Source organism: Ureibacillus aquaedulcis (genome assembly GCF_030418165.1).
Classification (GTDB): domain Bacteria; phylum Bacillota; class Bacilli; order Bacillales_A; family Planococcaceae; genus Ureibacillus; species Ureibacillus aquaedulcis.
On record NZ_JAUHTQ010000001.1, the window covers coordinates 173,015 to 288,357 of the forward strand.

Below are 115,343 nucleotides of genomic sequence, written 5' to 3' on the forward strand. Positions count from 1 at the left end.
ATTCGAATGCCGCGTGTGGTTTTGGCAGGGCTTGTCGGAGCTTCATTGGCCATTGCTGGGGCGGCCTTTCAAGGATTGCTCAAAAATCCTTTGGCCGATCCCTATACACTTGGTATTTCTTCCGGTGCTTCTGTTGGAGCGGTTGCAACCATTTTCTTTAGTCTTTCACTACCGATAATCGGTGTATACACTTTGCCGCTTATCGGAATGATAGGGGCATTCATAACAATGATGCTCGTATTATCCTTCGCGAGATTAATCGACCGTACCTTGAAAATGGAAACCCTTATTTTAACGGGTGTTATTTTCAGTTCCTTTCTGGGGGCTTGCATCTCGTTGATGATTGCACTTACCGGCCAACAGCTGCGAGAGATTACAAGCTGGCTTCTTGGTAGTGTGTCCATGCGGGGATGGCCGTATGTCCAAATGATTTTGCCGTTTGTTGTCATTGGGGTTGTACTTCTGTGGCTCAATCGCCGGGAACTCAACGCCATGATGTATGGTGATGAACGGGCACAGGCCTTGGGGGTAAATGTAAAGAATAGAAAGTATGCGATTTTGGCTGGAGGTTCAATGCTTACTGGAGCGGCAGTGGCCGTTTCAGGTACTATTGGCTTCGTTGGGTTAGTTGTGCCACATATGACGCGTATGCTTTGGGGCACAGATCATCGGCATTTACTAACGCTATCATTTTTAAATGGTGCCAGTCTTTTAATCCTTTGTGATCTCGTTTCAAGGACAATCATTACGCCATCAGAATTACCAATCGGTGTGATTACAGCTTTTATTGGCGCGCCTGTCTTTTCGTATATCTTCTTTAAGCAGCGAAGAAGTAGGGGGTGAATACATGCTAAACGTACAACATATTTCGGGTGGATATGGAAATACACCCCTTCTATCGGATATTTCATTTCACGTAGAAAAAGGGAAGATGGTAGGCATTCTTGGACCGAATGGATGCGGAAAATCGACACTATTGAAAGTTATCAGCGGCATCATGAGTCCCACTTTTGGAAGCGTCATCATCGATGGAAAGGATATAAATCATTATTCAACCCGCGAGTTGGCCAGAAAAATGACCATATTGCCGCAGCTCCATGCAACAGCCTTTTCCAGTACAGTACGAGAGACTGTGTCAATTGGTCGTTACCCCCATCAATCAGGCTTCTTCTCCAGCTGGGGAGCCGAGGATGAAAGAGCTGTAAAAAAGGCAATGCAGCAGACAGGGGTCGAAAAATATGAAGACCACTATTTGGAGTTTCTATCTGGTGGGGAACAGCAAAGAGTTTTCATCGCGCAAGCTTTGGCCCAGGCGTCAAGTCTGCTATTGCTTGATGAACCGACCAATCATCTGGATATTGCACATCAAAAGCAAATCCTGGATATGATTCGTCGAGAAGTAACAAAAAATAAACTGACGGTAGTTTCTGTTTTCCATGATATTAACTTAGCGTCACTCTATTGCGATGAAATTTTGTTAATGGAAAATGGGAAAGTAAAAGCTTTCGGTGCGCCGCATGAGGTTCTGCTTGAGGAGCAAATCGAGGATGTTTATCGTACACGGATTTCCATAAAAGCGCATCCTGAGCAGCCAAAGCCGCAGATGACGATTCTGCCGGACGTAGACGAGCACTCAGAAGAAAAAATAATTACAATAAATCATTTGAACATAAGGGAAGAATATATTGAATTTAAATCAAGCTTTCCGTTGAGAGTGCTATCGTCATCCGTTCATAATGCCGGATTGGGCTGGTATGCAAACTTTATCAACCGGACAGTACAACCTGATTATGATATTGACCATGTACACGAAGAATATTATCAGTACTTAGTGCATGAAGGCTTTTCACCTACAAATACGGTGGGCATGATGACTGCCGTTGACACAAAAAAGGCGGTAATCAAGAAATATGAAATGCCTTATGGTGAAGTTTTCGTAGTAGTAACCGCTGGAGTTGGAAATGCAATCGATGTCTCGCAAAGCTATAAACGCAAATATGGTGATAGGGTCGGAACAATCAATACATGGGTGATCATCAATGGAAAATTATCTGATGAAGCCTTTGTGCAAGCGATGATGACAGCAACAGAAAGCAAATCAAAGGCATTGCAGCATGAAGAGGTGTATGATTGCATATCGGATACACTTGCAACTGGTACACCGACGGATAGCTTATTGATTGCGGCAACACAGCAAGGGAAATTCATGCAATACGGGGGACCCATTACAGAGGTTGGCCAAGTAATTGGGAGAGGTGTTTTTGAGGCGACGGTAGAAGCCATTCAAACTTATCGAAAAGGGGATAGTTAAAAATGAAACTTTATACAAAAACAGGGGATAAAGGCAAAACAAGTTTAATGGGGGGACGTGTAAGCAAGGACGATTTGCGAGTGGAAGCCTATGGTACAATCGATGAGCTGAATTCCTATATTGGCAAGGCTGTAACCGAATTGGATGCGCAAGTATTCAAAGACTTGCTGGAAGACCTTGAAACGATACAGCATGAGTTGTTTGATTGCGGCGGCGATTTAGCTAATGTGATGAAAGAGCGCAAGTATACATTGCAGGAGTCTTCTATTGAAGCATTGGAGAAAAGAATTGATGCCCTGTCAGATGAAGCTCCGCCATTAAAAAGGTTTATCCTGCCTGGTGGGACTCCTGCAGCAGCAACACTTCACATTGCTCGGACAGTTACACGAAGAGCGGAACGTCGGGTTGTCACATTAATGAATGAAGCCTCTGATGTGCCAACAATCGTTCAAAAATACTTAAACCGTTTGTCTGATTACTTTTTCGCAGCTGCACGTGTTGCAAACTTCCGATCCAACATTAAGGATATCGAATATATCCGAAGTGGAGATGTATTTAAATAATTAAATGAAATTGCCCCGTAAGTTAGAAGTTGTCTAATTTTACGGGGCTTTTATCTATTTATCGGAATCTCGGTTTTATTTGTATGAAAGAAAGGGTACTAGGTGGAGAGTGTTTGGTAGAAAAATAGTGCATTATTAACGAACTATCAACAAATTAATAGAAATATTTGAATAATGCGTTGACTGAATGCTCATTCATAATTTACAATAGACATAAAAATGAGGGTTCTTGAATTTATTAATATTATAGAATCATTTAAGACTACTCTAAAAGAAGTTATTTGAACAAAGGGGAAAAAAGGGAAAAGGGGGAGAAGAAATGAATGGATTGCTTATTGCAAATTGGGTATTATTTGCAGCGGTTGTCTTATACGCATTAGGATTATTCTTCTATTTAGTGAAAACACGCTATGAATTTATTCAACTTGGCAGAAAAGAAGAGTTCGAGCTAAAGCTAAGAGAACGCATTGGGGATTTGGCAGAAAAAGTTTTTGGACAATCCAAGCTATTGAAAGATAAAAAAATGGGCTTGGTCCATGTTGCCTTTTTCTATGGCTTCTTGTTGGTTCAATTAGGGGCAATCGATTTGATCTGGAAGGGACTAGCTCCGGGTTCTCATTTACCGCTTGGTGGATTATATCCGGTATTTACTTTCTTCCAGGAAATTGTTGTATTGGTTATTTTAATTGCGGTGGCTGTCGCGTTTTACCGCCGCTATATGGAAAAGCTTGTACGACTTAAACGAGGCTTCAAAAACGGATTGGTTTATTTGTTCCTAGCTGTGTTAATGTTTGCCACTTTAATTGGCAATGGTATGGCACTGATCTGGCATGGACATGCATTGACACTGGCCGAACCCGTTGCTTCCGGGATTGCGTGGCTGTTCCAATGGATGTCGCCAACAGCAGCAGCGGTTGTATTTTTTGTTATGTGGTGGGCACATCTAGTGGCATTGCTTGCCTTCCTTGTTTATATTCCACAGGGCAAACACTTCCACTTAATAACAGGTACTGTAAATGCTGTAGTAAATCGGCAAGACCGTATTGGAACACTTCGTCCGATTGACTTTGCTGCATTGGAAGAAGCCGAGAATGAAGCGGATATGCCGGCGTTGGGTGTCGGTAAGATAACTGATTTCACTCAAAAGCAAATGCTCGACTTATATGCTTGCGTGGAATGTGGCCGCTGTACGAATATGTGTCCGGCAACAGGTACAGGGAAAATGCTTTCGCCAATGGACCTGATAGTTAAATTGCGTGACCACCTAACTTTCACAGGGGCGGTAACAACAAAACAAAAACCTTGGGTACCAGCATTTGCATTTAATAATACACAAGGCAATCAACTGGCGATGGCAGCTGGGGCGGAAGGTGCTATTATTGAAAATATCTATAGCCCTTCATTGATTGGGGATGTCATCACGGAAGAAGAGATTTGGGCATGTACAACTTGCCGTAACTGTGAAGACCAATGTCCGGTAATGAACGAGCATGTTGATAAGATTATTGACCTGCGCCGTTATTTAACGATGACGGAAGGAAAAGTAAATTCCGATGCACAACGCGCCATGAATAATATAGAACGTCAAGGAAATCCATGGGGACTTAATCGAAAAGAAAAAGAAAACTGGCGTGAAATGGACCCATCGATTCCGATTCCGACGGTGAAAGAAGCGAAGAAATCCGGTGAAGGCTTTGAGTATTTATTCTGGGTTGGTTCCATGGGATCGTTTGATAGCCGCTCACAGAAAATCGCTCTATCCTTTGCCCGTCTAATGAATGAGGCAGGAGTGAAATTTGCGATTTTAGGCAATAAAGAGAAGAACTCTGGAGATACACCTCGCCGTTTAGGGAATGAGTTTTTATTCCAGGAGCTTGCCACAGCAAACATCGACGAATTCGTGAAAAATAACGTGACGAAAATTGTAACGATTGACCCGCATGCTTATAACATCTTTAAAAACGAGTACAGAGATTTTGGATGGGAAGGGGAAGTATACCATCATACAGAGCTACTATATGATTTAGTGAATGAAGGTAAACTGACATTAAATCATCGGGTAGATGAAACCATTGTATTCCATGATTCATGCTATTTAGGTCGCTACAATGATGTATATGATGCACCGCGTGAAATTCTAAAAGCCATTCCAGGCGTAAATCTTGTCGAGATGGAACGTAACCGTGAAACTGCAATGTGCTGTGGAGCCGGTGGTGGTCTGATGTGGATGGAAGAACACGTTGGAAACCGAATAAATGTAGCAAGAACAGAACAAGCTCTTGCGACAAACGCATCCGTAATTTCTTCCGGCTGTCCATACTGCTTAACGATGCTATCGGATGGAACGAAAGCAAAAGAGGTCGAGGAATCAGTTGGCACTTTCGATATCGCCGAGCTCTTGGAACGTTCTGTATTCGGCGAAAAAGTGGTTGAAGTGCTCGATGAAAAAGTCGTAGAGGTTTAATTGGATGGCTTTCGAAGGTTACGAAAATGATGTTTTTCCTAGGAAATTAAAACTTAATAGAGATAGAACTTGAAATATCAGAAAAATTAAAATTGATTAACAGATTAATATTCTATAAAATATAGATAAATGTAAAAAGGGAGTTCTAAATGGCTCCCCTTTTTATTAAACATAAACTGAGCGAGCGTTCAGTCGATGGAAGCAGTGCAAAAATCTATTGGGGTTAGGAAATGCAAGAATGCAGTACCCGTAAAACTACTGTAAGCACCTCAGAAACAACTTTAAAAGACTGTGGGTAAAACTCGAAAATACAAAGGGGATGAAGATTTGGGTAGAACAGTTATTTTAGAAGGAGCAAGAACACCGTTTGGAAAGTTTGGGGGAACACTTTCGGCATTAACAGCAAGTGATTTGGGAGGAAACGCCATTAAAGCAGCATTGGAAAGAGCGAATGTCACAGCAGAAGAAGTCAATGAGGTCATTATGGGAACAGTGCTTCAAGCTGGGCAAGGACAAATTCCTTCACGACAAGCTGCACAAAAAGCAGGAATTCCTTATTCCGTAAAAACAGAGACCATTAATAAAGTATGTGCTTCAGGATTGCGCAGTGTTACTCTAGCCGATCAGCTTATTCGATTGGGAGACGAAGAAGTGATTGTTGCTGGTGGCATGGAATCTATGTCAAATGCACCTTACTATTTACCAAATGGACGATGGGGTTTGCGTATGGGTGATGCGAAAATGGTAGATGGCATGGTGTATGATGGGCTATCCTGTGCTTTCCATCCAAAAAATGTGCATATGGGTACTTATGGGAATGAAACGGCCAATGCATTTGAACTTGCCAGAGAAACGCAGGATGAGTGGGCGGTTAGAAGTCACCAATTAGCAGTAAAAGCGATGCAAGAGGGGAAATTTGCCGAAGAAATTGCACCAATTGAGATTCAAGGCAGAAAAGGTGACGTAACGACAGTGGTGGAGGATGAAGCACCTCGTAAAAATTCATCTTTGGAAGCGTTGTCAAAACTGAAACCCGCATTCGATAAAGATGGAACAATAACTGCAGGGAATGCACCAGGAATTAATGATGGGGCTTGTGCTCTTGTGTTAATGAGTGAAGAAAAAGCAACCCTGGAAGGCAAAAAGCCACTAGCTTATGTATTGGGGCATGCAGAGGTCGGGGTTGAGCCCAAGGATTTTCCACAGACACCGGGACTTGTGATTAACGAGCTGTTAAAGAAAACGAATAAAACAATTGAAGACATCGACCTTATCGAAATTAATGAAGCATTTGCCGCTGTGGCTCTTGTTAGCAATCAAATTGCAGGAATAGATGCTGAAAAAGTAAATGTTAATGGTGGCGCAGTTGCACTTGGACATCCAATTGGTGCATCTGGTGCAAGAATCATTTTAACTTTAGCTTACGAGTTAAGACGCCGAGGCGGCGGCGTTGGAATTGCTGCCATTTGTTCAGGCGGCGGGCAAGGGGATGCCATACTGATTGAAGTGCCGAAACGATAATTTCATAGAAACACTACGAACTTCCAAATAGATTCAAACACGTTCAAACAAAAGTAAGGGGATGAGAGAGCAGTGGCGATTCAAAAAGTGATGGTTGTTGGTGCTGGGCAAATGGGGTCAGGGATAGCTCAAGTTTGTGCACAAGCAGGCTTCGACGTAAAACTGAATGACATGAAGCAGGAGTTTTTCGATCGTGGGCTGGGGGTTATTACAAAAAACCTGGCAAGAGATGTGGAAAAGGGAAGAAAGACAGAAGAAGAAAAAGAAGCGATACTGGGCCGAATTACAATGTCACTTAGTCTGGAGGACGCACAAGATGCGGATCTGGTTATAGAAGCGGCAACAGAAAATATGGAGATTAAACAATCCATCTTTAGAGACCTGGATGGCATTGCACCAAAACATGCAATCCTGGCAACGAACACTTCATCCTTGCCAATAACGGAGATTGCTGCTGTAACAAAACGTCCGGAACATGTGATAGGCATGCACTTTATGAATCCCGTCCCAGTGATGAAGCTTGTTGAAATCATACGCGGCCTTGCAACGGCAGACGAGGTTTACCATGCAGTAGAAGAAATGACGCGGAAATTATCAAAAACACCAGTTGAAGTAAATGATTTCCCAGGTTTTATTTCCAACCGTATTTTACTGCCGATGATTAATGAAGCAATCTACGCATTGTATGAAGGGGTGGCGTCCAAGGACGCGATTGATGATGTCATGAAACTAGGGATGAATCATCCGATGGGGCCGTTGACGCTAGCTGATTTTATTGGCTTGGATACATGTCTCTCAATAATGGAGATCCTGCACGAGGGCTTGGGAGATAGCAAATACCGTCCATGTCCGCTGCTTCGTAAGTATGTGGCTGCAGGTTGGCTTGGAAAGAAATCCGGCCGTGGGTTCTATGTGTACGAAGACTAGTAGGGAGGGGTTTCTATGCATCTAGTATTTACAGAAGAGCAAATGATGATGCGGGATATGGTGCGTCAATTTGCAGAAAGTGAAATAACTCCATTCATCGACAACATGGAGCAGGGGGAATTCCCGCATGTAATCCTGAGGAAAATGGGAGAGCTTGGTCTAATGGGCATTACTGTTCCGGAAGAGTATGGCGGAGCAGGAATGGACTTTACCTCCTATATCCTGGCGATCAATGAACTATCAAAAGTTAGCGCAGTTGTGGGAGTTATCCTTTCCGTGCATACTTCTGTCGGAACGAACCCAATTCTATATTTTGGAACAGAGCAACAAAAGAAAAAATATATTCCGAAATTGGCGAGCGGCGGGTATTTAGGTGCGTTTTGCTTGACGGAGCCTGAAGCGGGGTCAGATGCAGGGGCGTTAAAAACGAAGGCTGTCAAACAGGATGACCATTATGTCCTAAACGGGTCGAAGGTATTTATTACAAACGGTGGAGAAGCGGATGTATATATTGTCTTTGCTTCAACGAATCCTGCCAGAGGATCCCGAGGAATCTCTGCGTTTATCGTAGAGAAGGATACGCCAGGGTTTATTGTTGGGAAAGATGAGGAGAAAATGGGGCTTCATGGCTCCAAAACGGTACAGCTTACCTTTGAAAATATGAAAGTGCCGGCAGAGAATTTATTGGGCAATGAAGATGAAGGCTTTAAAATTGCCATGGCCAACTTAAATATCGGAAGAATCGGCATTTCTGCACAAAGCCTAGGAATCGCACAAGCCGCATTGGAGGCGGCAACAAACTATGCCAAAGAACGAATTCAATTCGGAAAGCCGATTGCTGTCAACCAAGGGGTAGGTTTTAAACTGGCGGACATGGCTACGGCAGTAGAAGCCGCAAGATTACTGGTATATCGAGCAGCAAATCTCCAATCTCTAGGATTACCTTGTGGCAAAGAAGCATCGATGGCGAAATTGTTCGCCTCCAAAACTGCCGTTAATGTTTCTACGGAAGCAATCCAAGTATTCGGTGGATACGGCTATACAAAGGATTATCCAGTCGAACGATATTTCCGGGACGCCAAAGTAACAGAAATCTATGAAGGTACAAGCGAAATCCAAAAAATTGTAATAAGTACCAGGCTCACAAACAATTCCAAATAGTTGGAGTTGTCCTGAAGCTGTGTGAGTGCCTGGCACACACACAATACACACATTCAAATAACGGGGGATGGGAAAATGAATTTTCAGTTGTCTGAGGAGCATCAACAATTACGCGCGATGATTCGTGATTTTGCCTTGAATGAAGTAGCGCCAACAGCAGGAGAACGTGACGAGGAAGAGCGCTTTGATCGTGAAATTTGGGATAAGATGGCCGAACTTGGGTTAACGGGTATTCCGTGGCCGGAAGAATACGGAGGGGCAGGGTTTGATTATCTAGCTTATGCAATTGCAGTCGAGGAGCTGTCTCGTGTCTGTGCATCAACAGGCGTAACACTATCGGCACATACATCTTTGGCAGGCTGGCCAATTTACAGTTTTGGGACTGAGGAACAAAAGCAAAAATACCTTCGCCCAATGGCTGAAGGGAAAAAAATCGGTGCCTATTGTTTAACAGAAGCTGGCTCTGGTAGTGATGCAGGGGGCATGAAAACAACAGCAAAGCTTGAAGGCGATGAGTACGTATTAAATGGCTCCAAAATTTTCATTACCAATGGCGGTATTGCTGATACGTATGTGGTGTTTGCGGTAACAGATCCTGATTCAAAACATAAAGGTACAAGTGCATTTATTGTTGAATCGAGCTTCCCGGGCTTTGGTGTCGGCAAGAAAGAGAAGAAATTGGGTATTCGTTCATCTCCAACAACGAAAATCATCTTTGATAACTGCCGTGTGCCAAAAGAAAACCTTCTTGGCAGTGAAGGGGAAGGCTTTATCATTGCCATGAAAACACTGGACGGAGGAAGAAACGGGATTGCTGCGCAGGCAGTCGGAATTGCGCAAGGTGCGTTAGATGCAGCGACAGAATATGCAAAAGAGCGTGTTCAATTTGGAAAACCGATCCTTGCAAACCAAGGTATCTCTTTTAAGTTGGCAGATATGGCAACAGCTATAGAAGCGTCCAGACTCTTGACTTACAATGCGGCTTGGCTAGAATCGAATAACCTTCCTTACGGGAAAGAATCGGCAATGGCAAAGCTAATGGCAGGCGACACGGCAATGACTGTTACAACCGAGGCAGTGCAAGTGTTTGGCGGCTATGGCTATACAAAAGATTACCCTGTAGAGCGCTATATGCGCGATGCAAAGATTACGCAAATTTACGAAGGAACACAAGAGATTCAGCGATTAGTAATCTCTCGTATGATCACGAAGTAATCAATGGCAGAGAGAAATGGAAAGATCCTAGTCAAATCATCTATCAAAGATGAAGGTCTCATTGAGATTCGAAGAAGGCAAATTGTTGAAGGAGCGATGAAACTTTTCAAAGAAAAAGGCTTTCATCGTGCCACAACAAGGGAAATAGCCAAAGCTGCGGGATTTAGCATCGGGACTTTGTATGAATATATCCGTACAAAAGAAGATGTACTTTATCTGGTTTGCGACAATATTTATCATCAGGTGATCCAGCGACTATCCCATATTTCTGCAAGCTCCGGAACAATCGAAGAGCTAAAGGAAGCGATCGGACAATACTTTATTTTAATCGATAGTATGGTAGATGAATTTACGATCATGTACCAGGAAACGAAAACTTTGCCAAAAGAGGCGCAAAGCTACGTTTTAAAAAAAGAGCTAGAGATGGTGTCTATTTTTGAAAAAATATTGAAGGCATGTGTACAATCGGGGAGTTTAAAGGTTACAGATAAAGAGGTCTTTCTGGCGGCAAATCATATCGTTGTTCAGGGGCAAGCATGGGCGTTCCGAAAATGGGCGCTACATAAGCATTTCACTATTAAGGAGTACACCATTGCCCAAACAAAGATGTGCCTGTCCGGGATTTTACATTTTAAAGAGTAATGCAGTCCACACCGCCAAAAGCATACGTTTGTACGTTGCATGAAGCGGTGTTTTATTTAGAGTGAGAGTCAGGAGTTAAGAAATATCAAAATGGGGATGGAAAATTATTATCCTGACGTTTCTTACACATTCACGTTCTTGAAAGGGGTACTAGTATGGTAAATGTTAAGCAAGCTGCCGATACAGTAAAAAAGGGTGTCTATCGTCCAAGACACAATGTGCGTTTTGTAACCGCATCAAGTTTATTTGATGGGCATGACGTTTCAGTGAATATTATGCGACGTATTCTGCAGGCAAGTGGGGTAGAGGTGATTCACCTTGGCCATAACCGCTCAGTAGAAGAAGTCGTTAACGCGGCAATACAAGAGGATGCACAAGCAGTAGCCATTTCCTCCTACCAAGGTGGACATATGGAATACTTTAAATACATGTATGACCTTTTAGCCGAGAAGGGTGCCCCGCATATTAGAATCTACGGCGGCGGTGGCGGAGTGATTCTGCCTAGAGAAATTAAAGAGCTTCATGAATACGGCATTGCCGGTATTTTCTCTCCTGAAGATGGTATGAAGCTAGGTTTGCAGGGGATGATTAATAAGCAAATTGAGGAATCGGACTTCTCTACCTTGAAAGGCAACTATATCGAGCTGCTCGAAAAGCTCTCTCCTGATCGCCCTGAAATACTGGCAAACTTAATTACGGCTGCAGAGCTCGGTGGGGACGGGCAAACGTTCCACCTAATCGAAGAAGCAAGGAAAAGGTCCAAAAACACACCTGTTTTAGGGATTACAGGTACGGGCGGAGCAGGAAAATCTTCTTTAACGGATGAATTAATTCGTCGATTTTTGCGTGAATTTCCGGACAAAAAGATGGCCATTGTTTCGGTGGATCCTACAAAGCAAAAAACCGGGGGGGCTTTGCTGGGAGACCGAATTCGCATGAATGCCATTTTTGACCAGCGCGTTTATATGCGAAGTTTAGCAACACGGGGTTCTAGAACAGAGCTATCCGCTTCTATTGGCGATGTACTGGATATTGTGAAGGCAGCTGGTTTTGATTTCATCGTCGTAGAAACAAGTGGGATTGGGCAAGGTGATGCGGAAATCACCAAATATACCGACCTTTCGATGTACGTGATGACGAGTGAATTTGGTGCGCCAACCCAGCTGGAGAAAATCGACATGATTGACTATGCAGATTTAATCGTCATCAATAAGTTTGAACGCAAGGGTTCCGAGGATGCGCTTCGTCAGGTACAGAAGCAATATCAACGATCACATGAGCTATGGTCTGAGGATTTGGATAAAATGCCGGTCTACGGTACGATTGCCAGCCAGTTCAATGATAAAGGAACGAACTCCTTGTTTGCGGCACTGGTTACCAAAATTAACGAAAAGTTCAGCTTTGACTGGAAAACCTCCTATGAGCTATTTGTGAAAACGCAAAAACAAGATGTGATTATCCCGAATAATCGCCGTTATTATTTGCGAGAAATTGCCGATACAGTCCGGAATTATCATAAAAAGGCTGCCCAACAGGTCGAGTTGGCACGCAAATTATATCAACTAGAAGGAACAATGGAGCAAATCCGTGAAAAAACACCGGATGATGCTTTAGTAAAATCGCTCGAATCTCTGGCAGATAGTGTTAAAGGTGAATTATCAGCTGAGTCAAAACGAATCCTTCAGAACTGGGAGAGTATCAAACAATCCTATGCGAGTGAAGAATTTGTAACGAAAGTAAGAGATAAAGAAATCCGGACTTTATTAAAAACGACATCCTTATCAGGAACGAAAATTCCAAAAGTAGCACTACCAAAATATAAGGACTACGGCGAAATCCTGCGATGGGTGTATGCGGAAAATGTTCCGGGAGAATTTCCTTATACAGCAGGTGTATTTCCATTCAAGAGAGAAGGGGAGGACCCAAAACGTCAATTTGCCGGAGAAGGTACACCGGAAAGAACCAACAAACGGTTCCATTATTTATCGAAAGATGATGATGCAAAACGACTTTCCACAGCCTTTGACTCAGTTACTTTATATGGCGAAGACCCGGATTACCGCCCGGATATTTACGGGAAGGTCGGCGAATCGGGAGTAAGTATTTGTACATTGGACGATATGAAAAAGTTATATGCAGGCTTTGATTTATGTGCACCTTCCACATCGGTTTCAATGACCATCAACGGCCCCGCACCAATTATTTTGGCAATGTTTATGAATACGGCGATCGACCAGCAGGTACAGCTGAAAGAAGAAGAACTTGGCCGACAACTGACAGTAGAAGAGTTTACTGAAGTGCGCAGCAAGACATTGCAGGTTGTGCGCGGAACGGTGCAGGCAGATATTTTGAAAGAAGATCAAGGCCAGAACACATGTATCTTCTCAACTGAATTTGCCCTGCGAATGATGGGGGACATCCAGGCATACTTCATTGACCAAAAAGTACGCAATTATTACTCGGTGTCCATATCCGGCTATCATATTGCCGAAGCAGGAGCAAACCCGATATCCCAGCTGGCATTTACACTAGCGAATGGCTTTACGTATGTTGAATACTATTTAAGCCGAGGAATGAAAATAGATGATTTTGCACCGAATCTTTCATTCTTCTTCTCTAACGGACTAGACCCCGAATATACAGTAATTGGCCGGGTTGCGCGCAGAATTTGGTCCACTGTCATGCGTGATAAGTATAATGCAAATGAACGTTCACAAAAATTAAAATATCATGTTCAAACATCAGGTCGTTCACTGCACGCGCAAGAAATTGACTTTAATGATATTCGCACTACTTTACAAGCCTTAATGGCCCTGCAGGATAACTGTAATTCCCTTCATACAAATGCCTATGATGAAGCCATTACTACACCTACGGAAGAGTCGGTGAGACGCGCAATGGCGATTCAGATGATCATTACAAAAGAACATGGGTTATCCAAAAACGAAAACCCACTGCAAGGTTCATTTATTGTAGAAGAATTAACAGATTTAGTGGAAAACGCGGTACTGGAAGAGTTTGAACGAATGAATGATCGTGGAGGAGTTCTTGGGGCGATGGAGACTCAATATCAACGCGGGAAAATCCAAGAGGAATCCATGTATTATGAGCATCTTAAGCATTCGGGCGAGCTGCCGATCATCGGGGTCAATATGTATTTAAACCCGAATCCTCCTTCGGCAGAAAGCATCAATAGTATGGAAATAGCGCGTGCCTCAAAAGAGGAAAAAGAATTACAAATTCATAATTTGCAAGCTTTCCAAGCACGTCACCAAACGGAGTGCGAAGCTTCCCTAAATAAGCTTAAAGAAGTTGCCCTGACTGGCGGCAATATTTTCGAACAGCTTATGGAAACAGTCCAAGTAGCAAGTCTTGGCCAAATTACCAGAGCCTTGTATGAGGTTGGTGGGCAATACAGAAGAAATATGTAATGAAAACGCGCTTGCTTTTGAAACGGCAATCAAAAGCGGGCGTGTTTTTTATAGGTATTGAAGCTTCTGCTGATTTTACTTTCGTAAGGCGAATGCTGCCTTATTAAAGGGATTAGTGGTCCTGAATAAAATTGCGAAGTAAATGGTATCATTTAGGAGGTAACCAGCACCTAAATATGAGATAATTTTGGTAACTTAATTCATTCATGAAAAAATAGTTCCAATTATGGATGAGAAGGCTAGTACTATTTTTTCAAATTTAGCTATAATAGATGGGACAGAAGGGAAGGATTTCAATTGCTGAAACAATACTTACATTACATAATCATTCTGGCGTGCCTGATTGGCATTTTCTTCTTGTATGATAAGCAATTAGGGTCTGTTCCACTATTGGTTTTATCGGGTTTTTTATTTTATTTAGGAATAAAAGAAATATATAAATTAAAAAAGAGTAAATGAAACTAGCATAGTGTATAGCACTTTGTATATAATGGATATTATGTTTAAGATATGTATTATCTTTGTTTACAGATAAGCTAAGTACTATACTTATCTGTGTAAAGGCTTGCTGTAGCTTTTAAGACGGGGCTTTACTGTAAGCAAATTTTTTCTAATGTAAATCACTATAACAATAGAAATAGTGATAGATACAGGTATATCACTTAGAGCAAATGTGTTTTGAACAAAATAATGATACTTATTGTACTGATAGAAAGGACGTGCACGAGTTGGATATTCGTGAAATGACAAAAGAACAATTAGCAGAAGAATCGTTAATTGACTTAGCCTACGCAATTTTGGAAGAGAAAAAATCACCGATTGGATTCCAGGACTTATTAAAAGCAATTCAAAGTTTAAACGGTCTATCTGACGCTGAAATCCAAGATCGACTTGTACAATTTTATACAGATATGAATATCGATGGACGCTTCCTTTTAAACCATGAAAATGGATGGGGACTTCGTGAGTGGTATAAAGTTGAAACGATTGAAGAAGAAACAGCGCCAACGGTTAAAGCGCGCAAACGCAAATCAAAAGCATCTGCCGATGATGAAGAAGATTTAATCGTCGATGAAGACGATCTTGTATTTGAAGAAGACTTCGATGAATTTGTTGATGAAGAGGTTGAGGACGAAGATGAAGATCTAGACTTTGTTGAAGAAGAAATCGACAGCATCGACGAAGTGGACGCTGACATCGACGACGACCTAATCGAAGAAGAAGACGGATTCATCATTGATGACGATGAAGCAGAAGAAGAAGATGAAGAAGACGAAGATTTAGACGACGAGCTAGAAAAATAATTTAATGTTTTCTGACGTGTAGGTAGGGGCCAGAGTGCCCGTATCTACACTTTTTTTGTTTTGTTTTATGTTTGTGTGTTGCAGGAGTGGTGGGTTTATATTTGTAGGGGGCATGAAGTAGTTTTTGCGGGGAGTTTCTTTGTGAAAAGTGCTTCATGAAGAGGATGAAGTATTTTGTAGTGTTGGTTTCAGTATAAAAAGTACTTCATGAAGAGGATGAAGTATTTTGTGTATGGGGGATAAATTGAAATGCGCTTCATCAAGGGGATGAAACGCGTTATAAGAGTAATTCGAGATTGAGATGCGTTTGATGAAGGGGATGAAACGCGTTTTAGGAGTAATTCGGGGTTGAGATGCGTTTGATGAAGGGGATGAAACGCGTTTTAGGAGTAATTCGAGGTTGAGATGCGTTTGATGAAGGGGATGAAACGCGTTTTAGGAGTAATTCGAGGTTGAGATGCGTTTGATGAAGGGGATCAAACGCGTTATAAGAGTAATTCGAGGTTGAGATGCGTTTGATGAAGGGGATGAAACGCGTTATAGGAGCAACTTTAGCTTAAAGTACGTTTCATCAGAGGGATGATACTTATTACCTCGAACTCTCAGAAATCAGGCTTTGCCTTATTTATTTGCGAAGTAACCAAACCTCCATAGAACGAATATTCATTTCGCTAAAATAAGTGAAATTATGCTAAACTCCATTAAAGCACTTGACTTCTATGGGCGTTCCATATAATCTTTTACTTGGGCTCCATTCGAGATGGAGAATGACCGTGAATCAATCACGCTCCCCCTGCTACCAATGCAGGAGGAGCGTTTTTTTGTTTTTTCTAGGGTCAATAGTAGATAGGAAAAACTCTCCATATTTAGCTTGAAAACGCTTTGCAGTCAAGGCATAAACACATTATTCTCAACGAAAGTTTCAATTTTGAGACTTGAAACTAAAGAATTGGGAATGAATGATTATGTAAAGACTGATTACAAGTTCTCAAGCTTTCTAAATATAAATCGCAATATAGATATGAGGAGGAATTTGCAAATGACGAAGTATATTTTTGTAACAGGTGGGGTAGTATCTTCACTTGGTAAAGGAATCGTCGCATCATCATTAGGAAGACTATTAAAAAATCGTGGGTTACAAGTTACGATCCAAAAATTTGACCCATATTTAAATATTGATCCAGGTACAATGAGTCCGTATCAGCATGGTGAAGTGTTTGTAACGGATGATGGTGCTGAGGCTGATCTAGACTTAGGACACTATGAACGTTTCATCGATATTAATTTAGGTAAACATTCCACAGTAACTTCAGGTCGTGTATATAAGTCTGTACTTGCGAAAGAACGTCGTGGCGACTATAACGGGAAAACTGTACAAGTAATTCCTCATGTTACGAATGAAATAAAGGATCGTATTCAACGTGCCGGTCGCGAAACAAATGCGGATATTGTTATTACTGAAGTAGGTGGAACAGTAGGAGATATTGAATCTCTTCCATTCCTTGAAGCTATTCGCCAAATGAAAACGGACCTTGGTCACCATAATGTTATGTATGTGCACTGTACGTTAATTCCTTACATCGCGGCAGCTGGCGAGTTAAAAACAAAGCCTACTCAGCACTCAGTAAAAGAATTGCGTTCACTAGGTATTCAACCAAATATTATTGTCGTTCGTACAGAACAGCCTGTGTCGGAGGAAATGAAAGAGAAATTAGCTTTATTCTGTGACGTCAAACCACGTGATATTATTGAATCCCGTGATGCAGAAACTCTATATGATATTCCACTAAATTTACATGCTCAAGATTTTGATGATATTGTTCTTGAACATTTCGGCATCGAAGCACCAGAAGCAGATATGGCGGACTGGAGAGAGCTTGTAACGAAAGTGAAAAATCTTTCTCAAAAAACGCGTATTGCTTTAGTTGGTAAGTATGTTGAGTTGCAAGATGCATACATTTCAGTTGTAGAAGCATTAAAACATGCCGGGTATGTATATGATTCGGATATCGAAGTGGATTGGATTAATGCAGAGGATGTAAATCCTGAAAATGTTGATGAGTTATTAAAAAATGCTGATGGTATATTGGTGCCAGGTGGTTTCGGTGATCGTGGGATTGAAGGGAAAATCTCTGCGATTAACTACGCACGTGAAAATGATATTCCATTCCTGGGAATTTGTTTAGGTATGCAGCTGGCAACAATTGAATTTGCTCGTAACGTTCTTGGTTTGGAAGGAGCGCATTCAACAGAATTAAACAAAGAAACACCGTATCCAATCATTGATTTCTTACCGGACCAAAGCGATGAAGTCGACTTAGGTGGTACATTACGTTTAGGTTTATATCCATGTAAGCTAGTGGAGGGTTCACGTGCTGCGCAAGCTTATAACGATGAGTTAGTGTATGAGCGTCACCGTCATCGTTATGAATTCAACAATGAGTTCCGTGAAGCAATGGAAGCGGAAGGTCTGGTGTTCTCAGGTACAAGCCCTGATAACAAATTAGTGGAAATTATTGAGTTGCCAGAGAAAAAATTCTTTGTGGCATGTCAATTCCACCCAGAATTAATTTCTCGCCCACAACGTCCACAGCCATTATTCCGTGAATTCGTTGGTGCTGCATTCAATAATAAATAATAATTCAAGACTTTTTCCTATGTTAGGGTAGGGAAAAGTCTTTTTTTATTGGAGAGATGGTATTGGAGAATTGAAATCAACTAAAAAGGAAAATATTACAAATTATTAATTTTCCTTTAATCTTACTGTGATAATATTAAGAGGTAATAAAACCTCTTTTCATAGTAGAAAAGAGGTTATGAATGAACTATAGTTCGTCGTCATCAGAAATCATTTCGTCGTAATTTAGTTTAATTGCTTCATATATAAATAGGGCTGCCATTAGATTCGGTATTACGACACGCTCGCCTAATTTAGTTGGATGAGGCAGGATTCCACCGCGAATTTTCATGGAGACATACGTGTACGCCAGGTCACTCAATTCATTTGTTTCACTTTTTGCTTCACTTGACACAACAGAAAAGGGGATAAAGTTTTCGTATAGTTTTTTTGCCAGACTTAAAGCCTCTGAGTTGTCGCTCTTTGATGTGAAGATACAAACTCGGTCCGCTTCAGTAAGAGAGGCCGTTGGTGACCAGCTTTTAAGGTTGGTAAATGGTTCCGCTCCGTGCAAAGCACTAATTTCGATTGCTTGTAATTCACCAAAACAAGCAAAATAGACATTTCCCTGGCCAATGCTTGCCTGGGCCAATAGGCGTGAAGTTTCTTCAATGGCCTCTTCTTCACTTTGAATAATTCTTTGGAATAATCCACTCATTTGAGTAGAAAGTATTTTTGACATAATTTCACCTCTTCATGTATTATAATTTTTTATTTAGTGAAAAGTAAAATATGAAGTTTTTGTAACGAATCGAAAGGATTTTTTACAAATCTAATCGAAAAGTATGTTTTAAAGAGAGTATTACCAGGAATAGTTAAATGGTATAAAATACCATAAAAAATTCCATCACGATAAGGGGAAGTTGCTGTGAAAAAAATATTAATCGTAGATGATCAAAAAGGAATACGCCTTTTACTAAATGAAGTCTTCTCCAGGGAAGGATATAAAGTGTACCAAGCATCAAATGGTTTGGAAGCGCTTAATCTGATTGATCGTGAGGCAATAGATGGTGTAATGCTGGATATGAAGATACCTGGAATGGACGGAATCGAAATTTTGAAGAGGATACGTGAAAGGAATCTCCAAATTCCCGTGTTTATGATGACGGCATTTGAAGGAGAAGAGATTCTGAAGGAAGCAAATCAATTAGGAATCGCAAAGTATTTTAGAAAACCTTTCAATATTTTAGATGTTAGAGATGAAGTAAACGCAGTATTAAATGGTTCAATCGGTTAAAGGTGGTCGATTGGATTGAGAGTTGTTTAAATTTAAATAGATATATTTGAATACTATTTTGTGCCTGCATCGGTCGCTAAAGTTTTCGATGCAGTTTATTTTTTGTAAAATGTTACTTACTAATTAAGTACTATATTAAGTTTATCATTTACGGCTGGTAAGCTTTCGGTGCAGAAAACGATGTAGTCTCACATGAGAGACTCAAAGGATTTTGCACCTATCGTAGGCCTTTCGGCGCAGAAAACAATCCGGTCTCCTAGAACTTGAGAGAGTATGGAAAACCTTAAATGACTAGTTCATTTTAAGGATTTTGCACCTGTCGCAGGCTTTCGGCGCAGAAAACAATCCCGTCTCCTAGAACTTGAGAGAGTATGGAAAACCTTAATGACTAGTTCATTATAAGGATTTTGCACCTGTCGCAAGCTTTCGGTGCAGAAAAGCATGCCGGCTCACACTTGAGAGCCGGCATGCTTTTTGCTATGATTAGTCTGGAATATTTATCTTATTAATTTTATTTGCTGTCCGAGGAGGATTTCGTATATGCCATTAGTATCGATGAAAGAAATGTTAATCAAAGCGAAAAATGAGGGGTATGCTGTAGGGCAATTTAATATTAATAACCTTGAATTTACTCAAGCGATTTTACTTGCTGCCGAAGAAGAGAAGTCTCCGGTAATCCTTGGTGTTTCTGAGGGTGCAGGGAAATATATGGGCGGTTTTATTGCAGTTGTACAAATGGTAAAAGGATTGATGGAAAGCTACAAAATTACAGTGCCGGTCGCGATTCATCTAGACCATGGTTCAAGTTTTGATAAATGTAAAGAAGCGGTAGATGCCGGCTTTACTTCTGTTATGATCGATGCTTCTCATCATCCATTTGATGAAAATGTGAAAATCACGAATGAGGTTGTAGAGTATGCTCATGCCCAAGGTGTTTCTGTTGAGGCGGAATTAGGTACAGTTGGTGGAGAAGAAGACGGTGTCATTGGTGGGATTATGTATGCTGACCCTGCTGAATGTAAGGCACTTGTTGACGCAACCAATATCGATTGCTTAGCACCAGCATTAGGTTCGGTACATGGTCCATATAAAGGGGAACCAAAACTAGGTTTCGATGAAATGAAGCAAATTGGTGAAGAAACAGGTATGCCGTTAGTGCTTCATGGTGGTACTGGAATCCCGGACGAGCAAATCAAGCGTGCCGTTTCCTTAGGAACTGCTAAAATTAATGTAAATACGGAAAATCAAATCGCTGCAACAAATGTGATTCGCGAGATTTTAGAGTCAAATACAAAAGTTTACGACCCTCGTAAATATTTAGGACCTGCTCGTGATGCGATTAAAGAAACAGTAATCGGAAAAATGCGCGTTTTCGGCAGCTCGCAAAAAGCCTAAAACAACAATTTGATTTGTTTTCAACAAATTATAAATATGGAAGCAGAATTGTTTATTTTACTTAGAAAGGTATTAACTATACTGTAAATAATAAGATGAACTGCTTTTCAATTTTATCTTCGTTTTGCAGTGGGAGTTGCTGAAATGTTCCACCATCGGAGCCTCTACCACATGGAGATAAAGTCTTGGCAATGAGTAAGATATTAAGCAATGAAGCCATCCAAAAGCTGCTTCGAACGGCAACGTCCTAAGTTGCAGCTGCTTCTTCATTGACTAGATACGCTCTTGCGGAGGCGTAAATGATAATAATGATTTGCAGGAGAAGTGTTTGATTGCTTTCAATCGGCCTTCTCTTCGTTTTTTAATAAAACCAATTTTAAATACTCTGGAGGAAATTATAATGAAATTTTTTATTGATACAGCCAACTTTGAGGAAATTAAAGAAGCACATTCTTGGGGGATTTTATCCGGTGTGACTACAAACCCTTCATTAGTAGCGAAAGAGGAGAATGTTTCGTTTCATGATCGTTTACGCGAAATCTCTGAATTAGTAAACGGCTCTGTAAGTGGAGAAGTAATTTCACTGGACGCGGAAGGCATGATTAAAGAAGGTTTAGAATTAGCTGCAATTGCTCCAAATATTACGGTTAAATTGCCAATGACTCCGGAAGGGCTAAAAGCTTGTAAATTCTTCTCTGAAAAAGGAATCAAAACAAATGTAACGCTTATCTTCAGTGCAAACCAAGCATTAATGGCGGCTCGTGCAGGTGCTACATATGTATCACCATTTGTAGGGCGTTTAGATGATATCGGGCAAAGCGGTGTCGAATTAATTGCAACAATTTCGGATCTTTTTGCAATCCACGGTATTGAAAGTGAAATTATTGCTGCTTCTATCCGTCATCCTCAACATATTACTGAAGTAGCTTTAGCAGGCGCTGATATTGCAACTACACCATTTAAAGTGCTGAAACAATTATTCCACCATCCGTTAACAGATAAAGGGATTGAAGGCTTCTTAGCTGACTGGGAAAACCGCAAAAGTAAATAATATATCGCTATCAAGATTCTTTAGTAAATAACTGCGGGTTCCACCATTCAACATAATCAAATAATGAAATACTATAGTAAAAAGAAAAAATTTTGAATTGTTTATAAATTTAAGCTTTAAATTGTGAAAATGGTAAATAATAAGCATTAATACAAAAAATAATTCATGCAGCAAATTACTCTTGAGTGCAAAATGCTGCATGATCTTACCTCGAGATTTCATTGATCTCCTTCAAAGTGTGGACCTCTCGAGTTTACAACCACGTTAGCAACTAAAGTCTCTAGCCAAAAATACAGTGTTCAACAAATTTATCTTGATACCATGATAAATTCCTTGTGTATCTATGGATGCGCATAAGTTGATGTATTTGATAGAAAGTGAACGATCAGCAAACAAGTTAGACCATCATAAGTGAAACTTTCCAATCAAAAGGGAGAACGGATATGGATGTTTATAAAATTAATGGCGGAAATCGTCTAAGAGGAACAGTTAAAGTCAGCGGAGCAAAAAATAGCGCGGTTGCATTAATCCCTGCATCTATCTTAGCTAATTCTTCGGTCACTATCGGAGGGATACCCGAGATTTCTGATGCTTGGACGCTAAAAGCATTATTGGAAGAAATCGGTGGCGAAGTTACTTTCAAAGATGGACAGATGATTATCGACCCAACGCAAATGCAGGCAATCCCGCTGCCGAACGGGAATGTAAAGAAACTTCGTGCATCTTATTATTTAATGGGTGCCATGCTGGGGCGTTTCAAAAAAGCAGTAATTGGACTGCCAGGTGGCTGCTTCTTGGGGCCTCGGCCGATTGATCAACACATAAAAGGCTTTGAGGCACTCGGAGCAAAAGTAACAAATGAACATGGTGCCATTTATCTTCGTGCTGAAGAATTAATCGGCGCTAAAATCTATCTTGATGTGGCGAGTGTCGGGGCAACGATTAATATTATGCTAGCTGCAGTACGTGCAAAAGGCCGTACAGTTATCGAAAATGCTGCCAAAGAACCTGAAATTATTGATGTGGCAACCCTTTTAACAAATATGGGAGCCAATATCAAAGGAGCGGGTACAAGTGTGATTCGTATTGATGGAGTAGAAGAATTGCATGGTACAAAACATACGATTATTCCGGACCGTATTGAAGCAGCAACTTTTATGATCATGGCAGCAGCAATTGGGGATGGAGTAACAGTAGATAATGTTATACCGTTCCATCTTGAAGCGGTAACAGCGAAATTGCGTGAAATGGGTGTAAAGATAGAGGAAGGCGAAGAAAGTATGTTCATTCATCGTTCAGATATTCTTCAATCCGTGGATGTGAAAACACTTGTCTATCCCGGATTTCCTACTGACGTCCAACAACCTCTTTCTGTGTTAATGACCCAGGCAGTGGGTGCTTCAAAGGTAACCGATACAATCTATTCCGCTCGTTTCAAGCATATCGATGAGCTTCGCCGAATGAATGCAAGTGCAAGAGTAGAAGGGAATTCTGCAATCATACAAGGTCCTTCAAAATTACACGGTTCAACAGTGATAGCTACAGATTTGCGTGCAGGTGCTGCTCTGGTTCTAGCAGGGTTGATAGCTGAAGGGCAGACGGAAATACAGGATATTCATCATATTGAACGCGGATATAGTTCGCTAATAGAAAAACTTTGTGCGATTGGTGCGGATATTCGCCGCGAAGCTATTACAACTAGTGCAATTAAGAGAGCAAAATAATATAAATAGAATTCATCCGTAACGAACTAACAAAATATGTTACAATAGATGAACATATAGCTCGGCAGAAATTTGACTTATGCCGATACCGGGAGGCAAATGTAGAATGGAACGTAGTTTAACGATGGAAGTTGTGCGCGTTACTGAAGCAGCAGCAATCGCTTCTGCAAAATGGATGGGACGCGGTTTAAAAGAGGAAGCAGATGACGCAGCAACAACTGCAATGCGTGCATTATTCGATACAATTCCAATGCATGGTACCGTTGTCATTGGTGAAGGAGAAATGGATGAAGCACCAATGCTCTACATTGGTGAAGAACTTGGCCTTCGCAACGGCGGTCCACAAGTAGACATTGCAGTTGACCCTCTTGAAGGAACAAACATCGTTGCAAAAGGTACAAATGGAGCAATGACGGTATTGGCAATTGCAGACCGCGGAAATTTATTGAATGCTCCGGATATGTATATGGAAAAGCTGGCAGTTGGTCCTGAAGCAGCAGGGAAAGTGGATATTTCAGCTTCAGTAACAGAAAACCTTCATACAGTCGCAAAAGCTAAAAATAAAGAAATTGAAGACGTGGTAGCAGTATTACTAGATCGACCTCGTCATCAACATATCGTGGAAGAAATCCGAGCAGCGGGTGCACGTATAAAATTCATCCAAGATGGGGATGTTAGTGCAGCGATCAATACAGCATTTGATGAAACAGGTATCGACATCATGTTTGGTACTGGTGGAGCTCCTGAGGGAGTTATCTCTGCTGTTGCATTAAAATGCTTAGGCGGCGATTTCCAGGCTAAACTAATTCCTGAAGACGAAGAGCAAAGTTTACGTTGCGAAAAAATGGGAATTGATGTAAATAAAGTATTATACTTAGATGATCTGGTAAAAGGTGATGATGCGATTTTTGCAGCAACAGCCGTTACTGACAGCGAACTGATGAAAGGCGTTCAATATAAAGGGGCATATTGTTTAACAAATTCCTTGGTAATGCGTGCCAAAACAGGAACTGTACGCTTTGTTGAAGGTCGCCACAATATCGATAAAAAACCTGACTATGTAAAATAAAATAACTTACTTCAAACTATGATGCCTGATAAACATCGGATGTTCTTATGGATAACCACACACTATCCACAATAAATCTCCACTTCCAAACATCAGGCATCTTCCTACTATTCTTTCTTACTTAATTAAACCCAATAATCAACTTCAAACTAAAGAAAAATGCGATGATGGATGCTGATGTCCTAAATCGATGTTTTTTGATGCTAATATTTAATAACTATAATTTAATAAAGTATAAAAATAGATGAAAAATTAAAAGAGACTGGAGATATGCTATGTCGGCATTAACTATATCGCAATTAGAAAATATGACGTTGAAAGAGTTATATTCTCTTGCACGTGATTACAAGATTTCTTACTATAGTAAATTAACAAAAAAAGAATTAATCTTCGCCATTTTGAAATCACGATCTGAACAAGAAGGATTCTTCTTCATGGAAGGTGTTCTTGAAATCGTCAACCAAGAAGGTTTTGGGTTCTTGCGTCCAATCAACTATTCGCCTTCAAAAGAAGATATTTATATTTCAGCTTCCCAAATTCGCCGTTTCGACCTACGAAATGGGGACAAGGTATCAGGGAAGGTTCGTCCTCCAAAAGAAAATGAACGCTATTTTGGCTTACTGCAGGTGGATGCAGTGAATGGGGAAGACCCGGAAGTTGCAAAAGAACGAGTTCATTTCCCGGCATTAACACCACTGTATCCTGATCGACATATTAAATTGGAAACAGAGCCTAATAAAATGTCCACTCGTATTATGGACTTGGTGGCACCTGTAGGTTTTGGACAGCGTGGATTGATTGTGGCTCCACCAAAAGCGGGGAAAACATCACTACTAAAAGAAGTTGCCAATGCGATTACAACGAATTATCCAGAGGCTGAGTTAATTGTCCTTTTAATTGATGAGCGTCCTGAGGAAGTAACCGATATTGAACGTTCTGTTAAAGCAGATGTAGTCAGCTCGACTTTTGATGAAGTACCAGAAAATCACGTAAAAGTAGCAGAGCTAGTTTTAGAACGTGCCCGCCGTTTAGTAGAGCATAAACGTGATGTTATCATCTTGATGGATTCGATCACGCGTTTAGCTCGTGCTTACAACCTGGTGATTCCTCCAAGTGGACGAACTCTATCGGGTGGTATCGACCCAGCGGCCTTCCACAGACCAAAACGTTTCTTCGGTTCTGCACGAAATATTGAAGAGGGCGGCAGTTTAACGATTTTGGCAACCGCTTTAGTTGATACAGGCTCACGTATGGATGAAGTAATCTATGAAGAATTCAAAGGAACTGGAAACCTGGAACTTCACTTAGACCGCCACTTAGCAGAACGTCGTATCTTCCCGGCACTCGATATCCGCCGCTCAGGAACACGTAAAGAAGAATTGCTTATCCCATCGGAACAATTGGAAAAATTATGGGCCATCCGTAAAACGTTTTCAGATGCACCTGATTTTGCAGAGCGTTTCTTAAGAAAACTGCGTACCTCTAAGACAAATGAAGAATTCTTTGAAAAGCTAAATAGTGAAATGAAAAAGGCAACAAAAGGCAAAGGATTAATCTAATTTCTTGTTGGAATCAATTATAGGACTAATTTTATCTATTAAAAATTACCCTAAAACTTTTTTGTTGCGTTCGAATTTATTTCTTGCTATAATCTTTTAAGTATGAAACGTGTGCATATGTGACTGGCATATTCGGGTTATGTAAGGCACAGTTCGAATAACAACTCTGTTCCGGATGGTTCAGGGCGAGAGGAGTAACGAATATGAAACAAGGAATTCATCCAGATTACAAAACTGCAACAGTAACATGCTCTTGCGGTAACACATTCGAAACAGGATCAGTAAGAGAAAAAATTACTGTCGAGTTCTGCAACGAATGTCACCCATTCTATACTGGACGTCAAAAGTTCGCTTCAGCTGACGGCCGTGTGGATCGTTTCAACAAAAAATACGGAATCAAGTAAGACCGATAAAATGCCTGCCCAGTACACCACTGGCAGGCATTTTTTGTATTGAGAAAAATGTTATATGACTTTGAATACTTTAGAGTTATTGTCAGTCCTAAATTCTATCGAAAGTAACGGGTGCGATAAAAAGCTGTGTATTTTTGGAAAACGCAGCCTACTACGTAAGCTGCACAAATATCGGGAAATCTTAGTAAAGGTTTTCAATGTGGGCTTGCCTTTACATAAGCCGCTGCCAAGCACACCACACTGTGTGGCAATGGCAGTATGCTCAGCATTGTGTTGAAAATTTAATCTTTATACAATTTTTATCAGGAACAGACCTAATTCCTTAAAATTCCGAGTAGGTATGAGAAGTTGTTTCTTCACAGGAAACCGCAGCCTACCACGTAAGCTGCGTAAAATCTCCGAAAACCTTAGTAGGTGTTTCTTTATGTGGGCGTGCCTTTACATAAGCACACAAGTCGTAGAGACAACAAGTTGGCTCCGCGGCTTGTGTGCTTAGACTGGTCACAAGAATTTTATTTAATTAGTATCTTTATTAGGAAAAACCCGTATTTCTCTATATAGAAATACAACCCAAATTGTCTGACTTTCAAGGATTAATTGTAGAAACAGTGTATTATGCGATATACTATGTACATAGAGGATATTTCAAATAAGTATGCCTTGAGTACAGAAATCTCAAGGCACTTTTTCATGTGTGAAAATAGGTATACTAAGTAAATAGAGAACAACTTAGAAAGAGGTCAGTTGGAATGGCGCAATTATTTTTTAAACATGGGGCAATGAACAGCGGAAAATCTATTGAAATTCTGAAAGTTGCACATAACTATGAAGAACAAGATAAGCCAGTATTAATATTTACTTCAGGCATCGATACAAGAGATGAAGTGGGTTTTGTATCCAGCCGTATCGGACTTAAGCGCCAGGCAATCCCAGTTTTCGATGAAACAGATTTATTCGATTATGTGAAAAAATATCCACAAAAGCTTTACTGTGTATTAGTGGATGAAGTGCAATTCTTATCGAAAGAACACGTCTTGCAATTAGCTAAAATCGTCGATCATCTTAATATTCCGGTGATGGGTTTTGGTTTAAAAAATGACTTTCAAAATGAACTTTTTGAAGGCAGCCGGTACATGCTGATCTATGCAGATAAAATTGAAGAAATGAAAACCATCTGTTGGTTCTGTCATAAAAAAGCAACGATGAATTTGCGAGTGGATGAAAACCAGAAGCCTGTTTATACAGGAGAGCAAATTCACATCGGTGGAAACGATGCATACTATCCTGTGTGCCGTCAATGTCATGAAAATCCACCACTATAAAGAACAACAATAAGGTAAAAACTTGGTTTTTAATCATTTGACATATATAATTTATGAAAGAAATCATGCTTTCATAAGTGCGAAAGATTTAAAAGATTAAAAGTAGATTGCACGTTCCCGGAAGTGGAATATGCTATAAATATTGAGACTAATAAATTAGAGGTGACCCCATGTTCGATCGATTACAAGCGGTGGAAGACCGTTACGAAAGATTAAATGAACTCCTTAGCGATCCAGATATCGTGAGTGATAGCAAAAAGCTTCGCGAATATTCAAAAGAGCAATCGGATATTCAAGAGATGGTAGAAGTCTATCGCGAATACAAGGATGTCAAGCAACAACTGGTAGATACAAAAGAAATGCTGGATAACGAAAAAGATCCAGAAATGCATGAAATGGTTAAAGAAGAATTTAATGAGTTAAATAGCCGCATACCTGGCTTGGAAGACCGTCTTAGAATTCTCCTGATTCCGAAAGACCCGAACGATGATAAAAACGTTATCATGGAGATTCGTGGTGCAGCGGGTGGAGACGAAGCAAATATTTTTGCCGGAGACTTATTCCGTATGTATACACGCTATGCAGAAACACAAGGCTGGAAAATCGATATTATGGAAGCAACGCCAAATGCCATGGGTGGCTATAAAGAAGTCATCTTCATGATTAACGGTCAAGGCGCTTATTCGAAATTCAAGTATGAGAACGGTGCTCACCGCGTACAACGTGTACCGGCAACAGAGTCGCAGGGCCGTATCCATACTTCGACGGCAACAGTTGCATGTTTACCGGAAGTAGAAGAAGTGGATGTTGAGATTCATGAAAAAGATATTCGCGTAGATACATTTGCATCATCTGGTGCCGGTGGACAATCGGTAAATACAACGATGTCTGCTGTTCGTATGACCCACCTTCCAACGGGTGTAGTCGTGTCGATGCAAGATGAACGTTCACAAATTAAAAACCGCGAAAAAGCGATGAAAATCTTGCGTGCCCGTGTTGCAGATATGTACATGCAAGAAGCGCAAAAAGAAATTGATGCAACTCGTAAATCGGCAGTTGGATCAGGAGATCGTTCGGAACGTATCCGCACATACAACTACCCACAAAATCGTGTTACGGACCACCGCATCGGCTTAACCCTACAAAAGCTTGATATTATCATGGAAGGTAAGCTCGATGAAGTCATCGATGCATTAATGCTGGAAGAGCAAGCTTCAAAACTTGCGAATTTAAACGATGAAGCATAAAACAATCTTTGAGGCCCTGAATTGGGCTTCTTCTTTTTTAGTGGAAAAGGGCCGTGATGAAAATGCTGCCAGACTTTTGATGCAGCATGTCTATCAAACGAATTATTCGGGTTTAATGATGCGCATGCACGATGAAATAATTCCAGAACAATGGGAGAAATTCCAAAGCTATGTAGGGGAGCATGCCACTGGCCGACCTGTGCAATATATAACAGGAGTCGAAGAGTTTTATGGCAGAACTTTTCAGGTGGATGAATCGGTTTTAATCCCCCGTCCCGAGACAGAGGAGCTAATCTTAGGGGGAATAAAACGAATGAAAAATCTTTTCGGTAATCAGACGGAGCTTAGATTGGCTGACATTGGTACAGGAAGTGGCGCCATTGCGATTACAATGAAAAAAGAATGGCCAACAGCTGAAGTAGTGGCTACGGATATTTCGGTTGCTGCGCTTGAAACGGCAAAAACCAATGCAAAAAGTCTTGAAGCAAAAATCGAATTCCGACTGGGAGATTTAACGGAACCTCTGAAAAATGAAAAATGGGATGTGATTTTATCCAATCCTCCATATATTGCATTTGATGAGGCAAAGGAAATGTCGGAAGTCGTATTGGAACATGAACCGCATTCTGCACTTTTTGCAGAAGAAGATGGCTTAATCCTCTACCGGAAGCTTGCAGAGCAACTACCAAATCTGGTGAAAGAGCGAGCTTTAATAGGTGTTGAAATAGGTTATACACAGGGGGAAGCTGTTGCAAATTTCTTTAAATCTAGTTTTCCACAGGCTAAAGTTGAAATCGTAAAAGATATTAATCAAAAAAATCGTATAGTTTTTTGTGAAATCGATGTATAAAAATCTCTCTTCCTGCCAATTATGATGTCAGGGAGGGATTATACTATGTTAAACGATTACGAGATTACAAGAGTTGAAAAACAAAACGAGATTGGGCCAATTATTAGTCTATTAAGATTAGTTGCCTTTGCAGTAGCCATTGTGTGCTCTATTATTTTAGTGCCGAGTGTGATAAATGAAGTCTCTGAAACTAGAAGTAATTTTGTTGATGATAGTTTGAAAATTCGTGTTGTGGCAAATAGTAATACCGATGCCGATCAACAGCTAAAAACGGAAATGGTGGAAAATTTAACACCATTTTTTACAAAAATCCAACAGAATGAAAGAGCAAATATTGAGAATGATGAAGTATATGCACAGCTTGCAACGTTTGTAGAAAAAAATTATGCAAATGAAGAAGTAAAAATCAACATTGGGGAAAACTTAATTCCACCAAAAATCGATTCACATATGTTTTATCCACAATATCATTATAATTCACTTGTCCTTACAATTGGCGAAGGGCGTGGGGATAACTGGTGGTGCAGTATCTTCCCGAATGTTTGCGAACGTTCAGCTGATAAGGAAAAGGATGAGCAAGAAGCAAAGAAAGCTGATATGGAAGAAGAGGAAAAACCAAAAGTTACATTTATCGTTTGGGAATGGGTGAAAAAACTTTTTGCATAAGTTATCAACAATATTCAGAAAGTTATGCACTTTAAACAGGTTTATCCACATAATCTTCTAAATCTCCTAAGAAATTTTATTGAAAGGTGGGGAGTCTATGGAAACATTACGTATGCTTGTGGATAATAATTTGAATAGTGAGAAAAGTTATTCACAGGCTGTGGATTTATTGAATAATGGGGAAGTTGTCGCATTCCCGACTGAAACGGTTTATGGTCTGGGCGCGGTGGCAACCAATGAGAGAGGCGTAAAAAAGATTTTCGAAGCAAAGGGCCGTCCTTCAGATAACCCATTAATCGTACATATTGGAACAATCGAAGAAGTCTCTGATTTTATAGAAGAAATTCCAGACAATGCAATAAAGCTGATGGAAACATTTTGGCCAGGCCCACTGACGGTGATAATGAAAGCAAAAAAAGGGTTGATGGCACCAAGTGTGACGGCAGGACTTGAAACGGTAGGAATGCGGATGCCAAATCACGAAGTTGCTTTGGAATTATTAAGAAAGCTTAAAAAACCCGTTGCAGCACCGAGTGCAAATCGAAGCGGCAAACCAAGCCCGACGAAAGCAATTCACGTAGAAGAAGATTTGCAAGGGAGAATTCCATTAATCTTGGATGGGGGAGCAACAGGTATTGGAATTGAATCAACTGTACTTGATGTGACCGTAAACCCACCAGTAATCCTGCGTCCAGGTGGCGTGACAAAAGAAATGCTGGAGGAAGTAATTGGAGAAGTCATCCAACCAACGATAATGCAGGAAAAGCTGGAGTCAACTCCAAAAGCACCTGGCATGAAATATACCCATTATGCACCGGATGCGCCTGTCCAGCTAATTGAAAGTGATCGAGCAATTGTAAGCAATGCGATTCTGAAGCTTAGAAAGGAAGGTGCAAAGATTGCACTTCTTGCACCACTTTCCTTTGAAAGCTTAGGTGCCGATTATTTCTTCCCTTACGGCGATGAGGGAGATAAAGAAATGATGAGTACAAAACTGTACGACGATCTAAGAGCATGCGATAAAACAGATGCAACAATTATATTAGCTACGACGACAACAACAGAAGGCGTTGGAGCAGCCATAATGAACCGATTGGAAAAAGCCGCTGGCGGCAAATGGTTTAACCGATAACATAAGTAAAGCTTTGCTTTTGTCTTGGGACAAAGGTGAAGCTTTTTTCTTTTGCATTGATAATAAAAGGGGACGAGGCATAGGATAGTATAAAACTTATACAGGAATGAGGACACTTTTTGCAAGAAATACTTACGGGACTTATTGTAGCACTAGATGTAGTGGCTCTTTACTTACTGCTGCCGGATGTTAAGCAGCGGTTCTTGCTTTCGATGTGGACAGCTCTTCTACATATGATTTTTCCAATTATTGGATTTACCGTAGGAAGTTGGATGGTACATATCCTACTGCAATGGTCTAATTTGGTTTCGAGTATTTTGCTATTTTCGATTGGCCTACAACTGATACTTTCGACAAGAAATCGTCAAACAATCGTGATTCCTATCACAATTTTAGCAATAACAGCAAGTTTAGATACCTTTTCAGTAAGCATTTCTTTTGGTATGCTAAATTTAGAAAAGTATTTATTTATCCTCAGTGCAGGTGTATGGACTTTTGCACTATCTTACATTTCTTTATATCTAGCAAAAAGCCATCTAAAAATAAAAGGCGATGCTTTAAAATGGATTGCAGGTTTGGCGCTTATTATCATCAGTATTTATACTTTAATTTATAATATGGAATAATTTAGAAGAGAGAGTGGACGCACGTGAATATTTTTTTCATTTGTACAGGTAATACATGTAGAAGTCCTATGGCAGAAGCTATTTTACTTAATAAACAAATCGATGGGATACAGGTGAAGTCGGCAGGCATCTATGCATTGGAAGGAGGGGAGATTTCAGAGAATGCAAAAGCTGTCATTGACCAAGAACAAATACCCTATTTTCATATCACATCCCAAGTAAAGCAGGAGGATATTGAATGGGCAGACTTAATTTTGACGATGACCTTAGCTCATAAAAATATGATTCTGCTTTCCTACCCAAATGCACAAGGCAAAACGTATACACTAAAAGAATATGTAGTTCCCTTCAGCTCCAAAGATGTCTCGGATCCGTTCGGCGGTGATCTGGCTACGTACAAACATACTTATCTAGAATTGAATCGATTAATAGACGAATTAGTTTTGAAACTATCCGGAGGTAGCACGAAATAATGAAGAATAAAACATTTAGCTTGCGCAAAAAACTAGTTTTATTTGTAGGTATTTTAGCTTTTGTTACATACTCAACGAGTTTTGTATTTATACACTATCTTCATCCCATGTTGTTCTCTCAGTTTATCGAAAATCAAAGAGTCTTTGAAATTCTTACATATGTTCTAGGAATCACTTGGTCTTGTATCTTGGCAGCCATTTTCAGTGTTATTTTGGTAAAACCTTTACAACAACTTGAAAAGTCAGCAACTTTGGTAGCGGAAGGGAAAATCGGCCGAGATGTGAATGTACCAAACTCGCGTGATGAAATCGCATCCGTTGCAGAAGCATTCCAATTGATGGTGACAAACCTTCGACAAATGGTGGAAAGCATCGAAGGCAATTTCAATAAAACAAACGAAGTCATTATCGAACTATCCGAACAAACGTCATCAGCTTCACGCAAAGCGGAAGGAATTGCGCAGACTGTCGGCCAAATTTCCCTGGGTGCAGAAGGCTCGGCGGTTGCTGTTCAGGATACAGCCGAAGCAATCGAGGATGTACGTCAATTAGCATCGGAAGTAAATACACGTGCACTTAATTCGGCAAATCAATCCAAACAAATTATTAGTAACTTACAAACGACAACCGATTCGATTCAAGGATTGGTATCGAGTATTCAACAGATTGCCCAAGGGAATGAAAAAGCCCTTGGCAATATTCATCAGCTTGAAAAGAATGCAGAACAAATTGAACGCATTATAGGGTTGGTAGGCGATATTGCCGCACAAACAAACCTATTGGCGCTAAATGCATCAATCGAAGCTGCGCGAGCTGGAGAACATGGTAAAGGTTTTGCTGTTGTTGCGGAAGAAGTTCGTAGTTTAGCAGATGAAAGTGCCAAAGCGGTACAAGGCATTACGGGTCTTATTCAAACAATGCAAGAAAATGTAACCATCGTTGTAAACCAAATGAATGAACAGGTAAGCTTTGCGGTAAAGGAATCTTCGAAGGTTTCCGAAACAACGGAAACAGTAGAGGGAATGGCTTCAAGTGTGCGTGAAATGGCGGATGCAGTTGTGACAATTTCACAATTAGTAGAAAAACAAATGGTCAACATCGAAACAACTGCACGCCAATCTCAAGAGGTAGCGGCGATCGCCCAACAAACCTCTGCAGGAGCACAAGAAGTCCGAAGCTCAACCGAAGAACAAGCATATGCCATTGAACAGGTGGAAAATCTTTCGAAAGACCTCAAACGCCAATCCGAACAACTATACAAAATGATTCAGCAATTCGATCGCTCAAACTAACCAAAAATCCCCATGCCACACTAGTGCATGGGGATTTTTTCAATACAAATGATGCGTCCAATATTCTGAATTGTAAGAGAATTATTGGTGTACCTGGCACACATACAATCGAAAACACGAATTATAGGAGGCGGAAACTATTTGTTTTTACTCTAAATATGAACGATATATAAATTGTGAACATTAATATTCGTATTTTGGTTAAAAGTTTACTTGAAAGTTTGCAAAATGCATGTAATTCTTTCACAATTAGTGGTAAACTGTTCATGACAACACACACTAGGAGGGAACGTAGTGAAAATTGCAATTTCTTCAGACCACGGTGGGAATATCTTACGAAAAGAAATTATGTCACTATTAGACGAACTTAACATCAGCTATCAAGATTTTGGACCGCAATCCAGTGATTCAGTTGACTATCCTGATTATGCGAAGCCAGTTGCTGATGGAGTAGCCAGTGGAGAATTTGATCGTGGAATTCTAATTTGCGGAACGGGCATTGGTATGTCCATCGCTGCAAACAAAGTAAAAGGTATTCGTTGTGCACTTGTACATGATGTATTCAGTGCTAAAGCAACTCGTTGCCACAACGATTCAAATATTTTAGCGATGGGTGAACGTGTCATCGGTCCTGGCCTAGCAGTTGAAATCGTAAAAGCTTGGTTAGGTACAGACTTCGAAGGTGGCCGCCATATGCGCCGAATCGAAAAAATCACAGAGCTTGAAGGGTAAGAGGCTATAATGACTTCATTACAACAAGTCCAATCACAATTGTCCCAGCTGCTAAATGAATTGGAACAACAAGTTAGTTTTACGCCGAAACAGCTTTTTGTCATCGGCTGTTCGACATCCGAAATTGCAGGTTCCAAAATAGGAACTTCCGGTGCGATTGAGATAGCAGAGGTGTTGTTTGAAGAGTTTTCAAAATTTGCCCATAAGCATAATATCTACCTAGTCTTTCAAGGCTGCGAGCATATTAACCGCGCATTAACAATGGAAGCAAAAGCAGCGCAATTGTATTCATTAGAACCTGTAACGGTCATTCCAGTTAAACATGCCGGCGGTTCCATGTCTGCTTATGCTTATACAAAATTTGAAAATCCGGTTGTGGTGGAACATGTTCGTGCCCACGGTGGGCTTGATATCGGCCAAACGATGATTGGGATGCATCTAAAAGAAGTAGCCATTCCAATTCGAACAGGGACACGGCAAATTGGGGAAGCGATTGTGACGATCGCAACAACGCGCCCGAAATTAATCGGCGGACCTAGAGCTGTCTATAACAGAACGGTTGAATAGGAAGTACGTCACAATAACATAAATATCCAGAAGTATAGAAAAGGTAAAATGAATTTGGGATAAAAATCCAATTATAGGGTTTTTCATTAATATAAAAATGAAAGAATTTTAGGGGGATTTAGAAAATGGCATATGAAAAAGTTGCAGCACAAGATAAAGCGGTATTAGAAGGTATTTTAGCAGAGAAAAAACGCCAACAAGCCAATATCGAATTAATCGCATCGGAAAATATCGTTTCTGAAGCAGTAATGGAAGCGCAAGGATCAGTATTAACAAACAAATATGCTGAAGGGTACCCTGGTAAACGTTACTATGGCGGCTGTGAGCATGTAGATGTTGTGGAAGATATTGCTCGTGATCGTGTAAAACAAGTCTTTGGTGCTGAATATGCAAACGTTCAACCACACTCAGGTGCACAAGCGAATATGGCTGTATACTTCACGGTTCTTGAACCAGGTGATACAGTCCTTGGGATGAACCTTTCCCATGGTGGTCATTTAACACATGGTTCACCTGTAAACTTCTCTGGTATTCAATACAAATTTGTAGAATACGGCGTAACAAAAGATACGCATGTCATTGACTATGAAGATGTTCGTGCAAAAGCTTTAGAACATAAACCAAAACTAATTGTAGCGGGAGCTTCTGCGTACCCACGCGAGATCGACTTCAAAAAATTCCGTGAGATTGCTGATGAAGTAGGAGCTTATTTCATGGTAGACATGGCTCATATAGCAGGTCTTGTCGCTACTGGTGAACACCCATCTCCAGTGCCTTATGCAGATTTCGTTACTTCTACAACACACAAAACATTACGTGGTCCACGCGGCGGTTTAATCCTGACTTCTGAAGAATGGGGTAAAAAAATTGATAAATCCGTATTCCCTGGAATTCAAGGTGGCCCATTAATGCACGTAATCGCTGCAAAAGCTGTAGCATTCGGCGAAGCACTACAACCAGAATTCAAAGAATATGCAAAACAAATTAAAGCAAATGCAAAAGTACTTGCTGAAACTTTACAAGCTGAAGGCCTAGAATTAGTATCTGGCGGTACGGATAACCATCTGCTATTAGTAAACGTAAAATCAGTTGGTTTAACTGGTAAAGTCGCTGAGAAAGTTCTAGATGAAGTTGGACTTACAGCAAATAAAAACACAATCCCTTACGATGAAGAAAAACCATTCGTAACTTCAGGGATCCGTCTAGGTACAGCTGCTGTAACAAGCCGTGGATTCAAAGAAGAAGACCTGAAAGAAGTGGGTCTAATTATCGCGAAACTTCTGAAAAACCCAGAAGACGAAGCAGTAAAACAAGAAGCAGTAGACCGCGTAAAAGTATTGACTGATAAATACCCAATCTACGAAGAGTTAGTAACAAATATTTAATGACTAAAGCTAGTGAGGAAATCCTCGCTAGCTTTTTTATTTTAGTAAAGGGTTAGAGACCTGTTGACCTTAAAGATAGGATGTGAGAAACGAGACTTATATGTTTGCAGGAGTAAAGAAACTATCATTCTATATACTATTACGGTTGGATAATGACAGATACGCGCTGCAACAATTATGATTTGGCAGATTAGGTTGGTTATGGAGACAGATTCAGGGGCCAACATCTTTGATTTGTCTCATTAGAGCTTGTATCGTGACAAACTCACACTCCAATATCTCTAATTTGTCTGATTAGAATCGGTAGTAGAATCCATTCCAATACCAAAAGAAATCACTCCCTAATCAAAACGTCAACCCCCCTAGCCAGACAAACCACTTGATACACCCTCAAATAAACATCCAAGTACCATCAGACAGATAGCCTCCCAAAAGTCAAAGAAAGTTCCTCAAAACCTATTCGACATATTGTTTTATGTTATGACTTTTTTTGATATACTAGGCTAGATACAGTGAAACTACATTTAGTTGGGAACTCTCGCTAATTGTCAGGTTACAAAAAGGAGCGAAATCAATTGAGCAAAGTATATGTATTTGACCACCCATTAATCCAACATAAGTTAACGTATATTCGTGATAAAAGAACGGGGACAAAAGAATTCCGTGAGCTGGTTGACGAAGTAGCTACACTTATGGCATTTGAGATTACTCGCGATATGCCTTTAGAAGAAATTGAAATTGATACACCAGTAACAACAGCAAAAACTAAGGTGCTATCTGGTAAAAAAATTGCGATTGTTCCAATCCTGCGTGCAGGAATCGGGATGGTTGACGGTGTGCTGAAATTAATCCCGGCTGCTAAAGTAGGTCATATCGGATTATATCGTGATCCGGAAACATTAAAACCAGTTGAATACTACGCAAAACTTCCAGCGGATGTAGAAGAACGCGATTTCATCATCGTGGATCCAATGCTTGCAACTGGTGGTTCAGCAGTAGAAGCGATTAACTCATTAAAAACACGTGGTGCGAAAAATATTAAATTCATGTGCCTAATTGCAGCTCCAGAGGGTGTACAAGCCATCCAGGAATCACACCCGGACGTAGATATCTATATCGCGGCCCTTGATGAAAAATTAAATGACCACGGCTATATCGTTCCGGGTCTAGGAGACGCGGGAGACCGCTTATTTGGAACAAAATAATTTTTGCGCCACTCCACTAACTTATTGCGGCGGAAATAAAAAAAACTGGCGGATATATGCTTTAAACCTGGCGGATATATTCCCAGAATAAGGCAACTAGCCGCCAACAGCTAAATCTAGTAAATTTATTTACACTCGCCAACCTAACTATCAAACCACTAATTAAATTACGACTTCTCTTTAATAGGGAGGTCGTAAACTATTTTGAAGGACGGTGCATTTCAATTGAGTAAAAAATGGAAGGTAATGACGATTTTCGGAACAAGACCGGAAGCGATCAAAATGGCCCCACTTGTTCTGGAATTACAGAAACACCCTGAAAAAATAGAATCAATCGTGACTGTTACGGCACAACATCGCCAAATGCTGGACCAAGTATTAGAGACATTCAATATAAAGCCTGATTACGATCTAAATATAATGAAAGACCGTCAAACGTTGATTGATGTAACGACAAATGCACTTCATGGTCTGGATCGAGTAATGAAGGAAGCTAAGCCGGATATCGTTTTGGTGCACGGAGATACAACAACCACGTTTGTTGGGAGCTTGGCTGCATTCTACAACCAAATTGCAATCGGTCATGTAGAGGCTGGATTGCGAACAGGGAACAAATATTCACCTTACCCGGAAGAAATGAATCGCCAACTGACAGGTATAATGGCAGATCTGCATTTTGCTCCAACCGAAAACTCGAAAGAAAACCTTTTAAAAGAAAATAAAGAAGAAAAAGTTATCTTTGTTACAGGAAATACAGCAATTGATGCATTAAAAACAACGGTTAGAGAAAACTATAGCCATCCGGTTCTAGAAAAATTAGGAGATGACCGCATGATTCTTCTAACAGCCCATCGTAGAGAAAACCTGGGACAACCAATGCGTAATATGTTCAAGGCAATCAAGCGACTGCTAGCTGAGCATGAAGACGTGCAAGTTGTATATCCTGTCCATTTAAATCCGGCTGTTCGAGAAGTAGCGGATGAAGTATTAGGTAATGATCCGCGAATACACCTAATCGAACCACTAGAAGTGTTTGACTTCCACAACTTTGCGGCACGTTCGTTTATGATTTTAACGGATTCCGGTGGGGTCCAGGAAGAAGCCCCATCTTTAGGGAAACCAGTTTTAGTACTCCGTGACACTACAGAACGTCCAGAAGGAATCGCGGCGGGAACGCTAAAACTAGCAGGTACTGAAGAAGAGACAATCTATAAGTTGGCAAAAGAATTATTAGAGGACAGTGCCGCTTATGAAGCGATGGCACAAGCGTCAAATCCTTATGGGGATGGGCATGCCTCGAAACGTATTGTTGAGGCATTGATTAGTTTCTTTGAAAAAGGTGAATAATAAAGGCTCATTATAGAAATGTTAATAATAAAGTGATGTTTTTGGCAAAATAATGATAAAAAGTCTATTTTTATTTACTGAAAAAAGAAGTTTTAATCCTTTTGTTTTTATTTCGAACACAAATTTGTCAAGAATTTGACAACATTTCAGTTCTTGTGAAGTTTTTCACCTGAACCAATTGACATCATTTTACCCCTATTGTATGCTTACAAAGGGTAAGAATGATAAGGGTTTTGCGGGAATATTTTACCTCCAAAATGCTTGTTATATCAAGTTTCTACTAGATTGACAGTTGAAACTGATCAGTGTCAATCCGCAACGTTTTCAGGCGTCTGGTATTAATGTATTTACAGCTGTTAAATCTTTGAATAATAGAAAATTCTCATTTGACGAGGATATTTTACTATTTTCTTGTGTCTTTCCGACACGAGTTGAAAACGCTTGTAAATCATCCGCAACGCTTGATTCCATAAGTAGAGGACGATTTAAACTTTTACTCGAAAAAGATTTGGGAGATAAATTGCCAATGCTAGATTTGCATCACATTTTCGCTATGCAGAAGAAAGCGTTATTTTTTTTGCTCGCTCTTTGTGCATTAGGATGGGGATTTACCTCGTATCCTACAGTATTTGCTGGTATTGCTGTCGGTGCTTGCTTTGGTACATATAACTTTTGGATTCTTGTTCGAAGAATGGACAAGTTTGATCGTTCCATAAGTGAAGGGAAAAAAACAGTATCACTCGGTTCAGCTTTACGATTTGGATCAGGTATTGCAGCAGTCGCTATCGCAATTACGTTGCCACAATATTTTCACCTAATTAGCACAGTGATAGGGCTAATGATTCCATACGTTTTCCTATTTATAGGAGTAATCGTATCGTCAGTTAGAAACAAATAACGTAACAAAGAAAGTGAGGTGAATGCAAGAATGGATCATGGAGCTCCAGAACTAACGATAGGCTTTTTAACTTTCAACTTATCCACAGTCTTAATGCTTGTAATTACAGCAATTATCGTATTTTTAATCGCGTTTATTGCAACACGCAACCTAAAACTTAAACCAACGGGTATGCAAAACTTCATGGAGTGGGTGATGGATTTCGTTAAAGGAATCATCAAAAACAACATGGATTGGAAAACAGGTGGCCGATTCCATATTTTAGGGATTACCCTAATTATGTTCATCGCCGTAGCAAACTTATTAGGTTTACCGTTCTCAGGTATTGTTATTGATGGCCAACTATGGTGGAAATCTCCAACAGCTGACCCAACTGTTACATTAACTTTAGCATCAATGGTTACAGTGTTGGCTACTTACTATGGTATCAAGATGCGTGGTACTAAGCATTACTTCGGGACATTCGTCCAACCAATGTCATTTTTACTACCGTTAAAAATTATCGAAGAATTTGCGAACACATTAACGTTAGGTCTTCGTCTTTACGGTAACATCTATGCCGGTGAGATTTTACTTGGATTAATTGCAGGTATTGCCGGAACAGGTGTGTTAGGTTTCCTAGGTGGTCTTATCCCAGGTATGGCATGGATAGGATTCTCGATCTTCATCGGCTTTATCCAAGCCTTCATTTTCACAATGTTAACAATGGTTTACTTATCTCACAAAGTGAGTGCAGACCATTAATATAAAGCTTTTAGTGTAAAACATTAGACGCTTAAAACAAAAAACAACAAACAATTCCAAGGAGGAAATATTCAATGGGTTTATTAGCAGCAGCAATAGCAATCGGTTTAGGTGCACTTGGTGCAGGTATTGGTAACGGTCTTATCGTTTCACGTACAGTAGAAGGTATCGCTCGTCAACCAGAGGCTCGTGGCGTTCTTCAAACTACAATGTTCATCGGGGTAGCATTAGTTGAGGCCCTACCGATCATCGCAGTAGTAGTAGCATTCATCGTAATGAACCGATAATTGTCGGCTCAAGGATCACATGTGGCGAAGATGATTCCCCAAGAAGAAACTTCGCCATTCCTTTTGTTTAAAATGCAAGACTTTTATTAAATTGAAAGTAAAGAAGTACAAAACATAGATTTTATAAATGTTTCGGCATTCGCAATAGACGAACTTATACGAAACGATATAATTTTTGATAGCTCTTGAAGGGAGTGAAACAATCGTGAATTTGGATTACCTAGTACTAGGTGCTGAAGCGGGTCACTTTAACGGTGGAGATGTATTAGCAACTCTAATAATCTTCCTTATTTTAATGGTTCTTCTTAAAAAATTCGCTTGGGGTCCATTAATGGGCATTATGCAACAACGTGAAGAGTTGGTCGCTGGAGAAATCGAAGCAGCTGAAAACGCTCGCATCGAATCTGCAAAAGCTTTGGAAGAACAAAAAGTTCTTTTAAAAGAAGCTCGCACGGAAGCACAAGCAATTATCGAAAGCGCTAAAAAACAAGGCGAAGTTCAACGTGATGAAATCATCACTGCGGCTCGTACTGAAGCTAACCGCTTAAAAGAATCAGCTGTTCGTGAAATCGAAACTGAGAAAGAAAAAGCAATCGCTGCAGTTCGTGATGAAGTCGTTTCATTATCAGTTCTTGCTGCATCTAAAGTTCTTGGGAAAGAAATTTCTGAAGAGGACAATAGCGCACTAATTAAAGAAACGATTGCGAAGGCAGGCGAGGCGAAATGAGTTCGACAATAGCTAATCGTTATGCTGACGCATTGTTTCAACTTGCATTAGAAAAACAAGTTGTAGCGGAAGTTAACGCAGATTTAGAAGAGTTAGTAAAAGGAATTGAAACAACTCCCGAGTTAGTTTCACTACTTAAAACTCCTAAATTCTCAATCGAACGTAAAAAGCAAATTGTAGCTGAAGTTTTTGCTAATGCAAATCCAATCGTAGTGAATACGCTTGAACTTCTTATCGAAAAAAAGCGTGTTGATGAGATTGGCAATTTAGCGCAAGGCTTTAAACAACTAGCAGCAGAAGCACAAGGTTCTGCTGATGCAACGGTTTTCTCTACTCGCGCACTTACTGATTCAGAAAAAGATGAAATTTCTTCTTCATTCGGTAAATTAGTAGGAAAACAAAAACTAACAATTACAAACGTAATCGAACCATCAATTCTTGGTGGTGTTCGTGTTCAAATCGGCAACTACATTTTTGATAACACAGTAGCTAGCAAGCTGGATAATCTTAAACGTACGTTAGTTGGTTAATTAAAAGAAATGTGAGAGGTGACATTCATGGGCATCAAGGCTGAAGAAATCAGCGTGCTGATAAAAAAGCAGATTGAAAACTATCAATCTGATCTAGAAGTAAGCGAAGTTGGTACTGTAATCACAGTTGGTGACGGTATTGCTCGTGCTCATGGCCTCGACAACTGCATGGCCGGAGAATTATTAGAGTTCTCTAACGGTGTAATGGGTATGGCACAAAACCTTGAAGAAGGTAACGTTGGTATCGTTATCTTAGGTAACTACCTAGGCATTAAAGAAGGCGATGAAGTACGTCGAACTGGCCGTATTATGGAAGTACCAGTTGGTGAAGAACTAATTGGTCGCGTTGTAAACCCACTTGGTCAACCAGTGGATGGACAAGGCCCAATCAATACTACAAAAACTCGTCCAATCGAAAGCCCAGCTTTCGGTGTAATGGCTCGTAAATCTGTACACGAACCATTACAAACAGGTATCAAAGCGATTGACGCTCTTGTACCAATCGGTCGTGGTCAACGTGAGTTAATCATCGGGGACCGTCAAATTGGTAAAACTTCGATTGCAATTGACACAATTCTTAACCAAGCAGACCAAGATATGATCTGTATCTATGTTGCAATTGGTCAAAAAGAATCTACTGTTCGTGGTGTTGTTGAAACACTTCGTAAAAACGGTGCTCTAGATTACACAATCGTAGTAACTGCATCTGCTTCTCAACCAGCTCCATTATTATACTTAGCTCCTTATGCTGGTGTATCTATGGCTGAAGAGTTCATGTTACAAGGTAAACACGTATTAATCGTATATGATGATTTATCTAAACAAGCGGCAGCTTACCGTGAGCTTTCATTATTATTACGTCGTCCTCCAGGTCGTGAAGCTTACCCTGGTGACGTTTTCTACTTACACAGTCGTTTATTAGAACGTGCTGCTAAATTAAACGAAACATACAAAAATGGTTCGATTACAGCACTTCCATTCGTTGAGACACAAGCTGGGGATATCTCTGCATACATCCCAACTAACGTTATCTCAATCACTGATGGACAAATCTTCTTACAAGCAGACCTATTCCACTCAGGTGTACGCCCAGCGATCAACGCGGGTCTTTCTGTATCACGTGTAGGTGGTTCTGCTCAAATTAAAGCGATGAAAAAAGTTGCTGGTACACTACGTCTTGACTTAGCTGCTTACCGTGAACTTGAATCATTCGCACAATTTGGTTCTGACTTGGATAAAGCTACTCTTGCTAAACTTGAGCGTGGTAAACGTACGGTTGAAGTACTAAAACAAGACCTTAACAAGCCAATCAAAGTTGAAAAGCAAGTAACAATTCTTTATGCATTAACTCGTGGTTTCCTTGATGATATTCCTGTACAAGATATCGTTCGTTTCGAATCTGAATTATACAGCTGGTTAGATGTAAACCACACAAACGTTTTAGATCATATTCGCACTACTAAAGAACTTGCTTCTGATGCTGAAATGGCAGCGGCTCTTAACGAATTCAAAAAGACTTTTGCTAAATCGGAATAAGTTCTGTTCGTATAATGTGTTTTGTGACTAAAAACTAGAAGGTGGTGAAATACCAGTGGCAAACTTACGTGAAATAAAAACTCGTATTACTTCAACAAAGAAAACGAGCCAAATGACGAAAGCCATGCAAATGGTTTCTGCTTCTAAGAGTAAACGTGCAGAGTCAAATGCAAAGAAATATGTTCCTTACATGGAAAAGGTACAAGACGTGGTTGCTGCAATTGCTTCAGGTACAACTGACGCATCGCACCCAATGTTAATATCTCGTCCAGTTAAGAAAACAGCTTATCTTGTAATTGGTTCTGACCGTGGTCTTGCAGGGGCATATAACTCAAGTATCTTACGTCAATTAGAACGCACGTTAAAAGAACGTCATAAGTCAAAAGACGAATACGTGATTTTTGCAGTCGGTCGTGTTGCTCGTGATTATTTTGTAAAACGTGAATTCAACGTATTAGATAGTATTGTTGGTTTACCGGACCAACCTTCATTCTCTGACGTGAAACAAATCGCTCGTAAAGCTGTTGGTATGTTCGCTGATGGTACATATGATGAACTTTATATGTACTATAACCACTTTGTCAGTGTTATTTCACAAGAAGTTACTGAGAAAAAGGTATTACCTATCACTGATTTGGCTCCAGCAAGCGAAGGCGTATCTGCTTCTTATGAATTCGAACCATCAGGTGAAGCAATTCTAGAAGTATTACTTCCACAATACGCTGAAAGCTTAATTTATGGTGCTTTATTAGATGGTAAAGCTAGTGAACATGCTGCTCGTATGACAGCGATGAAAACAGCAACTGATAATGCTAACGACATTGTTAGAGATTTATCACTTGTATATAACCGTGCGCGTCAAGCGGCGATTACACAAGAAATTACAGAAATCGTTGGTGGAGCTGCAGCCCTAGAATAGGCTGCTACTCTCCAACGAGTGTTTATAAAAGGAAGAAAAGCGGGAACCGGGATTTGCCTTACATAGTTAGTCAATCCGAACCGCTCGGACACCCAACTCGATAGGAGGTACACAAGAATGAACATAGGACACGTTATTCAAGTAATGGGTCCAGTTGTTGACGTGAAATTCAGCAACGGTCAATTACCAGCAATCTATAACGCCTTAACTGTTAAGATTGATCGTCCGAATGGAGAAGTTGAAACTTTAACTCTTGAAGTTGCTCTTCACCTTGGTGACGATTCTGTTCGTACAATTGCCATGTCTTCTACTGACGGGTTACAACGTGGAGCAGAAACAACAGATTTAGGTAAAGCAATCTCTGTACCGGTTGGTGATGTAACTTTAGGACGTGTATTCAACGTACTAGGTGAAGTTATCGACTTAGGAGAAGAAATCCCAACAGCAGCTCGTCGTGATTCAATTCACCGCGAAGCGCCAAAATTTGATGAATTATCTACAGAAGTACAAATCCTTGAAACAGGTATCAAAGTAGTAGACTTATTAGCGCCTTATATCAAAGGTGGTAAAATCGGTTTATTCGGTGGTGCCGGTGTAGGTAAAACTGTATTAATTCAAGAGTTAATCAACAACATCGCTCAAGGACACGGTGGTATCTCTGTATTCGCTGGTGTAGGTGAGCGTACTCGTGAAGGGAACGACTTATTCCACGAGATGAGCGACTCTGGCGTTATCAGCAAAACATCAATGGTATTCGGTCAAATGAATGAGCCACCTGGTGCACGTATGCGTGTAGCTTTAACTGGTCTTACAATGGCTGAATTCTTCCGTGATGAGCAAGGACAAGACGTTCTTTTATTCATCGACAACATCTTCCGTTTCACTCAAGCAGGTTCTGAGGTTTCTGCCCTATTAGGTCGTATGCCTTCTGCGGTAGGTTACCAACCAACGCTTGCTACTGAAATGGGTAACTTGCAAGAACGTATTACATCAACAAACAAAGGTTCTGTTACATCGATCCAAGCGATCTATGTACCTGCCGATGACTATACTGACCCAGCTCCAGCTACAACTTTCGCTCACTTAGATGCAACAACTAACTTAGAGCGTAAATTATCTGAGATGGGTATCTACCCTGCGGTGGATCCATTGGCTTCAACTTCTCGTGCTTTATCGCCTGAAATCGTTGGTGAAGAACACTATGCTGTTGCTCGTGGCGTTCAAATGACGTTACAACGTTATAACGAATTACAAGATATCATCGCCATCCTAGGTATGGATGAGTTATCTGACGAAGATAAGCAAACAGTTGAACGTGCTCGTCGTATTCAATTCTTCTTATCTCAAAACTTCCACGTTGCTGAACAATTTACTGGTCAAAAAGGTTCTTTCGTACACGTAAAAGACACTGTTCGTTCATTCAAGGAAATCCTTGAAGGTAAATACGATCACTTACCAGAAGATGCGTTCCGTTTAGTTGGTAGCATTGAAGAGGTAGTAGAAAAAGCGAAAAGCATGGGCGTAGAGGTATAATCTGCGGACGAAAGGAGCAAAAATATGAAGACAGTTAAAGTCAATATTGTTACTCCCGACGGCCCAGCATACGATTCAGAAGTCGCAATGGTTATCGCTAAAACAGTTTCAGGTGAAATTGGGGTGCTTCCAGGACATATTCCTACAGTTGCCCCACTTGCAATTGGTGCTGTTACACTTAAAAATGCGGACGGTTCACAAGAACGTGTAGCCGTTAGTGGTGGTTTCATTGAAATACGTCCTGAACAAATTTCAATATTGGCTCCTTCTGCTGAATTGGCAGCTAATATTGACATTAAACGTGCAAAAGAATCTCTTGCACGTGCAGAACAACGTCTTCAAAAGAAACAAGATGACATCGATTTCAAACGCGCTGAGCTAGCTTTAAACCGTGCGATTAATCGTATCAGCGTTCATGAGGGTAATATGTAATTTCATATAAAAAAGCGGACGGGTAACTGTCCGCTTTTTTAGCGGATTTAAATAATCCATTCTACAGACTCGGCCTTATTGGTCGAGTTGTCTTTTCAAACGGTGCATGATTTTAGCTTCAAGGAGGATATCAAATGGAAGTGTATCAAACTTTAGGTATACAAGCGATCATGGGGTTGATTTCCCATATCTTTTTTATTGGCATTACGTTTTATGCTTTGCAAGCTTTCCGACTAGAACAGCTGTTTAAAAAAGGAAAGGTTTTTCAAATACAGATAATCTACATTTTATTGAGTATTGCGATTGGATCGACTGTGTCGAACTTTCTAATTGACTTTACCTCTTGGTCACGACAATTACCATACATCTTTTCTTAGACGCATATGTTTGTAATTCTTCAAATAGGGCATTTATATATCCTGTAAGGACAAATGACAATTCGTTTTTCGTTACATAATATATATAAGAGGTCCCTATTTCAAAAATACATATGATGTTTAATTTTTTTAAAATGCTCCTGAAATTAGGTTAAATCCACAAACAGGGAAGTATATTATGGGTTTATTCCAACAATATTGGAGAATCGAAAATAATTGGGGAATTTCCTGGGTAATATTGTTGAAAAATGTTTTAGGACTTTTTTCTTGGGTATTTATCAATTAAGCGCTAACTTATTTTTTAACTTGAATATGACGTATAAAATTCACAAATATGTTTAATTGAGCGTAATATAAAATGTAGAATATTATTGTCATTTAGGGTAAAATAGTGATTTGGATGCTTGTTATACACTCAATTTAGCAGTACTATATTGATAGTTTTTGTGATTTATAACTTCATTCAATTTAAACTCAAATTAAAAAATAAGTTTTTATAGTTAGAAACCAATTTAAAATTAAAAAGTACATGAATGGGGTTAAAGCCTCTGGTGAATCGTGAAAATTTTAACAAAATTTATCAAATGAGCTCAGGTTTAATCTAACCCAACAGATACGCCAAGGCAATCAAATGATAACTATCAACAAAGTTAGACAGTTTTGGACAATTGAATTCGGAGGGACGAATTGTGGAGAAAATTATTGTTACGGGAGGCCAAAAGTTACGAGGTATCGTAAAAGTAGAAGGAGCCAAAAATGCCGTATTACCAATCCTAGCAGCTTCATTGTTAGCATCAAAGAATAAAAACATTATTAGAGACGTTCCTAACTTAGCGGATGTTCATACAATAAACGAAGTACTAAAAAGCCTAAATGCCGATGTAGCATACAACGTAGAAAAAAATGAAATTCATATAAATGCCGAGAAACAACTATCAAGCGAAGCACAGTTCGAGTATGTTAGTAAAATGCGCGCCTCTATATTAGTAATGGGCTCTTTATTAGCTCGTAATGGCTATGCACGTGTTGCATTACCTGGTGGGTGCGCAATTGGATCTCGTCCTATTGAACTGCATTTAAAAGGCTTTGAAGCAATGGGTGCAAAAATTTCCTTTGGTCATGGCTACGTAGAAGCAAAAACGGTGGATGGACTAAAAGGGGCAGAAATCTATTTAGATTTCCCAAGTGTAGGAGCTACAGAGAATATTATGACGGCCGCTGCATTAGCAAAAGGCACAACAATCATAGAAAACGCTGCAAAAGAGCCTGAGATTGTTGACTTAGCTAACTTTATAAATGGTATGGGTGGACGTGTAATCGGTGCAGGAACGGATACAATCCGTATTGAAGGCGTTAGAGAGCTAGGTGGTACAACTCATCACATCATACCCGATCGTATCGAAGCAGGTACTTTTATGGTGGCAGCAGCCATTACGCGTGGTGATGTCTTCATTGAAAATGCAGTACCGGAGCATATGTCTGCTCTGATTGCGAAGTTACGTGAAATGGGCGTAGAAGTGATTGAAGAAGGTGAAGGATTAAGAATCCGTGCAAATCATCCTCTAAAAGCTGTAGATTTGAAAACAATGCCTCATCCTGGTTTCCCAACAGATATGCAAGCCCAAATGATGGCGCTATTACTGACTGCTGATGGTACTAGTATCATTACAGAAACAGTATTTGAAAATCGATTTATGCATGTAGAAGAGTTCCGTCGTATGAACGCCTTAGCCAAAATTGAAGGGCGCACTGTCTTCATCGAAGGTCCTGTGAAATTACAGGGGGCTGAAGTGTCTGCAACGGATTTACGTGCAGCAGCCGCGCTAATTTTAACTGGTCTTGTTTCTGAAGGAGTAACACGTGTCACGAAGTTAACTCACTTAGATCGTGGCTATGTTGATTTCCACAAGAAATTAGCTTCCCTTGGTGCCATCATTGAACGTGTTAATGATGATGAAGTGGTTACCGAAGAGCGAACTGTAGAAGCGAAAGAACAGGTTGTTGAAATTTAACCAATTCTTTAAAAAGTCGAATACATTTTCATTTTAATCAAGCATACGTCTAGAAAATACCAAATAGAACTGAAAATATGAAAATTTTGCGACAAAATCTTTGAAAAAGGGTTTTGTCGTTTTTTTGTTCAAGAAACCAACTCCTATTAGTCATCTCACTAAACATAGAGACAACTACATGCTGGCATTTTGCTACTGTTCGTTGCCCCCAGCTAAGCAACACCTAATCAGTATCAATGTAAGCTTAATTATCCCTAAAAGTTTTTGAATAAAATCAGATATATTTCCCTCGCTCCGTTCATAAGTAATATGTATGAAAAAAATTAAAAATTATAAGAATCCAATAATGGTCGTATCGGTCGTAGGCTTTGTGATTGCACTTTTTTTCTTTCCCTTCCTTTTCATGAAGATTGAACAAAAATCAGAAGCCGCTCCACAAAAGGCGCCGACTGCAATAAACACTTCGGCGAATGCTTGCGAGCTGACTATTCAGGTAAGTGGGAGCGATATTCCCATTGATCTGGAAGAGTATGTGGTAGGGGTAGTAGCTGCAGAGATGCCGGCAGGTTTTAATATGGAGGCATTGAAAGCTCAAGCCATTGCAGCTAGAACCTATGTGTTGAAGTCAACGAACTATGGACAAACGCAAATTGAACCTACTGTGGCAAAACAAGTATTTTATGATGAGGATACTAGGAAAGAAAATTGGAATGATTCATATGAGGACTTCGAAGCGAAAGTTCGTGAGGCTGTTGAAAGTACCCGTGGTGAGGTTATTCAATATAATGGGGAATTGATAACGGCAATGTTCCATTCGATGAGTAACGGGATGACAGAGAGCTCTGTGAACTACAGCGGCACTGAACTGCCCTATCTTCAATCTGTTTCGAGTACTGATTTTCAATATGCCGACAACTATGAAACCACAACTACTTTTACAGTCGAAGAATGGAACAGCAAATTAAATACGCAATCCACAATAGAGGAGATTAAACAGATTCGTTTACAAAAAAATAATACGGGGAGGGTAGAAACCGTTAGCGTGAAAGGTCATGAATGGACAGGCCGTGATTTTAGAACTCTATTAGGCTTACGTTCTACGGATTTCCAAATCAAAGCACAAAATGGACAAGTAACCGTAACAACAGAAGGTTATGGTCATGGCGTGGGGATGAGCCAATATGGAGCCGATGCCATGGCGGATAAAGGATCTACTGCCCATGAAATTATCGAACATTACTATCAAAATACAAGCATTGAAAAAATTAATTGTGAAAATTAAGGATTTTTTTCCAAAAGTTGAATAGAAATGTAAAATATTGTTCACACTTCAATCAGAGGTGATGAACATGAGAGAAGAAAAACAAATTAAGGCTTCTCCTAATAAAAACGGTTGGCAAAAAAAGCCATGGTTTTGGCCGTCAGTTTATGCAGCGATTGCTGTAGTATTAATCGGTCTAATTTTCAGTTATAACGCGCTTATGGGTGATGAGGAAGAAACAGAAGTGGTCCAAGATGGAACGGCTTCTGAGGATTCAACAGTGATTGAAACGAATGCCCGCACTGAAAACTTGATGTATCCTTTCAGTGAAGAAGCATTGGACAGCTTGGAAGTTTTACAGGACTTTTATGATGTAACTGCTGATGCAGAAACTAGAGAAAAGGCGCTTTTAGTGTTTAATCAAACATTCTCTACTTCATCGGGAGTATCTTTGTCTGTGAACAACGAGCCATTTGAAGTACTTGCTGCTCTTAGCGGTGAGGTTACAGAAGTAAAGCTTGATGAATTTACTGGAAATGAAATTGTCTTAACACATCCAAATGGTATGGAAACACGTTATAGCTCAGTTTCGGATATTCTGGTAAAACAAGGTGATACAGTAACTCAAGGTCAACCTTTAGCTACGACAATCGAAAACGAATGGAATCCAACAGCTGGCATCCATCTCCACTTTGAAGTATTGCAAGATGGAGAACACGTAAACCCACGTAATTTCTTAGCTTTCTAATGCATGACAGATGACCCTCTCTTCGATTGAGAGGTGGCGGACTAACTTTTGTTGCCCTTTTCCTGTGACTGAAGATAAGCAGTGGAGTAAAAATGACATTCTTATCTTCCAAACTGTTTTGCCAGGCTACTGCTCAAAGGTTCAGGCACTAGCTTACGTACTGCAGTTAAAGATCTAACGAATTGTACAAGCAATGATTAACGCCCAATGATTCATGAAGACAAGGAAATTTGAAACGATTTCATTTTTCTTGCTCGGATTGATATCATTGGGCGTTTTTGATTTTTTAAAAAAGTTTCGGGAGGAATCTGTACAAGAATGATTTACAGCTCGACTTGTTTTGAGCTGAGTTGTGACTTTCGACGCAAATAGGAGTAGATTTTGAAGGAAGTTCGCATAAGAAAAGACATCAACTCAACCAATTCCGGTTGAATTGTGTTTTTCTAATAGTTTTATTGCAAATAATAGTTCTGAAATTTCGAAAAACCTCATATTGTGAATAAACGTTAAATCGCTAGTTGCAAACGTCCATGAAACACTCGCAATATGAACACGTCGAAAAAAACACCTCTCGTTAGCAAAACGGCACATTCTTATATCCGATAGAAAGGAAGAGAACGTGCACGAGCACATTCGGCAACGCTGCGTTCGACTTGGTGAGCTGCTTATTGAAACAGGTGAAACGGTTCGTGTCCTCGCGAAAATGACGGGTTATTCCAAAAGTACTGTCCATAAAGACCTGACTGAACGATTATTCTTAGTTAATGAACAATTAGCAAATGAAGTGAAAGAAATCTTAGCATATCACAAATCCATTCGTCATTTACGAGGAGGAGAGGCGACGCGCAAGAAATGGCAGTCCCAAAACTACTGAAAAAGCATTTAGTTTGGCTTTCATAAGTCAACTAAGTGCTTTTTTACTATATGGACATTTAGTTAACCCCACTTATACAATCGTGTTTATTCAGAGTTGTAGTGGAATTGTTTGAGTGCCTGGTACACATAATATTCAGAATGGTACCTGAATTGTGTGAATGCCAGGTACTTCTATCCATACCAGGCACTTTCAGCATAATTAAAGGTGTAATTGGTAGGTGAATATGGTAAAATGGTCTAGATAAAGATATATACAGCACGTGTATTATGTTGGAATTGGCAGGAAGGAGAAATTATTAAATGTTTTCTAAGGATATTGGGATTGATTTAGGAACGGCAAATGTGCTCATCTATGTAAAAGGAAAAGGAATTGTACTGAATGAGCCATCTGTTGTTGCTATCGATAAGAATACGAAAAAAGTATTAGCTGTTGGTGAAGAAGCACGTCAAATGGTCGGTCGTACACCAGGGAATATTGTAGCAATTCGTCCATTAAAAGATGGCGTAATTGCGGATTTCGATGTGACGGAAGCTATGTTAAAATATTTTATAAATAAGTTAGACGTGAAGGGATTCTTCTCGAAGCCACGTATTCTTATTTGCTGTCCAACAAACATTACGAGCGTGGAACAAAAAGCAATCAGGGAAGCTGCCGAAAAATCTGGCGGCAAAAAAGTATACTTAGAGGAAGAACCAAAAGTAGCTGCTATTGGTGCAGGCATGGATATCTTCCAACCTAGCGGGAATATGGTTGTAGATATCGGTGGCGGGACGACGGATGTGGCAGTTCTTTCAATGGGCGATATCGTGACAAGCGAGTCAATCAAAGTAGCTGGAGATGTGTTTGATAACGATATTCTGCAATACATAAAAAGGCAATACAAACTGTTAATCGGTGAACGTACGGCTGAAGCGATTAAAATTACAATCGGCACTGTTTTTCCTGGCAGCCGTGAAGAATCGATGGAAATTCGCGGACGTGATATGGTAACAGGTCTGCCAAGAACAATCGAGATTCATTCTACAGAAATCGAAAAAGCCTTACATGAATCGGTTTCATTAATCGTTCAATCTGCCAAAAATGTGCTTGAAAAAACACCACCTGAATTATCAGCAGATATAATTGATCGCGGTGTTTGCATCACAGGTGGGGGCGCTTTATTGCACGGTATGGATCAATTATTGACGCAAGAGTTAAAGGTCCCTGTATTTGTGGCGGAAAATCCAATGGATTGTGTCGCAGTTGGGACAGGCTTAATGCTGGACAACATCGATCGTTCTCCAGGATCTCGCATGTAACAATTGACAGCCAATTGGTCGGTAAAAGTCATAGAATGGGCAACAATCGAAAAAGGTCTAAGTTGATGGGTACAACTGACTTATTACAAAATTAATTTTAGAGGTGAAAGAAGTTGTTTAAAGGGTTTTATACTGTCGCAACGGGTATGGTGTCTCAACAAAGAAAAACAGAAATAATTACGAACAATATGGCGAATGCCAATACACCTGGTTTTAAGTCAGATCAATCAACAATTCGCTCTTTTCCCGATATGCTGATGTCTGCTGTAGGAAGAACAAATCTTCCAACCGAAAATAACTTTAGTTTTGGACAGCATCAGCAAATTGGTTCGGTCAATGCTGGTGTATACTTGCAGGAAACCTTAGCAAACTATACACAAGGTTCCATTTATGAAACAAGCCAGAATACAGACGTGGCTCTTATTAACGGTGCAATGCCTGCGGATGAAGAATCTGGACAGGTGGGCACCATCTTTTTCCGATTGGAACACCCGGAAGGCGGAGAAGCATATACACGCAACGGGAACTTCACCCTGGATGGAGAAGGCTACTTGGTGAACGCTCAAGGACTATATGTTCTTTCTGCTGAAGGAGAACGAATCCAGTTGCCAAATGATCAATTCAACCTTACACAAGAGGGAAATATCCTTGTAAATGATCAACTTGCTGCAACACTCGGTGTATCTTTTTCTGAAAACCCTGACACATTGGTGAAACAAGATAATGGATTGTATCGTTCAATAGATGGAACGGATTTGCCAAGTGCTTTTGGACAAGAAGGCGTTACTTTCTCCATGCAGCAAAGCTACCTTGAAGGTTCAAATGTTGATTCTGCACAATCCATGACAGACCTTTTAACAGCCTATCGTGCCTTTGAAGCCAACCAAAAAGTCTTGCAGGCCTATGATAAAAGCATGGATAAAGCCGTAAATGAAATTGGAAGAGTATAGAAGAAGGAGGGAAAATCATGCTTCGTACAATGATTACTGCAACAAACACATTAGGACAGCTGCAAAGTCAAATCGATACAATCAGTAACAACATTGCCAATAGTAATACAGCAGGTTACAAAGCAAAAGAAGCCACTTTTTCTGAACTTCTTTACCAACAATTCAACAACGCCCAACTAGATCCGAGTGTTCGAAATTCACCAGAAGGTATACGCTATGGTGTGGGTGCTTATCTTGGACAAATTCAAACGAACTTTACCCAAGGCGGCTTGCAAACAACTGACCGAGATTTAGACCTGGCTTTCACGAAAGAAAAACAGTATTTTAATATACTGATGCCTGATGGTGCAAACGGGCAAAGAACGGTCTATTCACGTCAAGGTGATTTCTATGTTACGCCTGTGGAGAACGGACAAGTAATGCTTGTGAATGGAGATGGGTATGCTGTAGCCGATTCAAATGGAGACGCTATTTATTTTCCGGAGGGTGTAAGCAACTTCAGTTTATCGAATGATGGAACTTTAGGTGTAAACTATCCGGATGGTGACGCACTCACTTTTGAACTGGGTATTACAGAAATACAAACAACTCAAGTAATGGAGCATGTTTCGGATACATACATCGCATTGCCATCCAACTTTAACGAGTTAGGCTACAATGAAGCTGATATTTTAATAGATTTACAGGGTGCCGCTCGTACGGATGTTGGGATTACAAATGGCTCATTAGAGTTATCAAACGTGAATTTATCCACGGAAATGTCTAATTTGATAAATGCTCAACGAAATTATCAATTTAGTTCCCGTGCAATCTCTATTGCCGATCAAATGCTAGGTTTGATCAATGGAATTAGATGATAATGAATATGTAAAATTTTTAAAGGGAGACGGCCATGACAAACGAAGCAAATAGTGAATCAACACAGCCGAAAGTTCCTCAGAAAGAAAAGAAAGAAAAGAGAAGCGAAAAAAACAACGACAAGCCTATGCGATGGTATAATTTTCGACTTTTTCCCATTTGGCTTAGAATCATCCTGGTCCTTCTTTTACTCATCATTGCCGGTGCGGCTGGATTAATGATCGGTTTTGGAGTAATCGGGAGTGGTGAACCGTTGGATGCACTCAAACAAGAGACTTGGCAGCATATGTTAGATATCATAAACGGTAAAGAATAGAGAATAATAACTACAAATCAGATCCAAAGGGCTTGTAGTATATTTTCTATTCTCCTTTTTCATGTGCGATTTCTTTATAAGTAATATAAACTTAAAAGGAACTAAAGGAGGAATTAACAATGTTAACAGCTGAACAAATTCAAGAAATCTTACCGCACCGCTATCCGTTCTTATTGGTAGACCGAATCTTGGAGGTCGAAGAAGGAAAACGTGCAGTAGGAATCAAAAATGTCTCAATCAACGAAGACTTTTTTAATGGGCACTTTCCAGGATATCCAGTTATGCCTGGAGTTTTAATTGTCGAGGCATTAGCTCAAGTAGGCGGAGTCGCTTTGTTGAAATCAGAGGAATTTAAAGGCCGCCTAGCATTTTTGACTGGGATCGATAACTGCCGATTCAAACGTCAAGTCCTGCCAGGTGACCAACTAAAATTAGAAGTAGAATTCGTAAAACTGCGCGGTGCAATGGGAAAAGGACATGCGGTAGCTACAGTGAATGGTGAACTTGCTTGTGAAGCGGATATCCTGTTTGCAATTGGTCCAGTTCAACCGAAATAGACTTTTATTAAGAAGTAGGAGTTTCATTCTCTGCGATTATTTAATGGGAATTTGGGTAATAAATATCATAATAAGTATATTTTTATTAAACCCGTATTTTGCTTTTAACTACGTAAAAGGTTAAAATATATTGGTTGATGGGATGGATTGGTTGTAGAACAGCATCTTAGGTGGGCTTTTGAAACGTAGGAGGTTTTAATATAAATGTATAAACAGCTATCTTCAGGCGTAAAGATAAGCATTACAAGGTCTATCTCAACGTCTTTTGAATTATATTTAGCAAGCATTGGCTGGGATGAGAGCAAATTTTCAATGGAAGAATTCATGAAGATTTGGCAAAAATACTTCACAGAAAATGCTGCTTGGTTTGATAAGGTGCCTCAAGATGTTCTACTGAGTCAAGAATTCCATGAAGAACTGGCACAGAAAATTGATGAAGTCATTGCTAAAATTCTCAATGAAAAGCCAACAAAAAAGCAAATAGATTCAATCGAAAACATGCAGAAAAAACTGGGGACAAACTATACTTATGAGTGTAAAGCCGAAGCTGCATATGTTGAACAGCAATTAAAAGAACAGTTAGAAAAAGAAGACTAACTTTGCTCGAAGTGTAAAAATTTCGTAAAAGAGCTAAATTGTTTGGTCTCTTTTTAAGGATAGTTCCTTTCTTTCTCGGGTACTCTATGAGTAATCACAATCCTGTTGTGATGGAGTATATTCAGAAAAGGAGGGAACTTTTTTTATGTGGAAAAAGCCAGTGTTTGCGCTAATGCTCGGATCAGCTCTATTGGTCGGTTGTAATAATGCCGATGATGAGGATGCTGCAAACGATGTAGAGAATGTTGGAGAAGATGCTGCAAACGACGTGCAGGATGTTGGTGAAGATGCTGCAAACGACATTAATGAGGGTGTAAACGACATTCAAGAAGATGTAGATGACGCACTTGAAGGTGATGCTCATGGCAATGGTGATGGCCAAGACGATGATGCTGGCATTGACCTAGGGGACGACCTAAACGGTGACAACGGTACACTTGATAATAATAACGCCACTGTTGATGAAGATGGCGTTTCAAATAGTAATGGTGCTGGCCAAAACCAAAACGGCGATGTAACGAACAACGACGAACGTGTCGATAACGAAAACAACAATCAATAATACATCGAAGGTTTTGCTTAGCTCCATAAATCAAAATCGCCTCATAATTGGGGCGATTTTTTTCCTCCTAAAAAAAGCAGAGTTAAACTGGTAAACAAAAAAAGATTAGGCATGTGAACCCATACCTAATCTGCTTACGATTCTTTCAAGCGAGGTCTTTCACGCATTCCTTTTTTGAAACGTGTCATTAATTCATCGCTCGTTAAATTTTCGCTCAATAATGATTTTAGTAGTGCTTCTGCATATTTGCTTCGCCGTGCTTTAATTGTACCTTTTAGTAAAACTGTAATCTTCTCCCCGATTTCTTGGATCTCACTGACTTTCACTTTAAATGGAGCAGGTTCGTTATCGGGAAACGAAATGATCACATGCACCTCGAATAATTCGTCCGCTTCCTTAAGGTTTTCAAATGTGGATTGATAGTCTTTGGATAGAAATAACTCAAGGATCCATGATTTACGGCTGTTTTCCTGATTGATCACAATGCCATCGACAATGGGAATATTCACGCCGCCCTGTTCATTGATCAAATCAAAAGAAAGCATTTTAAACGTCTTCATAGCGTCCCCCCAATAATTCTATAGTTTATTTTAGTATAACATAGAAAAACTGCAAAAATTAATATTTGCCTCCTACAATTTTAAGGCTCCCGTGCTTAGAACCACATAGGTTTGAGTTGTGTTGACAATTTTTTGATATGTCGATAATTGGAATTTCCAAGTCGAAAATAGTGGGGATATACAGTTTTTCAGATTTTGCCAAATTGCTTGGGTTCAGTTTATGATGGACTCACAAAGAAAGGAGGTGAAAGCATGAACCAAGTCGGACTAGTCGGTCGATTTACAAGAGATCCAAGTCTCCGGACATTTTCAGGAAATCGTGTACAGACCAATTTTATCGTAGCAATTAATCGAAACTACCGAAATAATGAAGGAAACGTAGAGGCGGATTTCGTTACCTGTATAGCATGGGGAAGGCTTGCGGAACGAATCGTCAACTATTGTGGAAAAGGATCTTTGGTAGGTGTAAATGGTCGCTTGCAAACCAGGTCATTCACAAATAAGGATAATGTAAAAATTTTTACAACAGAAGTCATTGTAGATGATGTCCGATTCTTTATTTTAAAAACACCGGAAAACAAGAGCGTAACAACCCAAAATAACCCGGATGTGACCAGTGACTTTGTTCTTCCTGAACAAGTGGTAAGTACGACTGTTCCTTAACTTAAAAGCATCTCTATTGCTGAGCTGACAATGTTGTAGAGGTAGCAAAACACTATTTTGCAATACAAACCTGTAGTACTATTCAACCTGAGTAACTAAACTCGATATCTCATTCTCTCCAAAAAAAGTTAACTTAAAACTCTCCTAGTTTTATTCTCATCTCAGACTGAAAATACCCAAACTAAAGCTATCTAACGAAAAGATTAATTGTGTTTGTGTCCCTTAAAACTTATTTTTTTAAATCAGAAAACTCCCTTCCTAAAAAACTCTACTATCACTAAATCCATCCTCGCTTCACAAATTACTTAAAGGGGGTGATAACTAAATCACTGCTGCTGACCGCACAGTAGTGACGCCATTTCTCCTAAACTCTACATAGTAGAGAACAACAATTTCATATGGATAAAACGTAAATTGGAACGAGAGACTGCAAAACAGAGTCGATTAGCTTCTTAGGACCAATCGACTCTGTTTCTTCATCATTATTTCATAGCATGTGTATCGAGCATTAACAAATCCATCAATTCATCTTCTTGCAGCTCTGTTAACCAGTTGCTTGATTGAATTAATTCTTCCGAAAGGGCAGATTTAATTTCAATCATTTTATCAATTTTCTCTTCAATTGTTCCGATAGTGATGAATTTATGCACCTGAACAAATTGTGTCTGGCCAATTCTGTAGGCACGGTCAGTAGCCTGATTTTCCACTGCGGGATTCCACCAGCGATCTGCGTGCAATACATGATTTGCAGCAGTAAGATTTAAACCTGTACCGCCAGCTTTCAATGACAGCAAGAAGATAGGAAACTCTCCAGCCTGGAAGCTATCGACCAAACGATCCCGCTGCTGTTTTGGCATGCTGCCAGTCAAAAATGGAATATCGATATTGTAAAGTTCAGAGAAACAATGCTGCAATAGCTGTCCCATTCCAATGTACTGGGTGAAAATTAAGCATTGCTCTCCATTGTCTACGATATCGGCAGCAAGTTCCACAATTCGCTTCAGCTTGATGGAGCGATTCAACAATGTTTTTGCATCATCCAAAGGTTCCTTAAGATATAAAGCTGGATGATTACATAACTGTTTCAGCTTACTCAGCATCTGTAGAATACGACCCTTTTTCTCAAAAGCCGTCATGACTTCAAGCTGGGAAAGCGTATCTTCTATATAGCCTTCATAAAGAGCGGCTTGTTCGCTAGTCAACCCACAGAATTCCTTTGTTTCTTGCTTCTCAGGAAGGTTCAGCAGTAAATCCGGGTCATTTTTTGTACGACGCATCAAGAATGGGCGAATCTTGTTACGTAAGATTTCCTTATGACGGTCCGATTCTTCTCGTTCAATGGGAATGATGAATTGTTCCTGGAACTTGCCGAAACTGCCCAAGTATCCTTTGTGAATAAAGTCAAAAATTGCCCAAAGTTCAGAAAGGCGGTTCTCAATGGGTGTCCCAGTTAAAGCGATATGATGCTTTCCGTATAAGCGGCGAATTGCCCGTGATTGTAAGGTCTGCATATTTTTAATATTTTGGGCTTCGTCCAATGTCACGGTTGCCCAATCTATATGTTCCAAAAATTCAATATCCTGTGAAATCGTCCCGTAAGTAGAAAGTACAACATTTGGTTTCTCACTTTGCAGGGCAGACTTAAAGTTTTCATCTTTTAATCGATTTGAACCGTAATGAGTCATGACCTTCAATGATGGCGCAAAGCGATCCAGTTCCTTCTGCCAGTTGCCCAGAACGGAAGTAGGGCAAATGATAATCGTAGGGTCCGTTTCATTAAGATTCTCAATCGTATATAAAAGATAGCTAATCATTTGAACTGTTTTTCCAAGTCCCATATCATCCGCCAATACGGCACCAAATTTTTGGTCGCGCATAAATGTCAGCCATTCAAAGCCCTCTTGCTGGTATGGACGCAACTCTGCTTGCAATCCAGCAGGCTGTGGGATTGGAGGCAGCCCCTTTTTTGTTGTCAGCTGTTCTACATATTCTTGCAAGGACCGGTTCATTTCAAAAGCAAACAATGGATCATCCGATTCGGAATCGTCCTCTTCTTCCAACGGCGCAGTAAGCTCATTTGGCAATTCTCGGAATAGCAGTTCACGAACTGTCCAATTTTCTTCTTCTGCCTTATCCATAAGCTCGCGGATTTCATTCATCCAGTTTACATCCATGCGGAACCATTCATCGCCGATTCGCACAAATTCACGGTTTTCCTCCACAATTTTCCGGAATTCCTCTGCGTTAATTTCTTCACCGTTCATAGAAAGCTGCCACTTGAAGGCCAAAATATCATCCAGTCCTGCAACAGATTTTTGTGACTGATTACTTGCACTGACACGAACACGCATTTTCGTTTGCTTTAATTCGCGGAGCCATGCAGGTAAAACAACTTCAAAACCAAGTGCACTAAGTTTAGCAAAGTCGTCACGCAATAATTTACGTACATCCCCATCTTCTATTGAAGTATGTATAAACGTGTCAGGGGAGACATGATAGGCACTTAAATCCATCAACCCGAGCATTTGCGTTTGCTGGTTCACGATGTCATCCGCAAATTCGAGCCACTTTTCAGGCAGGGCTTTTTCAACAGGCAAGTGTCTTTTACGAATTGCTGGTGTCCAAAGCTTCGATGTTTTTGTTGAACTAATAACCGTTTCCAAAAGCCATTCCGATGCACTTTCTTCCGGCTCACTTAAACGGATGGCTACTTTTACGTTTCCAAGAGAGCGATCTTTATTTAACGGCCATCCTCCATTTTTAAAGAATGGCAGTAAAGCTGGTAAATCTCTGGGATGCAAGCTGGCAAAAGCTAATTTTTGATAAGCCGCTTGTGCCAGGAGGGACTCAAATTCCTGTAGTGCTATGCCTTTATCGTTCGTAAATCCTCGAACAGACTCATCTTCCAAAAAACTTTCAGGTAGCTGAAAAGTAAATGTAACCTCACCTGATTCCTTTTCTTCCGTAACCACATAATCCCATAAAGCACTATTATTCCAAAGGAGCTGAATCCCATTCATCATAGCAAGCAGTCTTTCAGATTGGTCATCCTCTCCCTTTAATTGAATAAAAGGATGCTTGTAAAACGGTGATAGTAAATCAACGAGTTCCACGGTCGTCAAACGAATATCTGTTTCGCTAACATTTGCATTTAAGCCAAAGAAATTCGGCTCATATCGAAAAAATAACTGTCTTGTCCACTGGTGGGGTGACAGGGGTGCATGATCGTCATTGAAGGCTGTTACAGAAAAGAAAGCTGGTGTGAGTTCTTCTATGGATAATCGAATTGTTTTCGTAAAGGGAGTTAATTGAATTTCTGTCATACCAGTAGATTTCCTTTCTCTAATTCTTCTTGTAAGGCACGTAACCGTTTATATTGTTCACGTACAGTATGAATATAATCAGCCCAAAAGTTGGTCTTTCCACACTTTTTTGAAGCAGATTTCATCATTTTCCAAATACGGACGGCCTGTTTATAATTCATTCTCGATTTTTGGTTCACTTCTTCAATGGCATAGAAATGATACAGTGGCAGTGTCACTTCGGGCGCCTCTTCAATGACTTCCCTTAATCCACAAGTTTCTAGATAAGAAATGGAAGATGGATATAACTGATGCAGGGCAACCCACTCTTCGTAACGCTTTTCCTTCAATAAATAATGAGAATAGGGCTGAACACCATAAGCACCAAATGCCGAGTAGAGCATTAACTCTTCCTGTTCCGAAAGGGCAACATTGTCATATAAAAGATGGATTCTTCGTACATACATTTGACGCTGAGAAGGCATCAGATGCCCATTAATGAAATCATTTAAAAGTGGGAGCATCGCCTTTAATATTAATTCAGTCGCAATTTCATCTTGTCGTGATGAGGCGAACTTGGCCAAACCAAAATAGACACTCATTTGGTCTAAAGAAATGCTTTCCAAATGCTGTTTTAGGGAGTCATATTCTTTCAGTAGAATATGAAAAACATTAAAAACTGTTGAAAGTGGCACTTCTTCACTTAATTTTGACTTCAACTCTTCGTTTTCAAGATAAAGCATTAGGTGATCCAATTCTTCCTGGGCGCGCCTTTTCTCGATAAACACCGTATCCCAAAATAATAAATAGATATTTAATCTTCTGCCAGTATAGTGCTGTCTTTCCAATAAAAATTCTCTTACCAGAACCTGAAGTGCATCAAAAAATGGATCTGTCGCAAAAAGTCGCGACTTCCCGGAAAGCTCATCGATTGTATTTTGAATATATTCGAAGCGACGATCAAAGAAGTATTCAAAGTAATCATTGCCATTGAATTTGGTATCAAATTGATTTAGATGCTGCCAGATTTTACCTAATACGGCAATTTCCATAAATAACTTAAAAATTGGCTGCCATTCCCGCTCGAAAGGGAGATGCTTCCTAAGTTTGCTGTGGGCGTTTTCTGAAATGCTCGAGATGAGATGTTTCTCTATTTGGCGCCCCTCTGGTAAAAGGTGAGTCATGACCTCGTCTACCATAGCAAGCCAATTTTCCGGTGAACGATTAGAGGCAAGCATATGCAGATTGATGCTTTTTTTCGCCCGCCATTTGGCAGCCCAATCTTGAACAGAGCCAATATATTGGTATAAGGACAAGATGACACTAACCTTATGGCGACACCAATCTTCCTGAGGGCAGTCACAGATGATTTCCTGGTTGCGGAAATTAATGCTTACATGTGTTAGACGAACATCTTGTACAAAAGCATATAGCGTAGTAGTAGCAGGAAGATAGCGTTCTATATTTACGGATTTATTACGAACAGCAAAGAGTGCGCGGCGTACAAGTTCCTCGTCTTCAGTGACAGATGGATGCAAAGATTGTTCGATTTGTTGTAGTTGAGTTCGAATGAATGTAGCTTGTTCCCAAGCAAGTGTCGAAATCGATATCCCCATAGTAATACGCTCCTTAGAAAAACACAGAACTTCCAGGAACTGTGTTTTTTCTTTTCACTTATTGTTTAATTTTGGTCTTACTAAACACATAACCACCCGGAAATAGGGAAGTTGATGCCTTATGTTAAGCGGATTTCATTGAAAATGCTTTCGTTCCAATCCGCAAAAAAGCCTGTCCTTCCATTATAACTTGAAAATGCGGGAATGATAAGTAAAACGGAAAGTTTAGTAAAAAGGTATCCATTCATCGGTTTGAAATGTAAAATTGCGGGAATTTGTATTTTATGTAAATTTGGTAAATGAAAAGCTAACAGCACCCGTATACGTTGGGGTTTACAAATATCGATAAAATTAGTAACAATCTGCTAGTTTGAAAAGCGAAAAGTATGGAGAATATATCATTAACAAGCTTCAAAATTCGTATGATGAAGTAAACGCATTGTAGATGGCTGCCACTCGTGCTGCTTACCGGAAAAATGAATATTGTTGTTTAAAAAAAGATTGAAATCGCTTACAAATACTGAAAAACTGGGGATATGCTTCAACTAGAAAAGTCAGAAAGATCCCAAATAGGAGGGGATAGTATGATTCAAGTACAGTTTATGAAACCTTTTTATACGAAAGTAAATGGAAAGACGCTGCGCTTAGTATTTGCTTATCAATATTTTTCAATCGTTAAGGATGATGAGTTGTATCATTTTGTTCCTGTGGAAGGGAAGGAAATGATTATCGACATCGAAACAAAGCAAATTGAAAATCTGTCAGAGATTTTTGTGTTCCAACGTGGAAGTCGTTTTATTCGTTTACCGCTCTACCAGCTGCTTTTAATATCAAACGTGCATGAACATTTAACTCCTATCTTAGATCAGGCAACCACACCTGAAGAAAACACGAAAAACGTATCGAATGAAGAAAAGGAATCGGAAATGCAAAAAATGATTCGCGAACTCGAAGAACAAAATCTAGAGCACCTCATCAATCAAGCTCTGGAACAACGCGACGAAAAACGCTTTTATGAATTAGCAGTGCAAAAGACCAAATTGCATGAAGCAAAGTAAATAAAGTGAAGGCACCTGAATCATTTGATGGCAGGTGCCTTTGTTGTAATTGCATGTTTGTTTTCGGAGATTAAGTGTAGCGGGAGTAGCTAAAAATACCCTGAAACCGGAATTGGCTAGAATAATGGATAAAGTGGCTAGATTTCGACAAAAAGTGGCTAGATTATTGATAAAAGTGGCGAGAATATTCACAAAAGTGGCGAGATTATTTGCAACTGGCGGATATTGAGATAAAGTGGCGGATTTTCGAGAAAAGTTGGCGGATATATTTGTAAAACTGGCAAATTTATTCCCAAAACAGGCGGATATCTCGAATCCACGACCATCAACTCTACCCGAAACAGCACCCACACAAACAAAAAAGAAGAGCCCCCCATCTAGGAGCCCTTCCTTCATTAAATTCATCACTTACCAAACACATCTAAAGCCATTTTAGCTGTATCGAGCGCTTGGCTTTGTATCGGCTGGATAGTGGCTTTCATCGAAGCTTCAAGGCTTGCTCGATTCTCGAGGATGTCCTTGGCTTGTGCGTATAGCTGATGGCCATCCCAGTTGTCTTGTTCGACGTGGCCGATAATTGGTTGCCCTGCAATTTTGGCAAAGGCGTCGATTTTCGGGTCGTAGGAAATCGCGATGAATGGTGTGTAGAAAATGCTTGAAAAAATGAGAGAGTGAAGTCTCATACCAATCAATAATTTCGACTGACCGATAATCGCGATTTTTTCTTCAATGGATAAATCAGCTGGAGCAACCAGACTTTTTTCCTTCATCAGTTCAGCGAATTCCCTAGACGTTCTCGCATCATGTTCACCATGCATCGGGACGAATATAATGGTTTCTCCGTTACCCGCTAGTTGGTCTAAGCTATCGACAATTTTTTGTCTGTAGTCAACCGTCGTTGGCCAATCTCGCACACTGATCGCGATGTAATTATCCAATCCAGCACTCTCGAGCCAGCTACTATGGAAGCTACTGCCATCCAGCCCAGTTACCGGATCGGGTACAATGCCGATTGATTTTTTAATCCCGATGTTTTCAAGAAGCTTTTTGGACTCTTCATCCCTTACAGTAATTTGATCCACTTTGTTCAACGTTTTTCGCACAATCAGCTTGCTGATGCCTTTATTGATGGGCCCCATCCCTTGTGCGTAGACGAACACGGGTTTCTTGTGCATCTTTGCAATTTGCATGATGCCGGAATAATAAGGAATGGATTTCATGCCGGTTTGGTCTTGCAGTAAGCTGCCGCCACCGCTGATTAATCCGTCGGCACCCTTAAGGGCAGCGCTGACTTCTTTCATCTTCCAGCGGTTGACCGCTCCAACGCCATATGTTTGTTGCGTCGATTCCGGGTTATTCGATAACACGGTAATTTGAATGTCTTTTTGCAGCTTTCTTAAGGCACTAATGATGGAGAAGAGGATGGCCTCATCTCCAACATTATCGAAACCATAGTAGCCGGATAAAACGACATGCACTAGGACCACCTCGTTTTTGCTTTAGTAAAGTAGTGGGCTGCGATTTTGAAAATCACGATGAATACCAGACCAATTACAAAGCCAAGTACTGAACTGTATAGTGTACGCAACAACGACACAGAAACAGGAATGTGTAAGTGGGTGAATGTATTCACGATCGATAGGAATCCTATAACGCCCGGGATAAGCAAGATCGTTCCCCATTTTTTGTTAATGCCCATTACATAAAGCGCTAGTACGAAGAATGGGAAGCCGATTAGGAATTCCTTCGTTCTTGGACGTACATATAATAAATTTTCTAGCCATTGTCTAAACATTAATTCCAATTCACTTACAGAACCGGAGTTGCCAGTACGGCCGATATAGAAGTAGCCAACTGCTGCAACTACCATCAATAAGAACACATGCCAGTATTTTACTTCTTTATTTAATAAAGTCACCGACGTATTCAGGGAGCCTTTTAAGCCATTCTTCGAGATTTCGTAAACCTGGAAGAAAGTAAATAAAACAATTCCTGCGATTGGAATAACATAAACAAGCTTCACGCCTCTGAATACTTCGTAGCCTGTAACAAAGCCGTTGCCGTTTAGTAAGCCAATCACAATGTAGATTCCAATTAAGCTAATCCCGATTGCTTTTACATACTGAACAAAAATATCTCGAATACGAGTGGAACCCTTCGCCGATTTAATGACTGCGTAGATGGGGGTTAGTACCGCAATGATTAAAGCAAATGCCTGCAGGAACAGGACTTTGTTCAATACAAAGTAAGCAACTGTCAATAATGCCATAAAGAGTACGGCCAGAATTCGCAGTTTATTCACTTTGATTAGCTCGCAGATTAAATACATAAAGATCATGCCTGCTAGTAACACAAGCGCCGTTACCCATGCCGGCACAGAAATTTTCTCGAAATGCTCCGGTGCACCTAAAATAAAGTGGGCCGGCATTTTGTCTTGGACATCTGTTAAATAGCTAACAGCTTCATCTAGATTTTCTTCTGCATCGCCTTTTGTTTTAATGTGGTAGAAAATCGACTTGATATTACGTTCTTTCACGGCTCTTGTTGTTCGATCGACACTTTCGGTAACCGTTAAGTTGGTTTGCTTGTTCACATCAATACTATGTAAACGAATCATGTCATACTCGAAAGTTCTCGCTAAATTATATTCTCCTTTAAGCTGACTTCCTTCAATTGTATAGAAGCTATAGCCTGCTTGTTGCAGGTCCTGTATCCAAGCATCTTGGTCAGGGTGCCCAAATCCAATTACTTCTGTACCTGAACCCAAAAGTCCAAGTTTATTGTCATCCTTAAGTTCAACTAATTGTTGAACGATTTTAGCGATGGCTGCGTCACTTTCCATATTCGTTGTTCTAAAGACAACCATCAAGCCTTGTGCATCCAGGTGGTCAACGATAGACTGGTCGTATCCAAAAGGCATGTCCACTTCAAAATGGTCGGTTGAACTTGGGATGAAGTAGAAAGGCTTTCCAGCAATCGTCACTTCTTCTGTTTGAAGATTTTCCGTAATAAAGTCTTGATAATAAGGTTCTTCTGGAACTGTTGCATAATAGCCCGGCTCCTCAGTATCAACAGCGCCTTCATACTGTGTAAAAAGTAAGCTGTCCGCGAGTTCATTTTCTTCATAAACCGATAGGACGTTTTGTTCTTCTAAATCTTCCAATGATACCGGCTCGATACTTACGGAAGTCAGTCCCGCATCCGCCAGCGTAGACAGTACTTCATCGAGGGTTAAATCACTTTCTTCGACAACCGTTGCGATTTCATTATATGGAATGATCACTTCGTATTTGTCATTTGCTGATTCAGCCTGCCACCTATTGATGACACCAGGGATCGAAACAATCAGAATCAGGAGAAGGATCCCCCAAAGCCACTTTTGTTTAATCATTAATTTGTTCTTCCTCTCATTCATTTCGGATGGTTTCCCATCAAGTGGTTTCCCATCAGGTCGTTTTCCGTTAAATCGTTTCCCGATAATCGGGAGTTGTTTTAGATCTTCATTATTGATTGCACGCGTGAACCATAGAACACCGAAGTAAATCGCGCCGCCAAGAATCATCGCAACAACTACGTACGCAAGAGCAACCAATCTAGACCAATTGGCAATGTCAAACCATAAGGTTGGAAGTCCGATAACTGCTCCCATCAAAAGGGAAGCAAAGATAATTTTTACGATACTGCCGTTGATAAATGAAAAGCGCATTTTCTTGTAGATGAATGCTGTATTGACAATAAATAAAACTAAATACACCAAAAGTGTAGAGAATGCAGCCCCATCCAATCCATATGATTGGATAAAGAAGATGTTGGCAAACACCTTTAGCAATACGCCACAAAGAATAATGATGGCCCCTGCTCTAGCAGAGTCCATCCCTTGCAGAATGCCTGTCCCTAAAATCGTCAGGGAAGTGAAGACAGAGCTTAGGTTGATAATCGCAAGCATCGTACTTCCTTCAAGATCGGTGAACAGAGCAAGGTTTAAAGGGAGCGTGAGTGCAAGTAGACCCAGTGCTGCCGGCCAAGAAATAAGATGGGTTAGACGATGTGTGCGTTCAATGATCGCACGCGTTCCACCTAAATCATTTTCAGCTAATTTCTTTGTGATTAATGGGACAAGCGGCAAAATAATCGACGAAGCGAAAATCGTGGCGATCTGGACAAGGGTAAGACCGCGTCCATAAATCCCATATTGATAGGTAATTTCATCATGGCTCACACCAGCACTTCTTAGCCCATAGGTAACAGTAAAGGAGTCGACAAAGTTGAATAAAGCCATTGTCACCGATCCGATGGCAATCGGAATGGATATTTTTAAGATGACTTTACTCCAGGACTTAAATTGACCCATTGTAACCTTCTGGGAAGAGGTTACTTTGACCGAAGAACGGGTATATTGGAATCGTAAATAGAGCAGTGAGGCAAGGGCACCGATTACGGACCCTATCATCACGCCACCAGAAACAATTTCAGTGGAATAATCCATCGCTACTAATATATACGACACCAATAAGATTAAGCAGACACGAACCAGCTGTTCAATCACCTGGGAAATCGCAGTCGGCTGCATATTACCAAATCCCTGAAAATAACCTCGGTAGACGGCCATATAAGGGGCCACTAACAATGTAAGAGCAACAACGATTAAAGTTAGTTTAACTTCAGGTCCACCTAAAGCGTTGGCAATAAAGCCTGAGAAGCCCATAATAACGGCAAAGCTCAATACCCCAAAACATAGGGTCAAAATACTCGCTGTAAAGTAAATTTCCTTGATTTTATGCTGCTCGTTTTTCTGCTGTGCCTCGGCGATCAGTTTTGAAATGGCAAGCGGAATCCCGGCAACTGACAAATAGAGTGCCACCATATAAACCGGATACACGGCTGTAAAGATTCCAAGTACCTCGTCTCCGGCAATGTTTTGCAGCGGAATGCGAAAAATGCTTCCTAACACTTTGGAAAGGAGGGTAGCGATGGTCAGGATGATTGTACTTTTTACAAATGTGGACTGACTCATCTGCTGGATCCCTGTCCTTTACCTTTTATTTGATACACCTTGATGGCGAACCTTGGGAGCGACAGCATTCTTTTAAAGCGCGTTGGCTGGGAAAGCAGGCGATAAAGCCATTCCAGATTCATCTTTTGCCAGATGACTGGTGCACGTTTTACTGTTCCTGCAATAACATCGAAGGAACCACCAACACCGATGAATACACCGTGTGAGAATTTATCAACATTTTCCGAAATCCATTTTTCTTGTCTGGGCACACCTAAAGCCACAAACACTAAATCAGGCTGCGTTTGTGCGATTCTTTCGGCAATGTCATTGTCTTCCCAGTTGAAGTAGCCATCCTGGTAGCCGACGATTTCGACATTCGGATAGGTTGCATGAATATTGTCGACAGCTTTTTGCAATGTGTCGTTTTGTGCACCTAACAGGAAGATTTTATAATGTTTTTGATTGCCTGCTTGGAGCAGCTGAATCATGGAGTCATAGCCTGTTACACGTTCAGGCAGTGATTCGCCGAGAATCTGCGCGGCTTTCACGACACCAATGCCATCTGCACAAATATATGTGGCTTTTTCAAGATACTGCATAACTTGAGGGTTTTCATTCGCGGTCATCACCACTTCGGGATTTGCAGTGACAACGAACGTTTTTTCTTTTTGTTGAATTCGATTTTCCAATAAGGAAACAAAACCTTTTTGATCAATATGTAAAAAAGGAACACCCATTATCGTGACTTTCTTCATATATAGTACTCAAACCTTTCTGTTGATACCTGTTTACCGCACTATCATACCATAAATGGAAACGTTGCAGTTAATTTTCGAAAGACATTGAAAAATAGGGAAGTATGTAGAAAAAACTCCCTCGAATAGTCGAAGGAGTTTCTAGTGGAGTGTTGATAAACACCATGTATTTAAGGAGTAGTTACAGGAGCCTTAGGTTGAGATGGTTGTACGATATAGTCTCCATGTACCCAACCAGGTTCCTGATTGTAAAGTACTTTATACCATAAGCCCTCTTTAATAAATTGGCCGTTCTCGTCTTTGACACCTAGGATATAGCCGTTAGCTTTGGCCATACCGATGATACTGCTTGTAGTATTTGGCTGAGATCGCACGTTAAGGCCAGTATTGTTGTTTTTAATTTTTAAAGCATCCGGGAATGTTAAATATTGTCCTGATACCCATCCTGTTTTGCCGTTCGCCGTGATTTTGTACCAGCCACCATTTTCACCAAGTACAGTAACTTCTGTATCGTTTGCTAATGTTGCAATCACCGTTCCGTATACAGGATATGATCTGAAATTCAACGGAATTGTTGGAGAAACTACTTTTCCGGTTGCTCCATTTAAAGTTGGATACACAACATATTGATCTTGTATTGCTGGCATAGGTGAAGTAGCAGGTTGTCCTGAATATTGCGGAACATCGAATACTAATTTTGTTGACTCATTTGCCCCTGTTAGTTCATAAATGTCTCGAATCTTATCTGCCTGTATAACAGCCCACATAACATGAGTAGCGTATTGATGGTCAGTAGGTTTAGCAGGATTCCAGCGCATTTCATATAATGTGTCTTGTCCGATGCCGATATATCGATCCTTAACAAATTTCGCCCCACCGACAATTGCCTGTCTTACAGTAAACCAACCATTTTGGTAGGCTGTTTCTGAACCATACTTATTGGCATCCTTGTCAATTGCGCCAATCCCATAAAAATTATAGGTTGTTTTTATATCTTTTAAATTTGAGCGATTTGAAGTTGTTACCATTTCTGGTTTGCCTTCAGCATTCACTCCAACCTCAATACCATTTGCCAATTTTGAAGTTCCATTGCCAGTTTCGTGCAAAGCGTGCGACATTAAATAGATGGCATTAATCTCGTAATCTAGTCCAGCCTGGATAAAGGCATCTGCTGTTCCTGATAATATTCCTTTTCCGTAGAGAACTTTGTCATTAATAGTAGTTGCTTTTAAATTTGCTACGGGTGTAGATAATTTAAGGAATTGGTAATATTCATCACTATCTTTTGAAAAATTCCCCGGGTTCATGTAATAAGCTGCCAGGGATTTTGTTGCCGTAAACAATCCAGCACCATCAACCTTTGGACTGTTGTTTGATTGGAGATAAACAGCCGTTGCAAAATCAGTTTGGTAATTTGTCGTATGGTATTCCTTACCTGCAAGAACGCTTGGATTTAAGACACGATAAATCACGGTTGCAGCTTCTGCCCGAGTTGCCTGTGCTAGTGGAGCAAATAAATTATTTGGCTTGCCCACAATATAACCTGAAGTTACAACATGCTGTACATCCTCTTTTGCCCAGGGAGCAATAGATGAATTGTCATTGAATTTAAGGGATGTCGCGGATGTTTCTACGTTTAAGTAATCCAATGCTCTTTTAATCATCACTGCCATTTGTTGTCGGTTGATTTTATCATTCGGTTTAAATCCACCTTTGCCGTCACCTTCAATAAGTCCAAATGAAGATGCTCTATTAACAGAATCATAGAACCAATCAACTTGCGCTACATCATTAAAGTTTGAAGTAGTAGAGACAGCTGGCAACTCTAATGCTCTTACTAGAAAAGTAGCGAATTCTGCACGAGTAACATCCTTGTTAGGCAGATAGTTTCCAAGTTGGTCACCTTTCAAAATATCATTGTCAATCAGATAATTTAATTCATTATAAGCCCAATGCCCAGAAAGATCTTCAGCATGTGAGATAGTAGGTGACACAGTACCTGCTGCGATAAACAATCCCAATCCCAAGGCTACCGATAATCTACGTTTCATTTACAAACTCCTCTCTTAAATACTAACTCTCTACTAAATTAACAGATTCTAGCAGAAAAATATAGAGGTGTTTTTTAGAATTAAACTAGTAGAATACTACCTTTATTTTGGTTTTATGTCGAAACCATCATCGAAATATGGTATATTTTGAATATCTTTAATAGAAATAAAGAATATAGTAAGGAGAACAAATGATGGTAAAAAGAGCAACTGGTTTGTGGATTATCCTTGTTTTGGTATGTATGGCTTTAGTTCCCTTGAATTCAGCATCTGCAAATACACTCTCTGATATTCCGGATGCCTATTCAAAAGAAATCAACTATTTAATAGGAAAGAATATCATTACTGGATATGAAGATGGTGAATTTAAACCGAATCAATTAGTCACAAGAGAAGAAGCCGCAACGATGATTGGAAAAGCTTTAAACCTTAACGGTTCAACTCCGCGAGTTACAAATTTCAGTGACGTAAACCCGAATTCATATGCTGCAGGTTATATTCAAAGCGCAAACGACCAAAAGATTATTACGGGATATACGGACGGAACATTCAAACCTAAAACGAACATGACTCGACTAGAGATGGCTTATTTATTATCAAATGCTTTTAAGTTAACAGATACAAGTAAAGTCTTCTACACAGATATGCCATCAGGTACTGCTCAGTCAAATGCCATTGCGGGTATTACAAACGCTGGCGTGACAAATGGCTATACAGATGGAACGTTCAAACCAAGCGCTTCGATTTCAAGAGCCGAGTTTGCCATAATGCTTGCTCGTGTTTTAAATGATACATTTAAAGTACAACCACCTGAAGTTACTGGTAAAACTCAATATGTAACAGTTGATAGTTTAAATGTTAGAACTGGTCCTGGTACAAGCTATGCCAAGATCGGCAGCCTGGGATTTGGCGATAAAATTACTACATATTCTAAAACCGGCGATTGGATTTATGTGAAAACGAGTAGTACTGTTGGTTATGTGCATACTGCCTATATTTCTACAACTGTACCGACTCCAGCACCTACGCCAAGCGGAAAAAAAATAGTGGCACTAGATGCAGGACATGGAGCACATGATCCAGGTGCTGTAAAAAATGGATTAAGTGAAAAGAATATGACTTTGGCGATTGCATTAAAAGTTAGAGATATTTTAAAGCAATCGGGTATTGAAGTTGTAATGACACGTTCTACTGACACATATTTAAGTTTGGATGAACGAGTTAGTGTAGCACAAAAAAGCGGAGCAGATATCTTTGTCAGCCTACATATGAACTCGGCAACAAATACCTCAGCAAGTGGAACGGAAACCTACTATACAAATGCTGGTACGACGTCAAGGGCAACAGCAAGTAAAGCACTAGCAGAATTTATTCAAGAAAGATTAGTGGACGAACTTGGAACAAAGGACCGAGGAGAAAAAACGGAGAATTATCGCGTAATTTACAAAAATTCTCTTCCAGCAGTACTAGTAGAGATGGGCTTTATTTCAAACACGGCAGAAGCAAAGTTGATCAATACCCACCAAACGGAAACTGCGAAAGCCATTGCTTTAGGAATTCAAGATTACTTTAAATGGGCTGAAAAATAATTTTATAGATTGGGATAAAACCCTGATAAACCATTTTCCTCGAGTAGGAAAATGGTTTTTTTGTGTAGCTTTGAATTAATTTCCGTTGCCGGAGTCGCTTTCAAGGGCACGTCTCGGGCCTGTGGTACCTCCTCGCGTGAGGGACCTCCCGTGGAAGCGTTGAACGAACCTATGGCTTAGAAATATATTGATCTGTAGTGAAAGGGGTAGCCTTCAGCGGCACCACTCCCAACAATTGAGAAGTCAATTTTTTACTATGATTTCTTCAAAGTTCAAAGAGTTTTCATTTCTAGGCCATCCTCTTTTTTAGTTGAAATAAAGTTTTAAAACAATTGAAACATTTGTCATAATTCGGGTAAAATTGAATACAGTGGATAGGGAGTGGAAATTTAGGGATGAAAATACTACTAGGTTTTAAGATGGGAATGGCTTCATAAAACCCGAAATATTAGTATTTCTTACCTTTTTTTGCTCCTATTTAATAATGCAAGAGTAAGTGGAAAAGGATATACAAAGGATGAAAAAAATGGTTCTATACACCAAAATGTAGTTAAATTACTTTAAAATATAAAAATAGGAACATGCTTGAAATTACCAAAAGATAGTGTTATAGTTTTGTAGTAAGTAAATGACTCTACTAACAATGGTAACCAATCTATGGCATATATTAGTAGATTTACTACAGAATTTACTTTGTTTTCCTTATTATTCTAGAAGACTATAATACATATTTACTATTCCTTGCTGAGAAGGAGTAATATAGTTTTCACAGAATAATATATTATTTTTAAGAATTCAGGGAGGAATACATTAATGACAAAGCAAAACAAAGGTCGTAAATTATTCGCGACAACAGCAACAGCAGCATTAGTTGCTTCTGCAATCGTACCAGTAGCTTCAGCTGCTGAATTAAACGATTTCGATTCTGTTGCATCTTGGGCAAAGGACGCTGTTAAATCTCTAGTAGATTCAGGCGCTGTTCAAGGGGACAACAACGGGAACTTCAACCCAACTAAAGAATTAACTCGTGCACAAGGTGCTGAAATTTTAGCTAAAGTTTTAGATTTAAAAGCAGAAGGAACTGAAGACTATTCTGACGTAACTTCATCAAACTGGTTCTACGACGCAGTTCGTGCAACTTCACCTGAATTATTCATCGGTAACGAAAAAGGTGAATTCAATCCAAACGATAACTTAACTCGTCAAGAAGCTGCAAAAGTTCTTGTAAATGCATTCGAGTTATCTGGATCTGAATCTTTAGATAGCTTCCGTGATGCTTCTAAAGCTGGTAAATGGGCAATCAACTATTTAGAAACTGCTGTTGCTAACGGTGTTATCAACGGTAAAGGTTCTTTATTAGCACCAACTGACACTATCACTAACCAAGAATTCGCTACTATGGTTAAACGTGCTCAAGACGCTGCTGTACCAGCTGTAACTGCTGTAAGTGCGACTAACACAACTGACCTTAAAGTAACTCTTGGCGGTAACTTAAAAGACGTTACTGTAACTGCTGAAGATTTTGAAGTAACAGTTGACGGAACAAAAGTCTCTTTCACTGTTGAGAAAGTAAGCGAAAAAGAATATACATTAAAACTTTCTAGCGCTTTAGTAGCAGGAGCAAAAGTAGAAGTAGTTGGCTTAAAAGATCTTGATGGTTCAAAAGCTAGCACAACTTATTCTCCAATCTCAATTACAAGTGTTGATGCAGTTGCGACAACAGTTGTAGACAATAAAGATGGTCAAACTTTAAAAATTAAAGCTAACGGCGTTGAAACTACACCTGCAGAATTAGCAGCTCAAGGTTATACTGTATCATTTGTTGCTAGTAAAAATGTATTTGGCGCAGCTGCTTCTACAAGCACAACTGGTGAGTTAGACGAAGCACAATTAGCTACTTTATTATCTTCTGCTAAACAAACTGACTTCACATACAGAGTATCTGTACAAAAAGACAATGTTGTTGTTACTTCTAAAAGTGCAGATGTATTAATTATTGACGCTGATCAAACTGCAGTTTCTGAAATCAAAACTGTAGATCTTGGTGATGTTGCTGCAGTTGGAGTTAACAACAATGCAACTTCTGCATCATATACAATTGATACATTAACAGGTAACAAACTTGTTGTTGGTGAAACAGTAGATGTTGAAGGTGTTGTTGCTACACTTGCTGATGGACGTAACGATATCGACTTAATCGCTACTACAGGTAATGTTAGCTATGAGTCTTCAGACGTTCGTATTGCAACTGTGTCAGGTAACACAATCACTGCTAAGGGTGTTGGTACTGTAACAATTAAAGTGAAATCTGGTAACATCTCTAAAGATATTACTTTACAAATTGTTGAAGCTCCACGTAAATTATCTTTAGCTACAGTAAGTAAATCATCACTTAACTTAGCGCACGGTGCAGCAGTTCCTGTTCTAGTAACATTAAAAGACCAATATGGTGAAACTTTTGGTTCTAAAACTGATTTAGTACCAGTAGAAGCAAAGAATACTGCTAACACAGCTATTACTACAACTACTGCTGCTGGTGGTACAGATGACGCTACTAACGGTGAATTCTATTACACAATTACAGCTGCAACTGGTGTAACTGGTGCTGGTAAAGTAGAATTCAACCATGCTAATAGTGCTAAACTAGCATCTACTTCTGTAACTGTTGGAGCTGCAGCTTCTACAACAACATTTAAATTAGAATTAAACAAAAATACTATTAACTTAAACCCAGCTTCTACTGATAGCAAGATTACACTTACTCTTAATGAGTATGGTGCAAGTGGTCAATATGTTGGAGCAGCTGACTTAGATGACTATACTGTAGAAATCTTTGATGCTAATGGTACTCCAATTAGTAATATTACTGGAGCTAACCTTGAAGGTGCAGTAGATAACGGAATCTATGAATTAACAAGACATAATTTAATTGCTGAGAATGCTAATGCTGTTGTTGCGGGTACTACTTATCCTTCAATTTCAAACTTTGAAACTGGTACTGGTTTAATTAAAGTTACTGATACTGTATCAGGTGATGTGTATTCAGCTAACTTTACTATTACTGATTCAGCACCTACAGTTAACTCTGCTACTTTCTTAGATGGTTTTGAAATTAAATCTGGTGTAAACGTTACTGCACCATTATCTACTTTCCTTACTAAAGTAGGAACTACTGCTACTGCAGGTGATGGAATTGTGAGATATGAAGTAGATGGAACAGATGCAAATCTAGTACACATGTATTATGAAACAGCAAACACTCCTGATGGATACGACTATGGTACAGATGTATACCTTGGAAGACTTGAAACTAACTTTGTGAGCGGTGGTTCAAGTGCAGTTCTTGACTTCACTACGGATGGTAGTGGCAATGTAACATTCGATGCTACTGCAGATACTACTAACGCAACATTCCAATTTGATGTTGTTAAACGTGGTGCAGCAACTACAGCTTCTTCAGTTGTTAAGAAAAACATTGTAGTTAAACCATAATTTATATTCTTGTAATAAAACTCTATGGAGAGAAATCTCTATAGGGTTTTTTTACTTATTTAATAATAAAGAGTGAAAGTGCTTATATGTATCGTACGATGCTACGGTGTTTAAATATTCAGCGATTTTCAATTGTATCGTTCCCAAATCAAATTGTGCAGCTTCTCCTGGTATGTAGCAAAGGTCTAGGTGTTTTACATACAATCGTGTTCTTTCTTCAACGTGTATAATACCTCTAAAGTTGAATTGATGTGTATCGTATGTACAAACAATTCTGATCATTTAATATAATTACAAAATTAACGACAAGCTTTGTGGAGAGAAGTTTCAGCAGGTATTTTTCTTTTATCGTCATAACAAAACTTTCAAACATATATTATTACCTTGATATGAGCACTAACATCTTCTACAGGTGTTAGTGCTTTTGTATTTACTAAACATTCAAGGAGTGATTTACATGGAAGAAAATCAAAAAAAAGTACCTGCAAAACGTTTAGACATTGTGCAAGTGAAATTAGTGAGGGAGAAAACAATGTTGTACAAAAATCGTCGTATTCGTTCCCCGCATGATGCCTATGAGTTGATGAAAGAATTTTTAGGTATTGTTGATCGTGAACATTTCATCGTCTTATGCATGGACACGAAGAACCAACCCACATGCATCCAAACAGTCCATATTGGTTCTCTCAACTCTAGTATTGTACATCCAAGGGAGGTACTGAAAATGGGAATCCTCTCAAACGCTGCTAGTATTTTAGTAGGGCATAACCATCCCAGTAATGATACTACTCCTTCTCCAGAAGACATTGCAGTTACGAAACGTTTGATTGAAGCAGGAGAGCTTATTGGTATTGAAGTTATTGACCATCTAATTCTGTGCGAAGATAACTTCCGTTCACTAAAGGAAGAGGGGTATATGTAGAAAGGGGTGTTCGATCATGCCAGTTGAAAAACGACTATCACAAGTATTAACTAAGAAACTCGGTTACTATGTTCCAATTCGTGAAATTGGGCATGAAACAATCTCCTTTTACAAAGAAGAGGTAGATCACTTACTTGTACCATCACACATCATCAATCACTTAGCTGAACCGATTATCGCTGATAGTGCAAGCTATACAGATGCCGTTGGTAATTACTACTTAGTCATCATCATTGAAACAAGATTACCAGAACCATATGAAGTATGGTTGGTCAACGACGAAGTTGTATCTGAATTTTTGGATGCAGTTGATTGAACAACTCGCGACAATTCTAAAAAGAAACTCACGTCAAAAGTAAATGATGAAAATAGTGAAATTATGAAGTTCATGCCACACATGGTATGAGCTATTTTTGTATGCCTAAAAACTCACGACATTAATATAAAACATGAAAAGAAAGATAGTGATACGAAGTAGCCTGTAAAAAGTGTTACTTCTTTTTTTATTTTTAGGAGGTGACAAGGGATGCAATCTCAAATAATAAAACGGTTTCAGACATGGTTAGAAGAGGATGGAAGAGCTACATCAACTGTTTCAAGTTATGTGAATGATGTCAAGAAATTCTGTGAGTATTTGATAGAGAAAGAAGTAGATTTAGAAGTACCAATTAGTCGCTTTTACTTCACTAGCTATATGAAACACCTAGAATCGGAGGGAGTGAAGATTAGTACTTGTAATAAAAAGATTAATTCATTAAAAGTGTACAATGATTGGCTATTCAAAAATAGAATAGTAGATAATATTTTCATTAGTATCAAAAAATATAAAGTAAAAATTGCCAATGGATCAGAAGCCGAGGTAAGCATATTAAACGACCAACAGGTAGAACAATTCCTTTTCTATCTAGAAAAAGAAACACAACGCAACAAACTGATTGGCTACCTACTATTGTATACAGGGATTCGAGTGAGTGAACTAGTCTTCATAAAACTAACAGACGTGGATCAATTGACGTCACATCTCACAGTCAGGGGGAAAGGCGGAAAAATTCGAGAGATTCCCTTGCGGAAAGATGTACTGGTAGTCATGAAACAATATCTCAAGTTTGAACGAAGTCAGAGTAAATTTGCGGAAAGCTCCTACCTACTCCTCAGTCAACGAGCTGAAAAGATGCACAGAGATGCTGTCAGAAGATGGCTAGAAGAAACAGGCAGTCACCTAGGATTTCACATTCATCCACACATGCTTCGACATACATTTTGTACAAGATTGATTAGAAATGGTGCTGAAATTAGCACCGTTTCAAAACTAGCTGGTCATGCTGGCATCAATATGACAGTGAAATACTACATCAATACATCAAAAGAAGAAAAACAAAATGCGGTAGAACTACTATAAGAAAGGTGAAATAATGAAAATTATTCAATGTATAAGTGATATTGAGTATCTTAAATCTGAAAACAAGCTCCCTAAACCACTAATAAATGAGATCGAACAAGACTTATTAGCTATATACGAAGCTGAACCAGATGATGTTTATTTATTGAATTTTCGATTGCCATTAGTGCAAGCTCTTTTTATTTTCGAAGCAGGTGATAATGTACTAGCTATTCTTAATGACCCTTTTACAAGAGAATATGTAGAAGAAATTACGGTAGATGATGTTAAATATTATCGATGTGGTTTACGAAAAGGACTGTCTATGCAACTCTACTATTCATTAAAGAATATTCATAATGAGGAAACGGAGGAATGGCTTAGTGAACAAGTAGTATGGAATGAAGGGATTAGTGACCTATAATGTTTGGACCTAGTAAACCATTTTACATGACAAGAGCGATTGCAGAGGGATTACCAGTTGAACATCAACAATTCATCCTGCGATATCTTTTCGAACATAATCATCAGTTAACGGACTATCTACAAATCTATGATATCTACATTGAGAATGAGCAACAATGGCTCATTCAACGACAAAATGAACCACAACAAGAAACAATCATCCATGTTGAAATAACAACAGATAAACCAATCAATCGAAAGGTATGGGTGATGGATCAAGTAGACCATAACATAATACTGTTTCCTGAAGATTATTTATGAGGCTGCAATAAACGTTCCAATTAGTAATTAAAATAAAGTAATTGTGAAATTGGCAATTTAGAATTTGTATTGAATAGCACACCTTTTCCCCATTAACCTTCTTAATCCGAAGGTTGGGGGGTTTTTAAAATTGTTATTAGTTACAATAACTACTCCTGTTCTTAAGACTGGCGAAACTAGTGGGCTAAAATGGCATTCTTTCTTTTAGTTAAAATCACATAATCAAATACAGTCTTAAGGTTTATGGGTAATCCATTAAATTACTAAAATCTGAACACCTTTTATACATAAGAAATAGCAGGATTACCTTAAGAAATGATTGTTCACAAGATAGACATAATTCATCTTTTTATCTAATATCTGATTTTGAAAATTTTTTTTCTATTTTTTTCATTTGTAAATCTCCAGGAAAGATTATGCATCGTTCCTAAAAATAGCTATGTCGTTTTAGCCCCATAGTCCATAAAATCAAAAAGTTAATAAAATATTCGACTTTTAGAAAAAAATGTAAACTTAAGTGTTGAATTAAGCGTAACAGAAAAGTTGATATCATGCTATTTAACGAGATATAGTGTGCTTATTAACAAGTTAACTATCTGTTAAAAAACTATTGGAGGTATTCGAGAATAAAATTATATGCAAAAGATTGACCTAAGAGCACAATATAGTGGATTACATGGATATGATTTAGCAGCAGTTAGTATATAGTGCTAATAAAAACGAGGTGAAAATGGAGGTAGAAACGATGCAAAATAAAAAAAATGCTTTGAAGAATCGTAAAAACTTAGTAGGGATGACTATTTCTGATGTAAATGAATCTAGTAATAACATAATAGATCAAAATGATAATTTAGAGCGTACTAATAATCATAGTTTAAGTTTTAAGCAAAAAGATGCTGAATGGTTAGAATCACTTAAAACCATAAAACCTGTGCCGAACCGATCAGTTTCTTCTGGAGGTTGTTTAGGCGTAGTCAATAGTTCAAATGGAAAACGATTAGTGATTTCCAAAGAAGTCATTCGTAATATAAGCTGTCCAGATAAAATTCTGTGTTCTATTGACGAGGATAATGCTTTAGTACTTTCGGTTTGCTTTGAGGACTCAAGAGATGGTCATACACTCAAAGGTAAAGATTTTAAAAACGTTATTTATAGCGCAGCACTTGTTGAAAAAATTACTGAGATTTTTGAGTTGGACTTTGACAATTGCACAAGTCAAACCGTGGGGAAAGTTGAGAATGTTACGGTGGAAGATAATATTTATGCCTATATTACAAAATAGAAACCATTTGGAATGTGATACAGAAGTAGTTCGCTCACCAAAAAAATCATAGTTAAATAAAAAAATTGAGGTGTTTATTATGCAAAATATCTATCAAATTGAAGTCTTTAATCCTTATAGTGACACAGGTCAATGTAAAGCAATCTTACTAACAGAATTATTAACTAGCCTTAAAACTGAGGGTACTATCGAGTATAAACAGTTTTCGGAAAAAGTGGCCGATGGATGCAAAGAATATTTTAAAATCTCTTTCCAAGAAAGTTCGTTGATGACTTCATGGACTCGAATCGATATATTGCTATGTGCAATGTATGATGATGATTATAAATTTCAATCAAAATTCACAGAAAGTATTAGTCAGTTAATTAATTAAAGTGCCATAGGTTATTAAAGCTAAAAGAACATCAATCCAAAATAATAAATGAACAGAGTGAGTGGGGCTAAGCCCCTTCTCAATTAGGGGGAAATACATTGAAAGCGAAACTTAGAGCAAAAAAAGTACCAAACATCCGAGCAACAACCTTACCCGATCCAAAAGAAACTCTTACTTTCGGTAATTTTGAAGTAAAAAATCATAACATTTATTACTGGAAAAAAGTTAATGGTAAAGAAGAACTAGAGTTAGTACATGTATCATCTCTTATATGGATTAATGAAATTAGACAAAACAGTGAAACAAATGAAATTGAATATGAATTAATTTTCCGTTATAACAATCTTTTCTATTCAACTATGGTATCTCGTAATATTTTAAGTGAAAAAGGGCTTCAAACCCTAATACCAATAGGTGCAGATATTCATAAAGGTAATCAAGATTTAGTATCGATGTTTTTACGAGTCCAAGAATGGCAGGTTAAGAAAGTAAGACATACACATAAATTATTGGGTTGGGCAAATGTGTCAGAAGAGTTAGCTTATTATCATTCAGAGAAACATAGTAGTAATCCTAAAGACACATCTGAATATATCGGTGGATTTAATATTCAACCAAAAGGAACATTTGAAGAGTGGTTCAAAATGGTAAAGCAAGATGTCATTGGACGTGTACCACTAGAATTTGCATTAATTTGTGGGTTTGCAGCCCCTGTATTATCACTACTTTCACAATTTCTATCGCTTAAAGTCATGGTTGTCAGTTTTGTTGGTGAAAGTTCTACTGGTAAAACGATTAGTGCCAAACTTGCTGTAAGTCCGTTTGGTAATCCAGATAACGGAGGACTTGTAGACAGTTGGAATAGCACAATCAACGCAATGATGAAGACACTCGCTAACAATAATGGAGTTCCCATCGTTTTTGATGAAGCATCAATCAACGCTGGTCAAAACTTGACGTCTTCCATCTATCAATTTGCGGAAGGGCAAGAACGTAAAAGACTAGATTCAGAGAGTGAAATTCGAGATTTGGCAAAATGGATGACACTCATCATCTTCACAGCAGAACACCTAATCATAGAGAAGGCAAACCAAAATTCAGGATTACGTGTCCGAATCCTAGAATACCAAGTGCAGAAATGGACTGATGATGCTGAACATGCAATCCGATTAAAAAATACAGTTGAACAGCACTACGGTCATGCAGGACCAAAATTCATTGATTTTCTAATTCGGAATTTTGATAAAGATCAGTATATTGCCCAATACGAACAAAGTCGGAAAGAAGTAGATAATGCATTAATTGAAAAAGATGAATTCTCGAGTCGGCTGACTGAAAACTATGCTGTGATGGTCTTAACCGCAAAATTAGTGAATCAATGCTTCAATATAGGGGTAAATGAGGAAGCTCTCCTTCAATTTATTGTTGAGCAAGATAAAGAAATGATGACAACACGAACACTTGAAAGTCGAGCAGTAGATATAATTCAGCAAAACGTATTAACTCATCAAACGAAATTTAGTGTTGATGGTGGTCAAGTTACAGGGACATTAACCTATGGAACGATATTACAAAAAGAAGATTATACAGAAGTAGCGATAGTAAAGAGTGTAATGGATGAATGGCTTTCTGAAGCTAAATTCTCAAGTAAACAAGTGGTTTTAAAAACTCTTAAAGCCAAAGGGTACTTAGATAATGAACAAGGTAAAAATACACGTACACGAAAAATACCTGTAGTTAACTCTACTAAATATGAAATAGAAGAATCAACATCATATGAAAAGGTGAGCAATGTTTTAAAAAGAGAAACTGTATATGTATTAAAGTTGCCAAGAAATTTATTAAATGTATTAAAGGAAGAAAAAAATGAATCTCCTACGGTCAAAAAACCATTTAATTCAAAACCTAAATCAAAATTACTAGGAAGTATAAAAGATAAGTTGGAGTCACCATCAATTGAGGAAATGTTTGATGATGATATTTAGTTAGTGGTCCAAATTACATTAAAAATGATGAAGCAACGGATTAATTCTGTTCTTCATATATATATTATTTTCTTAATAAAGGAAAAGGAGCGATTTCATTGAACCCAATACAAACATTAACAAACTTTGAAGAATGGTTAAGAAAACGAGATAAAAGTGAGGAAACAATATGTAGTTACATGGCATCTATAAAACGATTTATTAATCATAAACAGGAGCAAACAAATGGACCTGTATTAATCAATCAAATAAAAGAGGATGATGTTCAGTCTTTCGTACACTTTTTACAAACAAAGAAGCAGTATAAACCAGCAAGTATCAATGTGATGTTAAATGCTCTTCGAACATACTTTAAATTTGCTGAGCGTAATCAGTGGATTGAAAGAAATCCTACAATCCATATCGAAAGTGTTAAAAATCATAAAAAACGTCGGGACTATCTAACAATTGAAGAGATACAGCAATTACTAGATGTGATTGATCATCCAATTGCTAATTTAATCGTTCGTACTCTTGCATTTACTGGTTTACGTATTAGCGAATGTCTAGCATTAGAAATTGAAGATGTAGATTTTGTTAAAAACCTCATCTATGTACGTAAAGGTAAAGGGAATAAGCCACGGATGATTCCACTTTCAGAATCACTAAAACCATATCTAGTCGAGTACATTGTAGGGCAACGATCCTCCATCGAAGAGAGCACAAAATTGTTTGCGACACAAAAAACAGGTGGATTCTCAGCAGTCTACATCAATCGAATTCTCAAGGATGCGACAGAACAACTTGACTGGAAAAAACATGTCACAGCGCACACACTTCGTCATTCCTTTGCATCAGAACTGGTACGTCAACAAGTGGAATTGCCTAAAGTAGCAGCATTATTAGGACATAGTGATTTTAGAACTGTTACATCCATTTATGTTCACATTGCAGATGACGAGCTACAAAAAGCAGTTGAACTGATTCAACTTTAGGAGGAATCATTGATGTTAAAAGAAGCTATATTTGTTTCACCAGAAGAAGATGAGCGTGTTCAATTCATAATGGCAGAGTTAATGAAAGGGAAGTCGCGAGAGGAAGTAGCTACTTCCTTAGAATATAAAAATTTCAAATCTTTAGATATATATATGCGTAGAAGAGGTTATCGTTACGACAATAGCTTACAAAATTATGTTGCGGATATAGCAAATAATCCTATTGAAATATCTACTTCGAAAGCTAGTCGTGTCATTCAATTGTTGAGTGAATATCCTGACCAATTGGAATTAGTCTGTAGAAAATCGAACTTTAAAGACATGGATGAATTAGCAGCTTACATGACGAGTAAAAACTACAAATGGGATAGTGAAAAGCAAAACTATGTGAAAAAGTCATTAATTGCAGATGAGAGTGAAAATAATCCGATAGTTGAATCAGTTTCATCGATAACAAATAAGGAAAATGCAAACCAACAATCAAATTTAATAGAGTTTCTACCTATATTAAATATGCTAAAAAATAATGAGAATCGATTAGTGGAATTGCTAATGCCCTACGGTAAAGGTGCTACATTACCAAGATTTACAATAGAGGGAATTCCAAAATCAAAAACAGTACAGATGGTCAAAAGAATATTTCACAGCGAGATATCTTTGAAGTAGCATTAATTGAATTCTTTTCTAAGTACGGATATGAAAGAGAAGTAGAGAGATTGTTAACCGCTAAATGAATGTAGCAGAGAATGATGAGTTTTCTCATTCTCTACTACTTTTTTTGTATTTATAGAGTTTTTGAATATGATTTCCCGAAACCCCATTTTTTTTGGGGGATAGAAATAAATTTTTTTGTATGGACTATGGAATGGTTTATTCAATTAACAATAAAAGTAAAATTTGAGTTAAGAATAATATTAATGAATATTGTTACTTCATACTAACTAATTTAGGAATTACTATTTTATGAGTTTAGTAATTAATAATAGTATTATTTCAATTTTACTAATGAATTATTAAAGTACTTAAAAAAATGAAAGTAATACTGCTTACCAATTAGCAATGTTAGTAAGTGAGTTAAGAAATACTACATTACTAATACTGTTGTGAATATAAAAAAAACTAAGTTAGATATCACTGGCGATAATCATTGTATCCAAGATTTAAAAGGTTAAGTGAAATATTTTTCCAGCGTATATGTTCTAAGTCCACAAGTGCGGTTGGTTAACAGAATCTACTTTTACAAAAAGAGATTTATTTTTGATTGATCTTGCCCAAAAAAATTGGGGTTTTGGGATTTGTTGAGACTGATGGAGTTGCTTTCTTTTGAAAAGCATTTTTTGATAATACCTGCTTTTTCTCAGTATGGCAACTTTTGCTCTGTTTTTTCAATGGAACTTCTGTTGGATGAGCAACAAGACTTTGAGAATTATTGAGTTTGTTGGGTTTGTGCCACTTCGAAACTTCCTAAGATTTTGGTTGGTTTTGTGCGACTAACGCAAAAACTTTAACTGTTACTGGTAACGGTCTTAAAACTGCAACAGCAGCAGATTTCACTGTTGAAGGTAACACAGTTACTGCAGTAACTCCTGCTGCGGATGGTAAATCAGCTACTTTAACTCTTGACACTCCACTTGTTGATGGTCAAGAATACAAAGTAACTACTAAAGTTGGCGGAGAAACTAAAGAATTCACAGTGAAATTCACTTTCGTTCTTGCTGATGTAGTTGTAACTACAACTTCATTAGAAGCTAACAAAGACAAACAATTCTTACAAGTAACAATCAACGGTGCTGTGACTGACTTATCTACAATCGACGCACTTGGTTACGACATTGAATTCCAAGCTGACAAAGCAGTATTTGCTACTGTTTCTGAAGGAGTTGCTGGAGATGCAGCAACTACATCTGCTACAGGTGAAATTGACGAAACAGTTGAAGCAACTGAATTAAATGAATCATTTAATGTAAAAGCAGTACTTACTAAGGATGGCAAAACAGCTGAATCTAAAACTGTTAAAGTTGATGTAGTAAGTAAAGCAGTACCTGCAATTGGTAATATCGTACTTACAACTGATGTTTTAGAATTAACTAAAAATGTAGTTTCAACAAAAGACGATGAAGTAGCAGTTAAAGAAGTAGTTTCTAACACTGAAGATGTGATTAATGTATCTGGTTTATCATCATTTGCTTCTTCAAATCCAGAAGTTGCATTAATTAATGCTTCTACAGGTGAAATCACACCTATTAAAGCCGGTAAAACTACTATTTCTGTAAAAGCTGGTAATGTTGTTTACTCTAAAGAAATTACTGTAGTGAGCGAAGAGCGTGTAGCAACTAAAGCTACAGCAACTACTGCTAATGTAGCTCCTGGTTCTACTTATACAACAAAAGTAGCAATCACTGACCAATTTGGTGAAGATTTAGATGAAGCTTCTATTACTGCAGATAACATTAGTGTATCAGAAGTAACTGGAGTAACAGTTGCAACTGCAGATTTCACAAATGTAGCTGATGGTGAATTACCAGTAACAATTTCTCCTGCTGATACTGCGACAGCTGGTTCTTATACAGTAGTTGTTAAAGATTTAACTACACCTAAAAACCTTGGCCAATACACAGTTAGAGTTTCTGCTGATAATACAGCTGATAACTATAAATTAGTAGTGGCTGATTCTTCTAAAGGTGTTGCTAACTTAGCTGGAGATGACACTGTAACATTAAATGCAAATGAATTCACTAAATCAGGTGGTTTCTTAAAAACATTAGAGGATACTGATACAGCATTCACTGTTGAATCTGCAAACTCTAATATTGCTACTGTAGCATCATCAACTCTTCCTGAAGGTGGAGACATTGAAGTAACTGGTGTTAAAGTTGGTACAACTCAAATCATCTTGAAAAAAGGTGGAGTACAAGTAGCTACTGCAACAATTACAGTTAAAGAAGAAGTTCCAACAATTGAATCAATTACTTGGAAAGCTAATGGATCTACAATTACTGTAGCTGGTAAAGCAGTAACTTATAAAGATATCTTTACAATTACTGCTACTGCATCCGATGTTGATCCAATCGTAGAAAGTGTTAAATTAAACGAAACTACAACTTCAAAAGTTCGTATTGATTTAGACACTGAATCTGCACCTGTATTATACCTTGACCAAAATGATGACGGTACTTATGATGCAGAGGATGACGAAGTACTTGGTACAGTTGCTGCTCAATTAGCTGGTTCAGCTGGTCAAACTTATACTTCTTTAGGTTCAGATTGGACTGCAAATATCCTATCAGGAACTACTACTTCTGGTGATAAAGGTACACTTGTAATCACTGTAACTGACGATGACGCTAATACAACTGTAAGAGCATCTTCTACTCTTAATGTTGATGTAAAATAATTAACTGGTGTCTAACTAGTTAATATAACTCGAATTTGTCTTACTTATAGTTAGTCAAATTTGAAAATAATAGCTCTGTGGAGAGAAATCTCTGCAGGGCTTTTTTACTTTAAGAAGACGGACTTTTATTACTCATTATTAGTTGTTTATGGTATTTGCTATATTAGTTGAAAGAGAACAATTGAAGTTAATGGTGGTGAATTGTCTGGATCTAACGTCGTCGTTGACATTGACCGAATATTGGGCATTTACGAATGTTAAATTTAGGTTAGTTAGGTCGAGTTGGTGATACTGTAGGTACCACGCACTTTATATATGTCTAAAATGTGAGGTAGTAGTTCAAAGTAAGAAAGAGCGATTAAAATGACAATTCTGTTTTTCTGGAACTGTTTACAGGTGATAAGTAGTTTAATTTTTTATAAAGTTATTTAAAAATGTATGTCACTCTATTCATCAAACAGGCCATTTAACGGAATAAAAGTTTTAAATAAAATTGGATATTTATATTAAGGTGAGATTGTTAATAAATGTAATGAATTACACTAACGAGGAAGAATAACTTAATAAGGAAGTACATTTTAGAACCAAAATTCAAATAAATCAGATTCTTATTATCTTGCCTTAAAATACTATATATATGTCACATCCAAAGCGTTTGCCAGATTCCAATATATTATTAATATGATGGAATATCATTAGGAATCTATTTATGTTTATGATAGCTACTTTTATATCAATTTAGTTTATGAATCCTAATTAGTTGAAACAAATTTTAAAAGGAAAATTATTTTAATTTCTATCTTGCTTAATGATGTTTAAAAAGTATGTTTTGATATATTCATAACATACTTTTTTGTAAATCAAGCATTTTAGTAATATATTAGAGAAAATTTTTATTTGAACTTATTTGAAGGTTTAAAGATAATGATTTAAATATAATGTTAAAGCAAATTTGTTGAATAATACAAAAAAGTGATAGAAATCATAGAAAACTCTAGACTTAAAAAGCAGAGGGGAATCCCCTCTGCTTTAAAAATATAACTCTTAAAATTACACATTATAATATATAAAGGTCGTATACCAAAACCGTACGACGGTGTTGGGAGAGGCATGAAAAAAGGTCAACTTATTTTCCCCCAACTCGATTCCTAATTTATGTGTTCTAGCTTAATTCAAAGCAATTGGTAGACTTGCAGCTGATAATGCATTGAGTGCAGCGTTCTTCCCATCAGCTACAGAAAGAACATATATTTTATAACTAACATTTTTTTGAATCAGTTCACCATCTACATCTTTAGAAGATGAATTTAGAGTGATTGCTATTGGTCCTTTTCCTCCACCTTCACTTTTCTCAACTTTTGTTTTTCTAGTGGAATCTAGAATACTATTCACAGTTGTTAGAGTGAAATTACTACTAGACTTTACTACAAAAACTTCATAATAAGAAATATTTGTTTCTGTAGCAGCCCTGTCAAAGCTAATATCAAGATCCAATCCATTTCCAGTATCTCCATTATCCTGAACAGTTACATTTGTGACCTCATCAACTTTTGGGTTTGACAATGTAACTGCTGGAGCTGAAGGTGCGGATAAAGCATTGATGTTACCAGTGTTAGAAACACTCAGGACATAAACCACATATGGCTGATCGGGTTCTATAACATATCCGCTTACATCCTTAGTAAGTATGCTAAGCTTTACTTTTTGATTCTGTCCATTTTTAGAAACTTTAGTGTAATTCGCTGCTGGAACTAAATTCGCCTTTGTTAAGTCAAAGGAATCTTCAGCCCTAACAACCATAATTCGATATTCGGAAATAATTGTTTCATCTGTAATTCTATTAAAACTTACTTCTAAATCAGTACCATTTCCTGCATCTCCAACATCTTTAGCGATAACTCCTTTTACAGCAAGTGCAGCAGTATTTTTTTCCAACTTTACAGGAAGCGACGCAGCTGATAAAGCATTGTTATAACTACTTCCACCTGAAGATACGGAGAGAACAAACACTTTATATTCGACACCTTCGCGAATAATTTCCCCAAAGGCATCTCTTGTAGTTGATGATAAGGCTTTCTTCAAATTTGCATTCGTTTTCGATACAGAAGTATAGTAAGAGGTTGAATTAGCTGAGCTCAGGTTAAATCCATTTGACTGAGCTGATTTTACAACCATAATTCGATATCCGCTTATTTTTGTTTCATCTGCTACCTTATTGAATGATACCTCGATATCTCGACCATCTCCCCAATCGCTAATATCCTTTACAACAAGATTCGTTACAGGTGTTGCAAGTTGATTGTTTGTAAGTTTAATAGAAGGTGAAGCCGTGGATAGTGAGTTTTTATAAGAGTTTGGTTGATTCCCGATAGAAAGAACAAACACTTTATATGCAATGTCACTTTGAATATAGGAACCATCCACACTTTTCGTACTAGAGGAAAGATTGATCGCCATATCCGCTGACGAACTTTTTGCTACCCTAGAATAATACTCAGATGACATACTTTCAGCTTTTGTTAAAGTGAACTTACCGGCATCTGCTTCTCTCACAACAAAAACTCTATATTCAGTTACACGGGTGTCATTAGTCGGTGCTGTAAAGCTTACTTGTAAGTCTCTTCCATCACCATAATCCAATGTATCTTTAACGGAAAGCTTTGTAATGCGAATCTCCTCTGGGTTACTTCCTAGAGTAATAGCATTGGAAGCGACTGCTAAAGAACTGCTATATGATTTTAAATGGTCCCCCAAGGATAAAATAAATACCTTATATGTTACTCCACTTTGTAGCAATCGACCATAGTTATCTCTTGTCGACCTTGATAGAACTTGCTTAATATTAGAACCGTTTTTTGCAATTGATGTGTAATTGGAAGCTGAAAGTTCTTTAGCAGCAGATAAATTAAATGTATGGGCCTCATCTGATCGAACGACAATTGCACGGTATTGAAGCAAATTACTTTCATCTGCACTTTTGTTGAAAGTAATCTCAAGATCACGACCATCCCCAAAATCACTTGCATCCTTTACCCTCAAATTTGAGACAGCACTTACTTTATTTTTAGTTGTTAAGGTAAATTTAGCAGAGTCATATGCTAAAACCCTATTATTCTTATTAAAAGATGCTATCACCAAGGTATAGTCAATATCGTTCTGTAGTAACTCTCCATCTGTATCCAGCGTATTTGATTGAAAGGCCTTCTCGATTGTTGCCCCTGCTTTTAATATAGTCGTATAACGATTAGTTGTTAAGTTAAAGGAATTATTTACATTAAAGGATGCAAACTTAGAAGTCTTTACAATCATTGCACGATAATGATCAATTTGGGATTGGTTTTTTGCAGACGTAAAACTAACTTGTAAATCACTCCCATTTCCCCAGTCGTTATTATCCTTAACAGCTATATTAGATACTTTATTATTCTTTGTAGTGATTTCTACCCGTTTTGTTGAGTTGTTATATACTACATCATCTCCAAATGCTTCACTAACAAAACGAACAGGTACCAATGTACGGTTTGCTAAAACTCGAGCGGGTACATCTAATTGTACAGCCTTATTATTAATAATCGCGTTTTTAGAACCAAGAGTAAGGACAATAGTCGTACTACCTCTTGTAGCCGTAATTGTTTTATTCGCTGAGTTGTAATTTACCTTCGCTTTAAGTCCTTCAAAAATTGCACGTAAAGGAACTAAAGTCCTTCCTCCTTGAGCAATTGGTGGCTGGTCAGTACTAATTTCATTTCCATCAATTACAATCGTTATTACTTTGTTAGAAGCAAAAGCTTGAGTTGGTATGGTTAACCCTATGAGTAAAATAAAGGAAATAATTATTTTTGCTGATTTCTTAAGCATTGCATAACCTCCTGTGAAAAATTCATTAAGACAAGTATATAAGAAAAACTAGGTAATATAAACAAAATTTTACAATTATACTTACCACTTAAATAGAGTCTTAAATTCAGTATTTAATTTCACGAAGAATTTAAATTTAAATTAGTTTTCCGATGTCATTAATCTGAAAATTGGTGTTTTTAGGTAAGTAATGCATTTAAATTTCATTTAATTAAGGTACTTACACAATCTAGCTAATCTAGGTAAAATAATTGGAGTTTTGGTTCTTTTTACCAAAATTAATTAATTCGGAGGAAATCTATGAAGAAAGAGGTAGTAGCTGGAGTAGTAGCGCGGCATTGCTAGTAAATCCAATTATACAGTTAAAAAGTAATGCTGCGGTAAGTTTTACAGATATAGAAAATACATATGCAAAGGATGCAGTTCTTGAACTGGTGAATAAAGGCATAATGCTTAGCTGGAACATCTGAGAAGGTCGCCTCCCGGGGGGGTTTACTAATATCCAAGTTAAGAGCTTTTGCTAAAAACTTATGGTTTATTAAAAGTAACAACATCAGTAAAGCATAATAGTCTTATATAATAAAGTATGCCTCACTTAACTGTGTAGGCTATTTTTATTGTTAGAAGGTTTTTATAAGTGAATCTAAAGAATAGCCTAAAATATTTGATTTCTTTACCGATATACCTAGATGGAAACAATTTTAAAGGGGCTATAGTATTGGATATAAAAGACATCATATCAAAAATCAATAAAACAGTGGATGCATTGGAATTTACCACTGCCAGAAAGTACATTGAAGAAAATATTGAATTAGTCAATCAAAATCGGGTTCATTTGAAAAGTAATGCGCGAGAAATCCTAAAGTTTTTAAATGAACAGTTGGAGTCTGGCGAACAGCCGTTAACCAAAGCTGAGATTAATGTACTCAATACGCTGAACGTGTATGCAGCGAGATTTGATATCAGAAGCATGAAGCGTAATATAAAAGGGAATGAGCAATTACTTTTGAAAAAAGAATCTATTAATTATCTCAGTACTGATGCGCGGATTTTTTTAGAGAGCATGGGCGCTATCGGTAAACAATAATTTTCTATGAACCTTTCAATATTTTTTGGAAGGTGTTTGTTGTATTATCGCAAAAATCATTTTTCTTAAGGTTAAGCAGAATGTTGGTAATGGAAGAAAAAGAGAATTTCTCCATAGCAAAATACGCGTTTCTTCTATATTAATTAATATCTTTCTCTTCTAATAAAGGAATTGCGGCTTTTGTCGAAATATATACTAGAGTTCGCAAAAGATATTGAATAGTAGCATAAGTAGGAATATAATCATATATCGAATGGCCTATTTTTGAGAATCCTTTTAGGTCTTATGAATGTGCAATGAAATTTTTTTGTTTGTCTACTAATTAAATTGTGAGGATGGTATGAATGAAACTCAATTTGCTGGCTTTTTTTACTGGAACGATCAAACGGAAACTTCTGACTGTTTCAATCCTGTTACTGACGATTCCTTTGCTTGTTTTAGGTGCATTTAGTTATGAAAAGAGTAGTAGCAGCTTAGGTGAGCTTGGTGAAACAAATATAAAAAACAGTGTAGAACATACGATTGCCATTATGAATGTATTAAACCAGGAGGTCGAAGAAGGAGACATTACGCTAGAAGAAGCTCAAGAAAAAGTTAGAATCGCGATACTAGGAGAAAAGAAGGGGGACAATACACGACCTATAAACAAGAACTTCGACCTAGGTGAAAATGGGTATATGTTTATCGTTGATACTGAGGGGAATTTAGTCGCCCACCCTTCAAAAGAGGAAAGTAATGTCTGGGACAATCAGGATTCAGAAGGTAAATATTATGCTCAAGAATATATTGGAAAAGGAATCGATGGGGGAGGATTTACCTATTATTTTTATCCATTCCCAAATAACGAAAATAACATCGGCGAAAAAGTTTCCTACTCCAAGGAGTTTCAGGAATGGGGCTGGGTTGTTGTAGCGGGTACCTACATGCTGGATTTTGAACAACCTGCGGATGAAATCTTAACATTGAATCTTATTGTTACGGTAATTACCCTGCTTATCGGGATTGGGATCATTTGGCTATTTGCCAATAATGTAACGAAGCCTATCAAAAAAGTAACAGAACAAATGATACATATTGCAGATGGGAATCTAACGACCGAGCAACTGGACATTCTTTCAAAAGATGAAACTGGCCAATTAGCGAATGGACTGAATCAATTGCAGACGAACTTAAAGAGTATGATTCAAAATATCTCGCAAGCCTCCCAGCTTATTTCAGGTCACAGTGAGGAGCTTACCCAATCTGCAAATGAGGTAAAGGTAGGGACGGAGCAGATTGCCAAAACAATGGAGGAAATTGCATCCGGTACGGAATCCCAGGCAAGTTTGGCTGGTGATCTTTCCACTTCAATGGGCAGTTATGTGGAGAAAGTTGAAGAAGCCAATGAAAATGGCGAAAGAATCTATCAGTCTTCGAATGAAGTTCTAAAGTTGACAGAAGACGGCTCGCAATTGATGCGACAATCAGTTGAGCAAATGACGACAATTGACCGCATCGTAAATGATTCCGTTCAGAAAGTGCAACAGCTTGATGATCAATCCAATGAGATTTCAAAATTAGTAATCGTTATAAGAGATGTAGCCGAACAAACGAATTTGTTGGCGCTTAACGCAGCGATTGAGGCGGCGCGTGCCGGAGAACACGGGCGAGGATTTGCAGTAGTGGCAGAAGAAGTGAAAAAGCTCGCGGAAGAGGTATCCAAATCAGTTACGGATATCACAAAAATTGTGAGCAAAATTCAAAGTGATACTTCGGGTGTGGTTCACTCATTACAAATGGGATATACAGAGGTAGAGAAGGGAACCGACCAACTGAAAACAACTGGCGACACATTTAGAAATATTAATGATTCAGTTAAAGAGATGGCATCCACGATCAGGGTGGTTAGCGATAATTTAACAATGATGAAATCAACTAGCCAAGAAATGAACTCATCGATTGAGGAAGTGGCAGCTATTTCGGAACAATCTGCGGCAGGTATAGAACAAACCTCTGCCTCCACTCAGCAGACAAGCAGTTCAATGGAAGAAGTCGCTGCAAGTTCCGAGGAGCTTTCTAAACTGGCGATTCAGTTGAATGATTTGGTGCAGCAGTTTAGGATTTGATTTTAAGAGTTTTCATAGATAGTATCTATAGATACTATTATAATAGATAATTAATAACCTCCTTTAGCAATGATGAGCATTGCTAGAGGGGGTTATTTTATTTCATTTTATTCGAGAAAGGCAGAGTTGTTTTTGATTGATTATTAAAATCTTTCATTCTATTTGATGGTATGGAAAACCCTTCATAATTAATATTTAACCAAAAGGAAAATTATGTTAAGCTATTTAGGTGGTCTTTTACTATAAAGGAATATTGTGGTTAATCCTATGTTAAGTAAAACACCGAAACCAGAGTCGTAGTTATACGAATCTAGTATGTGAAGGGAGAATGACGGATGAAGAAAATGTACAAAAGCTTGATCGCTGCTTTGCTCGGTCTTGTACTCGTGTTGTCAACCATGCCGGCAATTCAAGCTGAAGAAGGCGTTCCAGACGTTAGTCCTTGGGCTACTGAGATACTTAACGAAGGAGAAAAATACGGAATCTTCTCAACTGACTTGTATTATGAAGGATTTAGAAGTGAAATCTCCATTGAAAAACTTAACGAATTATTAGCCTTAACAGAAGATAAAATTGCATCATTACAACTGGCTGAAAATAAAAATTTCAAGCCAGCAAGCTATAAAGAAAACACAACTAGAGGGGATATTATCAATCGCCTTTATAACATTGTTGCCCAATACGATCTACCGGTTGGCGATGATGCAGTAGCTTATATGAAAGAACGTAATATTTTAAAAGGTTCAGGCAAGGGGTTACATCTAGATAAGAAGGCAACAGCGCAAGATGCAGTAGTGTTGGCTGTTCGCGTCATCAAGGATACGTTCCACCTGGCAGATCAAGGTTCTAAGGGTGTAGCTTGGGTTGTAGAAGATGAAGATACGCAAGTCTACTTGCTTGGCTCAATCCACTTGGGGATTCCTGATTTATATCCCTTCAATCAAAAGTTATTGAATGCGTTTGAGGAATCAGATGCACTATTGGTAGAAGCAAATATTCTTGATTTAGAGGCCCTTGACTACTATGCAGAAAAGGCAATGTATACAGATGGCACAACACTTAAAGATGCAGTGAGTGCAGAAACTTATTCAAAAGTTGAAAAGGTTGCTGAAGCTTACGAGCTTCCAATGGAACAATTAGTGCTCCAAAAGCCTTGGATGTTATCTAGTGCTCTATCATCGCTATCAATGGATGATTATTTTGGGATCTCACCAGAGGAAATGTCGATGCACGGAATCGATATGTATTTCTTGCTTGATGCCATGGTCAAAGGAAAACCAATCAGGGAATTAGAAGGAACAAGAACACAAGTCGACTGGTTTGACGAAATATCGCCTGAAGGTCAGGAAGAAATGTTAGTCGATACTTTAGATGCTATTCTAGAGCCAGCTGGAGAATCAGAAAATGAGATGATGCAAGAATGGTTTGAAAGCTGGAAAAAAGGCGACTTCGAACCGTTTGCTGAAAGCTTACAAGGGATGGATGGCGACACATCCGAATTCAACACAATGCTATTCGGTGAACGTGACGCTAACATGGCCGAAAAAATTTCTACTCTATTAGAAGATGAAGAAGGCACGTTCTTTGTAGTCGTCGGTGCTGGCCACTTCACAGTCGACAAAAACATCCGTTACCACCTAGAACAAGATGGGTACACGGTTGAACCGTTTTATCAATAAGATTCATATCGGTTTAGTGAAAGAGAAAAGCGAATTTGAGGTCAAATCTCAAATTCGCTTTTTCTTTTGGATAGTAAAAAGGCACCACTGTCGTATGGTTAGAGTTATCATGAAACTTTTAGTTTTTATTTAACTGTTTTTCATTGTATGGACCTTTGTTAACTGTTCCAAGTGCTTTTTTCCAAAGAGACTCTTTTTGGATAATTTCAGAATCGGTTCCCTCAATAAACTCAATTACCGAAAAGCGAAGGGAATCATAACCATTTTCTAAAACATATAAATTGAGATGATGTGCATTTCCCAGAAATTCTAAATGGGCCATCCATCTTCCAATAATACCACCCGAACCATATGCACTTCCTATGTACCGGCTGGTTCCGTCGATAGAACGTTGAATATAAACTCCGTTTTGACTCAATACTTTTTTCAACTTGTTTTCTTCTGTTTTATCCTCCCAAATGGCAATAACTTCTTTCCAAGTAAAGGTTTGGCCAAAAGCATCTTCCATAGAGGTATCTACATCTGGTAACTTCAATCCTTCAAATTTGGATGTATGTGCAAGTCTACTAGTTGCTTTGCTATCCTTTATAACCTCGTCGGAAGCAAGAATTTCAGCAATAGCAGTTGCTAATTGAACAAAGTCGGCAACCTGATAATCAATAAAATAACTTTTAATCTTAACAACACCTGGAAGGGATTCAAAAGTTGTTTTTAAGCCTTCATTCATATCCGGTGCATGATAAATTCTAAAAATTGTATTTGGTTCAGTTTTCCATAATTCGAACGATCTAATTTTATGGATATTCGTCTTCAAGCGATATGCCACCCATGGGGGAGTTTCAGCAGTATTATCCTCTCTTTTTTTAATCTCGAACAGACTAACCAGACCACTTGAAACGAGAATGGATTCCAATAAATTAAACATAATCTTTTTCTCCTTTAATATGTAATAGTTAAATTATAACAATTACGATAGGTAGGTTGGTGATTTGTTTATTAATCTGGTAATATTGTTAAAGTAACACTTACAAAAAATTCCAAAAGAATTAGATTACATGGTAAATGAGGCTGTGCATACGTAATGAAAGGTTGTATATCCGTTTACCTTTTATCGTAAAAAATTTGTACTTGTGAAAAAATAATGTGCCAATTACATATACTTGGTAATACAAATACAAGCAAATAGGTGATAATTGTGAATCAACGGAAAGGCTTAGTAATGCGGGAAATTAGGATGAATGAAATGGCACAATCGATTGATCTCCTCAATTATGTGTTCCAAATGTCCATGTCCATGAAGAAAGACCGCCGCTTTGTCAGTGAAAAAAGTCGCCAGTTTAATGTTGGCCATGCCCTGGGGTGGTTTGATGGTAATCAGTTAGTTTCACAAATTTTAAGTTTGCCCTTTCAGGTGAATGTTTACGGAGTCTCATATGAAATGGGCGGTATTACGGCCATTGGAACTTATCCTGAGTACTCCAAGCAAGGGTTAATCGATAGTCTTATTAAAAAGACGTTAACCGTTATGCGGGAGGAAGGGCGTTATATTTCGTATTTATTTCCCTTCTCGATTCCTTATTATCGGAAAAAGGGCTGGGAAATCATGAGTGATATTGTGGAATTTCAAGTAAAGGATACACAGTTCCCTCACTATACTGAAGTTTCCGGGAAGATTCGTCGTGTTGACACACGTGCGGAGGACTTGGTGAATGTCTATGAAAAATATGCATCTCGAACCCATGGAGCCATGATCCGAAATACGATTGCTTGGAATGAGAAGTTCCATGAAGACTTCTGGGAAGAAAAATTCGTGGATTCGGATGTACAGCTGCAGGCTGCAGTTTATTATGACGAAGAGGATGAACCTCAAGGCTACCTGTTTTATCGCGTGATGGAAGAAAATTTCTATATTGATGAAATTGTTTATTTACAGGAAGAGGCCCGAAAAGGGTTGTGGAATTTTGTCTCCGCACATAAATCCATGGTTTATAATGCTTATGGAAAAACAGCGGGGAATGAACCCGTTGCATTCTTGCTGGAAGATAGTGAAATCATTCAAAAAGTCTCCCCGTATTTTATGGCACGTATTGTGGATGTGGAGAAATTTTTAGAGCGTTACCCATTTGACGAACCAAATTTCCACGTTTGTTTTAAAATCACGGATCGCTTGGTTGAATGGAATAATGGCACCTATGAGATAACATCAGAGGATTGGAAAGTGAAAATAAGAAAGGTAGAAGGCGATGCATTGGAAAACATCACGGTCCAAATGTCCATTCAAACACTAGCAACGATGCTCCTTGGCTACAAACGCCCCAAATACCTGGAAAAGATCGAACGGCTTAAGGGTACCTCCGAAACCATTGCCATCCTCGAGGATATACTGCCAATAGGGGTGCCTACTTTTATAGATTACTTCTAAGTTTGTTCGGGTGGCAGGCACTAATACAAGTCCAATATCATTCAGCTTGACTTATTAATAGAAGTGGAAAAGCCATCAAGGCGAGAAGTAATACGCTTTGATGGCTTATTGGGTACATATATAAGCTATTTGAAATTTGCATGTATGAAATCAGAAGTGGATCCAAACTTTTTGATTTCCTGTTTTGTTAGCCGGAGTCCATTATTTGATCCTTCACCGTTAAAGGCATATTCAATGGAACCGTTTGGTGAAATTGTATCTTCAAATAATGAAAAAATCGAATTCAAATCCTTTTCAAGATATACATTTGATTGGGTTAAATTGTTTTCAGTGAAATAAATGGAGACAAGGATATTTGTACAGTCTCCGTTTTCGTTTACTTTTCTGCAATTAAACCAATAGTCATCATATTGAGAACCAAAAGTAAATCGTTCGTTTTCAACCTTTTCTTTTTCAGCTGCCCATTTCTGATTTTCGTAGAAACTCGCCAGTCCCCAATTACTACGTTTTAATTGCGCCAATAATTCATCTTCTGTTTGGACCTCAGCCATATCCTCCATTTGTATGACAATGGAATTACTTTCGGGCACTTCACGTGTATCTTCCACAGTGGCATATTTAAGAGAGGCGCCACTTTCTTTAATAAGTTCTTGCAGTTTGAAGATTCGAGATAATTCTTTTTCTTCAAAAGTCTCATATTCAATAGGTGTAGAAGTATATAGGTGAATACTGTTCTTTTTCATCGAATCTAAAAAAGCGACGCGAATTTCATTGTCATCCCACTCAGATCCCTGGAACCCAAGTTCATTAATAGCTGGTATTACTTTTTCTAATTTATGTAGTTCTTCATCTGCCTCCGCGGCTCTAGCATAGTTATCTGTCATTGTGCTAGTAGAAGGATCAAAGCTCACTTCGAATTCAAGGTGCCGATGACCCGTTGGATATACTGTATATACATGATCTGAAGCAATACCGGAGCTGCTCATCGTTTTAATAACTACATCAAGGTCATATGCTTCCTTTACATATTTCTTCACTTGAGCTTCCTCGGAATTAAATAAATAATAGACAAATATAGTACCTACTAATAAAACTAAACTAATGCTCCAAAACATCAGTGTCTTTTTCATAATTTCACTTCCCTCGAGTATTTTTTAGTTTCAGGCACACATATGCACTTCTAGAATAATCCAGAATAGTGAATGTGCCCGTGATTTCTTTGTTGAAATTTCCCTCGGTTAATTGCGTTAAACTTTAAATACATTTCGATTGAATAGAAAGGGGATTATATGTAGTTTAAAAACTTTTAACAGACTTTCTACTAATCTTATTTTAGTTTTCGATCCTCATAATCTTTGTTGAAATGTCACTTTATTCTATACTACCACCAGAGCAAGCCGGAATGAGTATATGGATGCAATTTCAGCAGTAATGGTATCATTCAATCTCGTTTTATGGAATGGAAAAGACTGTGAAGTTAAATGACTAGCAAGCACAGCCTCATAAAGATGGCTGAGATAGTTTCCAGTCTGTTTTATTACATATTAAAATATTTACCTTCAAACCAAGCTGGAACGGTTGGAGCTTTATATAAATTTAGTAGACTACAAATAGAGACGGGATCCTTGCATTGAGAATCCGACTCTTTTTATTGTGGAATTATTATGCAAAAAAACAAATTAAAAGAATCATCACCAATAGTATACAAAAGATGTAATAACTCCTATAAGATAGTTAATTTTTCAATAATTATTTGGATATTTTATCCTAAACAACCATTAATTTAACCAGATTGTATTATTTTAGAGTATTTATTTATTATAAAAAATAGTATATTATTAGTTTGTAAGGCAAACGAGAGAAAAAATGGTAGAATTAGAAACCCATAATTTGTCTGTTTGTTTTGCAAAAAGCGATTATATTAACCTGTTTTATTCTTTAAAACTTGGGTACATAGAATGAAGAAAAAAGTTTTCAAGAATAAACTCCAAAATAATAAACTTCACGGGGGTAATTTTTACATGTCTAAGCAACATAAACTTTTCGCAACAGCTGCAACTGCAGCATTAGTAGCATCAGCAATCGTACCAGTAGCATCAGCTGCTCAATTAAACGATGCAGATTCTATCCCATCATGGGCTAAAGAAGCGGTACAATCTTTAGTTGATTCAGGTGCTGTACAGGGTGACAATAACAATAACTTCAACCCATTCAACAACTTAACTCGCGCACAAGCTGCTGAAATCTTGTCTAAAGTAAAAGATTTACAAGCAGTGGGAACTGAAGACTTCTCTGACGTTAAAGCGGGAGACTGGTTCTATAATGCAGTACTTGCTACTTCGCCTGAAATCTTCAACGGTAATGAAAAAGGTGAATTCAAACCATCTAACAACTTAACTCGTCAAGAAGCTGCAAAAGTTCTTGTAAGTGCATTTGGTTTAACTGGATCAACTAGTCTTGCAGCTTTCCCGGATGCTTCTAAAGCAGGAAAATGGGCAGTTAAAGCATTAGAAACAGCTGTAGCTAACGATGTTATTAACGGTAAAGGTTCTTTATTAGCACCAACTGATAACATCACTAATGCAGAATTTGCAACTATGGTAAAACGTGCTGCTGATGCTGCTTCAACTGAAACTTCTGTTGTTTCTGTAAGTGCTGTTAACGCTAAAACTATTGAAGTGAAATTCAACAACGCTGTAGACGCTGACACTTTAAAGGCAATCTCAGTTGTTGAGGGTGAAGGTGCTGCTGATGCAGGTACAATTTCTCAAGAATTAAGCGAAGACGGTAAAACTCTTACTCTAACTGCAGAAAAAATCTTCAAAGGTGACTATACTGTAAAAGTTCCTTTCGAAATCGTTAAAGACGTGGAAGGTAATTTTGTAAACCCTATTAATGCAAAAGTAACAGCAAACGATAAAACTGCTCCTGTATTAACTGGTGCTACTTCTAAAATTAAAGATACTAAAGACGGCTTAAAAGAAATCACTTTAGAATTTGATGAAGAAGTTGTTTCTATCGATACTGTTAAAATCAATGGTGTAAACTACAGTGCAAAAGCAGCAGGACATACAGCTACAGTTGCAGTTGACCTTGATGCTACAAAATCTTATAACGTGACAGTTGTAAATGCAACAGACGCTGCTGGTAATGTTAAAGATGTTCAACAAACAGCAGTAAAAGTTGATGTAGACAATGTTGCTCCATCAATCGTAAGCGTAGTACCAGCTGGCGAAAATAAAGTAACAGTTACTCTTGATGAAGAGTTAAAAGGTGACTCTTTAGCAATCACTGGTAAAGTTGGCACTTTCACAGCTAATGTTGTATCAGACGTTAAAGTTAATGCTAACAACAAAAAAGAATATACGGTAACTTTAAATAGCGGCTACCTATTCAAAAACGGTAACTCTGATTCAGTAACTTTAACTGTGGCTAAAGAAGCACTATCAGATGCACTTGGCAACAAAAATGCTTCAGAAATTACTAAAACTGTAGTTGTGTCCAAAGATGCAACAGCTCCATCAGTTGTTGATGTTGAGACAGCTACAACTGACGGAAAAGTTACTTCATTCGCAGTGACTTACAACGAAGAAGTTAAAGTAGCTAATGGCCTAACAGGTGTTAAAGTTGTAAACTCAAAAGGCGAAATTTTATCTGTATCAGACGTAGTATCTTCAGTAGCAGTATCTGATAAAGACGCAAAAACAGTTGTATTCACTCTTGATACTGATGTAGCAACTGATGCATATAGCTTTGAATTACCAGAAGGATTTGTCGTTGATACAGCATTAACTCCTAACAAAACTGCTAAATCTGCTTTCGATGTTAATGTAACTGAAGCTGGTAAACCAGTTGAAACTTCATTCGATATCGTTGGTGCTGTAGCAGCTAACAACGTAATCACAGTTGACTTTGGTGCAAAAGTGAAAGCTACTGGAACAGGATCTGCTTTAAATGCTTCTGCATACCAAGTAAACGGAGTTACACTTCCTTCTGATACTGAAATCAAATTCGCAACAGCAGCTGGTGTTACTGACCAATCTAAAGTTGTAATCACACTTCCAGATGGATTTGTAAAAGCAGATGATGCAAAAGCGATCTTCCGTGTGAATGCGGTTCAAACTTTAGATAACAAAGTTAGCAACCAATTCTCTAAATTAATCACAGTTACTGATAACACAGCTCCTGAATTGACATCATTTGTTGCAACTGATTTAACTGCAATCACAGTAAGCTACTCTGAAGCAGTTAAAGTTGCAAGTACTAATGAAACATTAAATGATATCACAGATGAACTTGCTCTAGTTGACGGCAATGGAGCTGCAATTAACTTCGAACTTGAAGAGGTTACTACTGATGGTAAATTAGTATTAACTGTAGATGATTCTACTAAAGTTGCTAGTATTACAACTTTAGAAACTTCTGATATTGCAGACATCACAGATCTTAATGATGTTGCTCAAAAAACTAAAGTAACAGTTTCTAAATAATCTAAATAGATTCAATAGGACCCTTACCTTTTATAGGTAAGGGTTTTTGTTGTTGTCTCAGTATATTGAAACGACACTCGAAAATGTTAGTTGACACCTATATAATTACCTAAATAATCCATCAAGATTCCCTATTTATAGGAAAATTGATTGAAAAGTGGAAATAGTTAAATAGAAAGAAGAATATTGTCGATATTTTTAGAATAATAGAAGGAGGTAGTGAAACTGATAGATTTCTTGAGGCCCGTTTCATTACACGATAATATTCGTAGGAGAGGTGTAGGAAAAGAATGGAAAAGCGCAAGATGAACAAGTCCATGAATGTATTTGCAGCAGCAACATTAACGGCTAGTGTAGTGGTCCCGGTAGTTCCAGCGTCTGTATCAGCAGAAACAGTTACAACAACGGATTTGATTATTTCTGAATATGTTGAAGGAAGTAGTTATAACAAAGCTCTTGAAATCTACAACGGCACTGGTGCAGCGGTCGATTTAAGCCAATATACGGTTGAGCTTTATTCCAACGGAGCTGCCTCGCCTAGTCAATCTGTCACATTATCTGGAACTCTCGAAGACGGTTCGACATATGTGCTTTACCATGGTTCTGCATCTGAGGAACTTAAGGCTAAAGGAAATCTTGAAGGTACGGCCGTTGTTAATTTTAACGGTGATGACGCAATTGTATTAAAGAAAAGTGACACTGTCATTGATTCGTTTGGCCAAGTAGGAGTTGACCCTGGTTCATCATGGGGTACTAATGTCACAACTGCAGATATGACCCTTGTTCGAAACAACTCCATCTTGTCAGGTGATACAAATCCTACAGATGAATTTGATCCTTCCACAGAATGGACAGGCTATGATCGAGATACATTCAGTTATCTTGGTGCTCACGGTGAAGATGCAAATCCGGATGATGACGATGTAGAAACACCTACACCAACAGAAGGAACAATTACCGAAGTCCGAGCTCTTCCAAAAGGCAGTAGAGTTACAACGACAGGTACCGTAACTGCCGTGATGGGATCTACAACTTTTATCCAGGATGACAACGCCGGGATTGTTTTATATGGTAATAATTTAAATGTTGCACCTGGTGACAAAGTCCATGCAACAGGAGAATTAACAGAATATCGTTCTTTATTGGAAATCAATGTAACCCCTGAAACAGTAGAGGTGTTGGAAACAACAAGCGTTCCTGAACCGGAAATCGTTTCAGCTGCACAACTTCAAGAAGATAAGGAAGGTAAACTTGTAACGGTTGAAAACGTGAGAATCGAAGCTTTCGCAAGTGGGAACTTCAAGGCTGTGGATGGTGAGGGGAATTCATTCGAATTACGACCAGAGGATTCATCATTACTAGCTGTAGGGACAACTTATGAATCGATTACTGGAGTATTAGGTTCTTATAATGATGTTTACCAACTGATCCCTCGCAGCATTGATGACGTTGTTGAAGATTCTTCTATCGTACGTCCAGTCGTTGCCACTCCTGGGGAAGGATTAATTCAGGAAGGCTCCGATGTTACTTTAGCGACTCAAACAGAAGGTGCAACAATTCATTACACAACGGATGGCAGTGAACCGACGATTGAAAGTCCGGTTTATAGCGAGCCAATCACGATTACGGAAGATACAACAATTAAAGCAATCGCTGTCAAAGATGGTCTGACAACTAGTGATGTAGCGGAGTTTGACTATTTCGTTCAACTCGAAGAACTTCGAATTCATGATATTCAAGGGGAAGGCCACTATTCAAAATATGATGGCCTGAATGTGACGGACGTTGAGGGTATTGTCACTTACGTAAATGGAAATGAGTTTTATTTGCAAGATTTACAGCCGGATGATAACAGCAAAACATCTGAAGGTATTTTAGTATATAAAGGGTCGCACGGTGTTAAAGTGGGAGACATGCTTTCAGTCGATGGTACTGTCAAGGAATATGTGATGCCAGGATATTCTGAGCGATACAGCACGGACTTGCCTGTAACCGAGATTGCAGCTTCGACAATTGAAGTGACGGGCACTGGGGAACTTCCAGAAGCAATCGTTCTAGGGGAAGATGTTCAGCTTCCGACTGAAGTGATCGATAATGATGGATTATCTGTATTTGATCCTGAGGAAGATGGTATCGATTTATATGAAAGCCTGGAGGGAATGCTTGTCCAAGTCAACGATCCTAAAGTTGTTGCATTGCAAAAATACGGTGAGCTGACAGTAGTCCCAGGAAATATGGAAACAAACACGACTGCAGGTGGTCTGCGTATTAGCGAAAATGACTATAACCCTGAAAGAATTACCATTGATATCGGTGATGAAGATTACGTAGCAAAAATGGGCGACTACTTTGAAGGAAATATTCAAGGGGTCATGAGCTATGGCTATAGTTATTATCAAGTTTTAAGCAATAAAGAGGATCTTCCCGAGTTAATCGAAGGGCCGAATGAGCGAGAAACAACAACGATTACCCCGGCAGAAGATAAATTAACGGTTGCTTCCTATAATGTTGAAAACTTCTCAACGAAGACGGATGATGAGAAAGTGACTAGATTAGCAGAAGCGATTGTTGACAACATGAAAACACCTGACATTATTGGATTAACGGAAGTACAAGATAATGATGGAGCTACAGATAGCGGAACGGTGGATGCAAGCCAAAGTGCGCAAGTGTTAATCGATAAAATCGTTGCATTAGGCGGTCCGGAATATGTTTATACGGATATCGCTCCGGTTGATAAACAGGAAGGTGGAGCACCAGGAGGGAACATTCGCGTAGGATTCCTCTATAATCCTGAAAGAGTATCGTTGTCTGAAGGTACTAAGGGAAGTGCAACAGAAGCAGTCGCTTATGAAGATGGACAGTTAACCTTAAATCCAGGGCGGATCGACCCAACAAACGCAGCGTTTGAAGACAGCCGTATACCACTAGCTGCTCAGTTCGAATTTAAAGGTGAAAGTGTTATCGTTGTGGCGAATCACTTTAATTCGAAGGGTGGAGACCAGCCGTTATACGGAAAAAATCAGCCACCAGTGTTAGGTAGTGAAGTTCAACGTATGCAAATTGCTGGCATTGTGAATGGATTTGTCAAGGATGTCCTAGCGGAAGATCCAGAGGCGAATGTAGTGTTAGTAGGGGACTTTAACGATTTCGAATTCTCGAATCCACTGCAAACCTTAAAAGGAAATGAATTAACGAATATGATTGAGTTGGTTCCTGCAGAAGAGCGTTATACGTATTCTTACCAAGGAAATGCGCAAGTACTAGATCATATTCTTGTGTCTAATAATCTAGTATCCAATACGGAGGTAGACATCCTTCATATTAACTCCGGGTTCATGGAAGCACATGGCCGCGCAAGTGACCATGATCCAGTCATGGTGCAGATTGATCTAACAAAGTCCGAGCAGCCTGAAGAAGAGCCGGTGGATTTCGATAAAGTCTATGACTATAAAGGATTATCGAAGAAAAAATTAACGATCCCTCAGAAAAATGTTTGGATTAGTTTAGATGAGGATTCAAAAGTGAATGAGGTTCGATTGAAAGGCCAATATGTAGAACTTCAAGGGGAAGGATTCCGACATACAACTGTCATTTTTGAACCGAAAAAACCAGGTGCAATCCTTGACCTAAACGGAACATCCGTGAAAAAAATCATCGTTGACGGCAAAAATGTAAGCGAAATTCGCGGTGCACAGCCAGACCAAGTTATTGAGTATATAGAGTAAGAATTTAGTGAGTGCCAGGCATATAAACAACTTGTGAACAATTCAGAAAATTGAACGTATTAAAAAGGCAATCCAATCTTGGATTGCCTTTTCAACGTCTCTTGAATTGTGTGTGCCTGGAACAGACAAAACTTTACAAAATTCCTGAATTTTTTAATATCTCCTTAATAATACACTTTTATACTTAAGGGAAATTGTAAAGGATGGTAATCAATTCATGGCTAATTCGAAATATCTTTCTTCTAAAACGCTTTTTGCTTTAAGTATGGCTGGAGCGGTTGTTGTAGCGCCGTCAGTTTCGGCTGATGCTGCAGAAAATGAGTACAAGCTTTCATTGGATGCACGCTACGACTCTGGAGTTCAAAATGCAGATGGCGGAACGACGGAAATCGTTGCGTATAACAAACATAATCACTCTACATATGTGGTAAACGGTGAAACGAAAAAAGTGGAGGCTTTTTCTCTTCATTATAATGATGAATCCGCACTGTCATTAAAACCGTTCTTGTCCATTGATATTGCGGAGTTATTGAAAACCGTGGATGCAGATTTCCAATACGGGGATTTGACAAGTATCGTCGTTCATCCGAATGCAAATGTAATTGCCGCTTCAGTTCAAGCAGAAGGGTTTAATGACTATGGCTATGCGGTTTTCCTAACAGCTGACGGGGATTTATTAAGTGCCATCAAAGTAGGGGCCCAGCCTGATAATATCACAATCTCTCCGGATGGAACAAAGGCATTTACTACCAACGAAGGGGAGCCGCGTAAAGGTTATGGCGAAAATCTAATCGATCCACAAGGTTCAATTTCGTTAATTGAGCTTTCAAATAGTTTTGAGAACTTGGAAGCAAAATCAATCACTTTTGAGGCATTCGATACGGACGAAAAACGTGCGGAATTAGTTGAATCGCAAGTAATCCTAAAGAAAGATACAAAGCCTTCGCAAGACCTTGAGCCAGAATATGTTTCGGTTAGTGAAGACAGCAAGTTTGCATATGTGGCACTACAAGAGAACAATGCAATTGCCAAGATCGACCTTACATCGAATGAAGTGGTTTCCGTTGAAGGTTTAGGATTCAAAGACTTTAGTGTAGCTGGCAATGAAATCGATTTACGTAAAGATGATCAAGTCAAACTACAAAATGAAAATTACTTTGGAATCTACATGCCTGATGGAATGGCAACTTATAAAGTAAACGGTAAAAACTATATCGTTACAGCTAATGAAGGGGACGGCCGCGAGTGGGGAGAAGAAGATACGGAAAGCTTCCACCTAAATGAAAATGAACTTGAAGTGGAAGGCAGTGAGATTGTCTTCTATGATAAATCCCAATATGATGGATTTGAGGATAGCAATGAGTATATCTTTGGCGGACGTTCCTTCTCCATTATCGATGCGGATACAATGGAAGTTGTCTATGATAGCGGCAGTGATTTCGAGCGTATTACAGCAGAACTTTTCCCGGAAAATTTCAATGCAAGCAATGACAAGGTAAAACTAGATAACCGAAGCGGTAAAAAGGGTCCGGAGCCGGAGGATGTAAAAATCGGAAGAATCGGCAATGAAATCTTCGCATTTGTTGGGTTGGAACGCATCGGAGGTATCATGATGTATAACGTAACAGACCCTGCAAATGTTGAGTTTGTTGACTATCTCAACTTACGTGATTTTAGTGAAGAAATTGCGGGAGATGTTTCGCCGGAAGGACTTGCATTTGTGACTGGCAGCAATCCGCAACTAATTGTCGGTCATGAGGTAAGTGGAACTGTTACTGTATTAAATCTGCTGGCAGATTCTGATGAAATAGAAGAAAATGACGATTCAGACGAAGTTGAAAATGGCTATAAGGATATTGAAAAGCACTGGGCAAAAGATGAAATTTTAGCTGTCACAAGTGCCGGATTATTTAACGGTGTAAATGATACAACATTTGCCCCTAATAAAGGCTTATCAAGGGTGCAAACTGCGATTGTCTTAAATAGATTCGCAGGGAATGAAAAAGCTTCGGCTTATTCCTCGTTCAAAGATGTAAGCAGTTCTTCTCCATTTGTAAATGAAATTGCATGGGCAGTGGAAAAGGAAATTATGAAGGGAATCAATGCTTTAACATTTGCGCCAAATAAACCAATTACAAGAGAAGAATTTGCTGTGGCTGTGTACAATTACTTGTCGAAAAGTGATATTATGCTAGAATCGGGCAAGGAAGTAAAATACAATGATGATGCAAAAATCAGTAGTGGTGCAAAACAAGCAGTTTATGCTTTACAAGCTGCCGGAATCATCGAAGGAAGCGACGGCAAATTCAATCCCAACCAACCATTAACTCGTGCCGAGGCAGCAATCGTTTTCTCAAAACTAATTGATTGATTAGTGCTTTATAAGTGCCAGGCAAACATAAGAATAAAATACTCAAAGGCGATCCGAGCGCGGATTGCCTTTTTCCAACTTGTGTATCTGGCAAACAATTCAGCTTAAATCACACAAAAAAAGAATCCACTAAGTTTCCTAGTGGATTCTCACATTTTAGTTTTGTGGGCGGTAGCCGGATACATCTTCATCCAGTAGTAAGGATGTGCCGCGTTTTTTGTGTGCGGAGGCAAAGAAGATGCCCACTAGCACTGCTGCTGCCACTAAACCTCCGATAAATGAAGCGTTCAATGGAATACCGAAGCCCATCGTTGGTTCGTATAAGATATAGACGATTACCATATAGGTCATGAAGCTTGCCGGTATGGTTGCAATCCAGTGATTCTTCTTCGCCAGGAATAGATACATGGCACCAACCCAAAGCGCGATTACCGCCGTAACTTGATTTGCCCAAGAGAAATACTGCCATAAAATATTAAAGTCGATTTTTGTTAAGCCATAAGAAATAACGAATAACGGAATGGCAATCCATAAACGACTAGTGAACTTTGCTTGAGCGAATTTGAAGTATTCCGCAATAATCATACGAGCAGCGCGGAATGCTGTATCACCCGAAGTAATTGGTAATACAACAACACCTAAAATTGCCAAAGTACCACCAATTGAACCCATCATCAGTAATGAAACTTCACTTACTACTGCAGCAGGTCCACCAGCTGCCAACATTTCACTTAAGCCGCCATAGCCATCAAATAAACTCATCGCTGCGGCTGCCCAAATCATCGCGATAATCCCTTCAGCAATCATCATACCGTAGAAGATTTTGCGACCTTGGTTTTCATTCTGTGTTGTACGAGAAATAATCGGTGTTTGTGTTGCATGGAATCCTGATAAAGCACCACAAGTAATCGTGAAGAAGATCAATGGGAAAATCGGTAATTCCCCTGGGTGCATATTCTGGAACGAAAGCTCGGGAATCGGTGCACCAGTTACAACTAGTCCAATCCCTACACCTAATGCAGAAATAACTAAAAGTGCCCCGAAATAAGGGTATAAGCGTCCAATAATTTTATCTACTGGTAAAAGAGTAGCTAAAATATAATAGAAGAAAATGACACCAACAATTATGCTAAGCGCTACCTTCCCATCCATTAAATTGCTGATCAGCATGGCAGGTGATGTAACGAATACCGTTCCTACTAATAATAAAAGTAATAGTGCAAAAACGTTTACAACATGTTTCATGAACTTACCTAAAAACTTCGCCACTAACTCCGGTACGTGAGCCCCTTTATTTCGAATCGAAATCATACCAGTCAAGTAGTCATGCACAGCCCCGGCAAATATACATCCTACTACAATCCAGATGAATGCCACAGGGCCATAAAGTGCACCGGCAATTGGACCAAATACAGGTCCTGTACCCGCAATGTTTAATAATTGAATTAATGAGTTCTTGTATGTTGACATTGGAACATAATCGACACCATCAGCATTCACGTAAGCAGGTGTTGGTCGTTTTGGTTTTTCCCCGAAAACCTTCTCGACATATTTCCCATACGTAAAATACCCGACGATTAAGATTGCAATACACACTAGAAAAGTAATCATTTTAAAGTCCCCCATCCCTTTTTAATTTTCTAAATATTCTATCTCTAAGTAAATGGTAGCATATAATGTTATATAACAACAATATTATTTTTGTAAAATTATATAACAGTTTACTAGAATAGTATTGGGATATGATATTTTATATGGTATATGGAGAAAAATCCCTATGAAATGAGCATTTACCAATTGAGTAACGTGAGAAAGATATGAAAAAGATGAAATTAGATGTCATTGTGAATGTTGCAATTACCCGTCTGGAAATGGGGAGGGAGGGGCGAAGCTATTTACCAAGCAGTTAGAATTGATGGAATAAAGGGGAGGATTAACCGTACCCTTAAAAAACAATCGAAACGGAGTATCATAAAAGAAAATGCCAAATAAAAACAAGAAAGACTAAAAAAAGTCTTTCTTGCTTTCCAAAATTATGCTACGAATGGTTTTTTCATTTTGATTAATCCGTAAATATAATAGAACAAACTACCTGTGACGATCGTTAAAATGATGAACAAAATGGACATCCCCTGTTCGCCCGTCCAGCGGTAAAACAGTCTATACATATAAAATAGACCTAAAACAACCAACGCAATTGAAGCTAAAACGCCAATAAATGGAATGATCTGTACAATGGCCAGCCCGATGTAAATTAACAAAAATATTAAGGCTTCCTTTTTAATTTCATCCATTGTCGTCTTGCTTGAACCGAATGCAAAAAGTAAATAAATATTCAATAGCGGAATCCATGCCCAAAAGGAAATTTCTCCTAATCCATTTGTTTTTGCCGTGTTATAGTAAATGAGTGCATTAACCACATATCCTATAACCACCAATGCTAATGTAATGAGTAGGAAAACGAGAAATAACCCTCCATAAAATGCATCATACTCGCTTGGATACGAACTATAAGTCAAACCAACAACCTCTCCTTTATCATAAATACCTTACACTATATGTAATTAAAATATCATTTAAGCCAAAATGTGTCAGTACATTTCTGTGCGTTTATAAGGAGCCTACTTTTGTCATATTTTGGTTACTGGACAAATGTCGCATTCTACTAAGATATTTAGCACAAATAGGTTACCCCGAAAACTTTATTGCTTTTATTCCACTTCAAACCTATGCTAATTTACTTACATACCTCCTAAACCATCATGCGCCTCATGCCTTTATTAAACAACTTAAACTACTCTTTAACCAGATATAGGAAAACTATCCTATCTTTCTAGTAAACTGCCAATTTAGTATAAATGTATGTTATATTCTAGTTATCATAACATTTTTCTACATATTGGAGTGAATTAAATTGGTAAAAAAACTAGGAATGATTGTGGTCGCATTCATTCTCATGCAGTTCTCTATAAATCTTTCAGTCGCCTCAGCCTCAGTTTTTGACAACAAAGTCTCGGAAAACAAGACGGAAGTGTCTCCCCAAGTTACACATATCAAACGCACCTATCAATCAAGTTCGACAAAAGAAGTCGTCAATATGCTGGATATTAACTTAGCTGATACATATACGAAGTTGGAAATTGGATTGCCTAATCCAATGAATTCGCTTAAAACGACATCTGGTTTGGCGAAAGAATACAGCACATTAGGGCACCGTGTCGTCGGTGCAGTTAATGCCTCATATTTCATGGGAAATGGTGTTCCCGCGAATCTATTAGCACACAATAACGAGATTATGAATTATGGTATTTTAGGTGATGGGAGTGAAAGCCCGACTCAAAATCCGATTGCTTTCGGGATTTCAAAGTCAGGTAAAGCCATTATTGACTATTACAATGCGGATTTAAGTTTTACAGTGAATGGGAAAGAGTATCCGATTGATTTAATCAATAGTGAAAGAACTACAAACAAAACGGTTTTGTATACACCAGGTAAAAAGAGTACAGGAACAAATCAGTGGGGCATCGAAATCGTTGCAAACTCTGCTACACAAAACACAACTAGTCTACATTTTGGTGATCAATTTTCTGGAGTGGTCTCAAAAGTGACAGGCTATAACACCGCAGGGGACTCTGTCATCCCGAGTGATGGTTTTGTTATTTCAGTTCAAAATAAAGAACTGGCAGCCGAGATTGCAGCTTCTGTATCAGCAGGGGCAACAGTTGAAGTAGGCTTGGCAATCGATCAAAAATGGATGGATGCCGAGTACATTCTTGCAGCAGGACCATTATTAGTGAAAGATAGTAAAGTGAATATTTCAATGTCCACTTCTTCAGAATTCGCTAGAACACTTGCCCCTCGTACGGCAGTTGCAATCGACTCAACTGGTACGAAAGTATTTTTAGTTACTGTAGATGGAAGACAAAGTGGATATAGTAATGGGACAAGTTTATCGGATCTAGCATCCTACCTCATCTCGCAAGGTGCGAGTGCCGCGATCAATCTAGATGGTGGTGGTTCTACAACCATGGTGGTGCGTAATCCAGGTGGATATTATCCTAGATTGGTGAACAGTCCTTCAGACGGAAGTGAAAGACGCGTTTCAGCAATTTTGCAGGTCGTTAACACGGCTCCCCAAGGAACATTAAAATCTATGACTTTAGGTAGTATTCCAAGTGAAGTAGTAAAAGGTGGTTCTATTAATCTTAAAGTAGCAAGTGCCTATGATGACCAGCTGAATCCAATTGAACTAAATTCTTCTCAGGTGAAGTGGTCGGTGGAAGGGAATATCGGCACAATTAACGGGACGACATTTACGGCCACTGCAAATGGACAAGGGAAAATTATTGCCCAATACGGTAGTGTAGAAGTCGAAAAATCTGTAAAAGTAATAGGTGTTGAAGATAAGATTTTACTAGACAGCTTTGACAGTGCTTCAAAATGGTCTTCATCTGCTGCGAAAGCTACGGCTTCAGTGGCTAATAGTTCTAAATCGGAACCGTATCGTCAAGGTTCGTCGAGTTTAAGGCTTACTTATGATTTCTCCACATCTCAAACAGGTACGAAAGCTGCCTATGCAGTTGCAAAATCACCAATTCCGATGACGGGAAGACCAAATCATTTAGGTGTCTGGGTATATGGTGATGGCGGAAATCACTGGTTACGTGGTGTAATCGTTGATGGAGCTGGCTCAAAACATACGATTGATTTCACAGGGCAAGGCGAATTAAATTGGACTGGCTGGAAGTACGTTACAGCAGAGGTTCCATCGGATATTAGCTTGCCGATAAAATTTGAACGTCTCTATATTGCAGAACCTTCTGCCACGCACCAAAATAAGGGAAAAGTATATTTTGACCAATTACAAGCAGTTTATAATGGAAATTATAAAGAACCAGCCTACTCAGATGTAAAGAATAATCATTGGGCGATAAGTTCGATTGAGAATTTAAATGAACAA

Annotated in this window: 91 protein-coding genes and 1 pseudogene (2 of these 92 running past the window's edge); 76 read left to right on the forward strand and 16 right to left on the reverse strand. The window is 38.8% G+C overall.

The window, feature by feature from the left end; all coding sequences use genetic code 11:
• From QYB95_RS00885 to pyrG, 12 genes are all read left to right on the forward strand, one after another.
• Nucleotides 1–843, forward strand: partial view of a FecCD family ABC transporter permease gene (locus tag QYB95_RS00885; protein WP_301136527.1) — the 3' portion only. It extends 141 nt beyond the left edge of the window; 843 of the gene's 984 nt are visible here — the last part of the coding sequence; its start codon lies off the left edge, out of view; its stop codon occupies nucleotides 841–843.
• 4 nt (nucleotides 844–847) lie between these two features.
• Nucleotides 848–2,311 (forward strand): adenosylcobinamide amidohydrolase, encoded by a 1,464-nt coding sequence (locus tag QYB95_RS00890; RefSeq protein WP_301136186.1) that lies wholly within the window; start codon nucleotides 848–850, stop codon nucleotides 2,309–2,311.
• Between the two features lie 2 nt (nucleotides 2,312–2,313).
• Nucleotides 2,314–2,874 carry a cob(I)yrinic acid a,c-diamide adenosyltransferase gene (locus tag QYB95_RS00895; RefSeq protein ID WP_301136187.1) on the forward strand — a complete coding sequence of 187 codons (561 nt, stop codon included), beginning with the start codon at nucleotides 2,314–2,316 and terminating at the stop codon, nucleotides 2,872–2,874.
• 319 nt (nucleotides 2,875–3,193) lie between these two features.
• Nucleotides 3,194–5,338 carry a heterodisulfide reductase-related iron-sulfur binding cluster gene (locus QYB95_RS00900; RefSeq protein ID WP_301136188.1) on the forward strand — a complete coding sequence of 715 codons (2,145 nt, stop codon included), beginning with the start codon at nucleotides 3,194–3,196 and terminating at the stop codon, nucleotides 5,336–5,338.
• A 327-nt stretch (nucleotides 5,339–5,665) separates the two neighbouring features.
• Nucleotides 5,666–6,859, forward strand: coding sequence for an acetyl-CoA C-acetyltransferase (locus QYB95_RS00905; protein WP_301136189.1), 1,194 nt, complete (start codon nucleotides 5,666–5,668; stop codon nucleotides 6,857–6,859).
• A 72-nt stretch (nucleotides 6,860–6,931) separates the two neighbouring features.
• Entirely contained in the window at nucleotides 6,932–7,786 is an 855-nt protein-coding gene (locus tag QYB95_RS00910; protein WP_301136190.1) for a 3-hydroxybutyryl-CoA dehydrogenase, read from the forward strand.
• A gap of 15 nt (nucleotides 7,787–7,801) precedes the next feature.
• Nucleotides 7,802–8,947: an acyl-CoA dehydrogenase gene (locus QYB95_RS00915; protein ID WP_301136191.1), complete on the forward strand. Its 1,146-nt coding sequence runs from the start codon at nucleotides 7,802–7,804 to the stop codon at nucleotides 8,945–8,947.
• A 75-nt stretch (nucleotides 8,948–9,022) separates the two neighbouring features.
• Nucleotides 9,023–10,162: an acyl-CoA dehydrogenase gene (locus tag QYB95_RS00920; RefSeq protein WP_301136192.1), complete on the forward strand. Its 1,140-nt coding sequence runs from the start codon at nucleotides 9,023–9,025 to the stop codon at nucleotides 10,160–10,162.
• 3 nt (nucleotides 10,163–10,165) lie between these two features.
• Nucleotides 10,166–10,804 (forward strand): TetR/AcrR family transcriptional regulator, encoded by a 639-nt coding sequence (locus tag QYB95_RS00925; RefSeq protein ID WP_301136193.1) that lies wholly within the window; start codon nucleotides 10,166–10,168, stop codon nucleotides 10,802–10,804.
• Between the two features lie 155 nt (nucleotides 10,805–10,959).
• Entirely contained in the window at nucleotides 10,960–14,235 is a 3,276-nt protein-coding gene (icmF, locus tag QYB95_RS00930; protein ID WP_301136194.1) for a fused isobutyryl-CoA mutase/GTPase IcmF, read from the forward strand.
• A 743-nt stretch (nucleotides 14,236–14,978) separates the two neighbouring features.
• Nucleotides 14,979–15,539 carry a DNA-directed RNA polymerase subunit delta gene (gene rpoE, locus QYB95_RS00935; RefSeq protein WP_301136195.1) on the forward strand — a complete coding sequence of 187 codons (561 nt, stop codon included), beginning with the start codon at nucleotides 14,979–14,981 and terminating at the stop codon, nucleotides 15,537–15,539.
• 1,039 nt (nucleotides 15,540–16,578) lie between these two features.
• Nucleotides 16,579–18,177: a CTP synthase gene (pyrG, locus tag QYB95_RS00940; RefSeq protein WP_301136196.1), complete on the forward strand. Its 1,599-nt coding sequence runs from the start codon at nucleotides 16,579–16,581 to the stop codon at nucleotides 18,175–18,177.
• Nucleotides 18,178–18,364: 187 nt separating this feature from the next.
• Here pyrG and QYB95_RS00945 read toward each other — a convergent pair whose 3' ends face one another.
• Nucleotides 18,365–18,898, reverse strand: a complete 534-nt coding sequence (locus QYB95_RS00945) for a DUF2529 family protein (protein ID WP_301136197.1) — start codon at nucleotides 18,896–18,898, stop codon at nucleotides 18,365–18,367.
• A gap of 186 nt (nucleotides 18,899–19,084) precedes the next feature.
• On the opposite strand from QYB95_RS00945, the gene QYB95_RS00950 reads away from it, so the two are divergent.
• Nucleotides 19,085–19,453 carry a response regulator gene (locus QYB95_RS00950; RefSeq protein ID WP_301136198.1) on the forward strand — a complete coding sequence of 123 codons (369 nt, stop codon included), beginning with the start codon at nucleotides 19,085–19,087 and terminating at the stop codon, nucleotides 19,451–19,453.
• Nucleotides 19,454–19,993: 540 nt separating this feature from the next.
• The gene (locus QYB95_RS00955; protein ID WP_301136199.1) at nucleotides 19,994–20,848 is read left to right on the forward strand and encodes a class II fructose-bisphosphate aldolase; all 855 of its coding nucleotides are present in this window, start codon (nucleotides 19,994–19,996) and stop codon (nucleotides 20,846–20,848) included.
• 76 nt (nucleotides 20,849–20,924) lie between these two features.
• On the opposite strand, the gene QYB95_RS00960 is transcribed toward QYB95_RS00955, so the two are convergent.
• Complete coding sequence (locus QYB95_RS00960) at nucleotides 20,925–21,059, reverse strand: hypothetical protein (protein WP_301136200.1); 135 nt, start codon at nucleotides 21,057–21,059, stop codon at nucleotides 20,925–20,927.
• Between the two features lie 189 nt (nucleotides 21,060–21,248).
• On the opposite strand from QYB95_RS00960, the gene fsa reads away from it, so the two are divergent.
• The 39 genes from fsa (at nucleotide 21,249) to QYB95_RS01155 (ending at nucleotide 57,527) form a co-directional block, all read left to right on the forward strand.
• Nucleotides 21,249–21,899, forward strand: coding sequence for a fructose-6-phosphate aldolase (gene fsa / locus QYB95_RS00965; RefSeq protein ID WP_301136201.1), 651 nt, complete (start codon nucleotides 21,249–21,251; stop codon nucleotides 21,897–21,899).
• 443 nt (nucleotides 21,900–22,342) lie between these two features.
• Nucleotides 22,343–23,623, forward strand: coding sequence for a UDP-N-acetylglucosamine 1-carboxyvinyltransferase (murA, locus tag QYB95_RS00970; protein WP_301136202.1), 1,281 nt, complete (start codon nucleotides 22,343–22,345; stop codon nucleotides 23,621–23,623).
• 106 nt (nucleotides 23,624–23,729) lie between these two features.
• Nucleotides 23,730–24,692, forward strand: coding sequence for a class II fructose-bisphosphatase (gene glpX, locus QYB95_RS00975; protein ID WP_301136203.1), 963 nt, complete (start codon nucleotides 23,730–23,732; stop codon nucleotides 24,690–24,692).
• A 275-nt stretch (nucleotides 24,693–24,967) separates the two neighbouring features.
• On the forward strand, nucleotides 24,968–26,251 hold the full coding sequence (gene rho / locus QYB95_RS00980) for a transcription termination factor Rho (protein WP_301136204.1): 1,284 nt from the start codon (nucleotides 24,968–24,970) through the stop codon (nucleotides 26,249–26,251).
• A 203-nt stretch (nucleotides 26,252–26,454) separates the two neighbouring features.
• Nucleotides 26,455–26,655: a 50S ribosomal protein L31 gene (rpmE, locus tag QYB95_RS00985; protein ID WP_301136205.1), complete on the forward strand. Its 201-nt coding sequence runs from the start codon at nucleotides 26,455–26,457 to the stop codon at nucleotides 26,653–26,655.
• Between the two features lie 758 nt (nucleotides 26,656–27,413).
• Complete coding sequence (locus tag QYB95_RS00990; protein WP_301136206.1) at nucleotides 27,414–27,986, forward strand: thymidine kinase; 573 nt, start codon at nucleotides 27,414–27,416, stop codon at nucleotides 27,984–27,986.
• A 170-nt stretch (nucleotides 27,987–28,156) separates the two neighbouring features.
• Complete coding sequence (gene prfA / locus QYB95_RS00995; protein WP_301136207.1) at nucleotides 28,157–29,233, forward strand: peptide chain release factor 1; 1,077 nt, start codon at nucleotides 28,157–28,159, stop codon at nucleotides 29,231–29,233.
• On the forward strand, nucleotides 29,223–30,083 hold the full coding sequence (gene prmC / locus QYB95_RS01000) for a peptide chain release factor N(5)-glutamine methyltransferase (protein ID WP_301136208.1): 861 nt from the start codon (nucleotides 29,223–29,225) through the stop codon (nucleotides 30,081–30,083). Before prfA ends, prmC begins: the two co-directional genes overlap by 11 nt.
• A 45-nt stretch (nucleotides 30,084–30,128) precedes the next feature.
• Entirely contained in the window at nucleotides 30,129–30,749 is a 621-nt protein-coding gene (locus QYB95_RS01005) for a stage II sporulation protein R (RefSeq protein WP_301136209.1), read from the forward strand.
• A gap of 97 nt (nucleotides 30,750–30,846) precedes the next feature.
• Nucleotides 30,847–31,881 (forward strand): L-threonylcarbamoyladenylate synthase, encoded by a 1,035-nt coding sequence (locus QYB95_RS01010; RefSeq protein WP_301136210.1) that lies wholly within the window; start codon nucleotides 30,847–30,849, stop codon nucleotides 31,879–31,881.
• Between the two features lie 119 nt (nucleotides 31,882–32,000).
• The gene (locus QYB95_RS01015; protein ID WP_301136211.1) at nucleotides 32,001–32,507 is read left to right on the forward strand and encodes a manganese efflux pump MntP; all 507 of its coding nucleotides are present in this window, start codon (nucleotides 32,001–32,003) and stop codon (nucleotides 32,505–32,507) included.
• Between the two features lie 23 nt (nucleotides 32,508–32,530).
• Nucleotides 32,531–32,980, forward strand: a complete 450-nt coding sequence (locus QYB95_RS01020; protein WP_301136212.1) for a low molecular weight protein arginine phosphatase — start codon at nucleotides 32,531–32,533, stop codon at nucleotides 32,978–32,980.
• Complete coding sequence (locus QYB95_RS01025; protein WP_301136213.1) at nucleotides 32,980–34,272, forward strand: methyl-accepting chemotaxis protein; 1,293 nt, start codon at nucleotides 32,980–32,982, stop codon at nucleotides 34,270–34,272. Before QYB95_RS01020 ends, QYB95_RS01025 begins: the two co-directional genes overlap by 1 nt.
• Nucleotides 34,273–34,566: 294 nt before the next feature.
• Nucleotides 34,567–35,004 carry a ribose 5-phosphate isomerase B gene (rpiB, locus tag QYB95_RS01030; RefSeq protein ID WP_301136214.1) on the forward strand — a complete coding sequence of 146 codons (438 nt, stop codon included), beginning with the start codon at nucleotides 34,567–34,569 and terminating at the stop codon, nucleotides 35,002–35,004.
• A 9-nt stretch (nucleotides 35,005–35,013) separates the two neighbouring features.
• Entirely contained in the window at nucleotides 35,014–35,571 is a 558-nt protein-coding gene (locus QYB95_RS01035; protein WP_301136215.1) for a TIGR01440 family protein, read from the forward strand.
• A gap of 125 nt (nucleotides 35,572–35,696) precedes the next feature.
• Nucleotides 35,697–36,956 (forward strand): serine hydroxymethyltransferase, encoded by a 1,260-nt coding sequence (gene glyA / locus QYB95_RS01040; protein ID WP_301136216.1) that lies wholly within the window; start codon nucleotides 35,697–35,699, stop codon nucleotides 36,954–36,956.
• A 575-nt stretch (nucleotides 36,957–37,531) separates the two neighbouring features.
• The gene (gene upp / locus QYB95_RS01045) at nucleotides 37,532–38,161 is read left to right on the forward strand and encodes a uracil phosphoribosyltransferase (RefSeq protein WP_301136217.1); all 630 of its coding nucleotides are present in this window, start codon (nucleotides 37,532–37,534) and stop codon (nucleotides 38,159–38,161) included.
• 225 nt (nucleotides 38,162–38,386) lie between these two features.
• On the forward strand, nucleotides 38,387–39,508 hold the full coding sequence (gene wecB, locus QYB95_RS01050) for a non-hydrolyzing UDP-N-acetylglucosamine 2-epimerase (protein WP_301136218.1): 1,122 nt from the start codon (nucleotides 38,387–38,389) through the stop codon (nucleotides 39,506–39,508).
• A gap of 526 nt (nucleotides 39,509–40,034) precedes the next feature.
• Nucleotides 40,035–40,406 (forward strand): ATP synthase subunit I, encoded by a 372-nt coding sequence (locus QYB95_RS01055; protein WP_301136219.1) that lies wholly within the window; start codon nucleotides 40,035–40,037, stop codon nucleotides 40,404–40,406.
• 30 nt (nucleotides 40,407–40,436) lie between these two features.
• Nucleotides 40,437–41,150: a F0F1 ATP synthase subunit A gene (gene atpB / locus QYB95_RS01060; protein ID WP_301136220.1), complete on the forward strand. Its 714-nt coding sequence runs from the start codon at nucleotides 40,437–40,439 to the stop codon at nucleotides 41,148–41,150.
• Nucleotides 41,151–41,224: 74 nt separating this feature from the next.
• A complete protein-coding gene (gene atpE, locus QYB95_RS01065) occupies nucleotides 41,225–41,437 on the forward strand; it encodes a F0F1 ATP synthase subunit C (RefSeq protein ID WP_036200106.1) in 213 nt (70 codons plus the stop codon).
• Between the two features lie 205 nt (nucleotides 41,438–41,642).
• Nucleotides 41,643–42,164 carry a F0F1 ATP synthase subunit B gene (gene atpF / locus QYB95_RS01070; RefSeq protein ID WP_301136221.1) on the forward strand — a complete coding sequence of 174 codons (522 nt, stop codon included), beginning with the start codon at nucleotides 41,643–41,645 and terminating at the stop codon, nucleotides 42,162–42,164.
• The gene (locus tag QYB95_RS01075) at nucleotides 42,161–42,694 is read left to right on the forward strand and encodes a F0F1 ATP synthase subunit delta (RefSeq protein ID WP_301136222.1); all 534 of its coding nucleotides are present in this window, start codon (nucleotides 42,161–42,163) and stop codon (nucleotides 42,692–42,694) included. The genes atpF and QYB95_RS01075 overlap by 4 nt, the downstream gene beginning before the upstream one ends.
• A gap of 27 nt (nucleotides 42,695–42,721) precedes the next feature.
• Nucleotides 42,722–44,230, forward strand: coding sequence for a F0F1 ATP synthase subunit alpha (atpA, locus tag QYB95_RS01080; protein WP_301136223.1), 1,509 nt, complete (start codon nucleotides 42,722–42,724; stop codon nucleotides 44,228–44,230).
• A gap of 55 nt (nucleotides 44,231–44,285) precedes the next feature.
• Nucleotides 44,286–45,149 (forward strand): ATP synthase F1 subunit gamma, encoded by an 864-nt coding sequence (gene atpG / locus QYB95_RS01085; RefSeq protein WP_301136224.1) that lies wholly within the window; start codon nucleotides 44,286–44,288, stop codon nucleotides 45,147–45,149.
• Nucleotides 45,150–45,266: 117 nt separating this feature from the next.
• The gene (atpD, locus tag QYB95_RS01090) at nucleotides 45,267–46,682 is read left to right on the forward strand and encodes a F0F1 ATP synthase subunit beta (RefSeq protein ID WP_301136225.1); all 1,416 of its coding nucleotides are present in this window, start codon (nucleotides 45,267–45,269) and stop codon (nucleotides 46,680–46,682) included.
• A 24-nt stretch (nucleotides 46,683–46,706) separates the two neighbouring features.
• Nucleotides 46,707–47,114 carry a F0F1 ATP synthase subunit epsilon gene (locus tag QYB95_RS01095; RefSeq protein WP_301136226.1) on the forward strand — a complete coding sequence of 136 codons (408 nt, stop codon included), beginning with the start codon at nucleotides 46,707–46,709 and terminating at the stop codon, nucleotides 47,112–47,114.
• Between the two features lie 134 nt (nucleotides 47,115–47,248).
• Nucleotides 47,249–47,491, forward strand: a complete 243-nt coding sequence (locus tag QYB95_RS01100; RefSeq protein WP_301136227.1) for a DUF1146 family protein — start codon at nucleotides 47,249–47,251, stop codon at nucleotides 47,489–47,491.
• A 689-nt stretch (nucleotides 47,492–48,180) separates the two neighbouring features.
• Nucleotides 48,181–49,503, forward strand: a complete 1,323-nt coding sequence (gene murA / locus QYB95_RS01105) for a UDP-N-acetylglucosamine 1-carboxyvinyltransferase (protein WP_301136228.1) — start codon at nucleotides 48,181–48,183, stop codon at nucleotides 49,501–49,503.
• 313 nt (nucleotides 49,504–49,816) lie between these two features.
• Nucleotides 49,817–50,785 carry a stage II sporulation protein D gene (spoIID, locus tag QYB95_RS01110; RefSeq protein WP_301136229.1) on the forward strand — a complete coding sequence of 323 codons (969 nt, stop codon included), beginning with the start codon at nucleotides 49,817–49,819 and terminating at the stop codon, nucleotides 50,783–50,785.
• A gap of 67 nt (nucleotides 50,786–50,852) precedes the next feature.
• Complete coding sequence (locus QYB95_RS01115; RefSeq protein ID WP_301136230.1) at nucleotides 50,853–51,512, forward strand: M23 family metallopeptidase; 660 nt, start codon at nucleotides 50,853–50,855, stop codon at nucleotides 51,510–51,512.
• 619 nt (nucleotides 51,513–52,131) lie between these two features.
• Nucleotides 52,132–52,386, forward strand: coding sequence for a sporulation transcriptional regulator SpoIIID (locus tag QYB95_RS01120; RefSeq protein WP_301136231.1), 255 nt, complete (start codon nucleotides 52,132–52,134; stop codon nucleotides 52,384–52,386).
• 302 nt (nucleotides 52,387–52,688) lie between these two features.
• On the forward strand, nucleotides 52,689–53,687 hold the full coding sequence (gene mreB / locus QYB95_RS01125) for a rod shape-determining protein (protein WP_301136232.1): 999 nt from the start codon (nucleotides 52,689–52,691) through the stop codon (nucleotides 53,685–53,687).
• 113 nt (nucleotides 53,688–53,800) lie between these two features.
• Complete coding sequence (locus tag QYB95_RS01130) at nucleotides 53,801–54,637, forward strand: flagellar hook-basal body protein (protein ID WP_301136233.1); 837 nt, start codon at nucleotides 53,801–53,803, stop codon at nucleotides 54,635–54,637.
• A 17-nt stretch (nucleotides 54,638–54,654) separates the two neighbouring features.
• Entirely contained in the window at nucleotides 54,655–55,494 is an 840-nt protein-coding gene (locus QYB95_RS01135) for a flagellar hook-basal body protein (RefSeq protein WP_301136234.1), read from the forward strand.
• A 35-nt stretch (nucleotides 55,495–55,529) separates the two neighbouring features.
• A complete protein-coding gene (locus QYB95_RS01140; protein WP_301136235.1) occupies nucleotides 55,530–55,811 on the forward strand; it encodes a DNA-directed RNA polymerase subunit beta in 282 nt (93 codons plus the stop codon).
• Between the two features lie 119 nt (nucleotides 55,812–55,930).
• On the forward strand, nucleotides 55,931–56,368 hold the full coding sequence (gene fabZ, locus QYB95_RS01145; protein ID WP_301136236.1) for a 3-hydroxyacyl-ACP dehydratase FabZ: 438 nt from the start codon (nucleotides 55,931–55,933) through the stop codon (nucleotides 56,366–56,368).
• A gap of 204 nt (nucleotides 56,369–56,572) precedes the next feature.
• Nucleotides 56,573–56,965 carry a hypothetical protein gene (locus QYB95_RS01150; RefSeq protein WP_301136237.1) on the forward strand — a complete coding sequence of 131 codons (393 nt, stop codon included), beginning with the start codon at nucleotides 56,573–56,575 and terminating at the stop codon, nucleotides 56,963–56,965.
• Between the two features lie 145 nt (nucleotides 56,966–57,110).
• On the forward strand, nucleotides 57,111–57,527 hold the full coding sequence (locus QYB95_RS01155; protein ID WP_301136238.1) for a hypothetical protein: 417 nt from the start codon (nucleotides 57,111–57,113) through the stop codon (nucleotides 57,525–57,527).
• Nucleotides 57,528–57,661: 134 nt separating this feature from the next.
• Here QYB95_RS01155 and QYB95_RS01160 read toward each other — a convergent pair whose 3' ends face one another.
• The gene (locus tag QYB95_RS01160; RefSeq protein ID WP_301136239.1) at nucleotides 57,662–58,087 is read right to left on the reverse strand and encodes a YwpF family protein; all 426 of its coding nucleotides are present in this window, start codon (nucleotides 58,085–58,087) and stop codon (nucleotides 57,662–57,664) included.
• A 252-nt stretch (nucleotides 58,088–58,339) separates the two neighbouring features.
• Here QYB95_RS01160 and QYB95_RS01165 point away from each other — a divergent pair, with 252 nt between their 5' ends.
• On the forward strand, nucleotides 58,340–58,750 hold the full coding sequence (locus QYB95_RS01165) for a single-stranded DNA-binding protein (RefSeq protein ID WP_301136240.1): 411 nt from the start codon (nucleotides 58,340–58,342) through the stop codon (nucleotides 58,748–58,750).
• Nucleotides 58,751–59,232: 482 nt separating this feature from the next.
• Here QYB95_RS01165 and QYB95_RS01170 read toward each other — a convergent pair whose 3' ends face one another.
• Entirely contained in the window at nucleotides 59,233–62,073 is a 2,841-nt protein-coding gene (locus tag QYB95_RS01170) for a DEAD/DEAH box helicase (protein ID WP_301136241.1), read from the reverse strand.
• A complete protein-coding gene (locus tag QYB95_RS01175; protein ID WP_301136242.1) occupies nucleotides 62,070–63,668 on the reverse strand; it encodes a hypothetical protein in 1,599 nt (532 codons plus the stop codon). The genes QYB95_RS01170 and QYB95_RS01175 overlap by 4 nt, the downstream gene beginning before the upstream one ends.
• 584 nt (nucleotides 63,669–64,252) lie before the next feature.
• On the opposite strand from QYB95_RS01175, the gene QYB95_RS01180 reads away from it, so the two are divergent.
• The gene (locus QYB95_RS01180) at nucleotides 64,253–64,726 is read left to right on the forward strand and encodes an IDEAL domain-containing protein (RefSeq protein WP_301136243.1); all 474 of its coding nucleotides are present in this window, start codon (nucleotides 64,253–64,255) and stop codon (nucleotides 64,724–64,726) included.
• 404 nt (nucleotides 64,727–65,130) lie between these two features.
• Here QYB95_RS01180 and csaB read toward each other — a convergent pair whose 3' ends face one another.
• The 5 genes and pseudogenes from csaB to QYB95_RS01200 all read right to left on the reverse strand — a co-directional run bounded on the left by csaB (nucleotide 65,131) and on the right by QYB95_RS01200 (nucleotide 72,528).
• On the reverse strand, nucleotides 65,131–66,204 hold the full coding sequence (gene csaB, locus QYB95_RS01185; protein ID WP_301136244.1) for a polysaccharide pyruvyl transferase CsaB: 1,074 nt from the start codon (nucleotides 66,202–66,204) through the stop codon (nucleotides 65,131–65,133).
• Nucleotides 66,204–68,141, reverse strand: coding sequence for a DUF5693 family protein (locus QYB95_RS19275; RefSeq protein WP_425609165.1), 1,938 nt, complete (start codon nucleotides 68,139–68,141; stop codon nucleotides 66,204–66,206). Before QYB95_RS19275 ends, csaB begins: the two co-directional genes overlap by 1 nt.
• Before the next feature lie 45 nt (nucleotides 68,142–68,186).
• Nucleotides 68,187–69,740, reverse strand: a pseudogene (locus tag QYB95_RS19280) (putative polysaccharide biosynthesis protein); the annotation flags it as partial.
• Nucleotides 69,737–70,477 carry a WecB/TagA/CpsF family glycosyltransferase gene (locus QYB95_RS01195; protein ID WP_301136246.1) on the reverse strand — a complete coding sequence of 247 codons (741 nt, stop codon included), beginning with the start codon at nucleotides 70,475–70,477 and terminating at the stop codon, nucleotides 69,737–69,739. The pseudogene QYB95_RS19280 and the gene QYB95_RS01195, both read right to left, overlap by 4 nt.
• 170 nt (nucleotides 70,478–70,647) lie before the next feature.
• Nucleotides 70,648–72,528: an S-layer homology domain-containing protein gene (locus QYB95_RS01200; protein WP_301136247.1), complete on the reverse strand. Its 1,881-nt coding sequence runs from the start codon at nucleotides 72,526–72,528 to the stop codon at nucleotides 70,648–70,650.
• A 191-nt stretch (nucleotides 72,529–72,719) separates the two neighbouring features.
• Here QYB95_RS01200 and QYB95_RS01205 point away from each other — a divergent pair, with 191 nt between their 5' ends.
• The 12 genes from QYB95_RS01205 to QYB95_RS01260 all read left to right on the forward strand — a co-directional run bounded on the left by QYB95_RS01205 (nucleotide 72,720) and on the right by QYB95_RS01260 (nucleotide 85,915).
• Nucleotides 72,720–74,117, forward strand: coding sequence for an N-acetylmuramoyl-L-alanine amidase (locus tag QYB95_RS01205; RefSeq protein ID WP_301136248.1), 1,398 nt, complete (start codon nucleotides 72,720–72,722; stop codon nucleotides 74,115–74,117).
• 813 nt (nucleotides 74,118–74,930) lie between these two features.
• Nucleotides 74,931–77,609: an S-layer homology domain-containing protein gene (locus QYB95_RS01210; RefSeq protein WP_301136249.1), complete on the forward strand. Its 2,679-nt coding sequence runs from the start codon at nucleotides 74,931–74,933 to the stop codon at nucleotides 77,607–77,609.
• 457 nt (nucleotides 77,610–78,066) lie between these two features.
• Nucleotides 78,067–78,531: a JAB domain-containing protein gene (locus tag QYB95_RS01215; RefSeq protein WP_301136250.1), complete on the forward strand. Its 465-nt coding sequence runs from the start codon at nucleotides 78,067–78,069 to the stop codon at nucleotides 78,529–78,531.
• Between the two features lie 16 nt (nucleotides 78,532–78,547).
• Nucleotides 78,548–78,847: a hypothetical protein gene (locus QYB95_RS01220; RefSeq protein ID WP_301136251.1), complete on the forward strand. Its 300-nt coding sequence runs from the start codon at nucleotides 78,548–78,550 to the stop codon at nucleotides 78,845–78,847.
• Between the two features lie 210 nt (nucleotides 78,848–79,057).
• Nucleotides 79,058–79,930, forward strand: a complete 873-nt coding sequence (locus QYB95_RS01225) for a tyrosine-type recombinase/integrase (RefSeq protein ID WP_301136252.1) — start codon at nucleotides 79,058–79,060, stop codon at nucleotides 79,928–79,930.
• A 13-nt stretch (nucleotides 79,931–79,943) separates the two neighbouring features.
• Nucleotides 79,944–80,333, forward strand: coding sequence for a hypothetical protein (locus QYB95_RS01230; RefSeq protein ID WP_301136253.1), 390 nt, complete (start codon nucleotides 79,944–79,946; stop codon nucleotides 80,331–80,333).
• Nucleotides 80,333–80,635, forward strand: a complete 303-nt coding sequence (locus tag QYB95_RS01235) for a DUF960 family protein (protein WP_301136254.1) — start codon at nucleotides 80,333–80,335, stop codon at nucleotides 80,633–80,635. Before QYB95_RS01230 ends, QYB95_RS01235 begins: the two co-directional genes overlap by 1 nt.
• Before the next feature lie 745 nt (nucleotides 80,636–81,380).
• Nucleotides 81,381–81,917 carry a hypothetical protein gene (locus tag QYB95_RS01240; protein ID WP_301136255.1) on the forward strand — a complete coding sequence of 179 codons (537 nt, stop codon included), beginning with the start codon at nucleotides 81,381–81,383 and terminating at the stop codon, nucleotides 81,915–81,917.
• A 79-nt stretch (nucleotides 81,918–81,996) separates the two neighbouring features.
• Complete coding sequence (locus tag QYB95_RS01245) at nucleotides 81,997–82,290, forward strand: hypothetical protein (protein ID WP_301136256.1); 294 nt, start codon at nucleotides 81,997–81,999, stop codon at nucleotides 82,288–82,290.
• A gap of 98 nt (nucleotides 82,291–82,388) precedes the next feature.
• Nucleotides 82,389–84,275, forward strand: a complete 1,887-nt coding sequence (locus tag QYB95_RS01250) for a DUF927 domain-containing protein (RefSeq protein ID WP_301136257.1) — start codon at nucleotides 82,389–82,391, stop codon at nucleotides 84,273–84,275.
• Nucleotides 84,276–84,373: 98 nt separating this feature from the next.
• Nucleotides 84,374–85,249: a tyrosine-type recombinase/integrase gene (locus QYB95_RS01255; protein WP_301136258.1), complete on the forward strand. Its 876-nt coding sequence runs from the start codon at nucleotides 84,374–84,376 to the stop codon at nucleotides 85,247–85,249.
• A gap of 12 nt (nucleotides 85,250–85,261) precedes the next feature.
• Nucleotides 85,262–85,915, forward strand: coding sequence for a hypothetical protein (locus QYB95_RS01260; RefSeq protein ID WP_301136259.1), 654 nt, complete (start codon nucleotides 85,262–85,264; stop codon nucleotides 85,913–85,915).
• Between the two features lie 798 nt (nucleotides 85,916–86,713).
• On the opposite strand, the gene QYB95_RS01265 is transcribed toward QYB95_RS01260, so the two are convergent.
• Nucleotides 86,714–86,875, reverse strand: a complete 162-nt coding sequence (locus QYB95_RS01265; RefSeq protein WP_301136260.1) for a hypothetical protein — start codon at nucleotides 86,873–86,875, stop codon at nucleotides 86,714–86,716.
• A gap of 67 nt (nucleotides 86,876–86,942) precedes the next feature.
• On the opposite strand from QYB95_RS01265, the gene QYB95_RS01270 reads away from it, so the two are divergent.
• Nucleotides 86,943–88,643 (forward strand): hypothetical protein, encoded by a 1,701-nt coding sequence (locus QYB95_RS01270; protein WP_301136261.1) that lies wholly within the window; start codon nucleotides 86,943–86,945, stop codon nucleotides 88,641–88,643.
• 1,167 nt (nucleotides 88,644–89,810) lie between these two features.
• Here QYB95_RS01270 and QYB95_RS01275 read toward each other — a convergent pair.
• A complete protein-coding gene (locus tag QYB95_RS01275) occupies nucleotides 89,811–92,501 on the reverse strand; it encodes a copper amine oxidase N-terminal domain-containing protein (RefSeq protein WP_301136262.1) in 2,691 nt (896 codons plus the stop codon).
• Nucleotides 92,502–93,219: 718 nt separating this feature from the next.
• Between QYB95_RS01275 and QYB95_RS01280 the strand changes: the two genes are divergently transcribed.
• The 3 genes from QYB95_RS01280 (at nucleotide 93,220) to QYB95_RS01290 (ending at nucleotide 97,372) form a co-directional block, all read left to right on the forward strand.
• Nucleotides 93,220–93,588 carry a hypothetical protein gene (locus tag QYB95_RS01280; RefSeq protein ID WP_301136263.1) on the forward strand — a complete coding sequence of 123 codons (369 nt, stop codon included), beginning with the start codon at nucleotides 93,220–93,222 and terminating at the stop codon, nucleotides 93,586–93,588.
• A gap of 344 nt (nucleotides 93,589–93,932) precedes the next feature.
• Entirely contained in the window at nucleotides 93,933–95,693 is a 1,761-nt protein-coding gene (locus tag QYB95_RS01285; protein WP_301136264.1) for a methyl-accepting chemotaxis protein, read from the forward strand.
• A 335-nt stretch (nucleotides 95,694–96,028) separates the two neighbouring features.
• The gene (locus QYB95_RS01290; protein ID WP_301136265.1) at nucleotides 96,029–97,372 is read left to right on the forward strand and encodes a TraB/GumN family protein; all 1,344 of its coding nucleotides are present in this window, start codon (nucleotides 96,029–96,031) and stop codon (nucleotides 97,370–97,372) included.
• A 118-nt stretch (nucleotides 97,373–97,490) separates the two neighbouring features.
• Here the strand turns inward: QYB95_RS01290 and QYB95_RS01295 are convergent, their stop codons facing one another.
• Nucleotides 97,491–98,297 carry a GIY-YIG nuclease family protein gene (locus QYB95_RS01295; RefSeq protein WP_301136266.1) on the reverse strand — a complete coding sequence of 269 codons (807 nt, stop codon included), beginning with the start codon at nucleotides 98,295–98,297 and terminating at the stop codon, nucleotides 97,491–97,493.
• A gap of 270 nt (nucleotides 98,298–98,567) precedes the next feature.
• Here QYB95_RS01295 and QYB95_RS01300 point away from each other — a divergent pair, with 270 nt between their 5' ends.
• Complete coding sequence (locus tag QYB95_RS01300) at nucleotides 98,568–99,794, forward strand: GNAT family N-acetyltransferase (RefSeq protein ID WP_301136267.1); 1,227 nt, start codon at nucleotides 98,568–98,570, stop codon at nucleotides 99,792–99,794.
• A gap of 125 nt (nucleotides 99,795–99,919) precedes the next feature.
• Here QYB95_RS01300 and QYB95_RS01305 read toward each other — a convergent pair whose 3' ends face one another.
• Nucleotides 99,920–100,924 carry a hypothetical protein gene (locus tag QYB95_RS01305; RefSeq protein WP_301136268.1) on the reverse strand — a complete coding sequence of 335 codons (1,005 nt, stop codon included), beginning with the start codon at nucleotides 100,922–100,924 and terminating at the stop codon, nucleotides 99,920–99,922.
• Nucleotides 100,925–101,815: 891 nt separating this feature from the next.
• On the opposite strand from QYB95_RS01305, the gene QYB95_RS01310 reads away from it, so the two are divergent.
• The 3 genes from QYB95_RS01310 (at nucleotide 101,816) to QYB95_RS01320 (ending at nucleotide 110,383) form a co-directional block, all read left to right on the forward strand.
• Nucleotides 101,816–104,284, forward strand: a complete 2,469-nt coding sequence (locus tag QYB95_RS01310) for an S-layer homology domain-containing protein (protein ID WP_301136269.1) — start codon at nucleotides 101,816–101,818, stop codon at nucleotides 104,282–104,284.
• Between the two features lie 290 nt (nucleotides 104,285–104,574).
• Nucleotides 104,575–108,012, forward strand: coding sequence for a chitobiase/beta-hexosaminidase C-terminal domain-containing protein (locus tag QYB95_RS01315; RefSeq protein WP_301136270.1), 3,438 nt, complete (start codon nucleotides 104,575–104,577; stop codon nucleotides 108,010–108,012).
• Between the two features lie 217 nt (nucleotides 108,013–108,229).
• Entirely contained in the window at nucleotides 108,230–110,383 is a 2,154-nt protein-coding gene (locus QYB95_RS01320; RefSeq protein WP_301136271.1) for a choice-of-anchor I family protein, read from the forward strand.
• A 156-nt stretch (nucleotides 110,384–110,539) separates the two neighbouring features.
• Here QYB95_RS01320 and QYB95_RS01325 read toward each other — a convergent pair whose 3' ends face one another.
• Nucleotides 110,540–111,994 (reverse strand): carbon starvation CstA family protein, encoded by a 1,455-nt coding sequence (locus QYB95_RS01325; RefSeq protein WP_301136272.1) that lies wholly within the window; start codon nucleotides 111,992–111,994, stop codon nucleotides 110,540–110,542.
• A gap of 422 nt (nucleotides 111,995–112,416) precedes the next feature.
• Nucleotides 112,417–112,902, reverse strand: coding sequence for a hypothetical protein (locus QYB95_RS01330; protein WP_301136273.1), 486 nt, complete (start codon nucleotides 112,900–112,902; stop codon nucleotides 112,417–112,419).
• A 395-nt stretch (nucleotides 112,903–113,297) separates the two neighbouring features.
• On the opposite strand from QYB95_RS01330, the gene QYB95_RS01335 reads away from it, so the two are divergent.
• Nucleotides 113,298–115,343 carry the 5' portion of an S-layer homology domain-containing protein gene (locus tag QYB95_RS01335; protein ID WP_301136274.1) on the forward strand. Its footprint extends 447 nt past the window's final position, so only the first 2,046 of its 2,493 coding nucleotides appear in the window; it begins with the start codon at nucleotides 113,298–113,300; its stop codon lies beyond the right edge, outside the window.

What these genes read in the sequence shown, in the direction of transcription:
- QYB95_RS00890 (WP_301136186.1), top strand. Translation starts at nt 848, where the DNA reads ATGCTAAACGTACAACATATTTCGGGTGGATATGGAAATACACCCCTT.
- QYB95_RS00895 (WP_301136187.1), top strand. Translation starts at nt 2,314, where the DNA reads ATGAAACTTTATACAAAAACAGGGGATAAAGGCAAAACAAGTTTAATG.
- QYB95_RS00900 (WP_301136188.1), top strand. Translation starts at nt 3,194, where the DNA reads ATGAATGGATTGCTTATTGCAAATTGGGTATTATTTGCAGCGGTTGTC.
- QYB95_RS00915 (WP_301136191.1), top strand. Translation starts at nt 7,802, where the DNA reads ATGCATCTAGTATTTACAGAAGAGCAAATGATGATGCGGGATATGGTG.
- QYB95_RS00920 (WP_301136192.1), top strand. Translation starts at nt 9,023, where the DNA reads ATGAATTTTCAGTTGTCTGAGGAGCATCAACAATTACGCGCGATGATT.
- QYB95_RS00925 (WP_301136193.1), top strand. Translation starts at nt 10,166, where the DNA reads ATGGCAGAGAGAAATGGAAAGATCCTAGTCAAATCATCTATCAAAGAT.
- icmF (WP_301136194.1), top strand. Translation starts at nt 10,960, where the DNA reads ATGGTAAATGTTAAGCAAGCTGCCGATACAGTAAAAAAGGGTGTCTAT.
- rpoE (WP_301136195.1), top strand. Translation starts at nt 14,979, where the DNA reads ATGACAAAAGAACAATTAGCAGAAGAATCGTTAATTGACTTAGCCTAC.
- pyrG (WP_301136196.1), top strand. Translation starts at nt 16,579, where the DNA reads ATGACGAAGTATATTTTTGTAACAGGTGGGGTAGTATCTTCACTTGGT.
- QYB95_RS00945 (WP_301136197.1), bottom strand. Translation starts at nt 18,898, where the DNA reads ATGTCAAAAATACTTTCTACTCAAATGAGTGGATTATTCCAAAGAATT.
- QYB95_RS00955 (WP_301136199.1), top strand. Translation starts at nt 19,994, where the DNA reads ATGCCATTAGTATCGATGAAAGAAATGTTAATCAAAGCGAAAAATGAG.
- fsa (WP_301136201.1), top strand. Translation starts at nt 21,249, where the DNA reads ATGAAATTTTTTATTGATACAGCCAACTTTGAGGAAATTAAAGAAGCA.
- murA (WP_301136202.1), top strand. Translation starts at nt 22,343, where the DNA reads ATGGATGTTTATAAAATTAATGGCGGAAATCGTCTAAGAGGAACAGTT.
- glpX (WP_301136203.1), top strand. Translation starts at nt 23,730, where the DNA reads ATGGAACGTAGTTTAACGATGGAAGTTGTGCGCGTTACTGAAGCAGCA.
- rho (WP_301136204.1), top strand. Translation starts at nt 24,968, where the DNA reads ATGTCGGCATTAACTATATCGCAATTAGAAAATATGACGTTGAAAGAG.
- rpmE (WP_301136205.1), top strand. Translation starts at nt 26,455, where the DNA reads ATGAAACAAGGAATTCATCCAGATTACAAAACTGCAACAGTAACATGC.
- QYB95_RS00990 (WP_301136206.1), top strand. Translation starts at nt 27,414, where the DNA reads ATGGCGCAATTATTTTTTAAACATGGGGCAATGAACAGCGGAAAATCT.
- prfA (WP_301136207.1), top strand. Translation starts at nt 28,157, where the DNA reads ATGTTCGATCGATTACAAGCGGTGGAAGACCGTTACGAAAGATTAAAT.
- prmC (WP_301136208.1), top strand. Translation starts at nt 29,223, where the DNA reads ATGAAGCATAAAACAATCTTTGAGGCCCTGAATTGGGCTTCTTCTTTT.
- QYB95_RS01005 (WP_301136209.1), top strand. Translation starts at nt 30,129, where the DNA reads ATGTTAAACGATTACGAGATTACAAGAGTTGAAAAACAAAACGAGATT.
- QYB95_RS01010 (WP_301136210.1), top strand. Translation starts at nt 30,847, where the DNA reads ATGGAAACATTACGTATGCTTGTGGATAATAATTTGAATAGTGAGAAA.
- QYB95_RS01025 (WP_301136213.1), top strand. Translation starts at nt 32,980, where the DNA reads ATGAAGAATAAAACATTTAGCTTGCGCAAAAAACTAGTTTTATTTGTA.
- QYB95_RS01035 (WP_301136215.1), top strand. Translation starts at nt 35,014, where the DNA reads ATGACTTCATTACAACAAGTCCAATCACAATTGTCCCAGCTGCTAAAT.
- glyA (WP_301136216.1), top strand. Translation starts at nt 35,697, where the DNA reads ATGGCATATGAAAAAGTTGCAGCACAAGATAAAGCGGTATTAGAAGGT.
- QYB95_RS01055 (WP_301136219.1), top strand. Translation starts at nt 40,035, where the DNA reads ATGCTAGATTTGCATCACATTTTCGCTATGCAGAAGAAAGCGTTATTT.
- atpB (WP_301136220.1), top strand. Translation starts at nt 40,437, where the DNA reads ATGGATCATGGAGCTCCAGAACTAACGATAGGCTTTTTAACTTTCAAC.
- atpE (WP_036200106.1), top strand. Translation starts at nt 41,225, where the DNA reads ATGGGTTTATTAGCAGCAGCAATAGCAATCGGTTTAGGTGCACTTGGT.
- QYB95_RS01075 (WP_301136222.1), top strand. Translation starts at nt 42,161, where the DNA reads ATGAGTTCGACAATAGCTAATCGTTATGCTGACGCATTGTTTCAACTT.
- atpA (WP_301136223.1), top strand. Translation starts at nt 42,722, where the DNA reads ATGGGCATCAAGGCTGAAGAAATCAGCGTGCTGATAAAAAAGCAGATT.
- atpD (WP_301136225.1), top strand. Translation starts at nt 45,267, where the DNA reads ATGAACATAGGACACGTTATTCAAGTAATGGGTCCAGTTGTTGACGTG.
- QYB95_RS01095 (WP_301136226.1), top strand. Translation starts at nt 46,707, where the DNA reads ATGAAGACAGTTAAAGTCAATATTGTTACTCCCGACGGCCCAGCATAC.
- QYB95_RS01100 (WP_301136227.1), top strand. Translation starts at nt 47,249, where the DNA reads ATGGAAGTGTATCAAACTTTAGGTATACAAGCGATCATGGGGTTGATT.
- spoIID (WP_301136229.1), top strand. Translation starts at nt 49,817, where the DNA reads ATGAAAAAAATTAAAAATTATAAGAATCCAATAATGGTCGTATCGGTC.
- QYB95_RS01115 (WP_301136230.1), top strand. Translation starts at nt 50,853, where the DNA reads ATGAGAGAAGAAAAACAAATTAAGGCTTCTCCTAATAAAAACGGTTGG.
- mreB (WP_301136232.1), top strand. Translation starts at nt 52,689, where the DNA reads ATGTTTTCTAAGGATATTGGGATTGATTTAGGAACGGCAAATGTGCTC.
- QYB95_RS01135 (WP_301136234.1), top strand. Translation starts at nt 54,655, where the DNA reads ATGCTTCGTACAATGATTACTGCAACAAACACATTAGGACAGCTGCAA.
- QYB95_RS01140 (WP_301136235.1), top strand. Translation starts at nt 55,530, where the DNA reads ATGACAAACGAAGCAAATAGTGAATCAACACAGCCGAAAGTTCCTCAG.
- fabZ (WP_301136236.1), top strand. Translation starts at nt 55,931, where the DNA reads ATGTTAACAGCTGAACAAATTCAAGAAATCTTACCGCACCGCTATCCG.
- QYB95_RS01150 (WP_301136237.1), top strand. Translation starts at nt 56,573, where the DNA reads ATGTATAAACAGCTATCTTCAGGCGTAAAGATAAGCATTACAAGGTCT.
- QYB95_RS01155 (WP_301136238.1), top strand. Translation starts at nt 57,111, where the DNA reads ATGTGGAAAAAGCCAGTGTTTGCGCTAATGCTCGGATCAGCTCTATTG.
- QYB95_RS01160 (WP_301136239.1), bottom strand. Translation starts at nt 58,087, where the DNA reads ATGAAGACGTTTAAAATGCTTTCTTTTGATTTGATCAATGAACAGGGC.
- QYB95_RS01165 (WP_301136240.1), top strand. Translation starts at nt 58,340, where the DNA reads ATGAACCAAGTCGGACTAGTCGGTCGATTTACAAGAGATCCAAGTCTC.
- QYB95_RS01170 (WP_301136241.1), bottom strand. Translation starts at nt 62,073, where the DNA reads ATGACAGAAATTCAATTAACTCCCTTTACGAAAACAATTCGATTATCC.
- QYB95_RS01175 (WP_301136242.1), bottom strand. Translation starts at nt 63,668, where the DNA reads ATGGGGATATCGATTTCGACACTTGCTTGGGAACAAGCTACATTCATT.
- QYB95_RS01180 (WP_301136243.1), top strand. Translation starts at nt 64,253, where the DNA reads ATGATTCAAGTACAGTTTATGAAACCTTTTTATACGAAAGTAAATGGA.
- QYB95_RS19275 (WP_425609165.1), bottom strand. Translation starts at nt 68,141, where the DNA reads ATGAATGAGAGGAAGAACAAATTAATGATTAAACAAAAGTGGCTTTGG.
- QYB95_RS01195 (WP_301136246.1), bottom strand. Translation starts at nt 70,477, where the DNA reads ATGAAGAAAGTCACGATAATGGGTGTTCCTTTTTTACATATTGATCAA.
- QYB95_RS01200 (WP_301136247.1), bottom strand. Translation starts at nt 72,528, where the DNA reads ATGAAACGTAGATTATCGGTAGCCTTGGGATTGGGATTGTTTATCGCA.
- QYB95_RS01205 (WP_301136248.1), top strand. Translation starts at nt 72,720, where the DNA reads ATGATGGTAAAAAGAGCAACTGGTTTGTGGATTATCCTTGTTTTGGTA.
- QYB95_RS01210 (WP_301136249.1), top strand. Translation starts at nt 74,931, where the DNA reads ATGACAAAGCAAAACAAAGGTCGTAAATTATTCGCGACAACAGCAACA.
- QYB95_RS01215 (WP_301136250.1), top strand. Translation starts at nt 78,067, where the DNA reads ATGGAAGAAAATCAAAAAAAAGTACCTGCAAAACGTTTAGACATTGTG.
- QYB95_RS01220 (WP_301136251.1), top strand. Translation starts at nt 78,548, where the DNA reads ATGCCAGTTGAAAAACGACTATCACAAGTATTAACTAAGAAACTCGGT.
- QYB95_RS01225 (WP_301136252.1), top strand. Translation starts at nt 79,058, where the DNA reads ATGCAATCTCAAATAATAAAACGGTTTCAGACATGGTTAGAAGAGGAT.
- QYB95_RS01230 (WP_301136253.1), top strand. Translation starts at nt 79,944, where the DNA reads ATGAAAATTATTCAATGTATAAGTGATATTGAGTATCTTAAATCTGAA.
- QYB95_RS01235 (WP_301136254.1), top strand. Translation starts at nt 80,333, where the DNA reads ATGTTTGGACCTAGTAAACCATTTTACATGACAAGAGCGATTGCAGAG.
- QYB95_RS01240 (WP_301136255.1), top strand. Translation starts at nt 81,381, where the DNA reads ATGCAAAATAAAAAAAATGCTTTGAAGAATCGTAAAAACTTAGTAGGG.
- QYB95_RS01245 (WP_301136256.1), top strand. Translation starts at nt 81,997, where the DNA reads ATGCAAAATATCTATCAAATTGAAGTCTTTAATCCTTATAGTGACACA.
- QYB95_RS01260 (WP_301136259.1), top strand. Translation starts at nt 85,262, where the DNA reads ATGTTAAAAGAAGCTATATTTGTTTCACCAGAAGAAGATGAGCGTGTT.
- QYB95_RS01275 (WP_301136262.1), bottom strand. Translation starts at nt 92,501, where the DNA reads ATGCTTAAGAAATCAGCAAAAATAATTATTTCCTTTATTTTACTCATA.
- QYB95_RS01285 (WP_301136264.1), top strand. Translation starts at nt 93,933, where the DNA reads ATGAAACTCAATTTGCTGGCTTTTTTTACTGGAACGATCAAACGGAAA.
- QYB95_RS01290 (WP_301136265.1), top strand. Translation starts at nt 96,029, where the DNA reads ATGAAGAAAATGTACAAAAGCTTGATCGCTGCTTTGCTCGGTCTTGTA.
- QYB95_RS01295 (WP_301136266.1), bottom strand. Translation starts at nt 98,297, where the DNA reads ATGTTTAATTTATTGGAATCCATTCTCGTTTCAAGTGGTCTGGTTAGT.
- QYB95_RS01305 (WP_301136268.1), bottom strand. Translation starts at nt 100,924, where the DNA reads ATGAAAAAGACACTGATGTTTTGGAGCATTAGTTTAGTTTTATTAGTA.
- QYB95_RS01310 (WP_301136269.1), top strand. Translation starts at nt 101,816, where the DNA reads ATGTCTAAGCAACATAAACTTTTCGCAACAGCTGCAACTGCAGCATTA.
- QYB95_RS01315 (WP_301136270.1), top strand. Translation starts at nt 104,575, where the DNA reads ATGGAAAAGCGCAAGATGAACAAGTCCATGAATGTATTTGCAGCAGCA.
- QYB95_RS01320 (WP_301136271.1), top strand. Translation starts at nt 108,230, where the DNA reads ATGGCTAATTCGAAATATCTTTCTTCTAAAACGCTTTTTGCTTTAAGT.
- QYB95_RS01325 (WP_301136272.1), bottom strand. Translation starts at nt 111,994, where the DNA reads ATGATTACTTTTCTAGTGTGTATTGCAATCTTAATCGTCGGGTATTTT.